This window comes from Erwinia sp. S43 (assembly GCF_016624745.1).
In the GTDB taxonomy this organism is placed as follows: Bacteria; Pseudomonadota; Gammaproteobacteria; order Enterobacterales; family Enterobacteriaceae; genus Erwinia; species Erwinia coffeiphila.
The window spans coordinates 1-115,343 of record NZ_JACVTX010000013.1 but is presented as its reverse complement, the minus strand read 5'-3'; the positions used below and the strand labels follow the sequence as shown (position 1 = coordinate 115,343).

The window sequence follows — 115,343 nt, the reverse complement described above, 5'->3', positions numbered from 1 at the left end:
AGTTCTTTTCTTATGATGTTGAACGTGCAACGCAACTGATGCTTACGGTGCATTACCAGGGGAAGGCGATCTGTGGCGTATTTACCGCCGAAGTTGCAGAAACCAAAGTGGCACACGTGAACAAGTATGCCAGGGAAAACGAGCATCCGTTGCTATGTACGCTGGAAAAAGCCTGAATAAGGCGATCTATTGGGGGAGGTGCCTATGCTCAATCAAGAACTGGAACTCAGTTTAAATATGGCTTTCGCCAGAGCGCGCGAGCACCGACATGAGTTTATGACCGTCGAGCATTTGTTACTGGCGTTGCTCAGTAACCCGTCGGCCAGAGAGGCACTGGAAGCCTGCAGTGTCGATATCGTGGCGCTCCGTCAGGAGCTTGAAGCGTTTATCGAACAAACCACCCCGGTTCTGCCGGTCAGCGAAGAAGAGCGTGATACACAACCTACGCTCAGCTTCCAGCGCGTACTGCAGCGTGCAGTATTCCATGTCCAGTCATCAGGCCGTAGTGAAGTGGCTGGCGCAAACGTACTGGTCGCTATTTTTAGCGAGCAGGAGTCGCAGGCAGCTTATCTGCTGCGCAAACATGAAGTCAGCCGCCTTGATGTGGTGAACTTTATTTCTCACGGCACGCGTAAAGATGAGCCAGGCCCGTCATCCAGCGCAGAAAATCCGGTTAACGAAGAGCAAGCAGGCGGGGAGGAACGTATGGAAAACTTCACCACCAACCTTAACCAGCTTGCCCGTGTCGGGGGCATCGATCCCCTGATCGGCCGCGATAAAGAGCTGGAGCGCGCCATCCAGGTACTGTGCCGTCGCCGGAAAAATAACCCGCTGCTGGTGGGTGAGTCCGGTGTAGGTAAAACCGCGATTGCCGAAGGTCTGGCATGGCGTATCGTGCAGGGTGATGTGCCGGAAGTCATGAAAGAGTGCACCATCTATTCGCTGGATATCGGTTCACTGCTGGCGGGTACTAAATACCGTGGCGATTTCGAGAAGCGTTTTAAAGCGTTGCTGAAGCAGCTTGAGCAGGACACCAGCAGTATTCTGTTTATCGATGAGATCCACACCATCATTGGTGCAGGTGCGGCTTCCGGTGGCCAGGCTGATGCGGCTAATCTGATCAAACCGCTGCTTTCAAGCGGCAAGATTCGGGTGATGGGCTCAACCACCTATCAGGAATTCAGCAATATCTTTGAGAAGGATCGTGCGCTGGCGCGTCGCTTCCAGAAAATTGATATCACTGAGCCTACGGTTGAAGAAACGGTGCAGATCCTTAACGGGCTGAAGCCGAAGTATGAAGCGCACCACGATGTTCGCTATACGGCGAAAGCCGTGCGTGCAGCCGTGGAGCTGGCGGTGAAGTACATCAACGATCGTCATCTGCCTGATAAGGCGATTGACGTGATTGATGAAGCCGGTGCGCGTGCACGTCTGATGCCAGCCAGCAAACGCAAGAAAACCGTTAACGTGGCGGATATCGAAAGTGTTGTGGCACGCATTGCACGCATTCCGGAAAAAAGCGTTTCTGCCAGCGATCGCGATACGCTGAAAACGCTCGGCGACCGCCTGAAAATGCTGGTGTTCGGTCAGGATAACGCTATCGAAGCGTTGACCGAGGCGATCAAGATGAGCCGCGCGGGTCTGGGTCAGGATCGCAAGCCGGTAGGTTCATTCCTGTTTGCCGGGCCAACCGGTGTCGGTAAAACCGAAGTTACGGTTCAGCTGGCCCGTGCGCTGGGCATTGAACTGTTGCGCTTTGATATGTCCGAGTATATGGAACGCCACACCGTCAGCCGTCTGATCGGTGCGCCTCCGGGCTACGTTGGCTTCGATCAGGGTGGCCTGCTGACCGATGCGGTGATTAAGCATCCGCACGCTGTGGTGCTGCTGGATGAAATCGAGAAGGCCCACCCGGATGTCTTTAACCTGCTGTTGCAGGTGATGGACAACGGCATGCTGACCGATAACAACGGCCGTAAGGCGGACTTCCGTAACGTCGTGCTGGTGATGACCACCAACGCCGGGGTGCGGGAAACCGAACGTAAATCGATCGGCCTGATCCAGCAGGATAACAGCACTGATGCGATGGAAGAGATCAAAAAGATCTTTACGCCGGAGTTCCGTAACCGTCTCGATAACATTATCTGGTTCAAACACCTGGATCGCGTGGTGATCCATCAGGTTGTCGATAAGTTTATCGTTGAGCTGCAGGCACAGCTGGACCCGAAAGGCGTATCGCTGGAAGTCAGCGATGATGCAAGGGAATGGCTGGCGGATAAAGGCTATGACAAAGCGATGGGTGCCCGTCCGATGGCCCGTGCCGTTCAGGAGAACCTGAAAAAACCGCTGGCGAACGAGTTGCTGTTCGGCTCGCTGGTTGACGGCGGTTCGGTATCCGTTGGACTGGACAAAGAGAAGAATCAGCTGACCTATCACTTCCTCAGCGCTGAGAAGCGTAAAGCGGAAGGGACCGTACACTAACGGTTCAGTTCAGTAGATAAAATAAAGGCCGGATAATTATCCGGCCTTTTTAATGGTTGCTGCCAGGCAGAATTCTGCGGGCAGCAACGGAATGGGGCTAATCAGCGACTACGGAAGACAATGCGGCCTTTGCTCAGGTCGTACGGGGTCAGCTCTACAGTGACTTTGTCACCCGTCAGGATGCGGATATAGTTTTTGCGCATTTTACCGGAGATATGAGCGGTAACCACGTGACCGTTTTCCAATTCAACGCGGAACATGGTGTTAGGTAACGTATCAAGTACGGTACCCTGCATTTCAATATTGTCTTCTTTGGCCATCGAATCCTCTAGGTGGACTACCTTAGTTTTGAACCGGCAAGATAATGCCGAATTTCACGTATTAAGTAAAGAATTGCAGATGATTTCATCACCCACATCAACTCCTCTCATGCCATTTAAGCACAGAAAAGTTACGAATAAGTCGTATTGAATAGCGTCTGCGTGGGGGAACAGCGGGCTAAGAATCTGTTTAAATCAGCTTTGTCGCACGATGAAAAACAGTTCTGACAGGTGCGTTGAGATTCCCAGCCTGGGATTCCGCATCACCATCTTGTACCGGTGAAAAGCGGACGACATACCAAACGCCGGGGATTATATCACTTTTATTCGCCGGGTGCTGGAAAACATCAGCGTCAGGGTCTAAAAAAGCCGCTTTGGCCGCCAGCAGTCGGGTAAAAGTGCCTGCCTGGCGTAATTTTCTACGTATTGCAAATAGCTGGCGCGGGATATTTCCCTGGCACCCAGCGAAGCGGTATGAGGATTAAGTATCTGGCAGTCAATTAATTGCCCACCCTGCTGCTGAAACCAGCGGCTGAATATCAGCAGAGCCGTTTTAGACGCATTCTCGCTGCGGCTGAACATCGATTCACCGCAAAAAATCTGCCCCAGCGCCAGGCCGTACATACCGCCGACCAGCTCGTCCCCGAACCAGACTTCAACCGAGTGTGCATAGCCCTGAGAATGTAATAATTGCCAGGCCTGCCTGACCTCCGGGGTAATCCAGGTGCCTTCATCACGTTCGGCTGCACAGCCTGCTACAACGTCGGAAAATCGCTGATTAAGCGTAACGGTGTAGGGGGATTTATGATGAAAACGCTTCATACTGCGGCTGAGGTGAAATTCCCCCGGGAGCAGTACAGCACGCGGGTCAGGTGACCACCAAAGAATCGGATCGCCCGGGGAAAACCAGGGGAAAATACCGTGATGGTAGGCATTAAGCAGGCGGGCGGAGCTGAGATCGCCCCCCATTGCCAACAGTCCGTTAGGTTCCCGCAGCGCCATTTCTGGCGGCGGGAAGTTTAACGAATCGCGTGATAGCTGGATCAAACGCATCGTGATATCCGCAGGTTTTCTGAGCTAAAGACTATAGCGCAAAGCGTTGTAAAAATGTCCAGTAGCGGCCACGATCCGCCACTAATTTCTGATGATCGCCCTGTTCGATGATCCTGCCGCTATCCATCACGCAGATCCGATCAAAGTTTGCCAGGCCACGCAGGCGATGCGTTACCATGATCAGGGTTTTACCCTTCGACACTTTACGTAGCAGTGACAGTATTTGCTGCTCGGTCTCGGCATCCAGCCCCTCGGTCGGTTCATCCAGGAGCAGAAGGTCACCGTTGTGCAGCAGCGCCCGGGCAAGACCAAGACGCCGCAGCTCACCGCCTGACAGCTGGCGACCGCCTTCACCCAGCCATGCATTTAGCCCCTGTTCATTATCCAGGAGCTTATCCAGCCCGACCTGATGCAGAGCGGTGCTGAGTTCTTCATCGCTGGCATTCGGTGCAGCAAGCAGCAGGTTGTCGCGCAGCGTACTGGTAAACAGATGAACGCGCTGAGTCACCACGCTGGTGCGGCTCCGCAAGTCGGCCTCACTCCAGTTAGTGAGTGGGATACCATTCAGCACGATCTCACCCTGTTGCGGGTCCCATGCGCGGGTTAACAGCTGCAGCAGCGTGGATTTTCCGCAGCCGGTTCGGCCCAGCAGTGCGATGTGCTCACCGGATGCAATATCCAGAGAAACGCTGTCCAGCGCCAGCGGATCGCTACTGGCATAGCGGAAACTGACGTCACGCAGCGTTACCGCTGCGCCGCCTGCGTTCTGCGGTGACGTTGCCGTAAAGGTTACCGCCGGTTCTTGCTCGATGATTTGCGTTACCCGCTGTGCTGAGGCAATAACATGCCCCAGATGCTGGAAAGCGGTGCCCACCGGCCCCAGTGCTTCAAAAGCGGCCAGCGCACAGAATACAAACAGTGCAATATACGCGCCGGGATGAGGATCGCCGCCGATGCCTGCGGCACTCAGCCACAGCATCAGGGTGACGGCAATGCCTCCCATCAGCATCACCAGCGCCTGCGACAGCCCGGTCAGACTGGCCTGGCGAAGCTGCACATTCAGCCACTGTTGTTCCGTACCGTCCAGCGCGTTGCGGAACTGAGCGGCGGCACCATACAGTCTCAGCTCGGCCTGCCCATGTAACCAGCGTGTGAGGCCGCTGCGATACTGCCCGCGTAAACGGGTGAGGTCTTGCCCAACGGGCAATCCGGCACGATAAAATACCGGGGGAAGCAGCAGCAGGGTTAACAGCATCAGTGCGGCGAGTGTCAGCGCCAGGCCGACGTCGAGCCAGCTCAGACCAACTGTTACCACGGCAACCACCACCAGCGCGCCGACCAGCGGCGAAATGACCCGCAGGTAAAGGTGGTCCAGAGTATCCACATCGGCGACCAGACGGTTAAGCAACTCACCCTGACGGAAGCGGGCAATACCGGCAGGGGAGAGCGGTAGCAGTTTGCTGAAGGTAAACACCCGAAGATGTTGCAGTACGCGGAAGGTGCCGTCGTGGCTAACCAGGCGCTCGACGTAACGTGCAACGGTACGGCTAATGGCGGCACCCCGCACGCCCGCCGCCGGTAACATGTAGTTAAAGCTGTAGATACCCGCTACGCCCGCCAGCGAGGTTGCCGCAAGGAACCAGCCTGACAACGTCAGTAAGCCGATGCTGGCTAACAGCGTGACTGCGGCCAGCAGCATGCCAAACAACAGCCGCCAGATGTGGCGACGATAAAGCTTCAGAAAGGGCAGCAGAGTTTTCATTCCAACGATCCTCCTCGCTGTGCCAGTAGTTCAGCAAACGGTCCCGGGGTATCAGCCAGCATTGCCCAGTCTCCCTGTTGCACAAGAGTACCGTTGCGCATCAGCCAGATTTCGTCCCACTGCGCCAGGCGGTCCAACTGGTGGGTGATCAGCAGGGTGCTCTGGTCATGAGAAGCCTGCAACAGTGCATGATTCACATGCTGCTCGCTTTGCGCATCCAGACTGGCATCGGGTTCATCCAGCAGCATCAGACGGCAGGGTTTCATCAGCGCACGCGCAACGGCAACGCGCTGCGCCTGCCCTACAGACAGGCGCGCGGCTTGATCGCCCGTCTCACTGTCCAGACCCGCAGGAAGCCGGGGGAGAAATTCATTAACACCGGCCAGCTCCAGAACCTGCTGTAAGCGCGTTTCGTCGTGGTTGCCGCTCAGCTGAATATTTTCACGCAGCGTGTTCGCCGGGAGATGAGGGTTTTGCCCGACCCAGGCCAGCTGCGCCTGCCAGTGGCCCTGATCGATATCGCGTAGCTCCGTATCGTTCACCAACAGCGAACCCGTATAGGGCAGATAACCGAGAAGGGCATTCATCAGCGAGGTTTTACCCGCTCCGCTTTGCCCCACGACCGCGATCCGCTGTCCCGGTTGCAATTCGAAGTTCAGCGGGCCGGCCAGCACCGTGCCATCGGTGGTGGTCACGGTCATATCGCGCGCAATCAGGCTAAATCCGGCGCTGAGGTCTGGTTTCAGTTCCCCGCGCTTAATGGCAGCATCTTCACTCTCTTCCAGGAAGGTTTGTAGTGCATCGGCACCGCCGACAGCCTGGGCTTTGGCGTGATAGAAAGCGCCCAGATCGCGCAGCGGCTGGTAAAATTCCGGAGCCAGAATCAGCACCAGGAAGCCTGCAAACAGCGTGACCGGGCCGCTGTAGTGGCCGAAGTCGAACACGCCGAGGTAGGAGAAGCCGAAATAGACGGCGATCAGCGCGATAGAAATAGAAGCAAAGAATTCCAGCACTGCCGAGGAAAGAAAGGCCATGCGCAATACTTCCATCGTGCGCTGGCGGAACTGCTCGGAGGCATCTCGAATTGTTTCGGTTTCAGCTTTGGCGCGATTAAACAAACGCAGCGTTTCCAGCCCGCGCAGGCGATCGAGAAACTGACCGCTCAGGCGGCCCAGCGCGAGGAAATTACGGCGGTTTGCATCTGCCGCGCCCATCCCGACCATCGCCATAAACAACGGAATGAGAGGAGCCGTCGCCAGCAGGATAAGCGATGCTGCCCAGTTAACCGGGAACAGCAGGATGAGCACCATGCAGGGGATCACACCGGCCAGCATCATCTGTGGCAGATAGCGTGCGTAGTAATCCTGCATCTCTTCAATCTGTTCCAGCAGCAGGGTGGCCCAGCTTCCGGCTGGTTTGCCCTGAATCCACGCCGGACCCAGTTCGGTCAGTCGATCCAGTACGCGCTTGCGCAGTGCCAGACGGATCCCCTGTCCGGCTTTAAAACCCGCCTTTTCCCGCAGCCATGCCAGCAGTGCGCGTGCAGCGAAACAGGCCAGTAACAGGATAAAATCAACCCGCTGCGTTTCGCGAGGGAGGTGATCGATGATCAGCGCCTGCAGCAGCGAGGCCAGGAACCATGCCTGAGCCAGTATAAGCAGCGCGCTCAGCGTACCGAGCAGGGATGAGAGCCGCAGCCAGCGATGGCCGTGAACGCTCTGACTTTTCAGCCAGCGGGTGAGTTGTTGTTGTCGAGTTTTATTCATGTTTTGCCGAGTTGCCCTGACGTAAACAGTAGTGAGGCGGAAGCCCCCAGGAAGATCGGTGTCAAGCGCGGCAATGTTACAATGCGGAGGGTAAAAAGGCGACAATTGCTCGTCGCCTTAAGCAAGATAAGCTCAGAGTTTTAACAACTTACTGATTATTTTTAACCAAACCGTCCAGATAACGCTCTGCATCAAGCGCAGCCATACAGCCGGTGCCCGCAGAAGTAATCGCCTGACGATAAATATGGTCCATCACGTCACCGGCAGCGAATACGCCGGGAATGCTGGTTTGCGTGGCGTTACCGTGGATACCGGACTGTACTTTGATATAGCCGTTTTCCAGCTCAAGCTGACCGTTGAAAATGCCGGTGTTCGGGCTGTGGCCGATAGCAACAAACAGGCCCGCCACTTCCAGAGTTTCGGTTTGCGTTTCATCATGAGTTGAACGCAGGCGCAGGGAGCTGACGCCCATCTGATCGCCGAGCACTTCATCCAGCGTGCGGTCGGTGTGCAGCACAATGTTGCCGTTCTTCACTTTTTCCATCAGCCGGTCAATCAGGATCTTTTCCGCGCGGAAGCTGTCACGACGGTGGATCAGATGTACCTCAGCGGCGATGTTTGCCAGGTAAAGCGCTTCTTCAACGGCGGTATTACCGCCGCCGATAACGGCGACTTTCTGATTGCGATAGAAAAAGCCGTCGCAGGTTGCGCAGGCAGAAACGCCACGGCCCTTAAACTCATCTTCAGAAGGCAGGCCCAGATAACGCGCGGAGGCACCGGTAGCGATAATCAATGCGTCAGCGGTGTATTCGCCTTCATCACCGGTAAGACGGAACGGACGATTCTGCAGATCAACGCTGTGGATATGGTCGAAAATGATCTCGGTGTTAAATTTCACCGCATGTTCGTGCATGCGTTCCATCAGCAGCGGGCCGGTCAGCTCGTTAGCGTCTCCCGGCCAGTTTTCAACGTCGGTCGTAGTAGTGAGCTGACCGCCTTTTTCCAGACCGGTAATCAGCACCGGATTCAGGTTGGCCCTGGCCGCATAAACGGCGGCAGTGTAACCAGCCGGACCCGAACCAAGAATCAGTAACTTACTGTGTTTAGCCGTACCCATGAGATCCTCATTAATTAACTGACGAGCATGATTGCGGATTGTAGGGAATTTAGCGGGGCAAAAAAAGCATTCTGCGATTTTGTTAACGATTAATGAAAAAGGCTAAACCAATCATCCTTATCTGAAGAGGGAAATCTGGGTGAAAATTCAGCGGTTGTTATCTTGTCATGGCACAAAGGGAGAAAAATTGTCATTGAAAAACAGAGAGCCAGCCTCTTATCTGGAATGTTGTACTGGTTTTGATTGTTTTACTTTGACAATCGGCTGCTGTTTTGCGAAAACATTATTGGAAGCGGAGAATATTTAAGAGAGCGCAGCGGCGTTTTTGCCTGTTTTGTGTTCATCGTCAAATAAACTCAGTCTGTCATTTGGAATGACGCATGGTGTGGACAGACAACATGCGTCATGCAGATGAGGCGTGCAATATCGCAGCAGGCTCTATGTCTTCACTTAGAACGACTCTGTAAACGACTCAGCGTGCAGGGTAGGCAGGTAAAGGGAAGGATTTAAGAGAGACAATAATAATGGTAGACAATAAAAAACGACCGGGTAAAGACCTTGACAGAATCGACCGCAACATCCTGAATGAATTACAGAAGGATGGGCGTATTTCTAACGTTGAACTATCCAAACGCGTGGGACTATCCCCAACGCCGTGTCTGGAGCGTGTGCGTCGCCTGGAACGCCAGGGCTTCATTCTTGGCTATACCGCGCAGCTGAATCCACACTATCTTGACGCTTCTCTGCTGGTTTTCGTTGAGATTACTCTGAATCGTGGCGCGCCAGACGTGTTTGAACAATTTAACGCCGCCGTGCAAAAACTTGAGGAAACTCAAGAGTGTCACCTCGTTTCCGGTGATTTCGACTATCTGTTGAAAACGCGCGTACCTGACATGTCCGCCTATCGCAAATTACTCGGCGAAACGCTGCTGCGCCTGCCGGGAGTGAACGATACGCGTACCTATGTAGTCATGGAAGAAGTGAAACAAAGTAACCGTTTAGTGATTAAGACCCGGTAACACAGGACAGGTGCAAAACCTGGTAGGTTTCGATACACTCCTGTGAATTCATACAGGTTCAGCGTCGGGTTAACCCCGACGCTGTTGCCTTCATAGTTTACAGGCACCTGGAGAGTACTCTTGAGCCAGGAATATACAGAAGATAAAGAAGTTTCGTTACAACCGCTAAGCAGTGGACGCCGTCTGCTGGAAGCGTTACTGATTATTGTTGCTCTTTTCGCCATCTATCTCATGGTTGCGCTGTTGAGCTTCAATGCATCCGATCCAAGCTGGTCGCAAACTGCCTGGCACGAGCCTATCCATAACCTCGGTGGTGGAGTGGGTGCGTGGCTTGCCGATACGCTGTTTTTCATCTTTGGCGTGATGGCATATGCAATTCCTCCCGTTATTTTAGGCCTGTGTTGGATCACCTTCCGTCAGCGTAGCTCCCAGGAATACATCGACTATTTTGCCGTTGCTTTACGGCTTATCGGCGTACTTGCGCTGGTGGTGACCTCCTGTGGCCTGGCTGCGCTAAATGCTGATGATATGGGGTACTTCGCTTCCGGTGGCGTGATTGGCAGTCTGTTAAGCAATGCCATGGCTCCGTGGGTGAACGGCCCGGCCGGAACTTTAATCCTGCTTTGCGTCTGGGCGGCAGGCCTTACGCTGTATACCGGCTGGTCCTGGTTGACCATCGCTGAGAAAATTGGCGCGGTGGTGATGGGCGTGTTGACGTTTGCCAGTAATCGCTCCCGTGCGGATGAAAAGTGGCAGGAAGACGATGATTACGAGGAAGAGGATGCACCGGTCATCTCTCCACGGGCAACGCGTAAAGACGAGGGTGACGACGTTCTGTTGGCAAAACACGCTTTGCCGGATGCTGAGGACGACGAACACGATCCGCTGTTGGCTAAACCGCTGAAGGCAGCATCAGACGAATCCGCAGCACCTGCGGTTTCGGTGGCGGAAGTGGTTTCCGCAGGTCAGGCTGCGGCAGTCAGCGCTGTTGCATCGACGAACGCCTATGCTGCAGAAGCGACGAATACCGATGCTTTGCAGCATACCCCTTCGGCGCACCATGAACCTGTTGTCGCGCAGCCGCAGGCATCTGCTCTGTCGCAGCCGACTTCGCCTCCAGCACAGTCCGCTACACAACAGACTGCTCAACCGCCGGTCTATCGCTTCGAAGTTCCGCAGGAAGTGCAGACCCCGCCGCCGGTTGCACCGTCTTATCAGGATGAGGATGACGGCCCACAAATGGGGAACTGGCGTGAAGCTTCTTCCTCACCGTTTGAATTCTCACCGCAGTCGACCTCACATGCTGCTGCGACGATAGCGACAGCGGCAGGTGCCGGCGCTGCCGTTGTGCAGGCCTCAGATAACGCGATGCCGTTTATGCCTGGCTTCAGTGCGACCAGCGATGATGACGATAATCCGCAGGTGAAGCAGGGGATTGGCCCTGAACTGCCACGACCGAAACCGGTTAAACTCCCGACGCGGCGTGAACTGGCTTCCTATGGCATTAAGCTGCCTTCGCAGCGGATGGCCGAAGAAAAAGCCAGAGAAGAAGAACTGCGTCAGCAGCAGGAACAGCAGCAGGCCGCAGCCCGTTATGCTGTGCCACAACTGAGTGATGAACAGGATAACGAAGCCGAAGAGGCAAGCCTGCGCGCAGCATTCCTTGCTCAGCAGCAACAGCGCTATGGTGAAGCTCTTTCTCCTGAGGAAGAGGATCTGGTGCAGCAGGCCGCGCTGGCCAGCCAGTTTGCTGCACAGCAGCAACAGCGTTACGCGGCTGAAAGCGCACCGACGGCGCCGGCTGCGTCGTCCGCACCGTCTGCATCAGAACCAGCAGCTCCAACGTTTACTCTGGATACCTCTTCTGCATTCGATTTCTCACCAATGGACGATCTGGTGGATGACGGTCCTGCCGAGCCTCTGTTTATGCCATCGGCAGTCACAGAACCAGAGCACGTTGCGCCTCAGTGGCAACAACCGCCGGTAAGTACATATCAACAACCGCAGTCTTCAGTCAGCGCTCAGCAGCCTCAGGCTTTGGTTACTGCGCCACAGCAACAGTGGCGTGAAGAACCTGCTTCCCAGTGGCAGAAAGCGGAGCCAGAATCGCAGCGGCAGCCGGAGCCAGATAGCTGGCAGCCAGCACGGGAGCAAGCGGCCGATCCGGCACCCGCTTCAGCCTGGCGACCTGTGCCAGCCGCGCAGGCCGTTCAGCCACCGGCAACCGTTGAGCCTGTCGCAGCCGAACCGGATATGGACAGCCTGATCCATCCGTTCCTGGTTCGTCACGAGCAGCCGACATATAAGCCGACGACACCACTGCCTAGCCTCGATCTGTTAACCTCTCCGCCAACGGAAACCGAGCCGGTCGATCACTTTGCGCTTGAGCAGACCTCGCGTTTGATCGAAGCACGACTGGCCGATTATCGCGTTAAAGCGGAAGTCGTGGGTAACTCGCCAGGACCGGTAATCACGCGCTTTGAGCTGGATCTGGCACCTGGCGTGAAAGCGGCGCGAATTTCTAACCTTTCCCGCGATCTGGCCCGTTCCCTTTCTGCAGTCGCCGTGCGCGTGGTGGAAGTGATCCCGGGGCGGCCTTACGTTGGCCTGGAGTTGCCTAACCAGAAACGCCAGACGGTTTATCTGCGAGAAGTGCTGAACTGCCCGGCATTCCTGGACAACCCGTCGCCGCTGTCTATCGTTCTCGGTAAGGATATTTCCGGCGAGCCGGTGGTGGCCGATCTGGGTAAAATGCCTCACCTGCTGGTTGCCGGTACAACCGGTTCCGGTAAGTCTGTGGGCGTTAACGCGATGATCCTCAGCATCCTGTATAAAGCCACGCCGAAAGAAGTGCGCTTTATCATGATCGACCCGAAAATGCTTGAACTGTCGGTCTACGAAGGTATCCCGCATCTGCTAACCGATGTGGTTACGGATATGAAAGATGCGGCAAATGCCCTGCGCTGGTGTGTGGTTGAGATGGAACGTCGTTACAAGCTGATGTCGGCGCTGGGCGTGCGTAACATTGCTGGCTACAACGAAAAAGTCGATTTGGCAGAAGAGATGGGGCGCCCGATTCCCGATCCGTTCTGGAAGCCAACCGACAGTATGGACATGACGCCACCGGTGCTGGAGAAAGAGCCTTACATCGTGGTGATGGTCGATGAATTTGCCGACCTGATTATGACCGTAGGTAAAAAGGTGGAGGAGTTGATCGCTCGCCTGGCGCAGAAAGCCCGTGCCGCCGGTATTCACCTGGTACTGGCGACTCAGCGTCCCTCGGTGGATGTGATCACCGGTCTGATCAAGGCGAATATTCCAACCCGTATCGCCTTTACCGTATCGAGTAAAATTGACTCGCGCACGATCCTCGATCAGGGCGGCGCGGAGTCGTTGCTGGGTATGGGCGATATGCTTTATCTGGCCCCGAACTCATCAATCCCTGTCCGTGTGCACGGTGCTTTTGTTCGCGATCAGGAAGTTCACGCGGTGGTGAAAGACTGGAAAGCGCGCGAGCGGCCAAAATATAAAGAAGGTATTCTCAGCGGCGGCGATGATGGTGAATCCGCAGGCGGCGGCATGGAAGGGGATGAAGAACTCGACCAGCTGTTTGACCAGGCCGTTGCCTTCGTGGTGGATAAGCGCCGCGCCTCAATTTCCGGGGTGCAGCGTCAGTTCCGTATCGGCTATAACCGCGCCGCGCGCATCATCGAACAGATGGAAGCGCAGGGCATTGTGTCATCGCCAGGTCACAACGGGAACCGTGAAGTACTGGCACCGCCACCGCATGAAATGTGATGGTTGTTTAGTTAATCAATGCTTTATTTTGAGCGTGATATCAAAGCGTTATTAAGGATGCCGTAATGAAAAAATTTGTAATCTCATGCTGTCTGCTGGCGGCCTTTACCTCGGCCAGCGTGCTGGCAGATGCCTCCAGCGAGCTGAAGCAGCGCCTGGATAAGGTAAAAAGCTTCCACGCCACGTTCAGTCAGAAAGTGACTGACGGCAGCGGCGCATCCGTTCAGGACGGCGAGGGGGAAATGTGGGTGCAACGGCCAAATCTGTTTAACTGGCATATGACGGCCCCCGATGAGAGCACGCTGATTTCCGATGGTAAAACGCTGTGGTTCTACAATCCTTTTGTTGAACAGGTTAGCGCCAGCTGGCTGAAAGACGCCACCGGCAACACGCCGTTTATGCTGATCGCCCGCAATCAGGCCAGCGACTGGAAGCAGTATAATATCGCGCAGAAAGGAGACAACTTCTCACTGACGCCGAAATCTATCGACGGCAATCTGAAGCAGTTTGATATCAACGTATCAACCAACGGTACGATCAACCAGTTCAGCGCAGTAGAACAGGACGGCCAGCGCAGTAGCTATGCGCTGAAAAGTCAGCAGAACGGGGCTATCTCCGCTGATAAGTTCACCTTCACGCCACCAAAAGGCGTAACCCTGGACGATCAGCGTCAGTGAGGTTCGCGTGAGTAACCTGTCTCTCGATTTTTCCCGTAACGAATTTCAGCCTCTGGCCGCGCGCATGCGGCCACGCAATCTGAATGAATATATTGGTCAACAGCATTTGCTGGCGGTGGGTAAACCACTGCCGCGTGCCATTGAGGCCGGTCATCTTCATTCGATGATTTTATGGGGACCGCCGGGGACAGGAAAAACTACGCTGGCTGAGATTATCGGTCACTACGGCCAGGCGGATGTTGAACGTATTTCCGCCGTGACATCCGGCGTGAAAGAGATACGCGAAGCTATCGAACGCGCCAGACAGAGTCGTAATGCGGGCCGCCGTACCATCCTGTTTGTCGATGAGGTGCATCGCTTCAATAAAAGCCAGCAGGATGCCTTCCTGCCGCATATTGAGGACGGCACCATTACTTTTATCGGTGCGACAACTGAGAACCCCTCGTTTGAACTCAATTCGGCACTGCTTTCGCGTGCCCGCGTCTATCTGCTTAAATCGTTAACCAGCGATGATATCGCCGCTGTGCTCGATCAGGCGATGCATGATGCTGAACGTGGCTTCGGCAAAGACAACGTCATTTTGCCGGATAATACCCGCAGTATGATTGCCGAACTGGTTAATGGCGACGCCCGCCGGGCGCTTAATACCTTGGAAATGATGGCGGATATGGCCGAGGTTAACGCAGAGGGCAAGCGTGAACTGACGCCGCAGTTGCTTAACGAAGTTTCAGGGGAACGCAGCGCCCGCTTCGATAACAAGGGCGACCGTTTTTACGATCTGATCTCTGCACTGCATAAGTCCGTGCGCGGTTCCGCACCAGATGCGGCGCTGTACTGGTATGCAAGAATTATTACCGCGGGTGGCGATCCGCTGTATGTTGCTCGCCGGCTGCTGGCAATTGCTTCTGAGGACGTCGGCAATGCTGACCCGCGCGGAATGCAGGTGGCTATTGCCGCCTGGGACTGCTTTACCCGGGTTGGCCCGGCTGAGGGTGAACGTGCGATTGCCCAGGCGATTGTCTATCTGGCCTGTGCACCGAAAAGCAATGCCGTTTACACTGCGTTCAAAGCGGCCATGCGCGATGCACGTGAAAATCCGGATTACGACGTGCCTGAACATTTGCGCAATGCACCAACGAAGCTGATGAAGGAAATGGGGCTGGGAGCAGAGTATCGCTACGCCCATGATGAACCGAACGCCTACGCGGCCGGTGAGGACTATTTCCCCCCGCAGATGGCGCAGACGCGCTACTATCAGCCAACATCTCGCGGGCTGGAGGGCAAAATCGGTGAAAAGCTCACCTGGCTTGCCGCTCAGGATCAAAATAGCCCGACAAAACGCTACCGCTGACCGGGGCGTTGCGGTAAGGTTACCTGCGAATTCAACGCATTCACTATGGTGAATGCGCCTTTTCTTTAATTCCATCACAACAAGCACAGGACAAGCATGCTCGATCCCAATCTGCTGCGTAATGAGCCAGACGCAGTCGCTGAAAAACTGGCACGCCGGGGTTATAAACTGGACGTTGACACGCTGCGCGCTCACGAAGAGCGTCGTAAAGTGTTGCAGGTAGAAACTGAAAATCTGCAGGCAGAGCGTAACTCGCGATCCAAATCCATCGGGCAGGCCAAAGCACGTGGGGAAGACATCGAACCGTTGCGTCAGGAAGTGAATGACCTGGGCGAACGCCTGGATGCAGCTAAAGCAGAGCTGGACGCACTGCAAAACGATATTCGTGACTTCTCACTGGCTATTCCTAATCTGCCTGATGATGTGGTTCCGCTGGGTAAAGACGACACTGAAAACCTGGAAATCAGCCGCTGGGGTGAACCGCGTAAGTTTGATTTTGCGGTGCGCGACCACGTAGAGCTGGGTGAAATGGCCGTAGGCCTGGATTTTGCCGCGGCGGTTAAGCTGACCGGTTCACGTTTTATCGTGATGAAAGGGCAAATTGCGCTGATGCATCGTGCGCTGAGCCAGTTTATGCTCGATCTGCACACAGAACAGCACGGCTATCAGGAAACCTACGTTCCTTATCTGGTGAACAACGCCAGCCTGTATGGTACGGGCCAGCTGCCTAAGTTTGGTGAAGATCTGTTCCATACCCGTCCGCTGGAAGAAGAAGCGTCCAGCAGCAATTATGCGCTGATCCCAACTTCAGAAGTCCCGCTGACCAACCTGGTTCGCGATGAGATTCTGGAAGAAGAGTCGCTGCCGCTGAAAATGACCGCGCATACGCCATGCTTCCGCTCCGAAGCCGGAGCCTATGGGCGCGATACCCGTGGCCTGATTCGTATGCACCAGTTCGATAAAGTCGAAATGGTACATATTACTCGTCCTGAAGATTCCATGGATGCGCTGGAAGAACTGGTCGGCCACGCGGAGAAAGTGCTGCAGTTGCTTAATCTGCCGTACCGTAAGGTGCTGCTGTGTACCGGTGATATGGGCTTTGGTTCAACCAAGACTTACGATCTGGAAGTCTGGCTGCCGGCGCAGGATACCTACCGTGAAATCTCTTCCTGTTCTAACATGGGTGATTTCCAGGCGCGTCGTATGCAGGCACGCTGCCGTACCAAGACTGAGAAAAAACCACGTCTGGTCCATACTCTGAACGGTTCCGGTCTGGCAGTGGGGCGTACTCTGGTTGCGGTGCTGGAAAACTACCAGCAGGCCGATGGTCGTATTGAAGTGCCGGAAGTGCTGCGTCCATATATGAAAGGCCTTGAATACATCGGCTAATAGCGATCGATATTCATGCTGAAAAGGCCGCCTGTGACATTACGTCTCAGGCGGTTTTTTTTCATTGTTATCAAGCAAAATTTGTTATGGATATTTTCGTTCTCTGCTGCCTAATTTGATGCAAATTCAATGAGATATTTTTTGCTGCTGTGCCGGTTTTAATTCTGCTAACTCCTTGTAGATAAAAAAATTAAATCATTTAGCAGCAAATCGTGCTGCGACTATTTTTTGGTGCTTTTACAAACCTTCCCGCAGTGGCATGATGCGCACAAAATCCTTCCTTATTCTGGTTTCTCACTACTATGTCCATCTGGTCGCGTCCTGTAATAGTGCTGCTTTGCGGTCTGCTGTTGCTGACGATTTCTATTGCTGCGCTGAATACTCTGGTTCCGCTGTGGCTGACACACGACGCGTTACCGACCTGGCAGATTGGTGTTGTCAGTTCCTCCTACTATTGCGGTAACCTGTTGGGTACGCTGATTGCCGGCTGGCTGATTAAGCGCCTGGGCTTTAACCGCAGCTATTATCTGGCTTCGCTGGTCTTTGCCCTTGCTACAGTTGCGCTGGGTCTGCAAAGCGGTTTCTGGATGTGGACCTTCTGGCGGTTTGTGGCTGGCGTTGGCTGTGCGCTGATTTGGGTGATTGTGGAGAGTGCGCTGCTGTGTAACGGCACTTTACGCAATCGTGGCCGACTGCTGGCGGCCTACATGATCGTTTATTATGTTGCAACCGTTGCCGGACAGCTGATGGTCAGCCGCGTATCCACCGAGCTGATGCAGGTACTGCCATGGGTAAGCGGTCTGATTCTGGCGGCCATTATGCCGCTGGTATTTACCCGAATTACGGCTTCTGCCTCAGAAGAGAGTGAGGAAGGTGCTTCTGGCCGTCTGTGGCCGATGCTGCGCCGTCGCAATGCTCGCTTAGGTATCAACGGCTGTATTATTTCCGGTATTGTGCTGGGCTCATTGTATGGCCTGATGCCGCTGTATCTGTCGCATCAGGGAATGACCGATTCCAGCGTGGGCTACTGGATGGCACTGCTGGTCAGCGCCGGTATTATCGGGCAGTGGCCAATCGGTCGCCTGGCGGATCGCTATGGGCGTCTGCTGGTGCTGAGAGTGCAGGTATTTGGCGTGATCCTCGGTGCGTTGGCCATGTTGGGTAATGCGGCGATGGGCCCGGCGCTATTTGTTCTTGGCTGTGCGGGTTTTACCCTGTATCCGGTCGCGATGTCCTGGGCCTGCGAAAAGGTCGCTCATCATGAACTGGTCGCGATGAACCAGGCGCTACTGCTCAGCTATACCGTTGGCAGCCTTGCCGGTCCGTCCATGACTTCAATGCTGATGCAGAATTATTCAGACCGTCTGCTGTTTGTGATGATTGCCGTGGTTGCGTTGATTTATCTTGCTATGCTGCTGCGCAAGGCAGACCACCATATCAATCCGGTGGCTCACGCCTGAGAAGAACGGGTGTAGTGAGCTGAGTCTTTAGCGACCGTTTTCATCGTTGAATGTGCTCAGGCGTTATTGAAGATGTGTGTAGTGTTGAATGGTTTACGGTAAAAGGGCGATCCTGCGGATCGCCCTTTTATTTTGGCTCAGTACATCACGTAGTGACCGTAGCTTTCCAGGATATGTTTAATCCGCTCCATGGTTTCCGCTTTCGGCGGGTGAACACCGTCCAGCTTGTATTCCTCACCCATCGCAACCCATTTGTGCTTGCCTAATTCGTGATAGGGCAGCATTTCAATTTTCTCTACGTTGCCCATATCGCGGGTAAACTCACCGAGGCGGTGGGCGGAATCATCATCATCCGTATAGCCGGGCACCACCACATAACGTATCCAGGTGCGAATTTTCCGCTTAGCCAGATAGCGGGCAAAATCCAGCGTGCGGTGATTTGAAACGCCAACCAGCACCTGATGGATATCATCATTAATCTGCTTCAAATCGAGCATCACCAGGTCTGTAACGTCCAGAAGTTCATCAATGACCGGGTCGTAGCGCCGCACGAAACCATTGGTGTCGAGGCAGGTATTAATCCCTTCTTCCTTACAGGCGCGGAACCAGTCACGAACGAATTCAGCCTGCAGGATAGCCTCGCCACCGGAAGCGGTAACGCCGCCGCCGGATGCATTCATAAAGTGACGATAGGACACTACGTCCTTCATCAGTTCCTCGACCGTAATTTCTTTACCGCCGTGAGTATCCCAGGTATCCCGGTTATGGCAGTAGAGGCAGCGCATCAGGCAGCCCTGGAAGAAGGTGATAAAACGAATGCCGGGACCATCAACGGTTCCGCAAGATTCAAATGAGTGAATACGTCCGATTACTGACATTGCGATGAATTCTCCACGTTGACGCAGTCTTAAGCTGCGTTAAGTCTGTTTTGACAGTGCCCTGCAAGATGAATAACAGGCCACTGGCGAAACCGACTTCTCACGGCGGCCCCCCGAAGAGGGCCGCAGGGTATTACATGGTCTGCGTGAAGGTACGGGTAATCACGTCCTGCTGCTGTTCTTTGGTCAGCGAGTTAAAGCGAACGGCATAACCAGAAACACGGATGGTCAACTGCGGATATTTTTCCGGATCTTCCATCGCTTCCAGCAGCATCTCACGGTTCATCACGTTGACGTTAAGGTGCTGACCACCTTCGATGCTGGCTTCGTGGTGGAAGTATCCATCCATCAGGCCTGCAAGGTTGGTTTTACGCACGTCATCGTTTTTACCCAGCGCGTTTGGCACGATAGAGAAGGTATAGGAAATACCATCCTTAGCGTAGGCAAACGGCAGTTTGGCAACGGAGGTCAGAGAAGCAACGGCACCTTTCTGGTCGCGACCGTGCATTGGGTTAGCACCTGGTCCGAATGGTGCACCGGCGCGGCGTCCGTCCGGGGTATTACCTGTTTTCTTACCATATACCACGTTTGAGGTAATGGTCAGTACGGACTGAGTCGGTACGGCGTTACGGTAGGTGTGCAGTTTCTGAATTTTCTTCATGAAACGCTCAACCAGGTCGCAGGCAATATCATCAACGCGGGAGTCATTGTTACCGAACTGTGGATATTCACCTTCAATTTTAAAGTCAACCGCCAGGCCATCTTCATCACGAATGGTGGACACTTTGGCGTACTTAATTGCTGAAAGTGAGTCCGCGGCAACCGACAGACCTGCGATACCGCATGCCATGGTGCGATAAACGTCACGATCGTGCAGCGCCATCAGTGAGGCTTCATAGCTGTATTTGTCATGCATATAGTGGATGACATTCAGCGCGGTGACATACTGTTTTGCCAGCCAGTCCATAAAGTGATCCATACGCGCCATCACTTTTTCGTAATCCAGCACCTCATCCATCATTGGTGCTTCTTTCGGACCTACCTGCATTTTCAGTTTTTCATCCACGCCGCCGTTAATTGCGTACAGCATGGTTTTCGCCAGGTTGGCACGGGCGCCGAAGAACTGCATCTGTTTGCCAACGATCATTGGGCTAACGCAGCAGGCGATAGCGTAGTCATCGTTGTTAAAATCAGGGCGCATCAGATCGTCATTCTCATACTGTAGAGAAGAGGTGTCGATAGAGACTTTCGCCGCGAATTTTTTAAAGTTCAGAGGCAGTTTTTCAGACCACAGAATGGTCATGTTAGGCTCAGGTGACGGGCCCATGGTGTAGAGCGTATTCAGGAAGCGGAAGGTGTTTTTGGTCACCAGGGTACGGCCATCAACACCCATACCGGCCAGTGATTCCGTTGCCCAGATTGGGTCACCGGAGAACAGCTCATCGTATTCCGGGGTACGCAGGAAGCGTACCATACGCAGTTTCATCACCAGATGGTCAATCAGCTCCTGCGCTTCTTCTTCGGTAATTTTGCCGGCTTTCAGATCGCGGCTGATGTAGATGTCGAGGAAGGTCGACACGCGACCGAAGGACATCGCTGCGCCGTTCTGCGATTTCACCGCAGCAAGGTAACCAAAGTAGGTCCACTGTACGGCTTCCTGAGCGGTCGTTGCCGGGCCGGAGATATCAAAGCCGTGTTTCGCCGCCATCTCTTTAATCTGCTGCAGCGCGCGGTGCTGGTCAGCAATCTCTTCGCGCAGGCGGATAGTGGCTTCCAGGTTGACGCCATTTTCCATATCGCTCTGCAAAGAAGCGAACTGGGCAAACTTGTCTTTCATCAGGAAATCGATGCCGTACAGCGCAACGCGACGGTAGTCACCGATGATACGGCCACGACCATAGGCATCCGGCAGGCCGGTCAGCACGCCTGACTTACGGCAGCGCAGAATATCCGGGGTGTAAACATCAAACACGCCCTGGTTGTGGGTTTTACGATACTCGGTAAAGATTTTTTTCAGTGATGGATCGAGTTCACGGCCATATACCTTACATGAACCCTCCACCATTTTGATGCCGCCGAACGGGATCAGCGCACGTTTTAATGGGGCTTCGGTTTGCAGGCCAACAATCTTTTCAAGGTCTTTTTCGATGTAGCCTGCATCATGGGAGGTAATGGTTGACGCAAGGTCGGTATCAAAATCAACCGGCGCATGGGTTTTGTTTTCCAGCTTGATGCCTTCCATGACCTTATCCCACAGGGTGGTGGTCGCCTGGGTGGCACCGGCCAGGAATGACTCATCGCCTTCATACGGAGTGTAGTTTTTCTGGATGAAGTCGCGAACGTTAACGCTGTTCTGCCATTCACCTTCCGCAAAACTGTCCCAGGCTTTTGCCATGTCTTTATTTAGCTCGGTCATGTGATACCTACCTTTTATAACGTGAAGTTCGTTGTACGTTACCGTCAGACGGTGTTCGGTCTGCGGCTGTATAAGATTCTGTTACAGAGACTCAGTGGTGATCGCCGTCACGCAGATAGATCACCCAGTACGTTAACCCTACCAGCAGGCCGCCACCAATAATGTTGCCGAGGGTAACGGGGATCAGGTTGTCAGTAACAAAGTTGCTGACGGTAAGGTGTGAAAACTGTTGGGCTGTTGCCCCGGTTGCCTGCCAGAACTCCGGCGAAGCGAAATCTTTGATGACAATGGCCATGGGAATAAGAAACATATTGGCGATGCTGTGCTCGAAGCCGCTGGCCACAAACATGGCAACCGGCAGAACCATGGCAAACATCTTATCCATCAGGCTGCGGCCGGAATAACTCATCCATACCGCCATACACACCATCAGGTTTGCCAAAATACCCAGACATACTGCTTCTATAAAGGTGTGGTGCATCTTATGGTCAGCGGTCTGAAGGACGTTTAACCCCCATGCGCCGTCAGCGGTCATATACTGTCCCGCGAACCAGATCAGGGCGACAAAGAAAACGGCACCGATAAAATTACCTACGTAAACGTTAATCCAGTTGCGTGCCAGTTGGCCCCAGGTGATCCTGCCGCTGGCTTTGGCCACTACGATGAGAACGGTAGAGGTGAAAAGGTCGGCACCGCAAACAACAACTAACATCAAGCCCAGTGAAAAGCAGATACCTCCAACCAGTTTTGCCAGCCCCCAGGGAATGGTGCCGGTACCGGTAGTTGCCGTGATGTAAAAAGCGAAGGCGATAGAGATAAATACGCCCGCGTTAATTGCCAGAAAGAAGGTGGTGAACGGTTTTTTTGTCGCTTTGTAGACGCCAGCGTCTTCAGCAACTTTGGCCATTTCAGCAGGTAATAATAGATCAAAGAGGTTGCCAGCTTTCACACTAACGTTCTCCAAAAATTAGTCAGCAAGGAAAGTCTAACAAACGAGTATAGAAGGGAAATTGACATGGATCATAGTGGCCTGGCAATTCAGCCATTCCGATCGTAATCAGAGGGTTGGTTTCGTTGTATGTTGATGATAAATATCAAATAAAACTTTTTTAATATTTAAAAAAATAATTTAATTATTATTTTCAGACGCCATGGAAAGGTAAAAAAATGGCGGTGATTAATTCTAATTTGTGAAAAATAAAAAGGTAACAGCTATTAACTGTTACCTTTTTTTAACTTATCGCCTGCGCTACATTTTCAGAAAGAAATTACCCGCATCTGACGTTATTAGGTAAGGTTGCTGAGTTATTTCCAGTAACGGCGTTTTGCCGCCTGTAATTTCTCATAAGCTGCCAGCAGCGACTGGTGTGCAGGGAATGCCAGCAGATCGCTATCTACATTTTGCAAACCGTAGAATGGCGCTTCACCGCTAATCGCTGCAGAAGCGTTATCGACGGCTTCCTGGCCGTACATGCGCACGAATGCTGTATGGTACTGCAGCGGATCGCGTTCATCTTCCTGGCTCAACAGCAGCAGGGTCTGCAGGCAACGGTAGTAGTTTGCACGCGCCGGGCTGAATACAGACTGGTTGAATTCCATCGTCCACTCGGTCCAGATCAGCGCCTGATCGAGGTCGCCACCAGCCATGGCCAGCATGGCCTTCAGTTCACCGATACGCAGGGTGTACCAGCCGTTATCTTTACCAGTTGCCAGACCCAGCAGCTCACGTACGCGGGTAAAGTCGTCGTGTCCGTCTTCATCCAGCTGTTCCAGCAGCGCCAGGTAGTCTTCTTTTTCCCAGCTGCTGTCAGGCAGATTGAGCAGGGTATCGCGCAGGTAGGCACCCATGCTGTTATTGGCCAGCAGCAGGTCTTCTGCCGGATAAATGTCTGACATGCCCGGAACGATGATTCGGCAGGCATAAACATCCAGATGCTGATAATCGGCAATATAAACTTCCTGGCCTTCCGCATCGAAGATTGCCATCAGAGTGGCGAACTCTTCTTCCGTTGTCCCCTTGAAGCTCCAGTCAGCGAACGGATAGTCGGCATCGTCTTTAAACAGGTCCCAGGAGATCAGGCCGCTGGAATCGATAAAGTGGGTTTCAAGGTTAGCGTGTTCCGCAACTTCTTCATCATCAAAGGTCGGTGGCGTAAAGACATCAAGGTCCTTCAGGCCGCGGCCCTGCAGCAGTTCGGTAACGGTACGTTCCAACGCTACGCCAAAATCAGGATGCGCGCCGAATGAGGCGAAGCAGGTGCCATTTTCCGGGTTAAACAGCACCACGCAGATCACCGGGTATTTTCCACCCAGAGAAGCGTCGTAAGAGAAGATAGGGAAACCTTCGGCTTCAAGACGATCGATGGCTTCAACCACGCCAGGATAGCGGTTCAGCACATCCTGTGGAATCGCTGGCAGGCTGATGGACTCAGCAATAATACGATTCTTAATATAGCGCTCAAAGACTTCAGACAGACCCTGTACGCGGGCTTCGTTAGCGGTGTTGCCCGCTGACATACCGTTGGATACATACAGGTTGCCGATGATATTCATCGGAATATAGACCGTCTGCTGGTCTGACTGGCGCGTAAACGGCAGACCAACAATACCGCGATCGGCATTACCGGACTGAAGGTCGATAAGATCGCTGGCGCTCAGCTCATTTTCCGGATCGTAAAACTTACGCAGGCGCGCGTCGAGAATACCTTCCGGCAGCTGGTCATCTTCTGGCAGCGGGAACCACTTTTCATTGGGATAATGAACGAAATCGCCGTTGGCAATCTGCTTACCCAGCCAGAAATCGGCAAAGAAATAGTTGGTAGAAAGGCGTTCAAAGTATTCACCCAGTGCGGAAGCCAGCGCAGCCTTCTTGCTGGCGCCTTTACCGTTGGTGAAGCACAGTGGGCAGTCGCGATCGCGAATATGCACTGACCAGACATTGGGAACCGGATTCAGCCAGGACGCTTCTTCAATATTGAAGCCCAGATCCTGTAGTTTTTGCTGAAAGCGCGCGATGGAATCTTCCAACGCGGCATCTTTGCCTGGAATATAAGTTTGAGTCATTTTGCCCACTCGTTAATGATTGTGCGGAAAGCGCGCAATGATACGGGTTTTCCGCTGGAATCGCCATCCGGCAACCTAAAATTCATCTGCTGAAGAATGCCATATTCCGCCGAAACAGTAACAGAGGCGTTTACAACGGTGGAAAACGCCTCACAAAATATCGTTTGCTGTTTCATTTCCCCTACAAGCTGTTGCGGCTGTGGCCTGAAAACTGGTCGGTTGACCGGATAAATCATTGCAGCATTGGGGTGGCAATGATAAAACCGATAAAGGAATCAAAACCGATTGATCTGAAAGTGGTGAGGGGAAATGAGTCAGGTTTTCAATTTTAGCTCTGGCCCGGCAATGCTGCCGGTAGAAGTGCTCCGTCGTGCTGAGCAGGAACTCTGCAACTGGCAGGGGTTAGGCACCTCCGTAATGGAGATCAGCCACCGCAGTAAGGAATTTATTCAGGTGGCGGAAGAGGCAGAAAAAGATTTTCGCGATCTGCTGAAAATCCCCTCCAACTACAAAGTTTTATTCTGCCATGGTGGCGCGCGTGCGCAGTTTGCCGCGGTTCCGATGAACCTGCTGGGTAGCCATACGACTGCAGACTATGTTGACGGTGGTTACTGGGCGGCTAGCGCTGTAAAAGAAGCGCAGAAGTACTGCACGCCGAATGTGATCGACGCGAAAACTACGGTTGATGGCCTGCGTGGCATCACCCCGATGAGCAGTTGGGCACTGTCCGATGACGCCGCCTATGTTCACTACTGCCCGAATGAAACTATTGATGGTATTGCCATCAGTGAAACGCCTGATTTTGGCGACAAGCTGGTTGTAGCCGATCTCTCTTCAACCATTTTGTCCTCACCGATTGATGTTAGCCGCTACGGCGTACTGTATGCCGGTGCTCAGAAAAACATCGGCCCGGCAGGGTTGACGCTGGTTGTTGTGCGTGAAGACCTGCTAGGCAAGGCCCGCAAAGAACTGCCTTCTATTCTTGACTATAAGGTGCTGGCTGATAACGACTCGATGTTCAACACGCCACCGACCTTTGCCTGGTATCTTTCTGGCCTGGTATTCAAGTGGCTGAAAGAGCAGGGCGGCGTGGCTGAGATGGATAAGCGCAACCAGCTCAAAGCCGATCTGCTGTACGGCACTATCGATAAAAGTGACTTTTATCGCAACGATGTCGCCGTAGCAAACCGCTCGCGTATGAACGTGCCTTTCCAGCTGGCCGATGCGTCATTGGATAAGCTGTTCCTGGAAGAGTCTTTCGCACATGGCCTGCATGCGTTGAAAGGCCACCGCGTAGTCGGTGGCATGCGTGCTTCAATTTATAACGCGATGCCATTGGAAGGCATCAAGACGCTGACTGATTTCATGATCGACTTCGAGCGTCGTCACGGTTAAGGATTTAGCCGAAACTGCAGTACGTTTTTAATCTGAAACCCCGCCTTGCTGCGGGGTTTCATTGTAATTTTTTTGGAGAGTACGTTTCACATGCAGGATTCCCTGACGTTACAACCTATCGCCCTGGTCAACGGTACCGTTAACCTTCCTGGTTCCAAGAGCGTATCGAACCGCGCGCTTCTGCTGGCTGCGCTGGCTAATGGCACCACCCGTTTGACTAACCTGCTGGACAGCGATGACGTTCGCCACATGCTCAACGCTTTGCAGCTGCTTGGCGTTCACTACACGCTGTCTGCTGACCGCACGGTGTGTGAAGTGGTGGGTCAGGGGGGAGCGCTAAAGGCTGATGGTGCGCTGGAGCTGTTCCTCGGTAATGCTGGTACGGCGATGCGTCCGCTGGCAGCAGCCCTGTGCCTCGGCAGCAATGATATTGTGCTGACCGGTGAGCCGCGCATGAAAGAGCGTCCGATTGGCCATCTGGTTGATGCACTGCGGCAGGGTGGTGCGGCCATTGAATACCTTGAACAGGAAGACTATCCGCCGCTTCGTCTTAAGGGCGGTTTTAGCGGCGGTGATGTATCCGTTGATGGCAGCGTATCCAGCCAGTTCCTGACGGCACTGCTGATGACGGCTCCACTGGCGGCAAACGATACGCATATCGTCATCAAAGGCGAACTGGTATCGAAACCGTACATTGATATCACGCTCAATCTGATGGCAACCTTTGGCATTGAGGTCGAGAACGACAGCTATCGCGCGTTCCACATCCGTGGGCAGCAGCAGTATCAGGCTCCGGGTGATTATCTGGTTGAGGGCGATGCTTCCTCGGCTTCTTATTTCCTCGCGGCGGCGGCCATCAAGGGCGGCACCGTTAAAGTCACCGGCATCGGTCGTAAGAGCATGCAGGGCGATATTCGTTTCGCCGACGTGCTGGAAAAAATGGGTGCAAGTATTGAGTGGGGCGATGACTTTATTGCCTGTACGCGTGGCGAACTGAATGCTATCGATCTGGATATGAACCACATTCCCGATGCGGCAATGACCATCGCGACGGCCGCGCTGTTCGCCAAAGGCACCACGGTAATGCGCAACATTTACAACTGGCGTGTTAAAGAAACCGATCGGCTGGCGGCAATGGCCACTGAACTGCGTAAAGTTGGCGCTGAAGTTGAAGAGGGGCACGATTACATCCGCATCACGCCACCTGCAGCGATCCAGTATGCCGAGATTGGCACTTATAACGATCACCGTATGGCGATGTGTTTCTCGCTGGTCGCACTGTCGAGCACCCCGGTCACCATTCTCGACCCAAAATGTACTGCGAAAACGTTCCCTGACTACTTTGAACAGCTTGCCCGTATCAGCCAACTGGCATAACAAACTCTTCCGCCGCACCTCCGTGCGGCGGAAACTGCGTTTATCTCATTCTATTCTGCTGCATTACCCGCCTGTTGTTTGAACCCGCCTAAAATTTTGTAGCTGACTATGTTTAAGGGGTAACTATCCCGGTTTTTGCAGCGTATAATGCGCGACGATATTTGTCCGGGCACTGATAGCCGCAGACATTCCACCGACAGGAGAACGACATGACGGCAATAGCCCCAGTGATCACCATTGATGGCCCAAGTGGTGCGGGTAAAGGCACATTATGTAAAGCGATGGCCGAAGCATTGCAGTGGCACCTGTTGGATTCTGGCGCAATTTATCGCGTGCTGGCGCTGGCAGCACTGCATCATCAGGTTGATATTACTTCTGAAGAAGCGCTGGTACCGCTGGCTGCTCATCTTGACGTGCGTTTTGTGTCCAGTGAAGGCGAGATGGAAGTCATCCTTGAAGGTGAGGATGTTTCCGCAGAGATCCGTACTCAGGATGTCAGCAACACCGCGTCAAAAGTTGCCGCATTTCCACGCGTGCGTGAAGCCCTGCTGCGCCGTCAGCGCGGTTTTCGAGAACTTCCGGGCCTGATCGCCGATGGGCGCGATATGGGTACCGTTGTATTCCCGGATGCGCCAGTTAAAATTTTCCTTGATGCCAGTTCGGAAGAACGCGCGCATCGCCGTATGCTACAGTTGCAGGAAAAAGGCTTTAGTGTTAACTTTGACCGCCTTTTATCCGAGATAAAAGAACGCGATGAGCGCGATCGTAACCGGTCGATTGCACCTTTGGTGCCTGCGGATGATGCCTTAGTGCTTGATTCGACAACAATGTCTATTGAGCAGGTCATTGAAGTTGCGCTAAAATATGCGCGCGAAAAGCTTGCCATTGCGTAATAGGTAATTCCGACGACAGTGCACTATACTGTGCACCTGTTCGCAAAATTTAATTAACCCTGTGATATGGATGTTATGGGGCATGTGAAACAACCCCACCCGTCAGGATGTCAGGTGGACGTTAAATTGAAGAATCCTGAAGATTATCAATATGACTGAATCTTTTGCTCAACTATTTGAAGAATCCCTGAAAGAAATCGAAACCCGCCCGGGTTCCATCGTTCGTGGCGTCGTTGTTGCTATCGACAAAGACGTTGTTCTGGTTGATGCGGGCCTGAAATCTGAATCTGCAATTCCTGCAGAGCAGTTCAAAAACGCAGCCGGCGAACTGGAAATCCAGGTTGGCGACGAAGTTGACGTTGCTCTGGATGCAGTGGAAGACGGCTTCGGTGAAACCCTGCTGTCCCGTGAGAAAGCTAAACGTCACGAAGCTTGGATCACGTTGGAAAAAGCTTACGAAGATGCTGAAACTGTTACCGGTATTATCAACGGCAAAGTTAAAGGTGGCTTCACAGTTGAGCTGAACGGTATTCGTGCGTTCCTGCCAGGTTCACTGGTAGACGTGCGTCCAGTGCGTGATACTCTGCACCTGGAAGGCAAAGAGCTTGAGTTCAAAGTAATCAAGCTGGATCAGAAGCGCAACAACGTGGTTGTTTCACGTCGTGCGGTTATCGAATCCGAGAACAGCGCAGAGCGCGATCAACTGCTGGAAAACCTGCAGGAAGGCATGGAAGTTAAAGGTATCGTTAAGAACCTCACTGACTACGGTGCATTCGTTGATCTGGGCGGCGTTGACGGCCTTCTGCACATCACTGACATGGCCTGGAAACGCGTTAAGCATCCAAGCGAAATCGTCAATGTTGGCGATGAAATCAACGTGAAAGTGCTGAAATTCGACCGCGAGCGTACCCGTGTTTCTCTGGGTCTGAAGCAGCTGGGCGAAGATCCATGGGTTGCTATCGCTAAACGTTACCCAGAAGGCACCAAGCTGACTGGTCGTGTAACCAACCTGACCGACTACGGCTGCTTCGTTGAAATCGAAGAAGGCGTTGAAGGCCTGGTACACGTTTCTGAAATGGACTGGACCAACAAAAACATTCACCCATCTAAAGTTGTTAACGTGGGCGACGTTGTTGAAGTTATGGTTCTGGACATCGACGAAGAACGTCGTCGTATCTCCCTGGGTCTGAAGCAGTGCAAATCTAACCCATGGCAGCAGTTCGCAGAAACCCACAACAAGGGCGACCGTGTTGAAGGTAAAATCAAGTCAATCACTGACTTCGGTATCTTCATCGGCCTGGACGGCGGCATCGACGGCCTGGTTCACCTGTCTGACATCTCCTGGAACGCTACCGGAGAAGAAGCAGTTCGTGAATATAAGAAAGGCGACGAAATCGCAGCTGTGGTTCTGCAGGTTGACGCAGAGCGCGAGCGTATCTCCCTGGGCGTTAAGCAGCTGGCAGAAGATCCGTTCAACAACTACATCTCTCTGAACAAGAAAGGTGCAATTGTTAACGGTAAAGTGACTGCAGTTGACGCTAAAGGTGCTACAGTTGAATTAGCTGACGGCGTTGAAGGTTACCTGCGTGCTTCTGAAGCCTCGCTGGACCGCGTTGAAGACGCAACTCTGGTTCTGAATGTTGGCGACGATGTTGAAGCCAAATTCACCGGTGTTGACCGTAAAAACCGCGTTGTTAGCCTGTCTGTACGTGCGAAAGACCAGGCAGACGAGAAAGAAGCCATCAATACTGTTAACACCAAACAGGAAGAAGGCAACTTCTCTAACGCTATGGCTGAAGCTTTCAAAGCAGCTAAAGGCGAGTAATCTTCGCTTTAAGGGCAGCGTAAGCTGCCCTGTATCGTCGATAACTGCCAGAGCTATTCCTACAAGGGATTAACCGGAGGTTTTATGACCAAGTCAGAACTTATTGAAAGACTTGCTGGCCAGCACTCTCATATACCGGCGAAAGTCGTTGAGGATGCGGTAAAAGAGATGCTTGAGCATATGGCGACGACCCTGTCGCAGGGCGAACGCATTGAAATCCGGGGATTTGGCAGCTTCTCTTTGCATTATCGCGCACCTCGTACTGGCCGTAACCCGAAAACGGGCGACAAAGTGGAGTTGGAAGGTAAATACGTTCCACACTTCAAGCCAGGTAAAGAACTGCGCGATCGCGCCAATATCTACGGCAGCTGATAGCGACGAAACGATAAAAACGACACTCAGGTGTCGTTTTTTTTTGCTTATATACGGTGATTCGGCTGCGATACGATAACAGGCCGCATTGTAGAATCTGAACCCGGCACACAATAATCCCTTCCTGTTGCTGTAAAACAGAAAGAGTTTTCGGCACGTCTCTTAGCTCTGAACCGACGCTAATGCCTGTCTCTCACCTGCATGTCACACTTTGACCTGCTATCAGGGAGGAAACATGCGCATAACGGCAACACAGCTTGCAGGCAGTCTTATTCTCGGCACTTTGCCACTCACGGTCATACCGAGGTTGCCCGGATATGGATACGACATCGCTGCGATCGTACTTTCATTTTTACTTATGCGCTGTTCACAACGTGTTGCTATTTTCACTGCAATGGTTCTGCTGTTTTCTCTCTGGCCGTTGAATACCGCCCGATCTCTTCAGGAGCAGATTGACCGGCTGACGCAGGGGATTGTGCGGGCAGAGGTGCAAATTGACACTGTCCTGCCCGGTGCTGAACGCGCCAGAGTGCGTCTGTTTCGTCAGGATGGTCGGCTACTATTTCCTCCGATTTATGCTTCCATACGATTACCAGGCGGCGAAGAGACTTTTTGCCAGGGGCAGCGATGGGATATGACCCTGGCGCTTCGTCCTCTTCATGCCCAGCTAAATGAGGGAGGGTTCGATCGGCAGCGATTTACTCTGGCCAACAGTATGCCGCTTACAGGGCGAGTAATTAGTGCGGAAGTTCGGCAGCCCCGGTGTAGCTGGCGTGGCGCTATCATGAATTCTACCCGGCAAAACTATGGTCATTTACCCTGGCAGGCACTGATTTCCGCGCTGGCATTTGGCGACCGTTCAGAGGTTAAGCGTGAAATTACCCAGCTGCTAAGAGAAACGGGTACGGCACATCTGATGGCAATCGCCGGGATGCAGATTGGACTGGCTGCAGGATTTGGCTGGCTGGTTGCCAGACTCATTCAGTTCTTTTTCCCTGCATGGATGATTAACTATCGCTTTCCTTTGTACTGCAGTTTGCTGGTGGCACTGATCTACTGCTGGCTCTCCGGCAGCAATCCACCAGCGATGCGCGCGATGCTGGCATTACTGATGTGGAGCTTGCTAAGGCTGAAGGGGATTAACTGTAGCAGCTGGCAGGTATGGCTGTTTTGTATTGCACTTATCCTGTTTCTGGAACCGCTCAGCATTTTGTCAGACAGCTTGTGGATGTCGGCGCTGGCCGTTGCGGGGCTGCTGATATGGTATCAAGGCTTCGGACTTCCCATCCGTTTCCGCAGGAGGAAGCGTTGGCTGCCACTCCGACTGCTGCATTTGCAATTGGGCATGCTGCTGCTGTTAATGCCGCTACAGGTATTTATTTTCCATGGTTTTAGCCTGAGTGCGCTAGTGGCTAATCTGTGGGCCGTGCCGTTGATATCTCTGGTTACCGTACCGCTGATACTGACATCGCTGTTGGTTAACTTCCTGCCGTTGATCGGCCCTTTTATATGGTGGCTGGCCGATCGCTCACTGGCACTGGTTTTTTTCCCGTTGCAGCAGTTACCGAACGGCTGGTTTCCTCTGGAAAGCACATTCGCCGCCGGTTCGCTGGCGTGTTGGCTTCTGCTGCTCGCGTTTCGCTTTGGCTGGTGGCGTAGCTCTCCATTCACTCTGGTGGCGTGCACGTTGCTGCTGCTGAGCTGGCGTAATTTTAGCGCTAAACCCGAGTGGCGGGTGGATATGCTGGACGTTGGTCACGGGTTAGCCGTGGTGATTTCACAACATGGCAAGGCAGTTTTATATGATACCGGCAATCGCTGGCCGGGAGGGGATGTCGCCCACAGTCAGATCATTCCCTGGCTGGAATGGCAGGGGTTAACGCTGACCGACGTGGTTATCAGCCACGCGCATCTTGACCACATTGGCGGATTGCCGAGCATACAGTCTGCATATCCCGATGCCCGGGTGCGAAGCGCTTTAAAGCGCCCGGGTCATTTACCCTGTCATCGCGATGCAGGCTGGCGCTGGCAGGGGTTGACGTTTCAGGCGCTGTGGCCGCCAGAAAATATGCCCGGTGAAGGCAATAATCAGTCCTGCGTGGTGATGGTTAGCGACGGGCGATGGCGCGTGCTGCTGACCGGGGATATTGAGCGCGAGGCAGAGCTGCAGCTCGTTGCCGAACAGCGCGCCGTGCTGAGTGCCGATCTGTTGCAGGTTCCGCATCACGGCAGCCGTACCTCATCAACCCCGCCGCTGCTGCGTGCGGTAGCGCCGAAGGCCGCCATTGCCTCTGCTGCACGTTACAGCGCCTGGCGGTTACCCGCATCGAAAATAATTATGCGCTATGATGAAAATCGCATCATCTGGCGCGACACCGCACTTTCCGGGCAGATTAGCGCGCGCTTTTTCGTTGATAACTGGCATCTTTTGGGGTTAAGAGAACAAATAATGAACCGTTGGTATCATCAGTGGTTTGGCGTACCCAGGGAATCCAGGTAGAATGAGCGGCTATTTCAACTAAAGCTGGTTAAATAATGCATCTGGATAAAGATCTCTCAACCTGGCAGACATTTCGTCGTCTCTGGCCAATGATTGTGCCTTACAAGGCGGGATTGATTGTGGCCGCTATCGCGCTGATCCTTAACGCGGCGGGCGATACGCTTATGCTGTCACTGCTGAAGCCTTTACTCGATGATGGTTTTGGCAAGGCGGATAGTTCTGTTCTGATATGGATGCCGCTGGCCGTTATCGGTCTGATGCTGATTCGCGGTATTACCAGCTATGCCTCCAGCTACTGTATATCCTGGGTGTCCGGTAATGTGGTCATGGGCATGCGCCGCAGGCTGTTCAGCCATATGATGGGAATGCCGGTCTCGTTTTTCGATCAGCAGTCGACCGGAACGCTGCTTTCGCGCATTACCTATGATTCCGAGCAGGTCGCGTCGTCTTCCTCCAGCGCGCTGGTGACGGTTGTGCGTGAAGGGGCCTCAATTATCGGCCTGTTTATCATGATGTTCTACTACAGCTGGCAGCTGTCGTTGATCCTGATTGTTCTGGCACCGATTGTATCCTTTGCTATTCGCAGCGTGTCAAAACGCTTCCGTAATATCAGCAAGAACATGCAGAACACCATGGGGCAGGTGACCACCAGCGCCGAGCAGATGCTGAAAGGGCACAAAGAAGTCCTGATTTTTGGCGGACAGCAGATCGAAAGCGAGCGTTTCGACCGCGTCAGCAACCGTATGCGCCAGCAGGGAATGAAGCTGGTTTCAGCCTCATCCATCTCTGACCCCATTATTCAGCTGATTGCTTCGCTGGCGCTGGCATTTGTACTGTATGCGGCAAGCTTCCCAAGCGTGATGGAAACGCTGACCGCCGGTACGATTACCGTTGTGTTCTCATCGATGATTGCGCTGATGCGTCCGTTGAAATCACTGACCAACGTTAACGCCCAGTTCCAGCGCGGTATGGCGGCCTGCCAGACGCTGTTCTCGATTCTGGACAGCGAGCAGGAAAATGATAAAGGTACCCGTACCGTCGATCGCGTGAAGGGGGATATCGAGTTCCGTAACGTGACCTTCGCTTATCCAGGCCGTGAAATCCCTGCGCTGAAGAATATTAATCTCAATATTCCTGCGGGAAAAACGGTTGCACTGGTCGGACGTTCAGGCTCAGGCAAGTCCACTATCGCCAGCCTGCTGACGCGCTTCTACGATATTCAGCAGGGTGAAATTCTGATGGATGGCCACGAGTTGCGCGAATATACCCTGTCGTCGCTGCGTAATCAGGTGGCGCTGGTTTCTCAGAATGTGCACCTGTTTAACGACACTATCGCCAACAATATCGCCTATGCGCGCAGCGAGCAGTACAGCCGTGAAGATATTGAGAAGGCGGCGATCATGGCCCATGCGATGGACTTTATCGGCAAAATGGAACATGGGCTTGACACGGTCATTGGTGAAAACGGAGTGCTGCTTTCCGGCGGCCAGCGTCAGCGTATCGCCATTGCGCGTGCACTGCTGCGCGACTGTCCGGTACTGATTCTGGATGAGGCTACATCGGCGCTGGATACGGAATCCGAGCGCGCGATTCAGTCTGCGCTGGATGAACTGCAGAAAAACCGCACTTCGCTGGTCATTGCTCACCGTCTGTCGACTATCGAAAAAGCCGATGAAATTGTGGTGGTGGAAGACGGGCAGATTGTTGAGCGCGGCAGCCATGAAACGCTGCTGGCTGAACGTGGTGCGTATGCCCAGCTACATAAGATGCAGTTTGGTCAATGATTGAGCGCATCTGGAGCGGCCGCTCTGCGCTGTATGTGCTGCTGTTACCGCTAAGCCTGCTCTACGGACTCATCAGCAATTTGTTGCGGTTGAGCTACGTTTGGGGCTGGCGCAAAGCGTGGCGTGCTCCGATTCCGGTGGTGGTGGTGGGTAATCTCACCGCCGGTGGCAATGGTAAAACGCCGGTGGTTGTCTGGCTGGTGCAGGCCTTGCAGCGGCAGGGTTTGCGGGTTGGCGTGGTCTCACGTGGCTATGGCGGCAAGGCTGCGCGTTATCCACTGGTGCTCGACGCGAAAACCGGTACGACTGAAGCGGGTGATGAACCGGTGCTGATTTATCAGCGAACCGGTGCTGCCGTGGCGGTATCACCCAGCCGCCGGGAAGCCGTTGAGGCTCTGCTTGCAGCCGGCCCGATAGACATTATCGTTACCGATGACGGATTGCAGCATTACGCGCTGGCACGTGATATTGAAATTGTGGTTGTGGATGGCGAACGGCGTTTTGGCAACGGCTGGTGGTTACCGGCGGGGCCGATGCGCGAGCGTGCCGGTCGCTTGAAAAACGTGTCTGCGGTGATCAATAACGGCGGCGTGCCGCAACCGGGTGAACTGGCGATGCAGCTGGTGCCCGGTAAGGCGATTAACCTGTCCTCGGGCGCTGAACGTGATGCGGTAACGCTGAATAACGTTATTGCGATGGCGGGTATCGGTCATCCACCGCGATTCTTCAATACGCTACATAATCTGGGTATCTCTCCGGTAAAAGAGGTCGCTTTTGCCGATCATCAGAATTATAGCGCCGAGGAGCTTGGCGCTTTAGTTGAATCCGGGCAAACGCTGCTGATGACCGAGAAGGATGCGGTGAAAGCCCGGGTATTTGCCTGTCCAGACTGGTGGTATTTACCGGTGGACGCCGTTGTGCAAGATGCCGATGCGCTACTGGCTCGTATTCTGGCGCTGAGCAGCGGCTAACGGTCGATCTCTGTTCTGCCGGTCAGCGCTTAACTAACCTGTTCGTTGACGGAGCGCGCCATGATCTCCTCAGATCTTTCTTTGAACCATGCCCGCCAGCTCCAGTTGGAGGCACAGGGATTATTACGGCCACTACGTCGGAAAGCTCTTTTCGACGATCTGCTTGCCAGCATCCGGCAAATGTCTTTACTGCAAATCGATACCATTCACGTGGTGGCTCGTAGCCCCTATCTGGTGTTGTTCAGCCGCCTTGGTGACTATCCTCCTGAGTGGCTGGAGCAGGCGCTGGCTCAGAAACAGCTGTTTGAATACTGGGCACATGAAGCCTGTTTTATTCCTATTGAGGATTATCCTCTGCTGCGCCACCGCATGTTGAACCCAGCGGCGCTCGGTTGGAAATACAATCAGGCCTGGATGGATCAGCATCATCAGGAGATAACCGGGCTGCTCGAACATATCCGCGAACGGGGACCGGTCCGATCCGCTGACTTCGATGCTCCGCCGGGTCAGAAACCGGGCTGGTGGTCGTGGAAACCGCACAAACGCCATCTGGAGAATCTGTTCAGCGCCGGGGAATTAATGGTGACAGAACGGCGAAACTTCCAGCGGGTGTACGATCTGCGCCAGAAAATAATGCCGCAGTGGGATGACCGGCTGCACGCGCTGAGCGAAGAAGATGCGGTGCAGCAGATGCTGGAACGCAGTGCGGCCAGTCTCGGTATTTTCCATCCGTCGTGGCTGGCCGATTACTATCGACTGAAGCGTGCGCCGGTAGCATCGTATCTGGCACAGCGGCTCGAACAGGGACTGGTTCGCGCGGTGCGGGTGGAAAAACTCGGTGAGCTGTACGTTCACCATACTCGCTATTCGCAGCTGGAGAACCCGCGGGCAGCAACGCACACTGCAATACTCTCTCCGTTTGATCCTCTGGTCTGGCATCGTAAGCGAGCTTCGGAACTGTTCGATTTCGATTATCGCCTTGAATGCTACACCCCCGAAGCCAAACGCCAGTACGGCTATTTTGTGCTGCCGATTTTGCACCGTGGTGCCTTAAAGGGACGGCTGGATGCCCGTATGCTGCGCAAAGAGCGCGTTTTGCAGGTCCGGGAACTGTGGCTGGAACCCGGTACGCGAATCAGTCAGCAGTTGCTGGATGATTTATCACGTGCGTTGACCAACTTTGCCCGCTGGCAGGGCGCGGAATATGTCAGGCTGGAGGCGTTGCCACCGGAGTTAGCGCACCGCTTGCCCACCGTCTGGTCCACCGGGCCGGATAGCGATTAATCCCGAAGTAAGCAACAGCACCGGCGGCAGCTATGGTATTCTTTACCTACTGTAATTCCGGGTCCATTACGGAGGAACCATGGATCATCGTTTACTCGAAATCGTCGCTTGCCCTGTTTGCCACGGCAAGCTGTACTTCAATAAAGACCAGCAGGAGCTGATTTGTAAGCCTGACGGTCTGGCCTATCCGGTTCGTGACGGCATTCCTGTTTTGCTGGAAGTGGAAGCCCGCTCGCTGACGCTGGAAGAGACTCATCCATGAGTTTTATCGCCATTATTCCTGCCCGTTTCGCTTCCACTCGTCTGCCGGGTAAGCCGCTGGTCGATATCCACGGCAAGCCGATGGTTGTCCACGTCATGGAGCGCGCGCTTGAGTCCGGTGCCGAACGGGTTATTGTGGCGACCGATAACGCGGATGTAGCACGAGCGGTTGAGGCTGCTGGTGGGGAAGTCTGCATGACACGCCCCGATCACCAGTCCGGTACTGAGCGTCTGGCGGAAGTGATCGAGAAGTATAACTTCCCGGACGATGCGGTAATCGTCAACGTGCAGGGTGATGAGCCGATGATCCCGCCGGTGATTATTCGCCAGGTTGCGGACAATCTGGCTCAAAGCACGGCAGGCATGGCTACGCTGGCCGTCCCGATTACCTCTGCTGAAGAGGCGTTTAACCCGAACGCGGTAAAAGTGGTGCGCGATGCCAACGGTTACGCGCTCTATTTCTCGCGTGCCACCATTCCGTGGGATCGCGAGCGGTTCAGCGCTTCACGTGATGAGATTGGCGATACCTTCCTGCGCCATATCGGTATCTACGGTTATCGTGCAGGTTTTATCCGCCGCTATGTCAGCTGGGAAGCCAGTCCGCTGGAGCAGATCGAGCTGCTGGAGCAGCTGCGCGTGCTGTGGTACGGCGAGAAAATCCACGTTGATGTTGCAAAAGCGATTCCCAGCGTAGGTGTTGACACGCCAGAGGATTTACTTCGCGTCCGCGAAGCGATGCAGTAATGTCTGCGGGGCCGGTTATCTGGCCCCCTTATTCTTCGCTGAAATTGATCCCGCACGGGGTAAATTCCCCGCCTCAGCGCCATCATAGATACCCGCATTGTCTACAGGGTATGACCCTCTGACCTGACAGGAGGAGAGATGGAACAACTTCGCAATGAGCTGGCACTGGTACTGGGTGAAACGGTCAGCCGCGTTGAATGTATTAAACGCCAGCCGGATGCCAGCCTCTACACGCTTTATGACGATAACGGCTATTCGCTGCCGATGGTCGCCAAGTATTTTCGCATTAAGGGCATCGCGGCACAGGAGGCGCACAAGCTGTCACTGCTGGCGCGTGAAGGTCAGGTACGCGTTCCGGCAATCTATGGCCTGGTGATCAGCCAGCAGACGCCGCTGCATGAGGTTTTGCTGATTGAGCGGATGGGTGGTGTATCGGTTGAGGCACCCTCCCGTACCTATACTCGCTGGCAGCAGCTACAGCAGCAAATCGTTGAAGGGCTGCTCAGCTGGCATAAAACCGATAGCCGCGGGCTGGTGGGCACGGTGGACAGCACCCAGAGAAACACGTGGCCAGCCTGGTATAAGCAGCGGGTGGAAGTGATATGGGCGACGCTTAGCTATCTGAAACCGCCGCAGCTGACGCAGGAGGATCGGCAAATTCTGTACCGCAGCCGCGAGCACCTTGCCGCTCTGTTTCACGGTTTTGACGATCCCTGCGTACTGGTCCACGGTAATCTGGCGCTCAGCAGTATCCTGAAAGATGCCCGGGGAGACCAGCTACTGGCGCTTGTCAGCCCGGGTAACGTGCTGTGGGCCCCGCGTGAGTTCGATCTTCACCCCCTGTGCGGTAGTACAACGGGTGAAGAACTACTGGCCTGCTACCTGCAACGGGCACCGGTAGCTGAAGAGTTTGTTGCACGTCGCTGGCTGTATATCCTCTGGGAAGAGATGCAGCGGCTGATTTTTAACGCTCAGTTTGACCGCCAGCGCTTTGATATTGCAGCGACATCACTCCTTCCCTGGCTGCGTTGACGCGGCTTCTTCAGGCTTTATTGCCTGCCAGAGACGCCCGATCCACTCATATGCTGCGCGTTCGCTGTGCCCCAGCCATAAAGCTGACGGGGTATATTTATCCCAGTAGCTGATAGGAGAGTCGATAGCCATCTGGTTGGCCGGTGCGGGCCATGGCTGTAACCCCTGACGCTGGAAGAAAACCATCGCCCGGGGCAGATGGCTGGCTGAAGTCACCAGTGCGAAAGACTTTTTGCCAACAATTTTTGCCACTTCCTGTGCTTCTTCCTCGGTATCACGGGGTTTATCGAGGGTGATGATCGCTTCCGCAGGCACACCCAGCGACTGTGCCACACGTGAACCAACCTCAGCCGTGCTTAGCGGATTGGTCCTGGCCGCCGCGCCGGTGAAGATCATCTTTGATCCCGGATTGGCCTGCCAGATGCGGATGCCTTCCGTCAGGCGCGGCAGACTGTTATTAATCATGTTGGAGCTGGGGGCCCACTCCGGGTTCCAGGTATAGCCGCCACCGAGGACGACAACATAATCCACCGGGTGCTGATTTTTCCAGGTGGGCCAGCGGTTTTCCAGCGGCCTCAGCAGGCTGTCGGCCACCGGTTGCAGACCCAGCAGCAGCAGCAGCAGCCATGCAGCGGAGATAAGCGTTTTGCCACTTTTCTGCCAGCGACTGAACCAGAGCAGCAAAATCCCCACAGCCATGAGTATCAACAGCACTGGCAAAGGAAGCAGCAGCCCGCCGATGACTTTTTTTAAGGTAAAAAGCATGAAAACAGGTTCCTTTTGTCCGAAAAAACATCACCCGGAAGCCGCGTGATGACTGAAAGGTTTATTATCTGCCAGTGTATGCGAAAATGAGCGTCTGAATCACCCCTGAAAGCCGGAGCCGTCAGCATGCAGGATCGCAACTTCGATGATATCGCAGAAAAATTCTCCAAAAATATTTACGGTACGACTAAAGGCCGTATTCGCCAGGCCATTCTCTGGCAGGAGCTTGATGCGCTGCTGACAACGTTACCCGCTGCTCCACTGTCCGTTTTGGACGCGGGTGGCGGAGAAGGGCAAACGGGCTGCGGAATTGCCGCGCGGGGGCATAACGTTGTTTTATGCGATCTTTCAGCGGAAATGCTCAGCCGTGCACGTCGCCTCGCCGAAGAAAAAGGTGTGAGCGACAACATGCAATTTAAACAAATCAGCGCTCAGCAGGCAGGCCAATATTTGGATAAGCCGGTTGATCTGGTATTGTTTCACGCTGTACTCGAATGGGTGGCAGAACCGCAGCAGGCGCTGCGCGCGCTTTATGATGTACTCAAACCGGGTGGCGTATTGTCGCTAATGTTCTATAACATCAATGGTCTTACTATGCAGACCATGGTGCTGGGGAACTTTGGCTATTTACAAGCGGGATTAGGGAAGCGCAAACGTAAGACGCTGTCCCCCGACTACCCGCGCGATCCGCAGCAGGTTTATGGCTGGTTGCAGGAGTGCGGTTTCACAATTGAAAACAAAACCGGCATTCGGGTATTCCACGACTATCTGCGTGACAAGAATAAGCAGAGTGAACGATTTGATGAGGTTCTGGCGCTGGAGAAGCAGTACTGCCACCAGGAGCCATTTTTAAGTTTAGGGCGTTACATCCACGTCACAGCGCGGAAACCCATTCAAAAGGACGAGTTATGAGTGAATTTTCCCAGACTGTACCTGAACTGGTGGCCTGGGCGCGAAAAAATGATTTTTCCGTCTCTTTGCCAACCGAACGTCTGGCATTTTTGCTGGCCGTTGCGGCTTTAAACGGCGAGCGCATGGATGGCGAAATGAGCGAAGGCGAATTGATAGATGCTTTTCGCCACGTCAGCGACGGATTTGAGCAGACCAGTGAAACCGTTCTGGTGCGTGCTAACAATGCCATTAATGACATGGTTCGTCAGCGCCTTCTCAACCGCTTTACCAGCGAATTTTCTGAAGGGAATGCTATTTATCGCCTGACTCCGTTGGCGATTGGCATCACCGATTACTATATCCGTCAGCGTGAATTCTCAACGCTGCGGCTGTCTATGCAGCTCTCTATTGTAGCGGGTGAATTAAAGCAGGCTGCCGATGCCGCCGAGGAAGACGGCGATGAGTATCACTGGCACCGCAATGTTTTCGCCCCGTTAAAGTATTCGGTCGCTGAAATATTCGACAGTATCGATATTACTCAGCGCATTATGGATGAGCAGCAGCAGGCGGTAAAAGACGATATCTCTCAACTGCTGAATAAAGACTGGCGCGCGGCGATTTCCAGCTGTGAGCTTCTGCTGAATGAAACGTCCGGTACGCTGCGCGAGCTGCAGGATACGCTGGAAGCGGCGGGGGATAAGCTGCAGGCAAATCTGTTGCGGATTCAGGACTCAATTATGAATAGTCCGGACCTCGGCTTTATTGACAAGCTGGTCTTCGATCTGCAAAACAAACTCGACCGCATTATCAGCTGGGGCCAGCAGGCTATCGACCTGTGGATTGGCTACGATCGCCACGTGCATAAATTTATTCGTACCGCGATCGATATGGATAAAAATCGCGTCTTTGCACAGCGGCTTCGCGTCTCGGTGCAGAACTATTTCGATATGCCGTGGGCACTCACCTACGCCAATGCCGATCGCCTGTACGACATGCGCGATGAAGAACTGACGCTGCGTAATGAAGAGGTGACCGGTGAATTGCCGTCCGAACTGGAATACGAAGAGTTTAATGAAATTCGCGAGCAGCTTGCCGCAATGATTGAAGAGGCGCTGGCAATTTATAAAGCGCAGAAGCGGCCGCTGGATTTGGGCGCGGTGATGCGTGATTACCTGGCACAGTATCCGCGAGTGCGTCATTTTGACGTCGCGCGTATTGTTGTCGACCAGGCCGTGCGCTTAGGCGTGGCCGAAGCAGATTTCTCCGGTCTGTCCGCTGAGTGGCAGGCCATTAATGATTACGGAGCCAAGGTGCAGGCACATGTCATCGACAAATATTGAACAAGTGATGCCGGTTAAACTGGCGCAGGCACTGGCTAACCCGATTTTTCCAGCGCTGGACAGTCAGCTTCGCGCAGGCCGTCATATTGGTATTGAAGAGTTAGATAATCACGCTTTCCTGATGGATTATCAGGAGTTTCTGGAAGAGTTTTACTCGCGCTATAACGTTGAACTGATCCGCGCACCGGAAGGTTTTTTCTACCTTCGTCCGCGCTCCACAACGCTGATCCCGCGCTCGGTCCTGTCCGAGCTGGACATGATGGTCGGAAAAATTCTCTGCTACCTCTATCTCAGCCCGGAACGCCTGGCGAATGAAGGGATCTTTAGCCAGCAGGAACTGCACGATGAGCTGATGTCGTTAGCGGATGAAGGCAAGCTGCTGAAGCTGGTGAACCAGCGCTCAACGGGCTCTGACCTTGACCGGCAGAAGCTGCAGGAAAAAATGCGTGCGTCACTGAACCGCCTGCGCCGTCTGGGCATGGTCTGGTTTATGGGCAATGACAGCAGCAAGTTCCGCATTACCGAGTCGGTATTTCGCTTCGGTGCCGATGTGCGCAGCGGCGATGACGCCCGCGATGCGCAGCTGCGGATGATCCGCGACGGTGAGGCGATGCAGCTGGATGGCGGACTGGCGCTGAACGATGAGAATGATGACGGTGAAGCAGACCACAGCGCGCAGGAAAGCGGAGAGGAAGAATAAATGATTGAACGTGGCAAATTTCGCTCACTGACGCTGATTAACTGGAACGGTTTTTTTGCGCGTACCTTTGACCTTGATGAACTGGTCACCACGCTTTCCGGCGGTAACGGTGCCGGTAAATCGACCACCATGGCGGCCTTCGTTACCGCGCTGATCCCCGATTTGACGCTGCTGCATTTCCGTAACACCACGGAAGCCGGTGCAACGTCGGGCTCCCGCGACAAGGGGCTGCACGGCAAACTGCGCCCGGGCGTGTGTTACGCCGCGCTGGACGTGGTGAACTCCCGCCATCAGCGAGTGATCGTCGGGGTGCGCTTGCAGCAGGTGGCGGGGCGCGATCGTAAGGTGGATATCAAACCGTTCAGCATTCATGGCCTGCCAACGGCAATCAATCCGACGGAAATCCTGACCGAAACGGTCAATGCCCGCCAGGCACGCGTGCTGCCGCTCAGCGAACTGAAAGACAAGTTCGAAGCGATGGAAAGCGTACAGTTTAAACAGTACAACTCCATCACCGATTATCACTCGGTGATGTTTGACCTGGGCATTGTTGCTCGCCGCCTGCGCTCTGCCGCTGACCGCAGCAAATACTATCGCCTGATTGAAGCTTCGCTGTACGGCGGTATCTCCAGTGCGATCACCCGCTCGCTGCGCGATTACCTGCTGCCGGAAAACAGCGGCGTGCGTAAGGCATTCCAGGACATGGAAGCCGCGCTGCGTGAAAACCGCATGACGCTGGAAGCGATCCGCGTGACCCAGTCCGATCGCGATCTCTTTAAGCATCTGATTTCTGAAGCAACCAGCTACGTTGCCGCAGATTATATGCGGCACGCCAACGAGCGGCGTATTCATCTTGATGGTGCTATTCAGCTGCGCAGCGAGCTGTTTACCAGTCGTAAACAGCTGGTCGCCGAGCAGTTCCGCCACGTTGAAATGGCGCGTGAACTGGCCGAACAAAACGGCGCTGAGAGCGATCTCGAAACCGACTATCAGGGCGCCAGCGATCACCTCAATCTGGTGCAGACCGCGCTGCGCCAGCAGGAAAAAATCGACCGCTATGATGCAGACCTCGAAGAGCTGACCTTCCGCCTGGAAGAGCAGAACGAAGTGGTGGCGGAAGCGCGGGAAGTTCAGGAAGAAAACGAAGCGCGCAGCGAAGCGGCCGAGCTGGAAGTGGACGAGCTGAAAAGTCAGCTTGCCGACTATCAGCAGGCGCTGGACGTACAGCAGACCCGCGCTATTCAGTATCAGCAGGCGCTTCAGGCGCTGCAGCGTGCAAAAGAGATTTGTCAGTTGGGCGATCTCAGCGTGGAAAACGCTGAAGAGTGGCAGGAAACCTTCCAGGCTAAAGAGCAGGAAGCGACCGAAAAACTGCTGCAGCTGGAACAAAAAATGAGCGTGGCGCAGGCTGCACATAGCCAGTTTGAGCAGGCTTTTGAGCTGGTTACGCGTATTGCCGGTCCGGTTAGTCGTGCCGATGCATGGCAGACCGGGCGCGATATGCTGCGCGATGCCGCCAACCAGCGCTATCACGCCGAGCAGCTTCAGCCGCTGCGATCCCGCCTTTCCGAGCTGGAGCAGCGCCTGCGCGAACAGCAGGATGCCGAACGCCTGCTGAATGAGTTCTGTAAACGCCACGGCAACCGTGTTGAAGCTGATGAACTTGAGGCGCTTCACGGCGAACTGGAAGCGCAGATCGAACTGCTGAACGACAGCGTCGCCGATGCCGGTGAGCGCCGCATGGCACTGCGCCAGGAGCTGGATCAGCTGCGAGAACGCATTACGCGCCTGACCCGCCAGGCTCCACAGTGGCTGGCTGCGCAGGAGATCCTGACCCAGCTCAGTGAACAAACCGGGCAGCCGCTGGAAAGCAGCCAGCAGGTAACCGAGTTCATGCAGCAGCTGCTGGAGAGCGAGCGAGAAACCACGGTTGAGCGTGACGAAGTTGCTGCCCGCAAACGCGAACTTGAACAGCAGATTGAACGGCTGAGCCAGCCGGGTGGGGCGGAGGATAACCGTCTTAATGCCCTGGCCGAGCGCTTTGGCGGTGTCCTGCTGTCAGAAATTTATGATGATGTGACCATCGACGATGCGCCTTACTTCTCGGCGCTTTACGGTCCGTCTCGTCATGCGATTGTGGTGCCCGATCTTTCTCTGGTCCGCGATCTGCTGGACGGGCTTGAAGATTGCCCGGAAGACCTCTATCTGATCGAGGGCGATCCACAGTCGTTCGATGACAGCGTATTTAACGTTGAGGAACTGGAAAAAGCGGTGGTGGTGAAAGCAGGCGATCGCCAGTGGCGTTATTCCCGCTTCCCGAAAGTACCGCTGTTTGGCCGCGCTGCGCGTGAAAATCAGCTTGAGCTGCTGCATGCCGAGCGTGAAACCCTTGCCGAGCGGTTCGCCACGCTTTCCTTTGAGGTACAAAAAGCACAGCGCCTGCACCAGTCCTTCAGCCGCTTTGTCGGTAGCCACCTTGGCGTGGCGTTTGAATCCGATCCGGAAGCGGAAATGCGCCAGCTTAACGCCCGCCGCAGTGAAGTTGAACGGGCGCTGAGCAATCACGAAAGTGAAAATCAGCAGCAGCGCCAGCAGTTCGACCAGGCCAAAGAGGGCGTCGCGCAGCTGAACCGCCTGCTGCCGCGCGTCAGCCTGCTGCTGGATGACACGCTACAGGACCGTTACGACGAAGTGCTTGAGCGTCTGGACGAGGCGCAGGAAGCTGCGCGGTTCATTCAGCAGCATGCTGCACATCTCGCGAAGCTGGAGCCGATCCTTTCAGTATTGCAAAGCGATCCCGAACAGCACGAACAGCTGAAGCTGGACTATCAGCAGGCACAGCAGCAGCAGCGTGATGCGCGCCAGCAGGCTTTTGCGCTGACTGAAGTCGTTCAGCGCCGCACCCACTTCAGCTATACCGACTCTGCCGGGATGCTCAACGGCACCAGCGATCTGAATGAAAAACTGCGCCAGCGTCTGGAGCAGGCGGAAAGTGAACGTGCCCGCGCCCGCGAGCAGCTCCGTCAGCATCAGGCGCAACTGACCCAGTATTCTCAGGTGCTGGCGTCGTTGAAAAGTTCGTATGACGCCAAACGCGACATGCTGAAAGAGCTACAGCAGGAGATGCAGGATATCGGCGTGCAGGCCGATGCCAGCGCTGAAGAACGCGCGCGTCTGCGCCGGGATGAACTCTACAGCGCACTGAGTAATAACCGTGCGCGCCGTAACCAGCTGGAAAAACAGATCACCTTCTGTGAAGCCGAGATGGATGCGCTGCAGAAAAAACTGCGCCGCGTTGAGCGTGAGTACCATCAGAGTCGTGAGCAGGTGGTCAATGCCAAGGCAGGCTGGGTAGCGGTACTAAGACTGGTGAAAGATAACGGCGTTGAACGCCGCCTGCACCGTCGTGAGCTGGCTTATCTGGGGGGCGATGAACTGCGCTCCATGTCGGATAAGGCGCTGGGTGCGCTGCGTCTGGCCGTGGCGGATAATGAGCATCTGCGCGATGTGCTGCGCCTGTCGGAAGATCCGAAACGCCCGGAGCGTAAGATCCAGTTCTTTATCGCCGTCTATCAGCATCTGCGTGAGCGTATTCGCCAGGATATTATTCGCACCGACGATCCGGTTGAAGCGATCGAACAGATGGAGATTGAACTGAACCGTCTGACCGAAGAGCTGACCGCCCGCGAGCAGATGCTGGCGATCAGTTCACGCAGCGTGTCGAACATTATTCGCAAAACGATCCTGCGCGAACAGAACCGCATTCGTCAGCTGAACCAGGGACTTCAGGCAGTCAGCTTTGGCCAGGTTAACAGCGTGCGGCTGAACGTCAACGTCCGTGAAGCGCACTCAACGCTGCTGGATGTGCTTTCCGAAGAGCATGAACAGCATCAGGATCTGTTTAACAGCAATCGCCTTACCTTCTCAGAGGCACTGGCGAAGCTGTACCAGCGCCTGAATCCGCAGATTGATATGGGGCAGCGTACGCCGCAGACCATCGGTGAAGAGCTACTGGACTACCGTAACTATCTTGAGATGGAAGTGGAAGTTAACCGTGGTTCCGACGGCTGGCTGCGTGCAGAAAGTGGTGCGCTCTCTACCGGTGAAGCAATCGGTACGGGGATGTCGATTCTGGTGATGGTGGTACAGAGCTGGGAAGAAGAGTCACGCCGACTTCGCGGTAAGGATATTTCGCCGTGCCGGCTGCTGTTCCTGGATGAAGCAGCGCGTCTGGATGCGAAATCGATCGCCACGCTGTTTGAGCTGTGTGACCGTCTGGAGATGCAGCTGATCATTGCGGCACCGGAAAATATCAGCCCGGAAAAAGGCACAACTTATAAGCTGGTGCGTAAGGTATTTAATAATACCGAGCACGTGCACGTCGTCGGGCTGCGCGGATTCTCCGCTGATATTCCGGCGAATTCAGGTGTTACGGAGAGCAGCACCGGGGCTGGCTGACGCAGAATTATTACCGGACGGAAGTGGTAAAATCCCTGTTAGCGGATTACTCTCAATAACGGCATTTGCAACGTAAGAGGCAAATGCCGTTTTCTGTTTATATACTTAAAATAGATGTTCACTATCGCTCAGCATTAGTTGCTGACTTATACAGGGAGCAAGGATGTTGCTGCAGAAATCTTCTATCGCTAAGGCCATTGTTATCGGCTGTAGCCTGATGTTTGGGCTGGCATACGTGTCTCCCTCTTTGGCAGGAATCCCGCCTGTTTCTGCTCCGGCTAATCATCGTGTTACCGTGGCGCAGAGTCAGGCTGACATTACCGCAGCGATGTCGCGCTTCGGTTCCCCGTTTTATCTAAAAACGTTGGCTCCGCTCTATGCTAATCGCGGTATGCAGCCGATGTGGCAGGATCGTCAGGCAATCCAGCAGTTCCAACAGCAGCTTGCCGAAGTGGCCATTTCTGGCGTTCAGCCGCAGTTTACCCAGTGGGTTAAGATGCTGACCGATAAAAATATCAGCGGGCTGGCGCGTGACGTGGTGCTTTCTGATGCGCTGCTGGGCTATTTGCAATTCACCTCAAGTGTTCCGAGCAAGGGAGAAGTCTGGCTGTACAGCAATGTGCCGTATAAAATGGAAACCCCTCCGCTGTCGGTGATCAATCAGTGGCAGAAATCGGTGACGCATGGCAGCCTGAACGGTTTTATTCTCTCGCTGGTTCCTCAGCATCCGCAGTATTCGCGCATGCACAATGCCCTGAAAACGCTGTTAACGGATAGCCGCCCCTGGCCGCAGTTGACCGACAGACAAACCCTTCGCCCGGGGCAAATCAGCAACGATGTGCCCGCGCTGCGAGATATTCTGCAGCGTACAGGGATGATGTCTCCAGAAAATGAGCCGCCGAAGCCTGCCGATGAGGTAGTCGGTGCCGTTGATGCACCAATGGTTCATGACGATGATAATGCACAGCCGGATGTCACAGCAGGGCAGAACCAGGCCGCCAACAGCGCTGTTGTTAGTCCGTCCGCCACGACTACCACCGATGTACAGCCAGAAACACCGAATAACATCGGTAACGTGCAGGGCACGGTGGTGCCGGTAAACAGTGATAATGTTTACACGCCCGATCTGGTGGATGGTCTGAAGCGCTTTCAGCGTTGGCAGGGACTGGAGGCGGATGGTTTAATCGGCCTGCGTACCCGCGAATGGCTGAATGTTTCGCCTCAGCTGCGCGCTTCGCTGCTGGCGTTAAATATCCAGCGACTGCGACTGCTGCCCGATGACATGCACAACGGCATCATGGTCAACATCCCTAACTATTCACTGGCCTATTATGTTAACGGTAATGAAATTCTGTCCTCGCGGGTTATCGTTGGGCGGCCGGATCGTAAAACGCCGTTGATGCGCAGCGCATTGAACAATGTGGTACTTAATCCACCGTGGAATGTGCCGACTACGCTGGTACGCAAGGATATTGTGCCAAAGGTGAAGCAGGACCCCAGCTATCTTTACAAGCACAATTATACGTTGCTGTCGGGGTGGAGCGGTGAGTCGGAAGTCATCGATCCTTCAATGATCAACTGGAGCATGGTGTCCGCTGATTCATTCCCATACCGTATCCGTCAGGCACCGGGACCGACCAACTCGCTCGGACGTTATAAATTCAATATGCCAAGTTCAGATGCGATCTATTTACACGATACGCCGAACCACGGTCTCTTCCAGCGGGATATCCGCGCGCTAAGTTCTGGTTGTGTACGTGTAAATCGCGCTTCCGATTTGGCGAATTTGTTATTGCAGGATGTCGGCTGGAACGATACGCGTATTTCCGGTGCGCTGAAGGAAGGTAATACCCGATTTGTTTCTATCCGCCAGCGCGTTCCCGTGAACCTTTACTATCTTACCGCGTGGGTTGCTGATGACGGACAACCACAGTTTCGTACAGATATTTACAATTATGACAGTACCGCTCGTTCAGGGGCTCAGATCCTGAAGCGCGCTGGTCAGTTATTGCTCTAGCGGTTGATTATTCAGCAGTTCTGTGGCGGACAGCAAAACCGTCGCCGACCGGCGCAGCGGGAGTGTATAGCTTCTCTGCGCCGGTTTACATTTTGTCGGGTTGACGGGGGTTTGTTACATCGGTAAGGTTTTGGGCAGTGTTGTAAAAGCACGTTTCCAACTACTTTTCCAGGTAATACTGATTAATGGACAAATTCGACTCTAACCGCCGTAAATTGTTGGCGTTAGGGGGGGCTGCGCTTGGCGTTGCTCTCCTTCCGACACAGGCATTTGCTTCGCTTTCCACCTCCCGTCCTCGGGTATTGACGCTAAGCAATCTGAATACCGGTGAAAGCCTGAAAACGGAATTTTTTAATGGTAAAAAATATGACAAGGACGAATTAGCGCGTCTGAATCATTTTTTCCGCGATTACCGGGCGAACAAAATAAAGACTATCGATCCACATCTCTTCGATCAGCTCTTCCGTTTACAGACCATGCTGGATACTCGTAAACCTGTACAGTTGATTTCAGGCTATCGTTCACTGGCGACAAATAACTCCCTGCGATCCCATAGCCGTGGCGTGGCTAAACACAGCTACCATACCCTCGGCCAGGCGATGGATTTCCATATTGACGGCATTGCTCTCAGCAATGTGCGCAAAGCTGCTCTCGCTCTGCGAGCGGGTGGTGTAGGATACTATCCGAGTAGTAACTTTGTGCATATTGATACCGGTCCTGTAAGGCACTGGTAAAATGGAACGCCGGCCTTTTGTTGTTGCCGGCAGTGGAGCGTTATGAACTATCATATTATTCCCGTTACGGCTTTCTCGCAGAACTGTTCGGTGATTTGGTGCCCGGAAACCCGGGAAGCCGCTCTGGTCGATCCGGGTGGTGATGCGGACAAGATCAAACAAGAAATTGCCGCTCTGAATGTGGAACTGAAGCAGATTCTGTTGACCCACGGGCATCTCGATCACGTCGGGGCCGCCGCCGAGCTAGCGGAACACTACGGTGTTAAGATTGTCGGACCTCACAAAGCTGACCTGTTCTGGCTGGAAGGATTACCGACTCAGAGTCAGATGTTTGGCTTTGGTTACTGTGCACCCCTTACACCAGATCGCTGGCTGGAAGAGGGCGAAACGGTGGCTGTAGGTAACGTTACGCTGGAAGTCCTGCTTTGCCCGGGGCATACCCCAGGCCACATCGTGTTTTTTGACCGGGTTGGTCGGCTGCTGGTTTCTGGCGACGTCATTTTCAACGGTGGCGTAGGGCGGTCTGATTTCCCACAGGGCAACCACAGCGATTTGATCGCTTCTATCCATACGAAACTGTTACCACTGGGAGATGACGTGACGTTCATTCCCGGTCACGGCCCAATCTCAACGCTTGGGCGGGAAAGAATCAGCAATCCTTTCCTGCAATAAATAAAAAAGCCTGCAAACGCAGGCTTTATTATTTCGTCCGTAGCGAATTACAGTACGGCGACGATTGCTTCACACAGCGCTGACATATTATCAGGTGTCATACCCGCCACGTTAACGCGGCCGGAATTAACCGCATAGACACCAAACTCATCACGCAGGCGTACGACCTGGTCTTTTGTCAGGCCGCTGAATGAGAACATACCGTTCTGGCTGATGATAAAGCTGAAATCACCCTTCGCGCCTTTTTCCTGCAGCGTATTAACAAATAGCTGACGCATACGCTGGATGCGCTGGCGCATATCGGCCAGTTCCTGCTCCCATAGCGCGCGAAGAGCCGTGTTGCTGAGGATAGTCGCGACGACAGCTGCACCGTGAGACGGTGGGTTAGAGTAGTTAGCACGAATTGTCGCTTTAACCTGGCTAAATGCGGTATCTGCAACGGCTGCTTCAGCGGCCACCAGCGTAAATGCGCCTACGCGCTCGTTATACAGGCCAAAGTTCTTCGAATAGGAACTGCAAACAATCAGCTCCTGGTGGCTGGCGGCAAAGATGCGCAGGCCTTCTGCGTCTTCTTCAAGGCCACGTGCGAAGCCCTGATAGGCGAAGTCGAACAGCGGTAGCCATCCTTTAGCCAGCGATAGTTTTGCCAGTGCTTGCCACTGTTCTGCCGTTGGGTCGATGCCGGTCGGGTTATGGCAGCAGCCGTGGAACAGAACCACGTCTCCGGCCTGCGCGGCGTCCAGGCTGCTGACCAGTGCATCAAAATCGAGAGCATGATTAGCGGCATCGTAATACGCGTATTCACAGACTTCCAGCCCGGCAGCGGCAAACACGTTCTTATGGTTCGGCCAGCTAGGATTGCTCACCCAGACGCGTTTAGCGCTGGTCTGGTTAGCAATAAAGTCCGCAGCAATACGCAGCGCACCGGTACCACCTGGCGTTTGTGCCGTGCGCGCACGTTTAGCGCTGATGATGGCGCTGTCGGCTGAAAACAGAAGTTCCTGCGTGCAGCGAGCAAAGTCAGCAATACCGTCAATGCTAAGGTAATTTTTGGTTGTTTCGTTTTCCAGCAGATACTGCTCAGCTTTTTTTACGCTGGCCAGCACCGGCGTTTTGCCGGTTTCATCTTTATACACCCCGATACCGAGGTTGATCTTATTTGGGCGATCGTCAGCACGAAACAGGTCGGCTAAACCAAGAATGGGATCGGCGGGTGCAGCTGCAATACGTTCAAACATAATTGAAGTCCGTTAGCTTAATCTAAAGCGAAGTGAGCAATCAGGTTACCGTCAGAAAGCTGAAATTGCCAACCGTTTGCGCTAAAAAAGCCGGGTAAAGATCAAGCTTCATTAAAAGAAAACTTTGACGATGGTCATGCAGGTAGCGGCAATGGCGACGGCGGTAGCAATTATCCAGCGAGTCTGGTTAGTTATCTCTCGGTGCATACTGCCAATCTCTTTGTGCATGCCGCCCATTTCTTTATGGATGCCCACCAGGCTCTGATGCATTTCCGTTCTCAGCTCCGCCAAATCAGTTTTGGTGGCAAATGTTTCTGAGCGCGCCATCAGGCAGGCGAGGTCGATTTTAATTTGGCCGGTGTCTTTTTCAAGCTGTTCAATACGATTGATCATGATGTCCATACTCTCTTCCTTATGCAGGTCCTTGCCTGAGAATGAGTGTACGGCAGCTGTTGGAAATATCACCCTTTATATCTAGACGAGCGTGGATTTATCACCGGGCTGGGAAGGGGATCGCAGAGTCTGTGTAATGGGCTGTAAATTGGCAGAACGGGGATAATGGAAAAACAAAAACGGGGCCGAAGCCCCGTTTGTTGCAAATTGCGCGGTGGGATATCCCACCGGCAAAAGGCAATTAGAACTGGTACTGCAGGCCAACACCAACAACGTCGTCGGTAGAGCGACCGGCTGCACGGGTGTAATCAGTGTCATCCAGCAGGTTGATTTTGTAGTCAACGTAGGTAGACATGTTTTTGTTGAAGTAGTAGTAGGTACCCACTTCGATGTATTTAACCAGGTCAGCATCGCCGCCGCCGAAGGTAGAACCGTTACCGCTGAAGCCGTCCAGTTCCTTACCTTTAGACTGCAGGTAAGCGATGGATGGGCGCAGACCGAAGTCGAACTGGTACTGTGCAACCACTTCGAAGTTGGTTGTTTTGTTAGCAGCTACGCCGGTGTTGCCGTAGTTGGTGGTGTTACGGGATTCACCGTAGAACGCCGCCAGGTATACGTTGTTCGCGTCATATTTCAGACCCAGACCGTATGCATCCGCTTTGTCGCCGGTGCCGTCTGCTTTCTGATCAACGGTACGGTTAGCAGAGAAGTAAGAACCTACTGCGCTGATGCCCATGCCGGTGTCATAGGCTACAGAAGTACCCCAGCCGTCGCCGTTCTGAAGTTGAACTTCACGGCCTTCGTTTTTGCCCTGGTACTGTACAGCGAAGCTCAGGCCGTCAACCAGACCGAAGAAGTTGCTGTTACGGTAAGTAGCAACACCTGAAGAACGACCGATCAGGAAGTTGTCGTTGTCCTGGTACAGGGTGTCATCGCCGAACACTGGCAGCTGGTCAGTGTAAGACATTGCGTCGTAGATCACGCCGTAGTTACGACCGTAGTCGAATGAACCCGCGTCGCCGAATTTCAGACCAGCAAAGCCCAGACGGGTTTTGTTACCGTCTTGAACGTCAGCGCCGCCTTCAGTGTGGTTAGCCTGAACGTTGTATTCCCACTGGCCGTAACCGGTCAGCTGGTCATTGATCTGAGTTTCGCCTTTAAAACCGAAACGCACATAAGTTGCATCGCCGTCGTCGCCAGCGTTGTCAGAGAAAGTGTGACGCGCATCAACTTTACCGTACAGATCCAGTTTGTTGCCGTCTTTGTTGTAGATTTCTGCTGCGTTGGCTGCACCAGCTGCTAACAGAGCTGGGATTACCACTGCAAGAATGTTGCGCTTCATCATTTTTATTACCCTCATTGGAGTTATTTGGACACCTGCCACTGCCGTCAATAATTCGTTACAGAACTATGATGAGAGTTTGGTGTCTTCCTGTGTCTGCACGCATCTTTCCATTCGTAGCGCGGTTAATCTAGTTGGAAAATGCTACTAATATCCTATTCTGGTTACAATAAGAAAATGTGTGTAACAAGATGTAAAAAACAGGGAACTTTGTGAGTCAACTCAAAATTTACAAAAATAAAAAAAGGCCAGCGAGGCTGGCCTTTGTATATATATGAATTTCTTATATTTAATTCTGAAATCAGAAAGAAGCGTTCCGCGGCGTACGTGGGAATGCGATAACATCCCTTACATTTTGTACCCCGGTGACATAGGCGATTAATCGTTCGAAACCTAAACCGAACCCTGAGTGAGGAACGGTACCGTAACGACGAAGATCGCGATACCACCAGTAATCTTCTTTATTCAGTCCCATTTCTGCCAGACGTGCATCAAGAACGTCTAAACGTTCTTCACGCTGGGAACCTCCGATGATTTCACCAATTCCCGGAGCCAGAACGTCCATCGCCGCAACGGTTTTGCCGTCATCGTTCAGGCGCATATAAAACGCTTTGATGTCTTTCGGATAGTTTTTCACTACGACCGGGGCTTTGAAATGCTTCTCGGCCAGGTAACGTTCGTGCTCAGAGGAGAGATCGATACCCCATGAAACCGGGTTCTCAAAGGTCTGGCCGGATGCCAGCAGGATCTCTACCGCTTCGGTGTAATCGACCTGGGCAAAGTCGGTGGTAACAAACCGCTCCAGGCGAGAGATGGCATCTTTATCTACGCGCTCGGCGAAGAAGGCCATATCATCGGCACGTTCTTCCAATACGGCTTTAAAGACGTATTTCAGCATCGCTTCGGCCAGCGCGGCGTTATCTTCCAGATCGGCAAAGGCGATTTCCGGCTCCAGCATCCAAAACTCAGCCAGGTGACGGCTGGTGTTGGAGTTCTCGGCGCGGAAGGTCGGACCGAAGGTGTAAATTTTAGAGATTGCGCTGGCGTAGGTTTCACCGTTCAGCTGGCCGGATACGGTCAGGAACGACTCTCTGCCGAAGAAATCTTCTTCGTAGTTGACTTTGCCTTCCGGCGTGCGCGGCAGGTTTTCCAGATCCAGCGTGGATACGCGGAACATCTCACCGGCACCTTCGGTATCGGAAGCGGTGATCAGTGGAGTAGATACCCAGAAGAACCCCTGCTCGTCAAAGAAGCGATGCAGCGCCTGGGCCAGCGTATGGCGCACGCGGGCAACCGCGCCAATCAGGTTGGTACGCGGGCGCAGGTGAGCCACTTCTCGCAGATATTCAATGCTGTGGCGCTTAGCCGCCATCGGATAAGTATCCGGATCGTCAACCCAGCCAACCACTTCTACGTGGGTCGCCTGAATCTCAAAGCTCTGTCCTTCGCCCGGAGATTCCACCACTTTGCCGGTAACAATCACTGAACAGCCGGTGGTCAGACGCAGTACTTCATCCTGATAATTATTCAGAGAATTATTGACCACAGCCTGAACGGGATTAAAGCAGGAGCCGTCATAAACGGCGATAAAGGAAATACCGGCTTTTGAATCTCTTCGGGTACGCACCCAGCCACGTACGGTGACTTCGCTGTCAACCGCAACCCGGCCGTGCAGTACATCCGCTACAGGCACAACGCTCATATAAGTCTCTCACTATTGATCTGAATAGGAATGGTTACCCCAAATTTTGGGTCTTGCTATGTTACTTGCCGGGCGAGGAGAAACAAGAGGAATTCAATGAATGTGGGGAGATTTATTCAGTATTGGCGGAGTTGCGGGCCAGAAAGCATCTGGCCCTGATAGAAGTCCTAACTGGCTTTCTTCACCAGCGGCAGATCGAAAGCTTTACGCAGTGCGCGAACGAAGGCCTGATCCTGGCAAATCGTTTTGCCGGGGCTGTCGGAAAGCTTGGCTACCGGTTTGCCGTTACACTCGACCAGTTTAATGACGATGTTTAGCGGTTTAACCTGAGGAATATCGCAGGTCAGGCGTGTGCCAATACCGAACGCCACGTTAATACGCTGGCCGAAATGGCGGTAAAGCGCCACGGCGCTGTCGAGATCCAGATTATCGGAGAACACCAGTGTTTTGCTGAGCGGGTCGATTCCCAACTGCTGATAATGGGCAATCGCTTTTTCTCCCCACTCCTGCGGCTCACCGGAATCATGGCGCAATCCCTGATAGGCGCTGGCAAAGTTGCGGCCAAAATCGCGCAGGAAGGCATCCATCGTAATGCAGTCGGTGAGGGCGATACCCAACTGATCGGGGTACTCTTCCAGCCAGGCCTGCAGTGCTGCGCGCTGACTGTTCGCCAGTACCGGGCTGATTTGCTGATGTGCCTGGAACCATTCATGGGCCTGCGTGCCCATTGGCGCGATATCCAGCCGGCGGGCAATCTCATAATTGCTCGAACCTACCAGCCAGGGGAAATCCTGCTTCAGCGTGCTGACAATCGCCAGATGCACATCCCACGAGAAGCGGCGACGTGTGCCAAAGTCCATCAAACGGAAGCGCGACATATCCAGATCGGCGGTCAAATCTGCGAACTGGTCGAGTTTGCTTTTGAGTTTATCGACGGCCATTTCCGCCGTCACCAGCGGAGAGCGGTGGCGATGCACGACTTCACTGATCAGCGCAAGCAGTGGGACTTCCCACATAATTACTTCACGCCACGGGCCGCTGATACGGATATCCAGCTTGCCCAGATTATTGCGTACCTGAACCTGTTGCGGATCGTATCGGAATTCCCTTAGCCAGGCGAGATAGTCAGCGGTAAAGAAAGGCAGGCCGGAGAGATAGGTGAACTCTTGATCGTTCAACGCCAGCGTAGCCATCATCTTTATCTGCTGCACGATTTCATCGGCATACAGGCCCAGCATATCGTCACCACGGCAGCGAAATTCAGCTGCAACCGTAACGTCATGATACCGGTGAAAAACCGCCTGCTGCATATGAAGTTTGTAGGCGTCGGTGTCCAGAAGCGTAGTCAAAATCGGGGAAGCGTGTCGTGTCATGGTGCGTTTCAGCATCCTCTGGCGAAGAGCGTTATCCCTGGTTCAAATGGAAAAAAGTCGCAGGAGTATAACCCGAATACTCATTTATTGAACCCGATCACAGCACAATTCAGACGGGCTGGTCGAGGACATTATGTGCTCATGTTAACAGTATGTATCATTTTCCATCAATCCCGCGTTTCGTGTGGAATCAACGTGGCAACCGTGCGATAACAGGAATAAACTTGAAATGTTAAATTAATTATCGACGTGAGAAGGACTTATGACGCAACTGCCGCAAGCTAAGAACCGCCATGATTATCGTGCACCCGACTACACGATTACCGATATCGATCTGACGTTCGATCTTAATGCCAGTACTACCAGGGTGACCGCCGTTAGTCAGATTAAGCGATTGGCGCACTCTGACGCCGAGCTGCGTCTGGACGGCGAAGATCTGTCGCTGGTGTCGATTGCCGTCGATGAACAGCCCTGGGAGCATTATCGGCTGGAAGAGGGGGCGTTAATTATCAGCCACCTGCCTGACGCGTTTACGCTAAAGATTGTCAATGAGATCCACCCGGATAAAAACACCGCACTTGAGGGATTGTACAAGTCCGGCGAGGCCCTGTGTACCCAGTGTGAAGCGGAAGGTTTCCGCCATATAACCTGGTATCTTGACCGCCCGGACGTACTGGCCCGCTTCACGACAACCATTATTGCCGAGCAGGCGTTGTATCCTTATTTACTGTCGAACGGTAATCGCATTGATGGCGGCGAACTTGAAGGTGGTCGTCACTGGACCAAATGGCAGGACCCGTTCCCGAAACCCTGCTACCTGTTTGCGCTGGTTGCCGGTGATTTTGACGTGCTGCGTGACAGTTTCCACACCCGCTCCGGCCGTGATGTGGCGCTGGAGATCTTTGTCGATCGCGGCAACCTTGACCGCGCCGACTGGGCGATGACCTCGCTGAAAAACAGCATGAAGTGGGATGAAGAGCGCTTCGGTCTGGAATATGACCTGGATATCTTTATGATCGTGGCCGTTGATTTCTTCAACATGGGCGCCATGGAAAATAAAGGCCTGAACGTCTTTAACTCTAAATACGTACTGGCGAAGGCGGAAACCGCAACCGATAAAGATTATCTCGGTATTGAGGCGGTGATTGGCCACGAATATTTCCATAACTGGACGGGCAACCGCGTGACCTGCCGCGACTGGTTCCAGCTCAGCCTGAAAGAGGGGCTGACCGTGTTCCGCGATCAGGAGTTCAGTTCGGATCTGGGCTCCCGCCCGGTTAACCGTATTGATAATGTGCGCGTAATGCGCGGCGCGCAGTTTGCGGAAGATGCCAGCCCGATGGCGCATCCGATTCGCCCGGAGCAGGTGATCGAGATGAACAACTTCTACACGCTGACGGTGTATGAAAAAGGTTCGGAAGTGATCCGCATGATGCACACGCTGCTGGGTGAAGCGGGCTTCCAGAAAGGCATGCAGCTCTATTTCGAACGTCATGACGGCAGTGCGGCAACCTGTGATGACTTTGTGCAGGCGATGGAAGACGCATCGAATGTCGATCTGTCGCAGTTCCGCCGCTGGTACAGCCAGTCGGGTACACCGGTACTGAGCGTGCGCGATGACTATAACCCTGAGCTTGAGCAATATACGCTGCACGTCACCCAGATGACGCCGCCGACCGCCGATCGTCAGGAGAAACTGCCGCTGCATATTCCGCTGGATATTGAGCTGTACGACAGCAAAGGTCAGGCAATCCCGCTGCAGCACAACGGCCACCCTGTACATAACGTGCTGAACGTTACCGAAAGCTTCCAGACGTTTGTTTTTGATGGCGTTCCAGTCCAGCCCGTACCTTCGCTGCTGCGTGAGTTCTCCGCACCGGTCAAACTGGATTACAACTGGAGCGATGCGCAGCTCACCTTCCTGATGCGCCACGCGCGTAACGATTTTTCGCGCTGGGATGCCGCGCAGAGTCTGATGGTGAATCATATCCGGCTGAACGTTGCCCGCTATCAGCAAGGGCAGCCGCTCTCTCTGCCGCTGCACGTGGCGGATGCCTTCCGCGCAGTGCTGTTAGAAGAGAACAGCGATCCGGCGCTGATGGCGTTAATCCTGACGCTGCCGAGTGAAAATGAAATTGCCGAGCTGTTCGATACCATCGATCCACAGGCAATCGCGGCGGTACGCGAAGCGCTGGTACGCACGCTGGCTGAGGAACTGACGGATGAGCTGCTGGCTGTATACCGGGCGAATCAAACCGCTGAATATCGTATTGAACATGCGGATATCGGCCTGCGTGCGCTGAAAAATGTCTGCCTGAGTTATCTGGCGTTCGGTGATGCGGCGGCGGCGGATAAACTGGTCAGCAATCAGTATCACCATGCTAACAATATGACCGACAGTATCGCCGCGCTGGCCGCGTCTGTCGCAGCACAGCTGCCGTGCCGTACTGAGCTGCTGGCGGCGTTTGATGAGCGCTGGCATCATGACGGACTGGTGATGGACAAATGGTTTGCCCTGCAGGCAACCAGCCCGGCTGAGGATGTGCTGACCCAGGTCAGAGCATTGCTGAATCACCGTTCGTTCACTCTCGGTAACCCGAACCGCGTTCGCTCGCTGGTCGGGGCGTTTGCCGCAGCCAATCCGTCGGCGTTCCACGCGCAGGACGGCAGCGGCTATCAGTTCCTGGTTGAAATGCTGACCGATCTGAATACCCGCAATCCGCAGATTGCGGCACGGCTGATCGAACCGCTGATTCGTCTGAAGCGTTACGATGCCTCCCGCCAGGCGTTGATGCGTAAAGCGCTGGAGCAGTTGAAGGGGCTGGATAAGCTTTCTGGCGATCTGTTCGAGAAAATCGAGAAAGCGCTGAACGCCTGAATTTGGTGCCAGCGTTAAGCAAAGGGGGCGATTACATCGCCCCTTTATTTTTAGCGCTGTGCGTAGCGCGGTTCAGCGGGAGCTGCCGGGCGCTTCAGCACGCGATCGAGGACTTCGGCTTCCAGCTCGGCCAGCCGTACGGAGCCTTTCCGTCGCGGGCGCGGCAGGTCAATGCTCAGATCGAGGCCAATATTTCCCTCCTCTATTAACAGCACGCGGTCTGCCATCGCCACCGCTTCGCTGACGTCGTGCGTGACCAGTAGTACGGTGAAGTGATGCTGCTGCCACAGCGACTCAATCAGGTCCTGCATTTCAATCCGCGTTAAGGCATCCAGCGCACCGAGTGGCTCATCCAGCAGCAGCAGTCCTGGACGATGAATCAGCGCTCTGGCCAGTGCCACACGCTGTTTCTGACCACCCGAGAGGGCCGCGGGCCATTCTCCGGCGCGATCGGCCAGCCCGACGGCGGCAAGTGCCTCCAGCGCATTTTGCTTCCAGTCACGCCCTTTTAGTCCCAGGCCGACGTTATCAATGACGCTTTTCCACGGCAGTAATCGGGCATCCTGAAACATTAGCCGGATATCTTCGCGCGCCTCGTTGAGCGGTGCGCTGCCGGCCAGAAGTTCGCCGCTGCTGGCTTTCTCCAACCCGGCCAGCAGCCGTAACAGGGTACTTTTACCGCAGCCGCTGCGACCGACCACTGCCACAAATTGTCCTGAGGGAATATGCAGATCGATGCTGTTCAGTACGGTGCGGCCATTGTACTGTTTGCTGACACCGTTAATGTTTAACGGTGTCCCTGCGTTCAAACGCGCCGGAGCAGAACTTAGCTCGCTCATGCATTCTCCTCTTTTAGTTGATATGCCGGATGCCAGCGCAGCCAGATGCGTTCCAGTAGCTGGGCGCTGACATCAGCCAGTTTCCCCAGCAGGGCGTAAAGAACGATCGCCACCACGACCACATCGGTTTGTAAAAATTCGCGGGCGTTCATCGCCAGATAGCCGATACCTGAATTGGCGGAAATTGTTTCAGCGACAATCAGCGTCAGCCACATCAGACCAAGAGCGAAGCGTACGCCAACCATAATTGAGGGCAGCGCACCCGGCAGCACAACCTGAATAAACAGGCTCCAGCCAGAGAGTCCATAGCTGCGCGCCATTTCCACCAGGCCGCGATCGACATTGCGAATACCGTGATAGGTATTCAGATAGATGGGGAACAGGGTGCCGAGGGCGACCAGAAAGATCTTGGCGGATTCATCAATGCCAAACCACAGTATTACCAGCGGGATTAGCGCCAGGTGAGGTACATTGCGCAGCATCTGTACGGAAGTGTCCAGCAGGCGCTCGCCCAGGCGTGACATGCCGGTTATCAGGCCCAGCAGCAGACCAATTGAACCACCTATGCTAAAGCCCAGCAGGGCGCGCCAGCCGCTGATAGCCAGATGCTGCCACAGTTCCCCGCTGGCGGAAAGCCGCCAGAAAGTGACAAGCACCGACTCGGGGGACGGCAGAATACGTGTGGAAAGCCAGCCGGTTTGAGAAGCCAGCTGCCAGACCACGACCAGCAGTACCGGTAGCGCCCACGGCAGCAGGGCATTGGTGATATGTTTAGTTGCTTTACTCATGCCTACCTCTGAACCCTCTCGGCGGGTATTGCTGTAAAACCAAAACGCCCGCACATCAGCACGGCGGGGCGTTGTTAGCTTTGAGAAACTTTCTGCGGCGCGAAATCATGCGCAACGTGCTCACCGTGGGCATTGATTTTCGCAGGCTGCGGCACCTCCGGGATCGCCAGATCGAGATGCGGGAACAGCAGTTCACCCACACGATAGGCCTCTTCCAGATGCGGATAACCGGAAAGAATAAAGGTTTCAATGCCGAGGTCAGCGTACTCCTGCATTCTTGCGGCTATCGTCGGGCCATCACCGACCAGGGCCGTACCGGCACCGCCGCGCACCAGACCGACTCCAGCCCACAGATTCGGCGCGATCTCCAGTTTGTCCCGCTTGCCGCCGTGCAGAGCGGCCATCCGCTGCTGGCCGACGGAGTCGGTACGCGCCAGTGCGGCCTGGGCTTTGGCAATGGTGGCATCATCAAGATGGGAGATCAGTCGGTCGGCGGCCTGCCAGGCTTCCTCATTGGTTTCGCGGACGATCACGTGGAGGCGGATACCAAAGCGTACTTTACGACCCAGTGCGGCGGCTTTTGCCTGTACCTGAGCAATTTTTTCTTTTACCTGTGCAGGAGGTTCGCCCCATGTCAGATAGACATCGACCTGTTCCGCCGCCAGATCCTGAGCGACCTCGGATGAGCCGCCGAACCACAGCGGTGGCCTTGGCTGCTGTACCGGTTTAAACATCAGCCGTGCGCCGCGCACATTGACATGCTTGCCTTCATAATCAACGGTTTCGCCTTCCAGCACCCGGCGCCAGACGCGGGTAAATTCTGCTGACTCAGCATAGCGCTCACGGTGGTCGAGGAACACGCCGTCACCCGCCAGTTCTTCTGCATCCCCACCAGTCACCAGGTTAAACAGGGCGCGGCCGTTGGAAAGACGATCGAGCGTCGCGGCCTGGCGAGCCGCATGGGTCGGTGATGTGACGCCCGGACGAAGAGCAACCAAAAAGCGCAGACGCTGTGTCACCGGAATGAGCGAAGCAGCAACCAGCCAGGCGTCCTCACACGATCGCCCTGTCGGGATTAGCACACCGCCAAATCCCAGGCGGTCTGTTGCCTGGGCAATTTGTTGCAGATAGGTGTAATCCACCGGGCGGGCACCCTGGTTGGTACCCAGATAATGACCATCACCGTGAGTGGGAAGGAACCAGAAGACGGACAGGCTCATCGTTTTACTCCTTAATTCAGGGGCGTGGCTGCGCCAGCAGAAAACAGAAACGGGTTAAACGGCTGCGGCCAGCGGTTGATGGCGGCGGGCCAGCGCATGCCAGAAGGTATCTACCGATTCCTCAAGGCGTGCAGCCAGTCCAGCGGATAATTCAGGCTGACGGTCGTAGTGGGCGATCTGGCTGTCGTCGGCAAATACGCCGTGGAGTACCTCCTGCGCTTTCAGGGCGTTAAGCACCGGCTTCAGCGCATAATCGACCGCCAGCAGGTGGGCAACGGTGCCGCCGGTGGCCAGCGGCAGAACCACCTTATGTTCCAGTGCGCGTTCCGGCAGTAAATCGAGCAGGGTTTTCAGCGCACCGGCAAAAGACGCTTTATAGACCGGCGTTGAAACGATCAGTCCGTCGGCTTTTTCCAGATCTTCCTTAAAGGCTAGCAGGGCGGGGGAGTCAAAGCGCGCGTAAAGCAGATCTTCAGGATGGAAGTTATGCAGATTCCACGGAGTCACCTCAACGCCGCGCTGTTCAAGGGCATGCTGGCACACCGTCAACAGTGCGGTGGAGCGAGAGGGAAAGCGGGGGCTTCCCGCCAGAGTAATAACGCGCATAACCACTCCTTATAGCTAAAAGTTATTAATTAAACACATTCAAGAACTGATTGGCTTATCCTGACAGAGCAGGAAGAGGGGCTTAAATGATTTATCCGGCATTTTTTTGCCATTTTTTTCATATAGCGGCTGGCGGTGTTGACGGTGTCGCTAACAGGACGCACTTTTTTTTAGCTTTTACGCCACGACGTTTCCATTTAGTGGCTGAATACCGGATAATACGACCCCGATTTTCTATCGGGACCTCAGGAGTGACCATGTATTATCCCCTCGTTCGTAAGGCGCTGTTCCAGCTCGATCCTGAGCGCGCGCATGAACTGACTTTGCAGCAGCTGACGCGCCTTTCCGGCACCCCCTTCACCGCCCTGATCCGCCAGTCATTGCCGTTTAAACCGGTTAATTGCATGGGGCTGACGTTTAAAAATCCGCTGGGGCTGGCTGCCGGGCTGGATAAAAACGGTGAATGCATTGATGCCTTTGGCGCAATGGGGTTTGGTTTTATTGAAATTGGTACGGTCACCCCGCGTCCGCAGCCGGGTAATGATAAGCCTCGCATGTTCCGCGTTGTAGAAGCGCAGGGCATCATTAATCGCATGGGATTTAATAATCTGGGCGTTGACCATCTGGTAGAGAACGTTAAGAAAGCCCACTATGACGGCATTCTCGGCATTAATATCGGTAAGAATAAAGACACGCCGGTTGAGCAGGGAAAAGAAGATTATTTAACCTGTATGGATAAAATTTATCCGTACGCGGGCTATATCGCCATCAACATTTCCTCGCCGAACACACCGGGCCTTCGCAGTCTGCAATATGGTGAAGCGCTGGATGATTTGCTGCAGGCGATTAAAACCCGGCAGGGTGAACTTCAACAGCTTCATCATAAATATGTTCCTGTCGCGGTGAAGATCGCGCCCGATCTTTCTGAAGAGGAATTGATCCAGGTTGCCGATAGTTTGCAGCGACACAATATTGATGGCGTTATTGCCACCAATACGACCCTCGATCGTTCTTTGATTAAAGGGTTAAAACATTGTGATGAAGCCGGTGGGCTGAGTGGCCGTCCCGTACAGTTGCGCAGTACGGAAATTATTCGGCGACTCTCTGCTGAGCTGAAGGGCAGCATGCCAATTATTGGCGTGGGCGGTATTGATTCCCTGGTTTCAGCGCGTGAAAAAATGGAAGCGGGAGCTTCACTGGTACAAATATATTCCGGCTTTATTTACAAAGGTCCGCCACTAATAAAAGAAATTGTGACCCATATTTGAGTAAAAAATGCCAGGGGCTTTATTTTCGCCTCTGGCTCGTTTATATTTTGTTCTGTTAGATCGCTATTAAGTCAATTTGGCGTGTTGCTGTAAGTTAAAAAACAGCCGTTTTTTTCCCGGACCATGAATATTTTTCCGGACATCTGTAACCCATTATTACTACAGGACTCATCATGAGGATAAAACCGGACGATAACTGGCGTTGGTTTTTCGACGCAGAACAAGACCGTATGATGCTGGACCTGGCTCGTGAACAGCCATTTCGCTCACGTTTTCCCCGCAAGATGCTCACGCCGGATGCCTTTGATGTTTCAGGCTTTTGTGTCGATGACGCTGCACTATTTTTCACCTTTGCTGAGCGATGCCGCCAGGCAGAGCTGGATTCTGAACAGCACGCTGAATTGGTGCTGAACGTGCTGGTGGCGACCCGTTTCCTCAAGCCGCTGATGCCGAAGAGCTGGCATTTTGTGACTCAGACGCACGGTGGCTTCCGTCCTGAGGAAGGCGATCTGGTTTGCGTTACCGTTAGCGATAGCGGTGAGCAGGCGACAATGATCGTCGTTGAATCGGGTGAGAACGCGGCGCTTTGCCTGCTGGCTCAGCCGGAGCTCATTCTGGCCGGCCGCAGTATGATGCTGGGTGATGCGATAAAAATTATGCACGATCGTCTTACGCCTCAGGTTAAACCTGATGCGCTGCGGTTTGCTCGCGCGGTGTAACTCACCGCGCAAGATCCTTAGCGTAGAATCAGATCCCCTGACGGGATACAGCTGCAGCTGAGTATAGTTCCATCCTTCCGTATTGCTCCTTTTTTCAATGCGCTGACCTCACCACTGACCAGAGTGACTTTGCAACTGCCGCAGATCCCTGCCCGGCAGGAGTAGGGAATACGAATCCCCTGCATTTCCAATTGCTCCAGCAGCACCTGCTGATTGTTGCCGCTGAACGCCTGACCGTTCCAATTCAGGGTCACCTCACCGGGCGGTTGTGTATCGACGGTCAGCGTTTCGGTAACTTCACCGCTGCCGTAGGCGCGGGCAGGCTGGCGTTTAATCACCTCAAGCCTGTCGCCACTCCGGATGACGCCGCTGCTGCGGGCGACCAGATTCATTCCGAAGTCGATATCTCCGCTGCCGTCCTGCGCGCTGCGAAAACGCTGGAGCGTGGACAGCGGTTCACCGCTGGGATGTTTGCGGCCACGCTGTGGGCTGATGGTGGTGAACACGCAGCGGCTGCAGGGTTTGGGCAGATCGAAAAGCACATCGCCGATCTTCACCGTTGACCAGCCGTCTTCGGCCCAGGCGTCCGCACCGGTAATCACCAGGTTTGAGCGGAACTGTTCCATCCTCACGCCTGCCGGGCAGCGCTGTTGTAAATCAAACAGTGAGGCTTCATTAACCAACAGATAGGGGAAACCATCGGCGAATCCGAGAGGAACCTGATCAAAATGTTTTACCCGGCGGGTCATGCGGGGCCCAACCCAACGTAGCTGAAGTGGTCGGGGGAAAAAGCCGCTCAGCCACTGGTTGATACTGTCTGGGGCAATCAGGGCGCTGAAGTGGCTTCCCCAGACTTCAGTGGGCTCACTGTCGGGGAGAAAATCCTCAAACAGCACCGTTGCGCTACTGCCATCGGGTGCGCTGAGCTGTAAACCACCCATAATTAAAGCCGGAGTGAATAACACCATTTCGGGATACTGGCGTGCGGTAATAAAGGTGCCATCAGGTTCGGTAAGCATAAAGATGCGATCGAAGGCAAGGCCGCTCTCTAAAGCCTGAGCATGCGAAACCTGCATGCCGCGCATGGATTTTACCGGGTGAATAAATAACCGTGACAGTGTGATCATGGTGCTGACTCCTTGTGCAGCCGGTATATGCCCCCTGTTAAGCCAGGGTTTCTGCAGCAAAAGAAGCTAACTTTATGACATGACGCCATGATTAGCTATAATGCGCAGCAATTTTCTGATGACGATAAGTGACACTATGAATTCTCTGTTTGCCAGTACGGCGCGTGGGCTCGAAGAGCTGTTAAAAAGTGAACTGGAAGTCCTTGGCGCGCAAAGCTGCCAGGTCGTCCAGGGCGGCGTACATTATCAGGGTGACGATCGTCTGATGTACCAAAGTCTGATGTGGAGTCGTCTGGCGTCGCGTATTCTGCTGCCGCTGACAGAATGCGGTGTTTACAGCGATCTGGACCTCTACCTCGGCGTGCAGGCTATTGACTGGCCGGCAATGTTCGGCAGCGATAAAACTTTCGCCGTGCATTTTAGCGGTCTGAACGAGGTTATCCGCAACAGTCAGTATGGTGCGCTGAAGGTCAAAGACGCCATTGTTGACAGCTTTACCCGTAAAGGGCTGGCGCGTCCGGATGTCGATCGCGAACTGCCGGATATCCGCGTCAATGTCTGGTTGAATAAAGACACGGCCAGCATCGCGCTTGATCTCAGCGGCGAAGGTTTGCATATGCGCGGTTATCGCCAGCAAACCGGTCAGGCACCGCTGAAAGAGACCCTGGCTGCCGCTATTGTGCTGCGCTCCGGCTGGCAATCAGGTACGCCGCTGGTCGATCCGATGTGTGGTTCCGGTACGCTGTTGCTGGAAGCCGCGATGATCGCCTGCGATCGTGCACCGGGCCTGCACCGTAACCACTGGGGCTTTACCGGCTGGAGCAAGTTTGATGCGGCGCTCTGGAGTGAAGTGAAGCAGGAAGCGCAGGCGAGAGCAAAGAAAGGCCTGCAGGATAATACCTCGCGCTTCTTCGGCTATGACAACGATCCACGCGTGATTGAAAGTGCGCGGGCCAACGCCCGTCGTGCTGGCCTGGCTGAGCGGATTAGCTTCACCCTTCAGGATGTGCTGAAGCTGCAAAATCCGCTGCCGGAAGGTCCGGCGGGTACGGTGCTGAGCAATCCACCTTACGGTGAGCGTCTGGAAAGTGAACCTGCGTTGATCGCGCTGCACAGTCAGCTGGGCCGCCTGATGAAAGCTCAGTTTGGCGGCTGGAATCTGTCGCTGTTCAGCGCTTCACCTGAGCTGCTGAGCTGCCTGCAGCTGCGTGCAGATCGTCAGTTCAAAGCAAAAAATGGTCCGCTGGACTGCGTGCAGAAAAACTATCAGCTGGCCGCGAACCCGTCTGGCGGTGCCGTAGCACAGCTGGCGGATGATTATGCCAACCGCCTGCGTAAGAATCTGAAGAAGCTGGATAAGTGGGCGCGCCAGGAAGGGATTGAGTGCTATCGCGTCTATGATGCCGACTTACCGGATTATAACGTCGCCGTTGACCGCTACGCTGACTGGGTGGTGGTGCAGGAATATGCGCCGCCGAAAACCGTTGAGCCAGCTAAAGCGCGCCAGCGTCTGTTTGATGTCATTGCCGCAACGCTTAATGTCATGGAGTTACCGACCAACCGGCTGGTGCTGAAAACCCGTGAAAGGCAGAAAGGGAAAAATCAGTATCAGAAACTGGGCGAGAAGGGGGATTTTTTCCAGGTCAGCGAGTTTAACGCCAAACTGTGGGTCAATCTGACGGATTATCTCGATACCGGTTTGTTCCTCGATCATCGCATCGCCCGCAAAATGCTGGGCCAGATGAGTAAAGGCAAAGACTTCCTTAATCTGTTTGCCTACACCGGTAGTGCCAGCGTTCACGCCGGCCTTGGCGGTGCGCGCACCACCACCACGGTCGATATGTCGCGGACCTATCTGGAGTGGGCAGAACGTAACCTGCGGCTTAACGGTTTAACCGGTCGCCAGCATCGACTGATGCAGGCAGACTGCCTGAACTGGATGCGCGAAGCCGATGAACAGTTCGATCTGATCTTTATCGATCCGCCAACGTTCTCTAACTCCAAGCGAATGGAGGAGAGTTTTGATGTGCAGCGCGATCATCTGGATCTGATGAAGGATCTTAAACGTCTGCTGAGAGTGGGCGGCACCATTATGTTCTCTAACAATAAACGCGGCTTTAAGATGGACTTTGCCGGGCTGGAAGCGTTGGGTCTTGAGGCTCGCGACATTACCGCCAAAACACAGTCACAGGATTTTGCCCGTAACCGTCAAATTCACAACTGCTGGCTGCTGACGCACGCCGGTAAGGAATAAGTATTTATGTCACTAATCAGTATTCATGGCGCTTATCTTTCATTCAGCGATGCGCCGCTGTTGGATAACACTGAACTCCATATCGAAGAGAATGAGCGCGTTTGTCTGGTCGGGCGTAACGGTGCCGGTAAATCCACGTTGATGAAGATTATCAACCGTGAACAGCCTCTGGACGATGGTCGTATCATTTATGAACAGGATCTGATCGTCGCTCGTCTGCAACAGGACCCACCGCGCAACGTGGCAGGCTCGGTGTATGACTTTGTTGCCGAAGGGGTGGAAGAGCAGGCGGAGCACCTGAAAGCCTATCACGCTATTTCTCATCTGGTGATGGAAGATCCGAGCGATAAAAATCTCAATGAGATGGCGCGTCTGCAGTCGATCCTCGACCATCAAAATCTGTGGCAGCTGGAAAGCCGTATTCATGACGTGCTGGAGAAGATTGGTCTGGATGGTGACGCTGAACTTTCTTCCCTGTCCGGTGGCTGGCTGCGTAAAGCGGCGCTGGGGCGCGCGCTGGTCAGCAACCCAAAGGTGCTGATGCTTGATGAGCCAACCAACCACCTGGATATTGAAACCATCGACTGGCTGGAAACGTTCCTGAAAACGTTCCAGGGCAGCATCATCTTTATCTCTCACGACCGTTCATTTATCCGCAATATGGCAACGCGTATTGTCGATCTTGACCGCGGCAAGCTGGTGTCCTGGCCGGGAGATTACGATCAGTATCTGCTGGGCAAAGAGGAAGCGCTGCGCGTTGAAGAGATGCAGAACGCTGAATTTGACCGCAAGCTGGCGCAGGAAGAAGTGTGGATACGCCAGGGCATCAAAGCCCGTCGTACTCGTAATGAAGGACGCGTACGCGCACTGAAGGCCTTGCGCCGCGAACGTTCCGAACGTCGTGAAGTGATGGGCAAAGCCAACATGCAGGTGGAAGAAGCATCACGCTCCGGCAAAATTGTCTTCGAACTGGAAAACGTCAAATACGGTATTGCGGGCAAGCAGCTGGTTAACGATTTCTCTCGTCAGGTTCAGCGCGGCGATAAAATTGCTCTCATCGGCCCGAACGGCTGTGGCAAAACGACATTGCTGAAGCTGATGCTGGATCAGCTAAAGCCGGACAGTGGCCGAGTGCATATTGGTACTAAACTGGAAGTGGCCTACTTCGATCAGCACCGTGCCGAGCTGAACCCGGACCGCACGGTTATGGACAACCTGGCCGAAGGTAAGCAGGAAGTGATGGTAAACGGTAAACCGCGTCATGTACTCGGTTACTTACAGGACTTCCTGTTCCATCCAAAACGTGCGATGACGCCGGTGCGAGCCTTGTCCGGTGGAGAGCGTAACCGACTGCTGCTGGCTCGTCTGTTCCTGAAGCCGAGTAACCTGCTGATTCTCGATGAACCGACCAACGACCTGGATGTAGAAACGCTTGAGCTATTGGAAGAACTCATTGATGGTTACCAGGGAACGGTACTGCTGGTTAGCCACGATCGTCAGTTCGTGGATAACACCGTCACCGAATGCTGGATCTTCGATGGCACTGGTGAAATTGGTGCATTCGTTGGTGGCTACCATGATGCCCAGCTTCAGCGTTCTGCCTGGAAACAAAACCGTGCTGCCGCTAAAAGTGCGCCTTCTCAACCTCGTCAGGAAAGCGTAAAAAGCGAAGCAGTGAAAAAACCGGCTGCTAAGCTGAGCTACAATTTACAGCGTGAACTGGAACAGCTGCCTCAGAAAATGGAAGAGCTGGAAGCACAGCTTGCTGCATATCAGGCGCAGGTTGCTGATGTAAACTTCTTTAACCAGCCGCACGAGGCGACTCAGTCGGTTCTGGATGCGCTGGCAAAAGCCGAACAGGAACTGGAAACGGCGTTTGAACGTTGGGAATACCTTGAGTCGTTAAGTAACGGCGCGTAATTTTATTGAGGGAAAGGTATGTGTTCGTCGCACCACGCACATCAATGGATTCTATGTCCGCAGTGTGACCTCATGACACAGTTGCCCGTGCTTCTGCCGGGCAGCAAAGCAAGCTGCCCGCGCTGTCATACCACACTTCACTCCAGCTGGGTTGAGCCGCTCAGGCGGCCGGCTGGCTATGCGCTGGCGGCGCTGTTTATGCTGCTGCTGGCTAACCTCTTTCCCTTCGTTAATATGCGGGTTGCGGGTTTAAGCAGCGAAATTTCCATGATGCAGATCCCTCAGGTAATGGTTTCTGAGGACTACAGCAGTCTGGCTACGCTGTTTATGCTCTTCGTTCAGGGCGTGCCCGCGTTCTGCATGATAGCGATCCTGCTGCTGGTCAGCCCGTTAAAACTGCCGCTGCCGTTGAAACGGGGTATGACCCGCATCCTGATGCAGCTGCGGAGCTGGGGCATGGCGGAAATTTTCCTCGCCGGAGTTCTGGTCAGTTTCGTTAAGTTGATGGCCTATGGCGACATCGGCATTGGTAGCAGCTTTATCCCCTGGTGCCTGTTTTGCGTACTGCAACTGCGGGCATTTCAGTGCATAGAACGTCGGGTGCTTTGGCAGCGAGTTGCGCCATTACCCGCTCTGCCTGCGCGTCCGGTGGCGGGCATTAGCGGCCTGCGGCAGGGTATGCGCTCATGCTCATGCTGTACCGCAGTGCTGGCCAGCGATCGGTTAGTCTGTCCGCGCTGTGGGAGTCATGGCCATGCACGGCGTAAGCACAGTCTGCAGTGGACGCTGGCGCTGCTGTTGACCTCCATACTGCTTTATATTCCCGCTAACCTGATGCCAATCATGATCACCGAAGCGCTGGGTAACAAGATGGGTTCAACCATCATGGCCGGGGTTATCCTGCTGTGGAGCGATGGTTCCTATCCGGTAGCACTAGTGATATTCATTGCCAGTATCATGGTACCTTCATTGAAAATGCTGGCTATCGGCTGGTTGTGCTGGGATGTCAAGGGAGACAGTCGGCATCACCATGACAGTGAACGGATGCATAAAATTTATGAAATGGTCGAGTTTGTCGGACGCTGGTCAATGATTGACGTTTTTGTTATTGCCGTACTGTCGGCACTGGTGCGTATGGGGCGGTTGATGAGCATCTATCCCGCAACGGGCGCGCTGTTATTCGCGATGGTGGTGATCCTGACAATGTTTGCTGCTATTACGTTTGATCCCCGACTAACCTGGGATCGGGTGAAAGATAAGAGTACTGAGGAGTCGTTTAGTGACGGACAATAATCACAGCACCGCCAGGGTAGAACATATTAAACGCTGGTCCCCGGTTTGGATCGTGCCGATTGTGACCGTGCTGATCGGCGCATGGATACTGTTTTATCATTTCAGTCATCAGGGGCCGGAAGTGACCCTGATTACTACCAATGCAGAAGGCATTGAAGGTGGAAAAACCACCATTAAAAGCCGCAGTGTGGATGTCGGCATCGTAGAGAGCGCGGTGCTGACCGACGATCTGCACCACGTTGAAATTAAAGCGCGTCTTAACTCTGGTATGGAGAAACTCCTGCGCGAAGACAGTGCTTTTTGGGTCGTCAAACCCACTATTGGCCGCGGTGGCGTTAGCGGTCTGGGAACGCTGTTGTCCGGAGCCTATATTGAGCTTCAGCCCGGTGCAAAAGGCGAAAAAGCAAAACAGTATGAACTACTGGATGCACCGCCGTTGGCTCCACCGGATGCAAAAGGGATCCGCATCACTCTGGACAGCCGCAAAGCCGGCCAGCTAAACCCGGGCGATCCGGTCCTGTTCCGTGGTTATCGCGTTGGTTCAGTAGAAACCAGTTCATTCGATACCGATAAACGTATGATCGGCTATCAGTTGTTTATTGCCGCGCCTTACGATCGGCTGATTACCACCAATGTTCGCTTCTGGAAAGACAGCGGCATTGCGGTTGATATGTCCGCATCGGGGATGCGGGTCGAAATGGGATCGCTGGCAACGCTGCTAAGCGGTGGGGTGAGTTTTGACGTACCGGAAGGCTGGGAGCTGGGTAAGCCCGCTGAAAATAAAGCGGAGTATCGGTTATTTGACGATCAGCGTAGCATTCAGGATTCTCTCTACAGCGAGCACAAAGATTTCCTGATGTTCTTTAACGAATCGGTTCGCGGCCTGAATGCGGGTGCGCCGGTTGAATTCAGGGGTATTCGCCTTGGTACCGTGGCTGAAGTACCGTTCACCGCGCCGGGTATCGCTCAGCGCCTGAATAACGATTACCGCATTCCGGTGCTGATCCGTATAGAACCAGAGCGTTTCCGTAAGCAGCTGGGAGAAGGTTTCAACTTCGAGCAGCATCTGAAAAGTGGTATCAGTGAGGGGTTACGCGCCTCCCTTAAATCTGCCAACTTGCTGACCGGTTCGCTATACGTGGATCTGGATTTCTATAAAAATGCCAAAGCGGTAACTGGTTCGTCTAAATTTGGAGATTACGAGCTGATTCCGACGGTCAGCGGTGGACTTGCGCAGCTTCAGGAAAAGCTGGTGGAGTCGCTGGATAAGATCAATAACCTGCCGCTGAATCCGATGCTGAACGAGGCAACCGGTACGCTGAAAGAGAGCCAGCGCACGCTGCGCGAGCTGCAAAAAACGCTGGATAACCTCAATCAAATCACTTCCAGTCAGGCGATGCAGGAGCTGCCGGCAGATATGCAGAATACGCTACGTGAACTGAATCGCAGCATGAAGGGCTTCCAGCCAGGATCGCCGGCTTACAACAAAATGGTGGCGGATTTGCAGAGTCTGGATCAGGTGATGCGTGAGCTACAGCCGGTGCTAAAAACGCTGAACAATAAAAGTAATGCGTTGGTGTTTGAAGCGAAACCCGGTCAGGACCCACAGCCGAAGAGGGCGAAATGATGATGAAATGGATACCCTTAGCGCTGATACTTGCGGTGACTGCCTGCAGCAGCACGCCAGAAACACGCTATTATCAGTTGCCTGTTGCAGGCAGTAATACGGTGGTGAGCAGTCAGACTTTTTCCCGGCCAATCTGGGTAGAGGCGGTATCGATCCCGGATTATCTGGCAGGTAACGGCGTGGTCTATCAGAGCAATGACGTTCAGTACGTTATCGCCGCTAACAATCGCTGGGCCAGTCCGCTCGACCAGCAGCTACAGCAAACGCTGGTCAGTAATCTGAGCCGTGAATTGCCCGGCGCGGTGATTTCTTCTTCGCCCCTTGGTCAGCAGCACGATACACTCAACGTGACGGTCACCGGCTTTCATGGGCGCTACGATGGCCGTGCAGTGATCAGTGGTGTGTGGATGCTGCAGCGTGAAGGCCGCTTAGAGAAGCGTGCGTTTATGCTGGACCTGCCGCAAAGCGAGGACGGTTATGATTCGCTAGTCAGAACGCTCTCTCAGGGATGGCAACAGATCTCGACCCAGATCGCAAATGCGATAAATCAGCAACGTTAGTTATTATTTTTACAAATGGCCTAAGCCTTTGATTATCGCAAAATGAGACTTTTGCATAATCGAAGGCTTTTTTATTGCTAATCATCCACCTGTAACCTTTCAGTACCAATAAACAATGCAAAATTATGAAAATGCCAGGTCATAAATATGACATTGGCGTGAAATTTGCGCATTGATCTTTTATTACCGCAGAGGTAGAACTTAATTGTGGCTGCGCACTCAGTAGCCACTGTTTTCTTTCCACCAGATTCCACCAGACAAAATGAGGGAAACGCGGCATGAAGAGACAGAAACGAGATCGCCTGGATCGGGCACATTCACGGGGTTATCAGGCGGGCATTACCGGACGCTCAAAAGAGATGTGTCCTTACCAAATGCTAGATGCTCGATCTCACTGGTTGGGAGGTTGGCGACAGGCCATGGAGGACAGGACGGTTACCGCGTAACGCCTGTTCAACGTAAAGGAATAAACCTCCGCTGCTGCGGAGGTTTTCGGTTCTGCAGGTCATTGTTTTGCAACAATGACCAGAACGATTAGAAAGCAGTTGTATCTTTGAACAGACCTACTTTCAGGTCGGTAGCGGTGTAAATCACCTGGCCATCGACCAGCACTTCTCCATCAGCAACGCCCATCACCAGTTTACGGTTAATAACGCGTTTAAAATGAATACGGTACGAAACCTTTTTCGCCGTTGGCAGGACCTGGCCGGTGAATTTCACCTCGCCAACGCCCAGCGCACGGCCTTTACCTTCAGCGCCTAACCAGCCGAGGTAAAAACCGACCAGCTGCCACATTGCATCCAGACCCAGGCAGCCAGGCATAACCGGATCGCCAATAAAGTGGCAGCCGAAGAACCACAGGTCCGGATTTATATCCAGCTCGGCCTCAACAAAGCCTTTACCGTAGTTGCCGCCATCTTCTGTCATTTTGATTACGCGGTCCATCATCAACATATTGCCGGCTGGCAATGGCGGGCCTTCTGCACCAAAAAGTTCACCGCGACCAGAAGCAATCAGGTCTTCTTTTGTATAGGATTCGCGTTTATCTACCATATTCTCAATAAGCCTTATTTTAGTGAATCACGAATTTTAGCTAACACGTGTACGCTGAACAAGTCCGATCAGCGCTGGTTGAACCAGTTTAACCAACGCAGTGCCCACGGAAGCTGTCGTGCATCCTGTTGGTTAATCTGAGCAATGCGATCCTGAATAGAACGCAGCAGGCAAGGATCGTTCTCCTTGTCCCATTCAACACCCGTTAACAACGGCAGGGCTTCATCCACGCTGGATACGGCCCACAAATGGAATTTACCTTCCCGCACAGCATCTACAACTTCTTGTTGTAACGAGAGGTGACGTACGTTGGCCGCAGGAATAATAACGCCCTGATTGCCATTTAGCGTACGTTGATTACAGATATTGAAGAAGCCTTCAATTTTTTCATTTAATCCGCCCACGGGCTGAACGCGACCAAACTGATCGACGGAACCGGTAACGGCAATTTGCTGATTGATTGGCTGTAAAGCGAGTGCGCTGATTAATACGCAAAGCTCTGCCAGCGAGGCGCTGTCGCCATCAACTTCTGAGTATGACTGCTCAAATACCAGAGAAGCGGAGAAGGGCAGCTGTTGGTCCAGCTCCAGCTCGGCGATCAGCCAAGCCTGCATAATCATCATGCCTTTAGCATGGATATTTCCACCGAGTTCTGCTTTACGCTCTACATCGGTAAACTCGCCGTCACCTACATGCACCACGCAGCTGATACGCGAAGGCTCACCAAACGGACGTGGGTGCCCCGGGAAATCGATCACCGAAAGTGCGTTGATTTGGCCAATCATTTCACCTTCGGTTTCGATCAGAATTTGATCAAGCAGAATGTCGTCACGGACGCGCTCGGAAAGGAAACCTTCGCGCCATTCGCGGGTAGTGAGAGCGTCGCGTAAATTTTCACCGTTTACGCTCTCATCTTCACTGTAAAGTGAAGCATCCTGCAGCTGGCGTGCCAGCCAGGTTGGATCTAGCGGAAGTGTCTCCTGATCGCCGGTATAGCGGGCTGCTTCGCGGATGAGTACTGGCCAGAAATCAGCGGCCGGGGCCGGATAACCGAGGCTTTGTGCAACGTTGAGCACCCACTGCATCCAGTTAGTGAATTCTTCCTCATCAACCAGCTGGATGTTCTCTTCAAACTCGCTGTAAAGCGACAGCGAAGCCAGCTCGGGTTCCATATCCTGGAAATCAGCCAGTGCATCACGATCGCCGGTTAGAACCAGACGAAGCTGCATAGGCATTGACGGGACGTCAAGCGGCAGCGGGCGTGTTTCATCCTGCGAATACCAGTCAAAGCGCTGGTTGACCATAATTTGTTTCAGGCGTAGCCAGAGTAATGGCTGTGCCAGTAGTGTGCGCAGGGAGAGGATCAGCACACCGCCGTTGGCGCGGTGAACAAGCCCTGGAGACAGCGTGAGTATTGAGTTATAAACACGAACGCAGCCAAAAAGCTGCTCGGCTTCGATCCAGTCAGCCTGATGAACGCCGCCGGTGCTGGCAAAATTATCATCTGAACTTTCCGCAGGGCGCCAGATGACCTTCTGCGGTTCAACCAGGTAGTGCCCACCGTATAACAGGTTTGCATCATCCTCTTCATCTGATTCGACGAGGGAAGAGAGGACATCCTGTAGCAAAGCCAGATATTCGGCGCTTTCGGCGCTTTTGACCAGCATAAGCGGTACTTTAGCCGGGGTTTGCAGAAGCAGGCTGAGGCCGTTGAACAGGCGAGACTGCACGTTAGCAAAACACTCTGTCTCAGTGGTGGCAGCCTGTGAGATGAGATGCTGGAAGCGTTCTGTATCGGGCTGTAGGGCGCGCCACTCTAATCGGTTGTTGGTCAAAGTTATCGTATTTTTCTGAAATGAATAAAAGCGGCATTATACAATAATTCAGCCTGTTAAGCACAGCAGACATGCGGTTCTGTATTAACTGAATTGAGATTCACGGCCTGGTTCCGGTTTTCTTTGCAGCCAGATTAAAAAAAGCTGTTATTCTTAACTTGTTATAGGATCAGCATGAGATTCCGATGAAATATCAACAACTGGAAAATCTTGAAAGCGGATGGAAATGGAAATACCTCGTCAAAAAACACCGCGAAGGTGAAGCGATCACGCGCTATGTCGAGTTAAGCGCAGCGCAGGCGGTCGTGGATGAGTTGTTGGCGATGGAGAATACTCCCAATCTGGTTTTGACCTGGATTAACCAGCATATTAATCCGGCTCTTGAAAACCGTATGAAGCAGACGATTCGCGCGCGTCGTAAACGCCATTTTAATGCTGAACATCAGCATACGCGGAAGAAGTCTATCGATCTGGAATATCTGGTGTGGCAGCGTCTTGCTGGACTGGCGCAGCGCCGTAACAGTACGCTTTCGGAAACGGTGGTGCAGCTCATTGAGGATGCGGAACGTAAAGAGCAATATGCCAGTCAGATGTCCTCACTTAAGCAGGATCTTAAGGCTATTCTCGGAAAACCTGAATAACAGGACGGGAAGCAATTTCACTCTCAGATGCTGTAATGAAGGAAATAAAAAACCCCGCCGAAGCGGGGTTTTTTGCTCAAAGCGTCACTTAAGCCTGAGGCTGAGTTACAACGTCTTTGATGCCTTTAACTTCGATTTCTACGCGACGGTCTGGCGCCAGGCAGTCGATCAGAGCCTGACGGCCTTTCACGCTGTCACAGGTGTTGCCAGTAACTGGGTTAGATTTACCCTGGCCACGTGCAGAGATCTTGTTAGCTGGGATACCTTTAGATACCAGGTAGTCCACTACTGACTGAGCACGTTTCTCAGACAGTTTCTGGTTGTATTCTTCAGAACCGATGCGGTCTGTGAAGCCCAGTACCACAACAGAGCCATCTTTGGGGTCCAGATTGCTCAACTGGGTGTACAGCTGATCCAGAGCCTGCTGACCTTCTGGTTTCAGAGTGGCTTTGTTGAAGTTGAACAGCACGTCAGACTTCAGGGTGAAACGCTTGGTTTCAACAACTGGAGCTGGAGCTGGTGCTGGAGCTGGTGCTGGAGCAGCAGCTTCTTCCTGACCGAAACGGTAAGAAACACCTACGCTGAACATAGAGTTGTCAGGACGTGCGCCAACGGTACCTGCGTCACCAATGTTGTTAACCCACTGGTAGTCCAGACGGGTTGCCCAGTTTGGAGTCAGAGCATATTCAACACCCACTGCTGCCAGTGGAGAAACACCGGTGTCGTGATCGCTGATGCGATTGCCGCCAACTACCTGCTGAGTGGAGTCAGCACGCCATACCATACCACCCAGACGGGTGTACAGGTCCAGGTTGTCCAGAACCGGGTAGCTCAACTTAGCTGCCAGCTGAACGCCCTGCGCTTTGAATGCGCCATTGACCTGGTCGCCTTTGTTAGGCATACGGCCCAGCCAGTCATAACCCAGTTCGAAGCCCAGGTATGGATTCGCCTGATAACCAACGAATGCACCAGCACCAAGCTGGTTTTCATGAGTTGGGCCGTCGTTGTTTTGGTAACCGTTACCGTAGTAACCTTTGTCGTGGTACTGAGACCAGCCCAGTTTAGCACCGGTATACCAGGTGTCATCTTTAGGAGCGGCCTGCGCTACGGTAGCGAAGCCAGCCAGTGCCACTGCAATTGCGATAGCTGTCTTTTTCATTTTTGCGCCTCGTTATCATCCAAATAGGCAATGAGCTTAAATTAAGCTCTTTGGTTAAATCCTTTGCCGGGTTGTCATGCTCGTTTATGACTCTTCCAAAAAAAAGGAGGTTATTGAGCACCCTGGCGAGATAAAGTCTACAACGTACTAGCAAACTTACAAGTGTGATATGACGCTGGCCGGTAAAAAAATGGGGAATCTTACATATTTTTTAACATTCCGAAGGGAATTATGTGTATAAGAAATGGTCAGAGACGCAGCTAACCTATTGTACAGCCGCGTCATAACATTATCTGGGGCTTAAGGCGTGTACCACGAGAAAAAATCCTGAGAATTATCTCATTTTTACTTAATGATACAAACTTGAATGAATTTTTAACCCGCTAAGTGGTCTGCCTGACTGAGAATTTGCACGATCGGGACGCATGATTAACCCCAGAGCCTGGCCAGAATTTGCTGCTGCCAGCAGTCGTGCACGATCGCTCTCCGAAACATCCTCTTCGAACCATCCCAAAACGACGCTGTAATTACCTGTTTGCAAAGCTTTAATCATTGCTTCAACGGTAGTGATTGGCCCTGAATGTGCGGCTTGCATAACGCGATCTAAAGGAAGCCCTGAACGCTGCAACCACTCGCGGCTCAACTTTTGACGAGGAGTGAGCCACAGCTGCCAGCGAGACTGTTTGCCTAACTGCTGTAACAGAGGGAGCAGCAACAGCTGCGTCATACCTGGCTGGTTCTCGCTGTAAATTAATTCGCTAATCAGGCCAGCGGCATTAGCTGGAGCAGATGTCACGCGTGATGAAACGTGGAATGCACTATTAACTGATTGAGATTTCGGGAAATAGGTATGCATGATGTCTTCGCTCGCAATGTCACTGTATGAATATACAGTATATGTGTAATGGACAAAGATCAACCTTATTTTTTTGATTACGCCTCGCAAAATCGCAAGATAAGTTGAAACATTGTCATTTATTCATTGAACCTGTAATACGGATTGCCTATGTTTCAATATGTTGATTTTTCGGGATTTATGCGAATGTTCTTAAGCTGAGCAGGGAGTTGCTATGAGTAGTTCAAAACAGAGAATTGAGCAGACGAAACAGCGTTTGGCGGCGTTGGGGCCGGTGGAATCACGCACACAGTTTGGTGGCTATAGCCTGTCTGTGTCGAAGACCGTATTTGCAGTTGTTGCCGATGGAGAACTGTATCTGCGTGCCTGCGAACAGGCCCAGCCATATATAAGTGAAAGGAAAATGCAGCCCCTGCATTTTGTAAAGCGAGGTCTGCCGGTTGCCCTTAATTACTACCGTGTTGATGGTGTGCTGTGGTCCGATGCCGACCAGCTAGTGGCTATTTCTTCACTGTGTCTGAATGGTGCACGGCAGGAATTAAAAGACAAGCTAAGGAATCGGCGTATCAAAGATCTACCCAATATGGGGATTCGGATGGAGGCGTTGCTGCGGGAAGTCGGTATTTGTTCCATTGAAATGCTCATGGAACAGGGGGCAAAACGAAGCTGGCTTAAACTGCGGGCTATCAATAAACATCTTGGTCTTTCGGTGCTATTTGCTCTTGAGGGGGCGATAGTTGGCAGCCACTATGAGGCGCTGCCGACCGCAGTTAAAGAGGAATTGCGCGCCTGGTTTAAAAGCAATGCGCATCGAAAAGGGTGATTTTTTTCATTAAGCCTGGTTGCCGGTACGTTGAACAATCTGCTGTTTAAGCCTGGCAATTTCAGGTAACAATGCCACCAGCAGGCCCACCTGCTGTAAGACAAGCGGTTCTTTGGTGGCATTATCCGCCTCAGTTTTCTGAATCCGTTGTGCCAGGTTTGCCATCATGCGCTGCGCTTTAGCTTCATCCACCACTTCAATATGCAGGATGTCGTCAACATAGCAGACGGCATCATCCATTAGCTGAAGCAGATTGGTGTTTTCCAGTTTCTCACGGTGTGCCCCCAGCGCTGAAATGTAGCTCAGGAACGAGTGGTTCAAACACAGTAATCGGAAAGCGGCTTCACGAAGGGCGCTATCCGCTTTACTTTCAACTGATATATTCGATATCACGGCAGCGAGCTCTGCATCACCGTTGTGCGCATCCCGTCGTGCGATACGGTAATCAAGGCGATTGTCTTTTCCCTGGTGATACTGCACCAGTACTGCATCCAGGTAGCGGCAGTTAGCATTGAGCGTTCGCTCCGCCACGGCCGGAAGTCTGAGGAAACGCCAGTCCGGCCAGATAAATGCGACGGCCAGCCAGGCAATGCCGCAGCCCAGCAGCGTATCAATAATGCGTGGTAGCGCGACTTCAAACCCTTCTCCCAGCAGATTGAAGCACAGCAGCACCAACAGCGTGATAAACATGGTGGCGTGGGCGTACTGAATGTTACGGAAGAAGAAGAACATCACGCCGGTAACGACGATCAGCATCAACTGCCCCTCAATAGACGGCACCAGCCAAAGTAGAGGCAATCCGAGTGCAATCCCTGCCAGTGTACCGACGATTCGCAGCGCCAGTCGCCTGCGTGTGGCACTGTAATTGGGCTGGCAAACAAACAGGCTGGTTAGCAGTATCCAGTAGCCGTGCTGCAGGCCGGTGAATTGAATAAAAGCGTAACCGACACACAGGAGAAGCGAGAGTCGGACAGCATGGCGGAACAGCGGCGATTCCGCACTCATATGGCGGCTGAGACGCAGGCGTATATCGCTCCAGCCGGTTAGCCCCTCGCGGGAAAGCGACTGATCGTGGTAATAACCGCCTTCCGCCAGTGCCTGTTCTGATTCTATCGTCGCCAGCTGGGCATCAATCGCTTTCAGATTGTTTAGCAGGAAGTGCATCGCTTTCACTTCCCGGCTCTCCGGCTGTTGCTCAGTCAGTCTCTGGAGCGCTGCGTTAAGATTGGCAAACACGCGTTCAAAGCGCGAATCATGCTGATAGGTTTCGCGCAGCAGGATGGTACGTGAAAGCTGTCGACATGCCACGGCCTGCAGCGTTAACAGGCGCTGAAAGCGGAAAAGAATATCACTGGCACCCCATGCTTTACGCAGAGAATGGTACTGCACATGCGAGGAACTGGCGCGCTCATGGATATCCTGAGCGACAAAATAGTAATGAAGCGTCCGCCTGGTTCCGCGTTGGCCGCGATCTCCTCGTAGCCGCGACTGTATAGATGCTTTTGCCTGATTCAGCAGAGTGACCAGTTGACTGTTTGCCATAGCGACATCCACCATCGCCTGCCGGTCATCTTCTTCAAGGTCAGGATCGAACAGGCTGGCTTTGGCTTCCAGATACTGCGCCAACTGCGCATAGCAGCGTGACAGATTTTCCTGCAGCGGGCGGATAGGAAACAGCAGGTGCCCGAAAAGCGTCAGCAGGTTATACCAAATGGCGCCGGTCAGTAGCAGGATAGGCTGCAAGTACCATTGGGGAAACAGACTAATTCCCAGCATGGTGTAGATGGCAATCAGTAATGCGCCGAAGGCAATCGTTGCGTAACGCGGCCCCAACGCGCCGAGCAGAATAAAGCCCCAGCTAGAGATCGCCAACCCGATAACAAACAGCCACGGATGTGGAAAGAGCAGCTCAACAGATACGGAAGCAATACAGAAACAGATCAGCGTAATAAGCAGGTTACGCAGGCGGCCGCTGAGGCGATCGTCGAGATCGGTCAGCGCGGCGGCAACGACGCCCAGCGTTAGCGGTATTGTCCAGGTGATCTGATGCAGCCACCAGGGGACGGCCGTAGTGCCAATCAGGGCCAGCGTAATGCGAATATTGTACAGCCAGCTGCTGTTAAACGCATGCCGGCGAAGGTTATCGATCAGCGAGGTTTGCATGGTACGGCTCACGAAAAACGACGGCGCGCATTGGCTTCACGTGCAGCGCGTGCGACTTCAACGGGCACGACGCGGCGGCCCACCGGCCAGAGTGCGATAACGGCTATTTTCAGGTTAGCGAAGCCCACCGGAATACCAATGATCGTCAGACATTGGGCAATACCTGCTGTGATGTGCATCAGGCACAGCCACCAGCCGAAAAAAATCACCCACAGAATATTAAGCAGCGTACCGCCTGAGTTCATTAGTGCACTTCTTCCATCAGGGTTTATCTCATCCACATGTATCGCTTCATTACCGAAGGGCAGCAGTGAAAGTTTAGTGATTTCCCAGCATGAACGGGTCAGCGGCAGGGTAAAAATCAACACGATACTGACTAATGTGGCCAACAACCATGACAGGGTGGTCAGACAGCCGCCCAGAATGAAATTGAGGATATTAAGTATAGCGCGCATCGGTGGTGTCCCCTTAGGCGTTGAGAGAAGTCTCAGTGACAATTCATTGATTGTAACGCGTTTTAACGCTGGAGAGGTAAACTGTCGCCAGCTAAACTATGTGCAGATGAAATTAACTGCAGCAGGGTCGCAGGAATGGAACTGAAAGCAACATCGCTGGGTAAACATCTGGCACAACATCCTTACAATCGAGTGCGGCTGTTGAATGCTGGCGTTGAGGTCAGCGGTGAAAAACACGAGTATCTGATCCCCTTTAATCAGCTGTTATCCATAGCCTGCAAGCGTGGTCTGGTTTGGGGCGAGCTGGAATTTTCATTGCCTGACGATAAAGTCGTTCGTTTGCACGGTACGGAATGGAATGAAACGCAGCGTTTCTACCACTACCTCAGCCTGGCCTGGCAGCAGTGGAGCCAGGAGATGAGTGAAGTGGCGGCCGGAGTATTAAACCAGCAGGCCGAAGCCATTCGTCTTGCCGAGCAGCAGGATCGTTGGCTGAAACGCAGCGATATTAGCAGCTGGCAGCAGGCGATCCGTAAATCCTTCGACGCCGTGCCGCTTCCTGTATCCCGCCTTGACGAATTTGATAACTGCCGCGAATCCTGGCGGTATTGTCAGCAGTGGCTGAATGACAGTGACAGCCAGCGCGTGAAGCGTAACGCGCGCTGGACGGAGCGTATGCTGGAACAGCATGCCGATTACTTCGAGCAGGTGGAGAGTTCGCCGCTGAATCCCTCGCAGGCGCGAGCGGTGGTCAATGGCGAAGATTCGGTGCTGGTACTGGCCGGAGCGGGCAGCGGTAAAACCTCGGTGCTGGTTGCGCGGGCGGGGTGGCTGTTGCTGCGCAAACAGGCGACGGCGGAGCAGGTGCTGTTGCTCGCTTTTGGTCGTAAAGCGGCAGAAGAGATGAATGAGCGTCTGCGTTCACGCCTGCACAGCGAAGACTTCTCGGCACGTACCTTCCACTCTCTGGCGCTGCATATTATTCGTCAGGGCAGCAATAAATCCCCCGTGATCAGCAAACTGGAAAGCGATACAGCGGCGCGCCATGATTTGCTGATTAGCGTCTGGCGGCAGCAGTGCAGTGAGAAAAAAGCCCACGCCAACGGCTGGCGTCAGTGGCTGAGTGACGAGCTGGAATGGGAGATAGAGGAAGGAGACTTCTGGCAAAGTAACAGCCTGGCAAAGCGACTGGCGGCGCGCCTTGAACGCTGGCTGGGACTGATGCGTATGCACGGCGGTGCCCAGGCGGCAATGATCGACGGTGCGCCGGAAGAAATCCGCGAACTGTTTAGCAAAAGAGTTAAGCTGATGGCTCCGCTGCTTAAAGCCTGGAAAACTGCACTGAAGGAAGAGGGAGCCGTCGATTTTTCTGGCCTGATCCATCAGGCGGTTAATATTCTGGATAAAGGCCGCTTTATTAGTCCGTGGAAACACATTCTGGTTGATGAGTTTCAGGATATCTCGCCGCAGCGTGCAGAACTGCTGGCTGCACTGCGTCGGCAAAACCGGCAAACCGCACTGTTCGCCGTCGGCGATGACTGGCAGGCGATATATCGGTTCAGCGGTGCTGAAATGACCCTGACCACGGCGTTCCATCACTATTTTGGTGAGGGCGACCGCTGCATACTTGATACCACCTACCGCTTCAATCAACGCATTGGAGAAGTTGCCAACGCCTTTGTACAGCGTAATCCGCACCAGTTGAAGAAAACGCTGAACAGCCTGGCCAAAGGGACCAAAAAATCTATTCAGCTATTGCCGGAAGATCAGCTGGAAGCACTGCTGAATAAAATGAGTGGCTACGTTCAGCCGAACGAGCGGATTATGGTGCTGGCTCGCTATCATCACCTTCGCCCTGAGGTATTGGATAAAGCGGCAACTCGCTGGCCAAAACTCAAACTGGAGTTTATGACTATCCATGCCAGTAAAGGACAGCAGGCGGAGTACGTTATCTTATTGGGACTGTCTCAGGGGGATGAGGGTTTCCCTGCACCGGCGAGGGAATCGGTGATGGAAGCGGCGCTACTGCCGAAGGTGGAAGAGTTTCCCGATGCCGAGGAGCGTCGACTGGCGTATGTCGCCATCACCCGTGCAATCCATCAGGTCTGGCTGCTTTACGATCGCGTTGAACCTTCGGATTTTGTTGCCGAACTGGGCCGCCAGGGCGTTCCGCAGGTGCGAAAACCCTGACGGCAGAAGCGGTTACTTCAGGCGCTGCTGCAGGTAGCGCTCGTAATCCGGGATCTGGATTTCAACCTGCTGATCGAATAACGGCGAGTGGATAATGAAATCAGCGGTTGCGCGGTTGGTGGCCACCGGGATATTCCACACGGTAGCCAGACGCAGCAGGGCTTTCACATCCGGGTCGTGCGGTACGGCGTTCAGCGGGTCCCAGAAGAAAATCAACAGATCGATTTTCCCTTCCGAGATCAACGCACCCACCTGCTGATCGCCGCCCATCGGGCCACTTAGCATGGCGGTAACCGGCAGGCCGGTGGCTCGCTGTACCAGATTACCGGTTGTGCCGGTGGCATACAGCGTATGGGGCTGCAGCTTATCTCTGTGAATATTTACCCATTCCATCAGGGAGTTTTTACAGTGGTCATGAGCGACCAGCGCAATATGTTTTTGCGGCTGTATCTTACGAGTGGTCTGGTCCATTCAGATATCCTGGCTATGTAGGGTAACGGCAGAAACGTCAAATAAACAGAAAGTTGAGTGTAACGTTGCGGTTAAACGGATATCAACTGGTATGTAAGGCTTTCATCAGGGTAATAAAACGCTGGCGAGTGGCAGCATCAACCTGCTGATACCAGAGATGCAGCATCCTTTCCGCTGGCGAACGGCGATCGAGAGCCAGATCCTGCTCCTGTGCAGCGCTAAGGGCAGTATGTTTACCCGGCTGCGCAAAACGCGGAACCGAGGCGTTTTCTCCGTTCAGGTTATAGTGAATCATCGCCTGTTCAAAATCACCGCTGGTAGTGACGGTCAAAAAATCGCGCTTATTTGCGATCTCGCCGCCTTTTTCATCGACTAAAGTAAACTGCGGTTTCCTGTCGAACATTCTGGCTTCGCGTACGGAAGCTAAAGGGGGAAGCTGAATCAGCACCGAACGACTGCGGGCGGTAAACGTCACAATTTGCGGAGCTGAAACCCAGGTCACGGGAGTATGGGCTGGGATATGAAACGATTTCTCTACGCGAAAAAGCAGCTGATGTTCGCCGCGCTCCAGCTCTAATCCGTCAGCGCCTTTTAGCAGCGAACCGGAAATTTTATGCCCGTCCAGAACCAAAAGGTCGATATCGGCAGAAAGCTTTAGCGTGGTTGCCTGCACAGAAGAGGCAATCAGCATTATGACCAGCCCGATTATGACCTTAAACAGCTTCATTCTTACTCCAGACGAGCAAAAGGTGAGAAAACGTCGAATGTATCAAAGTCTTTCAGTATGGCATCATATTAACATTTAAACACACTTAATCGTGCTATTGATCGTGAATTACTGAAGTGGTGATACTGAGCCAGGCGAATCAGTCATAATGAGAAAATACAGGCCGTTAACCCGAACCGGAGAGAAAAATGGATGACAAAAAGATTATCAATGTTCTGACCAGTAGCAAAACTATCGCCCTGGTAGGGGCCACAGATAACGAGCAGCGCCCGGCCTTCCACGTTATGGAATATCTTCTTTCTCAGGGTTATGCCGTTATACCGGTCAACCCTAAACTGGCCGGTCAGAAACTGTTGGGGCAGGCGGTTTATGCCGAACTGAAAGACATTCCTCAGCCTGTCGACATGGTGGATGTTTTCCGCAATGCGGAGGCGGCGTGGGGCATTGCCCAGGAGGCGATTGCCATCGGTGCGAAAACGCTGTGGCTGCAGATTGGGGTGATCAACGAACAGGCTGCGGTGCTGGCGGCGGATGCCGGGCTAACCGTTGTAATGGATCGCTGCCCGAAAATAGAAATCCCGCGCCTTGGCCTGGCGAAAAGCGCATAAAAAACCCTGCTTTAGCAGGGTTTAAATTAATTTCTCAGGCTTGGAGACTGCAGCTGCTGGCGAATGGACAGCGCCAGCTCATCCAGCGACTGTTGATCAGGATGTTCTCCCGGCTGCTCCCAGGCAATCTGCGCTTCGGCCAGGTAGGTGTGTACCGTCTGGCCTTCTTCATCTTCCATCACCACATGATACCAGGGCGCTGCACGCATTGCTTCGCTGCCGCTGATATCTTCACTGACCGACTCTTTCAGTGAATACTGAGGATCGACATCGACTATCACGCCCAAAAAACCCAGCAGCTGATGACGAACCTGCTGACCAATACCGTATTTGCTGGCAATCATGGGTGACCTCCTGAAACGTTGCCCTTACCACACTGTATGGAGGCGAAGGCAACACTTTTCAAGTCACAGCACGCGGCAGGCGAAACCTTTCAGATAAAGTCCTTCCGGATAGCTGGAAATAACCGGATGATCGGCAGCCTGACGGAACTGCTCAATAATCTGTACGTCGCGCTTAGCATCGACGGCGGCATCTGCAATAAGCTTCTGGAACAGTTCGGTAGGCATCAGTCCGGAGCAGGAGAAGGTCATCAGCATACCGCCCGGGTTCAGCAGTTGCATCGCCAGCATATTAATGTCTTTATAGCCACGGCACGCACCCATCAGCTGATTTTTATTCTCAACAAACTTAGGTGGGTCCATCACAATCAGATCGAATTTTTCGCCTTCATCACGATAGCGGCGCAGCAGTTTGAAAACGTCATCGCGCAGGAACTGGGCCTTGCTCAGATCCAGACCGTTTAACTCAACGTTCTGCTTTGCCACATCCAGCGCCGCCTGCGAAGTATCAACGCTGATCACTTCGCGACAGTTGCCCATCAGGGCGGAAACTGCGAAACCACCGGTGTAAGAGAAGCAGTTCAGCACGCGGCGATCTTCTGCATAGCGGCGGGTTGCCAGACGGCTGTCGCGCTGATCGAGGTAATAGCCGGTTTTGTGACCGGTCTGAATGTCCACCAGCAGCTTCATTCCGTGTTCGGTAATCGGCAGCAGTTCCGGTGGCGTTTCGCCCAGAACAACACCCTGGGTCAGCTCCAGACCTTCTTTTTTACGGACGCTAACGTCAGAACGATCGTAAATTGCGCAGCCCGGATAGCAGGTTTGCAGCGCGGTGATCAGCGCGGCACGCTGGTATTCCGCTCCGGCAGACAGGAGCTGCAGCACAAGGAAGTTACCGAATCGATCGATAGTGATCCCCGGCAGCCCGTCGGATTCACCGGCAATCAGGCGGTAGCTGTCAAGATTGTCACGGTGAGCCAGCCAGTCGCGCAGCTGCTGCGCGGCCTGCAAACGGCGGACAAAAAAGTCGATATCAATCGATTCGTCCTGCTCCCAGCTCCAGACGCGTGCGCGAATTTGCGACTGTGGAGACCAGGCGGCACGCGCCAGCCATTTTCCCTGGCTATCGCAGACATCAATAGTTTCACCCGACTGGGCTTTACCTTCCATGCGGGCAATCGCCCCGGAGAACACCCATGGATGGCGACGGAGTAAGGACTTTTCACGCCCTTTGGCAAGAATCAAACGAACAGTCATAGTTAGTTATGCTTATACTCAGAGAATCAGGCGATATTGTCCGGTGCTGACTGGGAAAAAGCAATCAGTGGCGGAGATAAGGAGAGAAAATGGCGAGTGTCGGTCTGCGTGCATGGGTTTACGGCAGAGTGCAGGGCGTCGGGTTCCGCTACAGTACCCAGCGCGAAGCAAAAGCACTGGGGCTTACGGGCCATGCGATAAACCTTGATGACGGCAGCGTAGAAGTTTTGATGTGCGGTGAGCAGCAGCAGGTTGATGCGCTGCTCGGCTGGCTACAAGCAGGAGGGCCGCGAAGCGCCAGGGTTGAACGCGTACTGACGGAGCCCTGCCAGCCTGCTGCCGGGTTAAAAGGGTTTACTACCGGCTAGCGTTACAGACACTTCGCGGGCTTTGGTAAACCGGCAATTTTAGTGGCCTGTTTAGCGGGGCCTTTCGGGAACAGTCGGAAAAGATAACGGCTGTTGCCTTTCTCTTCGCCATACTTCTGTGCCATGGCTTTCACCAGCATGCGCACGGCCGGTGAGGTATTAAACTCCAGATAAAATTCGCGCACGAACCGAACGACTTCCCAGTGTGCGTCGCTCAGTTCAATGTCTTCTTCTTCCGCCAGCATCGGTGCCAGCGCTTCGCTCCAGTCTGCGGTGGATTTCAGATAGCCCTGCGCGTCGCGCTCAATCTCTCTGCCTTCAAATTGCACTCTATTACCTCTACAGCCTGATTCACTCTGCGGCGGAGTTTAACAAACTTTTACTTCAGCCAAAAATAAAGCCCCGCATAAGCGAGGCTTTGTTTGCATCAGGTCAGAATTAGTTGCTGCGGGACATGCCCAGCAGGCTCAACAGACTAACGAAGATGTTGTAGATCGAAACGTACAGGCTGACGGTGGCGCGAATATAGTTGGTCTCGCCGCCGTTAATGATGTTGCTGGTTTCCCACAGGATGGCACCGGTAGAGAACAACACAAACAGCACGCTGATCGCCATATGCAGCGCCGGGATGTTCAGGAAGATGTTAGCCACAACCGCAATCAGCAGCACGACAAAACCTGCCATTAGCATGCCGGACAGGAAAGACATATCCTTACGGGTGGTCAACACGTAGGCTGAACAGCAGAAGAACACCAGCGCAGTACCGCCCAACGCCAGTCCAATCACATCCCCCATACCAGCGGAAAGGAACGAGTTAAGGATGGGGCCCAGGCAGTAACCAAGGAAGCCGGTAAAGGCAAACGTGGACAAAATACCCGCCGGGCTGTTAGCCAGACGATAGGTCAGGAACATCAGGCCATAGAAACCCACCAGCATCAGGATCAGGCCCGGTGAAGGCAGAGCAAACACGGTGCTCAGCGTGGCGGTGACGGCGGAAAACGCCAGCGTCAGGCCCAGCAGGAAATAGGTATTACGTAAAACTTTGTGCGTGCTCAACAGCGAGCTTTCGCGTGAGGAATAAACTATGCGATCCATAAAGCACCTCTCAGGGTCACTAAAATACCAGAGAGAATAAAGAGGGAAGGGCGAAGGGGAAAGATGTTTTACCCTTCTTTACTCGCTAAAGCGCTGATAACTTAAGCAGATTGGCGAATATCACAGCGAGCGCGTCGTTTTCGCTGATTTTTCAGGCAAACGAAACAAAACCTGCTTTACAAGCCCGGCCGGGATGTTTATAGTGCGCCCCATTGTGGAAGCGTGGCCGAGTGGCTGAAGGCACCGGTCTTGAAAACCGGCGACGGGAAACCGTTCTAGAGTTCGAATCTCTACGCTTCCACCACCTAATTCTACGGGTCAGCGAAAGCTGGCCCGTTTTGCTATGCGAAAAATAAATTTGCAGGCAAAACGAATCCGCTAAGCTTGTCTCTGTCTCTGTCTCTGTCTCTGTCTCTGTCTCTGTCTCTGTCTCTGTCATTTTTGTACTGCAACATCATCGGTTTGAGATGAAAAACCGTCTGTTTTATAATCACTTGCCGCAATGTTTGCCTGTAAAACAGCCAAAAGAATTCAAATGTTCACAAAATCAACAAAATAGCGAAAAATAATCTTGGCAAACGAAAAAACTCCCCCTATACTGCGCTCCATCAGTTACCGGCACCTTAGCCGAAGCTGATACCGTGTGGAAGCGTGGCCGAGTGGCTGAAGGCACCGGTCTTGAAAACCGGCGACGGGAAACCGTTCTAGAGTTCGAATCTCTACGCTTCCACCATCCATTCTGACCCCGAGCTTGAAGAAGCTCGGGGTTTTTGCTTTTTACAGCTATCACCTCAAACGTCTTCTGTTTTCCCTCACATCCTGCTATTTTCTTGCTGTAATGAGCGATTGAGCATTACCGAAAACATCTTGTTTCTTTTCAATCTTCTAATGCCACTAAACCGCCGGGGGCAGAGTCTGCTATATTCTCAATATCGATGATGATTGTGAGTTTCTGGACTTTCTCTGGAGAGCGGTGGTGGTGACCCAGCGTTGTGCGCTGTTTTCTTCTGTGCTGCACGTTTATCTGCCAGTTATTCACCCTGATGAATCAATGGAATACACCTATGATTAAAAAGTTAAGTCTCTGTGCACTCGCTGTATGCTCTGCACTTTCCGGCGTGTCTGCATGGGCTGCCGATAGCGATTACCAGTTGGAACAGGTGCTGATGATGAGCCGCCACAACCTGCGTGCGCCGCTGGCGGACAATGGTAGCGTGCTGGCACAGGCGACGAAAAAAGCCTGGCCGAAGTGGGATGTACCGGGTGGTCAACTGACCACCAAGGGCGGCGTGCTGGAAGTTTATATGGGGCGCTATACCCGCGAATGGCTGGCGCAGCAGGGGCTGATTAAAGATGGCGAATGCCCGTCTCCTGACGCGATCTATGCGTATGCCAACAGCTTGCAGCGTACCGTCGCCACTGCGCAGTTCTTTATTACCGGTGCGTTCCCGGGATGTGATGTAGCGGTTTCTCATCAGGATGAAATGGGATCGATGGACCCGATCTTTAATCCGGTTATCACCAGCAACAGTGAAGATTTCAACAAGCAGGCGCTCTCAGCGATGAATGCCGAAGGCGAAAAGCTGGCGCTTAAGCCTGCATTCCAGCGCCTGGAAAAAATTATCGATTATAAAAACTCTGCGGCCTGCAACGGCAAAAAACAGTGCGATCTTTCCAGCACCAATCAGAACACCTTCAGCGCCGACAGCGGCAAAGAGCCCGGCGTTTCTGGTCCGCTGAAAGTGGGTAACTCACTGGTTGATGCGTTTACCCTGCAATATTACGAAGGCATGCCGCTCGACCAGGTGGCCTGGGGACAGATCAAAACTCCGGAGCAGTGGAAAGAACTGTCCGCCATTAAAAATGGTTATCAGGACACACTGTTCACCTCCCCTCTGGTCGCGCGAGAAGTGGCAGCCCCGCTGGTGGACTATATTCGCAGCATGCTGATCGACCAGGATAAAGACAGCGCACCGAAAGTCACGCTGATGGTCGGCCATGATTCTAATATCGCCTCATTACTGACCGCACTGGACTTTAAACCTTATGATCTAGCGGATCAGAACGAGCGCACGCCGATTGGCGGAATGATTCAGTTCCAGCGCTGGCTGGATAAGAAAAACAACCGTGAGCTGGTGAAGGTTGAATACGTTTATCAGAGTACCGAGCAACTACGCGATGCAGAACCTCTGTCGCTGGATAACCCGCCGAAACGCGTGACCCTGCAAATGGCCGGCTGCCAGACTGATGCTAACGGTTTCTGCCCGTGGGATCAGTTCACTGCGGTGTTGAATACTGCGCTGCAGGGTACGTCAATGCAGGTTGCTGAACCTGTTGCCGCCTCAGCCGATGCGGCTGACGTAACGAAAGAGGCATCGGACAAAGCTGCTGCCGATCAGGCTGCTGCTAAAGCAACACAGGATAAAGCCGCGACGGAGGCCAAAGATAAAGCGACGGCTGAACAGCAGGCAAAAGACAAGGCAGCTCAGGAAAAAGCGGCGAAGGAAAAGGCCGCCGCGGAGAAAGCGGCAGCTGACAAAGCTGCTGCTGAGAAAGCCGCAGCCGAAAAAGCTGCCGCAGAACAGGCAGCAAAAGATAAGGCGGCCGCCGATAAGGCCGCTGCTGACAAAGCGGCAGCGGATAAAGCCGCAGCAGAGAAAGATAAGGCCAGCGAACCTAAGACCGCTCAGCCTGATTCTGCCAGCAGTGCTGATAAAACACAGGCGCAGCCGTCAGCGAGCTGATTGCGTTTTTCCAGACCCGCCAACGTTAAAAGGCCGACACCCGGGTGTCGGCCTTTTTTTCACTATTTTCAAGGTGGGCTTATTTGCTGATCACCACCAGCTTTTGATTCACAAACTCTTTAATACCAAGATCGGAAAGCTCACGGCCAAAACCAGAACGTTTGATGCCGCCAAACGGTAACTCCGGTGCGGTATTACTGGCCGAGTTGATATACACCATGCCGGTTTCAATACGCGATGCCAGCGCTTTGCCGCGAGCGATATCTCCGGTAAACACGGCACCACCCAGACCATAGTGGGAGTCGTTAGCCAGTTCGACGATCTCATCGTCATTACGCACGATGTAGATCTGCGCTACCGGGCCGAAGAACTCTTCAAACCAGGCGGGATTATCGCGGGTTATTCCGGAAAGAATGGTTGGCTGATAGAAACAGCCTGCACCGTCCACCGGCTTGCCGCCCAGTACCAGTTTTGCGCCTTTTTCAACGGCCTGTTTCACCTGTTTCTCAAGGCGATCGCGCGCTTCAGCAGAAGAGAGTGGGCCAAGCGTCGTGTTGGGATCTAACGGATCGCCAATTTTCACCGCCTCAAAAGCAGCAACGAGTTTTGCCATAAACGTCTCGGCGATCTTCTCGTGTACCAGGAAACGTTTCGCGGCGGTACATACCTGACCACAGTTACTGAGGCGCGCACCCGCACCCGCCTTCACGGCTTTGTCCAGATCGCAGTCATCGAGCACCACGAAAACGTCGTTACCACCGAGTTCAAGGGTCGTTTTCTTCAGATATTTACCCGCCTGCTGCGCTACCGCGCTGCCCGCACGTTCTGAACCGGTGAGGGCTGCGCCCTGTACGCGGTCATCGGCAATTAACTCTGCGATTTGCTCATTACTGGCGAACAGATTGGTCCAGGCGCCCTCTGGCGCACCTGCCTGGCTGACCAGATCAGCAAACAGCGTTGCGCAATGCGGAACGTTTTGCGCATGTTTTGCCAGCACCGGATTACCGGCGGCGAGGTTAGGAGCCAGCACCCGCATCAACTGATAGAAAGGAAAATTCCACGGCTCAACGGCGACCAGCACGCCGATCGGATGATGTTCCACCCAGGCCTCACCCAGCTCGCTGGGATAACGTACCGGAGAGAGGAAACGCTCGGCGTTTTCGGCATAGTAGCGAGCGATCTGTGCACAAAGCTCAACTTCTCCCCGGCTTTGGCCAATCAGCTTGCCCATTTCTTCACTGGCGGCGGTGGCCAGTTCCTCTACGCGTTCCTCGATCAGCGTTGCCAGCTTCTGTAGTACCTGCAGGCGTGGTTGAATACTCCCTTTCGACCAGTCGGAGTGATACAACGCATCGGCGGTTGCCAGCGCCTGTTCTACCTGTTCGTCAGTGTGCGCGGGCCAGGACTTTATCAGCTTATTGCTCGCGGGATTGATGGTCTGATAGGACATTCTACGCTCCTTGGTCGTTAGTCAGCCCTGGCGGGCTGAAATGTGTCACGTGGAATTAAGCGTAGTAGAAACCTTGAAGGGCATGCCAGGTTATCGGAAGACTCCCAGTGGGCTACAAACAAAAAGGGCGGGAAAATCCCGCCCCTGTCTTCAGACGTTTTTGCGTTCGACGACTTTGTTATCCCAGGTCAGCACATCGTCTTCGGTTTTGTTGAATGCGCGGATAAGAACGTCGTCGCTTCCCTGCTGCGCCCAGATTTGTTCGGCAAGGCGTTCATCATAGTTAGCCACCTCAAAGATGGCTTCGGCGATTTCCAGCGAGGTACAGCGCAGGGCGGCCCATTCTCCTACATGATGAGCCTTAGATTGTTGTGTTGCCATAATTGCCTCCTGTCAGATTATCCGTTGAGTTTCACCGCCAGCCCGGCAACATATTCACCCTGATAGCGGGCAATATTGAGTTCTTCCTCACTGGGCTGACGGGAACCATCGCCGCCGGCAATTGTGGTTGCGCCATACGGCGTCCCGCCGCGCACTTTGGAGATATCGAACAGTTCCTGGCTCCCGTATCCGATGGGAACGATCACCATGCCGTGATGGGCGAGGGTGGTCCAGGTTGAGGTGATAGTTTGTTCCTGGCCTCCCCCGGTACCGGTAGAGGCGAAGACGCTGGCGAGTTTGCCGTAAAGGGCGCCGGAGGCCCAGAGCCCACCGGTACGATCGAGAAAGTTACGCATCTGCCCGGCCATATTACCGAAGCGGGTCGGTGTGCCAACCAGGATGGCATCATAGTCTGCCAGTTCTTTCGGGTCAGCCTCCGCTGCGGTCTGGCCGGTTTTACCGCCAACCTCGGCAAAACGGGCGGCATCCATCGTTTCCGGCACGCGTTTAATGGTGACTTCTGCACCAGGGACTTTACGGGCACCTTCCGCAACGGCCTGCGCCATTGTTTCAATATGTCCGTACATGGAGTAATAGAGCACTAGAATTTTAGCCATACGCTACTTACCTCCTCAAACGCCAGGTTAATTTTTTAACTGATTTTTCAGTATAGAAGAAGCCTCTGCGGCTGCCTGGCGGCAGATCAATTTTGTATTAAAAATCATTGCAGGATGGTCCAGGGTCTGACTATGCAGGCGACGGGCAGGGCCAGCAAACCCGGCAGAGGGGGATGAACGCAGCCCACACCGTGCGGTGCTTGACCGGCCGTCGTTATCCCCGCAAACTGACGCCAAAATTACAGCAGAGTGCGTTATGTCTGGTTTACTTTCCCGTTATAAATTCTCCATTAATACCAGCGAGCTGGTGCTTATTCTGATCACCATGGTCTGGGGTGGGACGTTTCTTGCCGTGCATCATGCGATGACCGTCAGCGGCCCGTTCTTTTTTATTGGCGTGCGGTTTGCCGTTGCGGCGCTGTTACTTGGGCTGGTTTCATGGCGCGTTATGCGCAACGTTACCTGGCCTGAGATCAAAGCCGGTGTGCTGATTGGCATTGCGATCGGGTTGGGATATGGCCTGCAGACTTACGGTATGCAAACCATCTCCAGCAGTAAGTCGGCCTTTATTACTGCAATGTACGTACCGCTCGTTCCGCTAATGCAGTGGGTGTTTTTGCGTAAAATGCCGGGGCTGATGTCGTGGATTGGCATTGCGCTGGCGTTCAGCGGACTGTTGTTGCTGGCCGGGCCTGATGGCGGAGAGGTGGCATTTAACGTCGGTGAAATTGCCACGCTGCTCAGCACGCTGGCGATTGCCGCAGAGATCCTGTTGATTGGAGCCAGTGCGGGGAAAGTGGACGTGCGGCGTGTGACCGTCATTCAGCTGGCCGCCGCCTCGATTTTTGGTTTTCTGATGATGGCCCCGAACGGCGAGTCTGTTCCGGCGTGGAGCCCGTATCTGCTGTACAGCGCGGTGGGCCTGGGTATCGCCAGCGCCATCATTCAGGTGACGATGAACTGGGCACAGCGCAGCGTTTCTCCGACCCGCGCCACCGTGATTTATGCCGGTGAACCGGTATGGGCAGGCGTTGTAGGGCGCATTGCCGGAGAACGCCTGCCGGCTATCGCTCTGCTGGGCGGCGCATTGATTGTGATGGGGGTGCTGGTTAGCGAGCTGAAACTGAAGCGCAAAAAAAAGGCGAAGGGATCGCCTTCGCCCGTAGAGTGTAAAAACGGCTAACTGTCCTGGCGTACTACGCTGCCGTCGCTTAAGGCAGCGGCACGCTTATGGCTCAGAATCGCATTGAGCAGAATCGCACCAAACGTCGCCGTGCCGATGCCGCCAAGTGTGAAGCTGCCGATTTTCAGTGCGAAATCACCCGCACCCAGTACCAGTGTCACCGCCACCATAATCAGGTTACCGTTCTGGCTAAGATCAACATTGTTCTGTACCCAGATCCGCGCGCCGGCCACGGCGATCAGGCCGAAGACCACGATCGAGGCACCGCCGATGACCGGGCCCGGAATCGTGTGGATCAGCGCACCAAACTTAGGTGAAAAGCCCAGCACCATGGCAATCAGCGCTGCTGCAACGAACACCAGTGTCGAATAGACTTTAGTGACGGCCATCACCCCGATATTTTCCGCATAGGTGGTCACGCCCGTTCCGCCTGCGCTACCGGAAATCATCGTAGCCAGACCATCACCGACGAACGCTCGCCCCATCCACGGATCGAGATTGCGCCCGGTCATTCCGGCTACGGCTTTGATATGGCCCAGATTTTCCGCCACCAGAATCACCGCCACCGGCGCGATCATCACGATGGCCTGAGTGCTAAACGTGGGTGACGTAGTCTGCGGCATACCGAACCAGGCCGCAGCGGCCAGCGGGCTGAAGTCCACCGGCGTGCCAAAACCCAGCACGTTGGTCATCAGTGCATAAATCGCCCATGCGACAATCAGCCCGACCAGGATTAGCAATCGCTGCACCATGCCGCGGGTAAAAACCGCCACCACGCCGATACACATCACCGTCATCACGGCCATCCAACTGTCGAACATCGAAGCGGATACGCCGCGAACCGCAATCGGCGCCAGGTTCAGGCCGATGGCCATGACCACCGCCCCGGTGACCACAGGCGGCATCATCTTTTCGATCCAGCGGGTTCCCGCCTTCATCACCACAAAGCCGATCAGCGTGTACAGCGCGCCGCAGGCAATGATCCCACCCAGCGCAACGCTGATATTGGGGTTGATGCCCTGGCCGTTAAACCCGGTGGCGGCGATCACCACGCCGACGAACGCCGCACTCGAACCGAGGTAGCTGGGAATACGCCCGCCGGTCACCAGAAAGAACAGCAGGGTGCCAATACCCGACATCAGGATCGACAGGTTAGGATCAAAACCCATCAGCAGCGGCATCAACACGGTGGCACCGAACATCGCCACCGCGTGTTGCAGGCCCATAATCAGGGTTTGCCCGACGGGCAACGCTTCATCGGGCGCGACAATATCCTGCGCTGACGCCGTTTTTTTCGACCATTGAGGAAACCAGGAACTCGCCATCGTCTTCTCCAGAGTGTCATAACCACATTGACCGGCCGCGTTGCCGCTGAATGAGCCAGTAGGTATGCGGGCCGTGTAGCCCGCGAAGAAAAATCAGAAACTGTGCTCTCCCACCGGGTGATAGCGGCGATCGAAATAGATCAGGCCGCTTCGGCTATCGCCAAACACCAGCGCGCGGGTTTCGCAGACCAGGATGTCATGTGTACCGACGCTCACAATCTGGCTGACGGTGCAATCAAATGAGGCCAGCGCGCCGCTGAGGATCGGTGACCCGGTTACCTGGGTCGTCCAGTCGGCGGCAATAAAGCGCTCGGCCATCGGCGTTTTACCACCGAACAGACCGGACAGCGACTCATGACCTGCGGCCAGCGTATTGACGCACAGCTGCATGTTCTCTCTGAATACCTCGTATACCGAGGCAGAACGATTCAGGCATACCAGCAGCGTCGGAGGTGAATCCGTGACGCTGCACACCGCCGAGGCGGTAAAGCCAGCGCGCCCCGCGGGGCCGTCGGTGGTGATAATATTGACGGCGGCGCCAAGGCGAGACATGGCATCACGAAACTGCTGTTTTTCTACCGTCGGGTCATTCAGGGTTTCAGCCATATCAGCTCCATATCAACGGTTTCGGGGCTGCGTTCGGTATGCTGCAGCCAGGTCAGTAAATGGTGATTAAAGGTGGCACTGTCGGTAACGCTCATGGCATGGCCCCCCCAGTTCATTTGTTGTAGCGTGGCATTGGGCAGGGCAGCATGCAGGCGTTCGGAACAGGTCCAGGGAACCAGCAGATCGTCGCGGGAGCAGAGCAGAAGTACCGGCTGGGTGATACGCGCCGCCTGCGTGCTGTAATCACAGCTCATCAGGGCGTGCAGTCGTTTAAGCAGATTCTCCATCCCCTGAAAATGCGCGGTATGCAGGGCATCTTCGGCTTCAATACGTTCCTGATGCTCCGACAGCCAGTCTGCGGGATAGAGAAACAGCGGCTGCGCGCGGACATAAGCCTCGACACCCGTATTGAGTAACAGATCCTGACGCACGCGAAAGCAGCGACGGGTATGGGCATCCAGCTGAAGCCAGCCGTTGACCAGTACGAGTCTTTCCACCCTTTGCGGATGGTCGAGCGCCAGCTGCATGGCGATCATCCCGCCCAGCGCGTGGCCGATAACATCGAAGCGTTCAATCCCATGCCGGTCTAGTAGCGCGATCAGCTCGTCGGCCATATCCTGCATGCTGTAACCGTCAGGCAGGCTGTCCGCGCTGCGACCGGTGCCGCGCTGGTCATATACCACCACGCGATAGGCGGCGCGAAGGGCGTTCATTTGCGGTAGCCAAAAGCTCCCCAGTCCGCCCAGTCCGGCGGACAGTACAAGGGTTCGTGCCTCGGGATCGCTACGGCCTGACAGTTCGATATGCATCAGATATCCCCTTATTTACCGATATGCGCCACGCTGGCGATTTCAACCAGTGCATCCGGTTTCACCAGCCCGCACTGAATGCAGAAACGGGCGGGCTTCTCGCCGGGGAAGTAGTCGGCATACACCGCGTTCACCGCCGCGTAGTTGCTCCAGTCGGTAATAAAGATGGAGTTAAAGGTAACGTCATCCATCGTGCCGCCAGCCGTTTCGATAACGCTCTTAATCGTTTCCAGCACATGGCGGGTCTGTGCCGCCGCGTCGCCAACGTGGACAACGTTATTGTCCTTATCAAAAGGCAACGTTCCGGAAACATACACGATACCGTCGGCCAGCGTTCCGGGGACGAAAGGTGCAATCGGGACGCTTGTCCCGGGGGGCGTAATAATGGTTTTAGGCATAATGGTTCTTCCTCAGTCAAGTGATGGTTATGCCGTTTGCGGCAGCGCGTTTTGCCCGGCCTTCAGCGTGGCGCAGAAACTGTCAACGTTGGACACCCAGCCGAAAAAGGTCTCGATATTGAAAATCGCCGCCTGCTGGGCAAACAGCGGTCCGGCCTGATAGGTCGCGTCTTCCAGTACGATGCCGAAATATTCGAGAAAGAAGCCATCACGCAGCGTTGACTCAACGCAGACGTTGGTCGCGATTCCGGTGAATACCAGATGGCGGATGCCGCGGCTGCGCAGCATGCTGTCGAGTGCGGTATTAAAGAAGCCGCTGTAGCGGGGCTTGGGTAAAACGATATCGCCGGGCTGCGGGGTAAGCTGATCGACCAGCTGATAGTCCCAGGTTCCTTTGGCCAGCAGTGTACCTTCCAGTTCAGGGCGCTGGCGCATGGTTTTCAGGGCGTTGGATTTATGCCAGTTTGGCGATCCGGGGCCGCCTGCTTCAACGTAGTTATCGTCCCAGCCGTTCTGGAACCAGATAATCTGTATCCCGGCTTCGCGCGCGGCGTTAACCGCAATGTTAATCCGATCGATAACCGGTCGTGTTGCCGAAACATCAAATCCTGCCAGGTCCAGATAGCCACCGGGCGTGGCGTAGGCATTCTGCATGTCCACCACGATCAGCGCGGTCTGCTCGGGCGGGAAGACGATATCCTCCGGACGGGCAGGGAGGGTAACGGCATGTGTTGTTGATGCGGTGGTACAGACTACGGCGCGTTTAGCGTTCATTATGCTACCTCTTTCGCGATATCAATCAGGCCAGCGCGGCTCTGCATCAGTGGCTGAATACGCTCACCGAAATCTTCAATTCCCTGCAGGAAATCATCAAACGTCAGCAGGATGCCCTGGGTACCGGCCACGGTGGCGGCTTCATCCAGCATGCGGGCCACGTTGGACCATGAACCCACCAGCGTCCCCATATTGATGTTGACCGCCGAAGTCGGGTCGGCCATCTGACGGACGTTGGTATCGCTCCCGGAGCGTTTATCCTGCTGGCTCTGGGTGGTCAGCCAGGCGAGTGCTTCCTCATCGGCACCGTCTTTGTAGTGCTCCCATTTGGCGCGGGCCGCCTCGTCGGTTTCCGCGGCAATAATCATAAACAGTACGTAAGAGCCCACGTCGCGGCCTGCGGCATCGGCAGCAGCCTTCATGCGAGCGGCGGTAGGTGCAAAAGCGGTTGGCGTGTTGACGCCTTTACCAAAGCAGAAGTTGTAGTCCGCATGCTGCGCCGAAAACGCCATTCCGGCATCGCTCTGCGCGGCGCAAATCACTTTCATCGGGCGCTGCGGCTGCGGGCTGAGGCGGCAGTCGTTCATGGTGAAGAATTCACCTTTCAGGTCGGATTTACCGGTGCCCCACAGATCGCGCAGCACGTTGACATATTCCGTCAGGTAGTCGTAGCGGCGGGAGAAATATTCATCGCCCGGCCACAGTCCCATCTGGTCGTATTCGGGTTTTTGCCAGCCGGTGACCAGATTCACACCGAAGCGGCCGCCGGAAATGGAATCAATCGTTGAGGCCATCCGCGCCACAATGGCCGGAGGCAGAGTCAGGGTGGCGGCGGTGGCATAAATCTCGATGCGGGAAGTCACTGCGGCCAGGCCGGCCATCAGCGTGAAGGATTCCAGATTGTGGTCCCAGAACTCCGTTTCACCGCCAAAGCCACGCAGCTTAATCATCGACAGGGCAAAATCGAAGTTGTAGGCCTCCGCTTTCTGCACAATGGCTTTATTCAGCTCGAAAGTTGGCATGTACTGCGGCGCGTTGCGGGAGATCAGCCAGCCGTTGTTACCGATAGGAATAAAAACACCGATTTTCATATGGAACCCTCTGATTAATTGAAAGATTTAATCCCGGCGCTGCGTTGCATCCTGCGGTTTCCATTAAAGCGGCGCGTTGCAGGAAATATTGCAAAGGTTATGCCAGAATTAAAAATGTTAATTAAAGCAATGGGTTGTTTTCGCTCTGTGAATTTAAAGGTAGAGCAGTCGGTCAAAACGGACCATTTGATAAAAAATAACTGCACAAATAACTGGCAGCGGTGCGCAATAAAAGTGCAGCGTCGCGATTAGGTGTGATTCGGGTGATTTGGTATTATCCCCGCAACCCATATGGATCACGGAGTCACGGTGAATTCGACAGATAAACAACCGGTCAAAGCCCCAACGCGGCGCTCCCGCGCGGTCGCGGCGAAGCGTTCCGCTATTCTGGCGGCGGCGCTGGAGTATTTTTCACAGTTTGGCATCCACGGCACCAGCCTGGATAAAGTGGCCGAACGCGCCGATGTATCCAAAACCAATCTGCTGTATTACTTCCCTTCTAAGGAAGAGCTGTACATTGCGGTGTTAAAAGATCTGCTGGATATCTGGCTGGCACCGCTGCGAGCGCTGTGCGCCGATCAGCATCCGCTGGAGGCTATTCGCCAATACATACGTCTTAAACTGGAGGTATCGCGTGATTATCCTCAGGCCTCCAGGCTGTTCTGTATGGAGATGCTACAGGGGGCACCGCTGCTGAAGGCTGAGCTGGCGGGGGATTTGCGTCATCTGGTTGAAGATAAGGCGACAATCATTGAACAGTGGGTTCGCGAGGGAAAACTGGCGGAAGTTCAGCCACACCATTTGATTTTTATGCTGTGGGCAACCACGCAGCACTATGCTGATTTTGCGACTCAGGTTGAAGCCGTGACCGGTCAGACGCTGAGCGATGAAGCCTTTTTCAATCAGACGGTGGAAAACGTGCAGAAAATGGTGATTGAGGGAATTCGCGTACGCCAGGTATAGCGGAGTGGTAAAACAGGGCGGTCCAGTCAAGGACTGCCCTGTAGCTAAGGCTTATGCCTGTTTACGGCTGCGCAGGAACCAGCCCACGGCCAGAATCAGGAACCACAGCGGCGTCACCATCAGCGCCTGGCGGGTATCTTCTTCCAGCGTTAACAGCACCAGTACGAAGGCGAAGAAGGCCATGCACACCCAGCACATAAACTTGCCCAGCGGCATTTTATAGCTCGACTCCGCATGGCGCTGCGGATGCTTTTTGCGGTATGCGAGGTAGGAGCACAGAATAATCGTCCAGACGAACATAAACAGGATGGCGGAGACCGTGGTGACCAGGGTAAACACCGTCATGACGTTCGGGATCAGATAAATCAGCGCCACGCCGCCCAGCAGGCAGAAGCAGGAGAAGAACAGACCGGTCGTCGGCACTGCACGGCTTGAAAGCACACCAAAACGACGATGCGCCACGCCCTGCTGTGACAGGCCGTACAGCATACGGCTGGTGGAGAAGATACCGCTGTTGGCGGAGGATGCCGCCGAGGTCAGCACTACGAAGTTAACGATGCTTGCCGCAGCCGGCAGACCAATCAGCACAAACATTTCAACAAACGGGCTACGGTCGGCGACGACCTGATTCCACGGCGTAACGGCCATAATCACCATCAGTGCCAGTACGTAGAACATGATGATACGCAGGGGAATGGCGTTAATCGCACGCGGCAACACTTTTTTAGGATCGTGCGTTTCGGCTGCTGCGGTGCCCACCAGTTCGATCCCAACGAAGGCGAATACGGCAATCTGGAAGCCGGCAAAGAATCCGCTCAGCCCTTTCGGGAACATACCGCCGTGATCCCAGATGTTGCTTAAGGATGCAGTACCGCCGCCCGGCGAAGGATAGTGCATGGCAACCAGTACAATACCGGTGGCAATCAGCGCTACGATGGCGACGATTTTAATAATGGCGAACCAGAACTCCATCTCACCAAACAGCTTAACGGTGGCGACATTGAGCGATAAGAACACCACGATACACAGCAGGGCGCTCATCCAGATAGAGAAGTCAGGGAACCACAGCTGGAAGTACGAACTGATGGCCACCACGTCGGCAATGCCGGTGACAACCCAGCAGAACCAGTAGGTCCAGCCGGTAAAATAGCCGGCCCACGGGCCAAGCAGGTCCGCCGCAAAATCGCTGAAGGATTTGTACTCAAGATTGGAGAGCAGCAGCTCACCCATAGCGCGCATGACGAAAAACAGCATAAAGCCGATGATCATATAAACGAAGATGATCGATGGCCCGGCCAGGCTGATTGTTTTGCCCGAACCCATGAACAGCCCGGTGCCTATTGCCCCGCCGATAGCGATGAGCTGGATATGACGATTATGCAGGTTACGCCTGAGCGTTTCCGGGCCTTCCTCTGAAAGCGTTGCCTCTTTTGATTGATCAACCATTAAGGTTCTCCTGTCGTGTTCTGTCCTGTGTAAATGAGTTAAAGCTCTGATGGCTTTTATTTCATTCGGTCCTGCCATGATTAGCTGGCATAAGATAGTGTAATAACGCGTTAAACGGGTAATTCTTTTCGGTAATAGTGATGGCGATCGAAGCGAATGATTCCGGTTGACACCACAGGAAGAGGAGCTTAACGCAAAATCAGAATGATAAAGCAGAAAAAACAACGACATTGCGTTAAAGCGGTATTGTCTGCTCAAAAAAACGCCATGCTAAAGGGGGCAGGGTTGGATTCCGGATTAGGAACGTCAAAGAGGAATTGTGTAAACAGATAATGGCTTGCGCCTATTTTGAACATTTATGGCGATTTCAGTTCATCGGCGAGGTTGGTTAATTCTATAAAAATCAATCAATTAGTTATCACCAGGTATTCTGGTTTGGCTGCAGTCACTGTCAGGGTAAGACAACATGCAGATCAGGGGGAAAAAAGCGCAAAGTTGATGTATGCTGATAAGATAAATCCTATGATACAAGTGTTATCTGAGGCTTAATGATTGTTGCAAAGTGGGAAGTCAGGACACTCAGGTGATAATAACATACGGTATTGTGATGGATTGGATAAAAGTTGGGCTTGTTTCGGTGAAAAAATAGCTACACTTAATAAAAATTAGTAAACGGTCCTGTAATTTACTCACGAAAACATTATTACAATAATCATTTATCTGGTCACATTTAATGTCTAATTACACAGCAATATTTACAATGAAAACCAGAATCAACGCGAGTGGGTTCCCTTACGTTCCGTTGGGGAATTGATGACTGCTGACACTTATTTCAATTGGCGAGACGAAGTTCAATTAGCATTCAGTAAAAAGACTGAAATTGAACAGGTGACTTTGTTAATTGAGCAACAGGCAAAACGCCTTGGGTTCGATTTTTATGTGCTTTTCATCAAGCACCCTGTGCCATTTACGCGGCCCAAAACCTTCTATTACTGTAATTTGCCTGAGAAATGGATAAATTTTTATTTTCAGGAAAACTATTCCCCTGTAGACCCGATACTGCAGAATTGTCAGCTCCCGGGAAGTCTGTGGGTGTGGGACGATGAGAGCGCAGGCGAAGGGGCCGTCATGATGCGTGCGGCAAGGCGGCATGGGATTTATCACGGCATCTCAATCTCAGCCATCGCACAAAACAGAGCAACGGGGATATTATCATTCGCCTCATCAGATCCGTTAAATAATGTAAAGTTAACTACCGAGTTACAACTTAAACTCCAGTATATGGTGGAACTGTCGCTGGCTACGCTCAGCCGGCTTGAAGATATTTCCATGGTCTCTGTGAAACTGGAATTAAGCGATCGCGAGCGCGAAATCCTTAAATGGACGGCGGAAGGGAAAACGTCAGCTGAAATATCGCTGATACTTTCTATTTCTCAACATACGGTTAATTTTCATCAGAAAAACATGCAAAAACGATTAAATGCGCCAAACAAGACGCAAATTGCCTCTTACGCAGCTGCAATCGGTTTGATCTGAAAGACAACGCAACTACTAATTTTGGTAGTTTCGTATTACTAACTGGTTGTCTACCCTTCGCAAGGGTAACAACCCTGCGCGTCCCGCCCGGGGCGGTTTTCGTGCGGGAGTGCGACGGGGATTTATAAATGAAAATTATCCAGACCAAACTGAAGGATATGCCTTCCTCGTTGCTGGCCGAATTGGGGAGCTACCGTTACAGCGTTTTTGCCAGAGAAGAAGGCTGGTCAATTCCTTCACGGCTCAGCACCCCTGGCCAGGAGTACGATCGCTTTGATCGTTCCGATGTCTGCTGGCTGATCGCCTGGCATGCACAGCACGGCATTTGCGGCTGTGCACGGCTGATGAAATGGCAGTGCCCGGAAAATAGCGAACTTTCTGACGCCGATCGGGAAAGCCTTGACGGTGGACAAATTTGGGAGATGTCCCGTTTTTCAGCGCGCCTGGAGATAGACAGTGAGCTGCCATTAAATATCTTATGGCACGCGCTTCAGCTCGCTGAACAGTCCGGAATCAGCAATTTATTCAGCGCCGCGACACCGATGCTGGAAAACATGTTCGGTCAGTATCAGGTTAACTATCTGCAACTGCCGCCGGGCGTCATTCAGTCGGAAGATAATCTCTTTGCTGTAAGAATACCGATTTCCCAGCCTCATCTGGCCAGCCGTTTTCATGGCTCAAGACGTTTTAAGCCCGAAGAGGTCCTGCCGTCTCTGGGCGTTTCAATCAGCTGGGGTATGCGCGGGCGCTAGGCCTGCCATTTCGACCACAGCGTTATCAACAGCCATGCCGCCGCGGACCAGCAGGCTACCGCGGCCATCAGTGCAGGCACCAGCCGCATCATATTGATGAAATACCACAGCGATAACAGATAAACGAAGTAGGGAATGATCGCCCACATGCCAAACAGGATGGTTGCGCGCAGCGCCTCAACTCCACGCTCGCTTCCGACGATATAGTGTGCAATTAGCGCAAAAGTGGGAAACAGGGGGATCAATCCGGCAAGATAGTAATTACGTGTTTTTGCAAGAATGCCGATGAGTAACACAACGACAGCACCAAGTATCGCTTTAATCAGTAAGGCCATTATTTCATCAACTGGTTATTGTTTATTTTTCTGAAGGCCTGACGCTTATCCGATGATGCAGAAGAGCGGTATCGTCAGGGAAAATTAGGTACGCCCGATGCCGACAGCGGGAACGATGTCACTGCTGCCGGCCCTGTCTGGTTACTGGCGGAAAGCGTGTTTGATTTGTTTTACGGTGTTGCTGAACACTTCAGCCTGCTGTTCATCTTCCAGGCCCGCAATGTAGCGCTCCATATTGATGATCACTTTGCCTGCGTCGGCCTGACCAATCGATTTCAACATCAGCGTAACCAACGCCTTCATGCAGGTGACTTCGTTAGCTAAAGCTTTAACGTCTTCACTGGTTGAAAAGTCAATCTGACTCATGATCTCTCCTGATAAATGATAAAAAACATGCTCCTGAGCCACAGGGCAGGGCGCGAAAAATTGTTAAAAGTATATCATACATAGCATAAAAAAAATCAGACGGGCACGCTTCGTTTTCGCTCTCGCTTACGAAGTAAAGCGTGGTGCAGTAACGGTAACGTCATCCTGCTTACTTATCGCTTTAGACTAGACTTAATTTAAGTTCGCAGAGATATCCGGATGTCTGTAGAATTTACTTAACGAAGAGCTGTCGCGATTGGTTTTATCTAACGCCATGTAATTATTGGCTATTGTGTATTTTATATTTATTTTGGTAAGTATTTATTGCAATTTTATCGACGATTATCAATGTCTTTGCCTTAGAGATTTTCTTGAGCGTTATTTTTTATTTTGCATTATGATTTAAGAAACGAAATTGTTAGTCGCTGTGTTAAATATGTTCTACCAGTGAAAAAAAAGTAGTAGAATAATGACCCTGCGTTATTGCACATCATCACCTGCCTCAGCCATTTAGGGAGTTCCGTTTGATAAGCGTTTTTCTCGTCGATGACCACGAACTGGTGCGTACAGGGATCCGTCGCATACTGGAAGATATCAAAGGTATCCAGGTTGTAGGTGAAGCCAACTGTGGTGAGGATGCAGTGAAATGGTGCCGCGGCAACAATGTTGACGTGGTACTCATGGATATGAACATGCCAGGCATTGGCGGCCTTGAAGCTACGCGTAAAATTGTGCGTTACTCGCCGGATGCTAAAGTGATTATGCTGACCATTCATACCGAAAGCCCGCTTCCGGCGAAGGTAATGCAGGCGGGTGCATCAGGTTACCTGAGTAAGGGTGCGGCTCCGCAGGAAGTGGTCAACGCGATCCGTTCAGTCAATGCCGGGCAGCGCTACATCGCCTCTGATATCGCGCAACAGATGGCGTTAAGCCAGATAGAACCGCAGTCAGAATCACCTTTGAGCTGTTTGTCAGAACGCGAACTGCAGATTATGCTAATGATCACCAAAGGACAGAAAGTGACTGAGATTTCCGAGCAGTTGAATCTCAGCCCTAAGACGGTGAATAGCTATCGCTATCGTATGTTCAGCAAGCTGAATATCAGCGGTGATGTTGAGTTAACGCATCTGGCTATTCGCTATGGTCTGTTCAATTCGGAACCGTTAATCAGCAGTGAGTAGTATGGTATTTGATGCCCGTTCCTTTCTGAAAACCGTTACCAGCCAGCCTGGTGTCTATCGTATGTACGACGCCAGTGAAACGGTCATTTATGTTGGTAAAGCAAAGGATCTGAAGAAGCGCCTTTCCAGCTATTTTCGCGGTAATCTTGCCAGCCGAAAAACGGAAGCGCTGGTGGCATTGATCCAGCAGATAGATGTGACCGTGACCCACACGGAAACAGAAGCCCTGCTGCTGGAACACAACTATATAAAGCTCTACCAGCCGCGCTATAACGTTCTGCTGCGTGACGATAAATCCTATCCTTATATCTTCCTCAGCGCTGATGCCCATCCGCGCCTTGCCAGCCATCGCGGTGCCAAACACGCGAAAGGGGAGTACTTTGGTCCTTTCCCTAATGGCTACGCGGTGCGGGAAACGCTGTCGCTGTTGCAAAAGGTGTTTCCCGTTCGCCAGTGTGAAAACAGCGTATACCGCAACCGCACGCGGCCCTGTTTGCAGTATCAGATTGGCCGCTGTTTAGGTCCCTGTGTAAGCGGGTTGGTGAGCGAGGAAGAATACGCCCAGCAGATTAACTACGTGCGGCTGTTTCTGTCCGGCAAGGACGATCAGGTTCTCAACCAGCTGGTCAGTCGGATGGAGGCTGCCGCCATGGATCTGCGTTTTGAAGAGGCTGCACGCCTGCGCGATCAAATCCAGGCTGTGCGCCGCGTAACGGAAAAACAGTTCGTTTCCAATCAGGGCGATGATATGGACGTCATCGGCGTTGCTTTCGATGGCGGCCTGGCCTGCCTGCACGTGCTGTTTATCCGGCAGGGCAAGGTGCTGGGCAGCCGCAGCTATTATCCGAAGGTCCCGGCAGGAACGGATCAGGCCGAGGTGGTGCAAACCTTCGTCGGGCAGTTCTACTTACAGGGCAGCCAGGCCCGAACGCTGCCGTCAGATATCCTGCTCGATTTCACTCTACCGGAAAAAGACCTGCTGGCTGAGTCCCTGACCGAGCTTGCCGGGCGGCGGGTCAGCATACAAAGCAAGCCGCGTGGCGATCGCGCGCGGTATCTGAAGCTGGCCCGGACCAATGCCGCCACGGCGCTGGCGACGCGGCTGGCACAGCATTCCACCGTTCATCAGCGTCTGTCAGAGCTGGCTCAGGTGCTGGAACTGCCTGAAATCAATCGAATGGAGTGTTTCGACATCAGCCATACGATGGGGGAGCAAACTGTGGCTTCCTGTGTGGTATTTGATGCTAATGGTCCGGTGCGCAGTGAATACCGGCGTTATAATATCAGCGGAATCACGCCAGGGGATGACTACGCGGCGATGAATCAGGTACTGCGCCGCCGTTATGGCAAAGAGCTGGAAGAGAGTAAAATCCCCGATGTGATTCTTATTGACGGCGGTAAAGGTCAGCTGGCGCAGGCGAAAAGCGTTTTTGCGGAACTGGACGTCAGTTGGGATAAACAGCATCCTTTGCTGCTCGGTATTGCGAAAGGCACCGATCGCAAAGCGGGACTGGAAACACTGTTCTTCGAACCGGAGGGGGAGGGCTTTTCTCTGCCGCCGGATTCCGCTGCGCTACATGTATTGCAGCATATTCGTGATGACTCTCACAATCATGCAATTACGGGTCATCGCAACAAACGGGCGAAAGTGAAAAATACCAGCGCACTGGAAACGATAGAAGGCATAGGCCCGAAACGTCGCCAGATGCTGCTGAAGTATATGGGGGGCCTGCAACCGCTGATAAATGCTTCGGTGGAAGAGATTGCCAAAGTACCGGGAATATCGCATGCGCTGGCCGAAAAAATCTTCTATGCGCTGAAACACTAAGCATTGCAACACCCGTAGCAATGTAGGAACATAGAGACAAATTCTACTCTGTCCAAACAGTTAGCATAATTATGCCATTTAATATCCCGACCTTACTGACCCTGTTTCGCGTAGTTTTAATTCCATTTTTCGTGCTGGCGTTCTACCTGCCGTTTGAATGGGCTCCACTACTTTGTGCATTGATCTTTGTCGTTGCTGCGGTAACGGACTGGTTCGATGGATTTCTTGCCCGTCGCTGGAAGCAAACCACCCGTTTTGGTGCGTTCCTCGATCCGGTGGCCGATAAGGTGATGGTTGCCATGGCGCTGGTGCTGGTGGCGGAATACTTCCACGCATGGTGGATCACCTTGCCTGCTGCAACCATGATTGCCCGTGAAATTATCATTTCTGCGCTGCGCGAGTGGATGGCGGAAATCGGTAAACGCAGCAGTGTTGCCGTATCCTGGATTGGTAAAGTGAAAACCACGGCGCAGATGTTGGCACTTTTTGCTCTGTTATGGCGTCCGAACTCGATCGTTGAGGGCATTGGGGTGGCCGCACTGTACATCGCCGCCGTGCTGACTTTCTGGTCAATGTTCCAATATTTGAGCGCTGCACGCGGTGATTTGCTCGAACGTTGATCGAAGCGACTTAAAAAGCAGCAAACGGACGCATTGTACGGATAATTTGATTGACTCAGTGCGCCATCTCAGTAGAATGCAACGCATCGAAAGGCAGCACGGTCTGCCAGAAGATAAAGCAAATCAGCAGCTTCTGAGTTTCACTCAAACAAAGTAGCAAAGTTGATGGCCAAGCGGGAATAGCTCAGTTGGTAGAGCACGACCTTGCCAAGGTCGGGGTCGCGAGTTCGAGTCTCGTTTCCCGCTCCAATTTAGGTTCTGTAGAGTTCCACTGAATTCTGCAAGCCATTGAAAACAGGGCCGAAAGGCCCTTTTTTCATTCCAGTGACGTCCACTGGAAACCGCCAACATCCGGGACTTTTAAGTCCATTTTTAAGTCCATGAATACGGGTAAGGCGCTTTCCGGATTGTTGCTGGAGGAGCGCGGTCAACGAGACAAGCATCTAGTCCTGACTCAAAGTTCAGGAGCTGGAGCATGGCACTCTCAGATATGGCCGCCCGGAACGCCAAGGCGACCGGCAAGGCTTACACCGTCAGCGATATCGACGGACTCTCCCTCGCGGTCTCTCCGACCGGAGGCAAGACCTGGCACTACCGTTACTACTGGGCTGGCAAGCAGAAGCGCATGTCGCTGGGCACCTACCCGGAGGTTGGCCTTCGGGAAGCGCGCACCCTTCGCGATGCGGCCCGTGCATTGCTGGCCAAGGGCATCAATCCCCGAGCGGACCGCAAGCAGAAGCGACAGGCTGTTCGGCTGGCCGATGAGCACACCTTCCAGGCGGTGTTCGATAAGTGGGTCGAGCATCGCAGGCTTGTCCTCAAGGAGGGGCGGCAAAGCACGCTGACGCAGATCCTTCGCATCTTCAAGAAAGACATTCTTCCGACGCTCGGAAAGCGCCCTATCTATGAAATTCAGCGGCCCGACCTTCTGGAGGTCGTTGCCAAGATCGAACGGCGGAAGGCGCTCAGCGTGGCAGAGAAGGTGCGCACCTGGTTCAGGCAGATGTTCCGCTATGCGCTGATCATCGTGCCCGGCTTGCCGCAGAACCCGGCGTTTGATCTGGATGTCGTCGCTCTGCCGATGCCTCCTGTTCGTCACAACCCGTTCCTGCGAATGGATGAGTTGCCGGCGATGCTGTCACGGCTGCGCAAGTACCACGGCCGTCTTCAGACCCAGCTCGGGCTGCGGCTGTTGTTCCTGACCGGGGTGCGTACCGGGGAGTTGCGCCTGGCGACACCGGATCAATTCCATCTTGACCAAGGCTTGTGGATCATCCCCCCGGAGGTCGTGAAGCAGTTGCAGCTTGAGATGCGGAAAGAGGGCAAGCGACCTGGTGATATCCCTCCGTACATCGTGCCTCTCTCGGCACAGGCCATGGAGATCGTCCAACACATGCTGGAGGAGTTCAAGCCGGCACAGCGCTACCTGTTTTCCCATGGCTGGGACCTGAAGAAGCGCATCAGCGAGAACACCCTGAACCAGGCGCTCAAGCGTATGGGCTATACCGATCAATTGACGGGCCACGGTATCCGGGCGACGATTTCGACCGCACTGAATGAAATCGGGTATCCGAAAGTCTGGATCGATGCGCAGCTTTCGCATTCTGATCCCGACAAGGTGAGCGCCGCCTACAACCACGCCGAATACGTGGAGCAACGCCGCCGCATGATGCAGGATTGGGCTGATCGGCTTGATCTGTTCGAGCAGCATCAGGTCGAGGCCGCGAGCATGCACCTGACCGTCCATCTGGAAGGTGTTCCGGAAGTGCCTGATGAAGTGCCAGAGGGCGCTGAAGCAGCAATGCCGCCTGCCCCCATCGTGTTGGTCTCGAAGCCTGGAGCGGGCATGCCGACGCTGCCGGACTCCGTGCATCGACTGTCCGCTATCACGGGACCGCGTACACCGCCGGTCTTGTCGGAAAGCCAGCGAGAGCAACTGGCGCGGTTGGACATCTTCAATTCGCCACACCTTCTTTCCGCAGCGGATTTTGCGAAGATGGCTGGGAAGTCGCGGCGGTGGATCAGCTACGAGATCAGCGGACGCAAGGTGCTGGCACTGAGCCTCGGCAACCTGGGGCAGCGCGTTCCGGACTGGCATTTCACGCCGCTGAAGCACAGGCTGATCCAGGCGGTGCTTAAATTCGCACGCGAGGCGGACTCATGGGAAATCTACCGGGCGCTTTCCCATCCGCACGATGACTTCAAGGGGCTTGCGCCGGTCGAAGCGGTGACCGCGGACAACCTGCATGAAGTCGTTATGGCGGTGTGCTTCTCATTGAAGGATAGTTCAGCGATGCTTCGGCTGGCGTGAGGTTGACTCTGGGGCATCTAGCAAAAACGAAGCATAGCCACAGGTAGTCTTACATGGACGATCCAATCATGTATTGATCTGTATCAATTCGTGATTGGATCGGGTAAAAAGGAGTCTCACATCGGCATGAAGATGCCATTTCTGGCCTGCGCTGCAGCTATCTGCGGACAGCGGCGTTCGAGGTCGAAAACTTTCAAAATGCTAGGCAACAGTCGGTGTTGGACCGATGAAAAACCAACCTGCCCGCGTGATAGCCGAGGTTGGTTCAACACAAGGGGGAGCGAATATGCAACGGATCGCCTCAAGTATCGGGGAAGCACTGTTCCCTGCGTTGGAGCAAGCGTTTTTTGCATGCATCCTGATTGACGACAACGACCACGTCCGCTTCTTCAATCAAGCCGCTGAGCAACTATGGGCGTGCCGGCGGGAAGAAGTTTTGGGCCAATCGGTGTTGACAACACAGTTGGTTCCGCCTCAATTGCGTGCACACTACGATGGTTTCATTCGTGAAAATGGCACAGACAACGCCTGGATTGCAGCTGGTCAGGCTCGCCAGTTACAGCTCTATCGCAAGGACGGCAACGCACTGTGGGCCTGCGTCACCCTACTGAGGCTGGATTTTGGTCAGCGTCCCCACTACCTGATCCTCGTAACCGATGAAACCGAAGAGGTCGAGCAGTCTCAGCGGTTGATGCTACAGATTAAGGCCTTCAATTGCACCCGTCAGCCCATGGCGCTGCTGGATGCAAAACGAAGAATGATACAGGTTAATCCCGCTTATACCAGCTTGTTCGGCTACGACGCTCAGGACATGCTAGGGCACAATCCAGTTTCCCTGCTCACTGGCGTCGAAGATACTCCGGAGGAAGTGGCTCGGCAAATGGCGCTTCCATGGGGACGCGAGCCCATCCTGCACGATAACACGGCGTCTTCAAAAACCGGAGACAATCTCTGGGTTCGGGTCATGAGCACGCCGATCGACGATGCCGGTGGCCCATTCAAGGGCTATTCCCTGGACGTCGTGCATGACATTACGGAGGAGCGACGTCTACGCGATCTGGAACGCGATTTTCTACAGGCACTCACCAGTAACTTGTCCTTCATTGAACAAGGGAATTTTCTATGCCAGCGACTGCATGAGATTGCACCCGACATTCTCCTGTCGATCATGTGTATCGATGAGCAATCCCGACTGCGACTGTGGGCTGCAAATGGGTTGTCCGAGGTCTATCTCCAGGCCATCGAGGGATTGGTGATAGGTGCCGATGTGGGAAGCTGCGGTTCGGCGGCGACGAGTGGTGAGCCGTCGATCTGCGTTGATATCGAACACTCCCCCCTCTGGAAGGACTATGTCGATCTGGCATTGCAGCATGGCCTGAGAGCTTGCTGGTCTTTCCCGATTAAGCTACGCAACGGCGAAGTGGCCGGGACATTTGCTTTCTATTCCACACAGCCCCGCGTGCCCAGTCCCTATCACCAGCGGATCGTCGAATCGTGCTCGCACCTGGCCATGCTGGCAATCGAGCAGGAAAAAAACCGAGGGCTCCTGGAAAAGCTCACCTATTTCGACCCGTTGACCGGGCTGCCGAACCAAGAACGTCTGAGGCGATACATCGACGATCTGCTGGTGCAGGACACGACGACGAATATTGCGATTCTGTCGCTGGGATTGGATCGCTTTCGCGATATCAACGAAGGGCTTGGGCACTCTATCGGCGACCAGGTACTGCTAGAGATAGCCAAAAGATTGCAATGGCGTCTGAAATCTCTGGGTTTGATAAGCAGGACTGAGGCCGATATTTTCGTCATCGTGGTACCAGGCCAGGATTTGAATTCCGTATTGCGGTTGGTGGAGCGGTTACAGGCAAGGCTTAGCAGGCCAATCCAGGCGGATGGTCATTCGCTGCAGTTATCGAGCAGTGTCGGGATCTCGCTGCATCCCGATCAGCCGGGCCTCGATCGGGAAACCTTACTGGGGGAAGCAAAAAAAGCGATGTACGAGGCCAAGTCTACCAACCGCGGTAGCTATCGCTTCTTCAGTCCCGAAATGAACGTGCGCGCCCGCGACAGGCTAATGCTGGGAACTGCTTTACGGCGGGCGCTGGCAGAAGGCGGATTACGCCTGGCTTATCAACCACAAATTCGTCTGAGCGATGGCCAACTCCATGGCGTTGAGGCGTTGGCGCGCTGGACAGACCCAGAACTGGGGCCGATCCCACCGGATATCTTCATACAACTGGCCGAAGAAACGGGGCAAATAGAAACGCTGGGGCGTTGGGCGCTACGCGAAGCCTGCCGGCAGATGGCTGCATGGCGTGAGCAGCGTGTAGTCGTTCCTGCGGTCTCCGTGAATCTGGCATCACCCAGTTTTCACGATCCCGCGTTGACGGAGTATGTCGCATCGCTTTTACGCGAGTATGACCTCGCCGGTGAGAACTTGACCATCGAGATCACCGAGAGCATATCCATCATGATGACCGACGATGCGCATCAGGTTATTGATGGTCTGCGTGCGTTGGGTGTTGGTTTATCTGTGGATGATTTTGGAACGGGGCACTCAAGCCTGTTTAATCTTTCACTTCTTCCCGTCACCGAGGTGAAGATTGATCGTGGATTTATCAGTAAATGCCTCACGGACACTGGTCTCAAGGCAATGGTAGTTGCAGTGATTGAATTAGGTAAAAGCCTGGGCATCAATGTTGTCGCCGAAGGGGTGGAATCACAAGAGCAACAGGATTTGCTCAAACAACACGACTGCCCGGTGGTTCAGGGGTATGCATATTCCCGCCCTCAGGAGGCCCTAGAACTGCCTGTATGGCTCGAACGCAGCTTTCCGGGGGGGGGGGGGGGTGGGCGTAAAAAACCCCCCCCTG

The 115,343-nt window shown here is 53.7% G+C and carries 96 protein-coding genes and 3 tRNA genes (1 of these 99 running past the window's edge); 54 read left to right on the top strand and 45 right to left on the bottom strand.

The features are described 5' to 3' along the window. Together clpS and clpA are read left to right on the top strand one after the other, a co-directional pair. Positions 1–176, top strand: the 3' portion of a protein-coding gene (gene clpS / locus IBT47_RS16305) for an ATP-dependent Clp protease adapter ClpS (RefSeq protein ID WP_105593463.1). Its footprint begins 145 nt before the window's first position; only the last 176 of its 321 coding nucleotides appear in the window; its start codon lies off the left edge, out of view; its stop codon occupies positions 174–176. A 28-nt stretch (positions 177–204) separates the two neighbouring features. Next, positions 205–2,481, top strand: coding sequence for an ATP-dependent Clp protease ATP-binding subunit ClpA (clpA, locus tag IBT47_RS16300; protein ID WP_200561465.1), 2,277 nt, complete (start codon positions 205–207; stop codon positions 2,479–2,481). 101 nt (positions 2,482–2,582) lie between these two features. Here the strand turns inward: clpA and infA are convergent, their stop codons facing one another. The 5 genes from infA to trxB form a co-directional block, all read right to left on the bottom strand. Then, on the bottom strand, positions 2,583–2,801 hold the full coding sequence (infA, locus tag IBT47_RS16295; RefSeq protein WP_002211347.1) for a translation initiation factor IF-1: 219 nt from the start codon (positions 2,799–2,801) through the stop codon (positions 2,583–2,585). Between the two features lie 360 nt (positions 2,802–3,161). After that, a complete protein-coding gene (gene aat / locus IBT47_RS16290; protein ID WP_200561463.1) occupies positions 3,162–3,854 on the bottom strand; it encodes a leucyl/phenylalanyl-tRNA--protein transferase in 693 nt (230 codons plus the stop codon). A gap of 31 nt (positions 3,855–3,885) precedes the next feature. Then, positions 3,886–5,616 carry a cysteine/glutathione ABC transporter ATP-binding protein/permease CydC gene (cydC, locus tag IBT47_RS16285; protein WP_200561462.1) on the bottom strand — a complete coding sequence of 577 codons (1,731 nt, stop codon included), beginning with the start codon at positions 5,614–5,616 and terminating at the stop codon, positions 3,886–3,888. Beyond that, positions 5,613–7,382, bottom strand: a complete 1,770-nt coding sequence (gene cydD / locus IBT47_RS16280; protein WP_200561460.1) for a cysteine/glutathione ABC transporter permease/ATP-binding protein CydD — start codon at positions 7,380–7,382, stop codon at positions 5,613–5,615. Before cydD ends, cydC begins: the two co-directional genes overlap by 4 nt. A 148-nt stretch (positions 7,383–7,530) precedes the next feature. After that, a complete protein-coding gene (gene trxB, locus IBT47_RS16275; RefSeq protein ID WP_200561458.1) occupies positions 7,531–8,499 on the bottom strand; it encodes a thioredoxin-disulfide reductase in 969 nt (322 codons plus the stop codon). Between the two features lie 524 nt (positions 8,500–9,023). Here trxB and lrp point away from each other — a divergent pair. The 6 genes from lrp (at position 9,024) to IBT47_RS16245 (ending at position 18,193) form a co-directional block, all read left to right on the top strand. After that, positions 9,024–9,518 carry a leucine-responsive transcriptional regulator Lrp gene (lrp, locus tag IBT47_RS16270; protein WP_006118610.1) on the top strand — a complete coding sequence of 165 codons (495 nt, stop codon included), beginning with the start codon at positions 9,024–9,026 and terminating at the stop codon, positions 9,516–9,518. A gap of 120 nt (positions 9,519–9,638) precedes the next feature. Then, complete coding sequence (locus IBT47_RS16265; protein ID WP_200561456.1) at positions 9,639–13,316, top strand: DNA translocase FtsK 4TM domain-containing protein; 3,678 nt, start codon at positions 9,639–9,641, stop codon at positions 13,314–13,316. A gap of 65 nt (positions 13,317–13,381) precedes the next feature. Continuing rightward, positions 13,382–13,993 carry an outer membrane lipoprotein chaperone LolA gene (gene lolA, locus IBT47_RS16260; protein WP_105593456.1) on the top strand — a complete coding sequence of 204 codons (612 nt, stop codon included), beginning with the start codon at positions 13,382–13,384 and terminating at the stop codon, positions 13,991–13,993. A 7-nt stretch (positions 13,994–14,000) separates the two neighbouring features. Then, positions 14,001–15,344, top strand: coding sequence for a replication-associated recombination protein A (locus IBT47_RS16255; RefSeq protein ID WP_105593455.1), 1,344 nt, complete (start codon positions 14,001–14,003; stop codon positions 15,342–15,344). 96 nt (positions 15,345–15,440) lie between these two features. Next, on the top strand, positions 15,441–16,733 hold the full coding sequence (gene serS, locus IBT47_RS16250; RefSeq protein ID WP_200561454.1) for a serine--tRNA ligase: 1,293 nt from the start codon (positions 15,441–15,443) through the stop codon (positions 16,731–16,733). A 302-nt stretch (positions 16,734–17,035) separates the two neighbouring features. Further along, the gene (locus IBT47_RS16245) at positions 17,036–18,193 is read left to right on the top strand and encodes an MFS transporter (protein WP_200561452.1); all 1,158 of its coding nucleotides are present in this window, start codon (positions 17,036–17,038) and stop codon (positions 18,191–18,193) included. A gap of 137 nt (positions 18,194–18,330) precedes the next feature. Here the strand turns inward: IBT47_RS16245 and pflA are convergent, their stop codons facing one another. The 5 genes from pflA to IBT47_RS16220 all read right to left on the bottom strand — a co-directional run bounded on the left by pflA (position 18,331) and on the right by IBT47_RS16220 (position 24,726). Next, entirely contained in the window at positions 18,331–19,071 is a 741-nt protein-coding gene (gene pflA, locus IBT47_RS16240; protein ID WP_105593452.1) for a pyruvate formate lyase 1-activating protein, read from the bottom strand. Between the two features lie 133 nt (positions 19,072–19,204). After that, positions 19,205–21,487 (bottom strand): formate C-acetyltransferase, encoded by a 2,283-nt coding sequence (gene pflB, locus IBT47_RS16235; protein ID WP_200561449.1) that lies wholly within the window; start codon positions 21,485–21,487, stop codon positions 19,205–19,207. A 91-nt stretch (positions 21,488–21,578) separates the two neighbouring features. Further along, the gene (gene focA / locus IBT47_RS16230; RefSeq protein WP_200545772.1) at positions 21,579–22,436 is read right to left on the bottom strand and encodes a formate transporter FocA; all 858 of its coding nucleotides are present in this window, start codon (positions 22,434–22,436) and stop codon (positions 21,579–21,581) included. A gap of 356 nt (positions 22,437–22,792) precedes the next feature. Beyond that, positions 22,793–24,550 (bottom strand): 30S ribosomal protein S12 methylthiotransferase accessory factor YcaO, encoded by a 1,758-nt coding sequence (gene ycaO, locus IBT47_RS16225; RefSeq protein ID WP_200545773.1) that lies wholly within the window; start codon positions 24,548–24,550, stop codon positions 22,793–22,795. Further along, complete coding sequence (locus IBT47_RS16220; RefSeq protein WP_200561447.1) at positions 24,547–24,726, bottom strand: hypothetical protein; 180 nt, start codon at positions 24,724–24,726, stop codon at positions 24,547–24,549. The genes ycaO and IBT47_RS16220 overlap by 4 nt, the downstream gene beginning before the upstream one ends. Positions 24,727–24,859: 133 nt before the next feature. Between IBT47_RS16220 and serC the strand changes: the two genes are divergently transcribed. The 12 genes from serC to IBT47_RS16160 all read left to right on the top strand — a co-directional run bounded on the left by serC (position 24,860) and on the right by IBT47_RS16160 (position 38,988). Beyond that, positions 24,860–25,945: a 3-phosphoserine/phosphohydroxythreonine transaminase gene (gene serC, locus IBT47_RS16215; RefSeq protein ID WP_105593448.1), complete on the top strand. Its 1,086-nt coding sequence runs from the start codon at positions 24,860–24,862 to the stop codon at positions 25,943–25,945. A gap of 90 nt (positions 25,946–26,035) precedes the next feature. Further along, positions 26,036–27,322 (top strand): 3-phosphoshikimate 1-carboxyvinyltransferase, encoded by a 1,287-nt coding sequence (gene aroA / locus IBT47_RS16210; protein WP_200561445.1) that lies wholly within the window; start codon positions 26,036–26,038, stop codon positions 27,320–27,322. A 209-nt stretch (positions 27,323–27,531) separates the two neighbouring features. Continuing rightward, positions 27,532–28,215, top strand: coding sequence for a (d)CMP kinase (gene cmk, locus IBT47_RS16205; RefSeq protein ID WP_105593446.1), 684 nt, complete (start codon positions 27,532–27,534; stop codon positions 28,213–28,215). A 151-nt stretch (positions 28,216–28,366) separates the two neighbouring features. After that, positions 28,367–30,040: a 30S ribosomal protein S1 gene (rpsA, locus tag IBT47_RS16200; protein ID WP_105593445.1), complete on the top strand. Its 1,674-nt coding sequence runs from the start codon at positions 28,367–28,369 to the stop codon at positions 30,038–30,040. Positions 30,041–30,124: 84 nt separating this feature from the next. Continuing rightward, positions 30,125–30,412 (top strand): integration host factor subunit beta, encoded by a 288-nt coding sequence (ihfB, locus tag IBT47_RS16195; RefSeq protein ID WP_105593444.1) that lies wholly within the window; start codon positions 30,125–30,127, stop codon positions 30,410–30,412. Positions 30,413–30,647: 235 nt separating this feature from the next. Then, a complete protein-coding gene (locus IBT47_RS16190) occupies positions 30,648–32,912 on the top strand; it encodes a ComEC family protein (RefSeq protein ID WP_200561443.1) in 2,265 nt (754 codons plus the stop codon). A 35-nt stretch (positions 32,913–32,947) separates the two neighbouring features. Further along, positions 32,948–34,696 carry a lipid A ABC transporter ATP-binding protein/permease MsbA gene (gene msbA / locus IBT47_RS16185; protein ID WP_200561441.1) on the top strand — a complete coding sequence of 583 codons (1,749 nt, stop codon included), beginning with the start codon at positions 32,948–32,950 and terminating at the stop codon, positions 34,694–34,696. Then, positions 34,693–35,667, top strand: coding sequence for a tetraacyldisaccharide 4'-kinase (gene lpxK / locus IBT47_RS16180; RefSeq protein ID WP_200561439.1), 975 nt, complete (start codon positions 34,693–34,695; stop codon positions 35,665–35,667). Before msbA ends, lpxK begins: the two co-directional genes overlap by 4 nt. A 60-nt stretch (positions 35,668–35,727) precedes the next feature. After that, positions 35,728–36,951: a winged helix-turn-helix domain-containing protein gene (locus IBT47_RS16175; protein WP_200561437.1), complete on the top strand. Its 1,224-nt coding sequence runs from the start codon at positions 35,728–35,730 to the stop codon at positions 36,949–36,951. Positions 36,952–37,030: 79 nt separating this feature from the next. Then, a complete protein-coding gene (locus tag IBT47_RS16170; protein ID WP_105593439.1) occupies positions 37,031–37,213 on the top strand; it encodes a Trm112 family protein in 183 nt (60 codons plus the stop codon). Then, on the top strand, positions 37,210–37,956 hold the full coding sequence (gene kdsB / locus IBT47_RS16165; RefSeq protein ID WP_200545782.1) for a 3-deoxy-manno-octulosonate cytidylyltransferase: 747 nt from the start codon (positions 37,210–37,212) through the stop codon (positions 37,954–37,956). The genes IBT47_RS16170 and kdsB overlap by 4 nt, the downstream gene beginning before the upstream one ends. A 138-nt stretch (positions 37,957–38,094) precedes the next feature. Beyond that, positions 38,095–38,988, top strand: coding sequence for a YcbJ family phosphotransferase (locus tag IBT47_RS16160; protein WP_200561434.1), 894 nt, complete (start codon positions 38,095–38,097; stop codon positions 38,986–38,988). On the opposite strand, the gene elyC is transcribed toward IBT47_RS16160, so the two are convergent. Continuing rightward, entirely contained in the window at positions 38,965–39,753 is a 789-nt protein-coding gene (gene elyC / locus IBT47_RS16155) for an envelope biogenesis factor ElyC (RefSeq protein ID WP_200561432.1), read from the bottom strand. The genes IBT47_RS16160 and elyC overlap by 24 nt on opposite strands. A gap of 126 nt (positions 39,754–39,879) precedes the next feature. On the opposite strand from elyC, the gene cmoM reads away from it, so the two are divergent. From cmoM to IBT47_RS16120, 7 genes are all read left to right on the top strand, one after another. Then, on the top strand, positions 39,880–40,665 hold the full coding sequence (gene cmoM / locus IBT47_RS16150) for a tRNA uridine 5-oxyacetic acid(34) methyltransferase CmoM (protein ID WP_200545785.1): 786 nt from the start codon (positions 39,880–39,882) through the stop codon (positions 40,663–40,665). Continuing rightward, the gene (mukF, locus tag IBT47_RS16145; protein ID WP_200545786.1) at positions 40,662–41,984 is read left to right on the top strand and encodes a chromosome partition protein MukF; all 1,323 of its coding nucleotides are present in this window, start codon (positions 40,662–40,664) and stop codon (positions 41,982–41,984) included. Before cmoM ends, mukF begins: the two co-directional genes overlap by 4 nt. Further along, on the top strand, positions 41,965–42,684 hold the full coding sequence (mukE, locus tag IBT47_RS16140) for a chromosome partition protein MukE (RefSeq protein WP_105593433.1): 720 nt from the start codon (positions 41,965–41,967) through the stop codon (positions 42,682–42,684). The genes mukF and mukE overlap by 20 nt, the downstream gene beginning before the upstream one ends. After that, positions 42,685–47,142 (top strand): chromosome partition protein MukB, encoded by a 4,458-nt coding sequence (gene mukB, locus IBT47_RS16135; protein WP_200561430.1) that lies wholly within the window; start codon positions 42,685–42,687, stop codon positions 47,140–47,142. Positions 47,143–47,305: 163 nt separating this feature from the next. Then, positions 47,306–49,159 (top strand): L,D-transpeptidase, encoded by a 1,854-nt coding sequence (ldtD, locus tag IBT47_RS16130; protein WP_200561428.1) that lies wholly within the window; start codon positions 47,306–47,308, stop codon positions 49,157–49,159. Positions 49,160–49,344: 185 nt separating this feature from the next. Beyond that, positions 49,345–49,893: a YcbK family protein gene (locus tag IBT47_RS16125; RefSeq protein WP_200545789.1), complete on the top strand. Its 549-nt coding sequence runs from the start codon at positions 49,345–49,347 to the stop codon at positions 49,891–49,893. 42 nt (positions 49,894–49,935) lie between these two features. Then, positions 49,936–50,565, top strand: coding sequence for an MBL fold metallo-hydrolase (locus IBT47_RS16120; protein WP_200561426.1), 630 nt, complete (start codon positions 49,936–49,938; stop codon positions 50,563–50,565). Positions 50,566–50,612: 47 nt separating this feature from the next. On the opposite strand, the gene IBT47_RS16115 is transcribed toward IBT47_RS16120, so the two are convergent. The 5 genes from IBT47_RS16115 to pncB all read right to left on the bottom strand — a co-directional run bounded on the left by IBT47_RS16115 (position 50,613) and on the right by pncB (position 56,613). After that, positions 50,613–51,803, bottom strand: coding sequence for an amino acid aminotransferase (locus IBT47_RS16115; RefSeq protein ID WP_200561424.1), 1,191 nt, complete (start codon positions 51,801–51,803; stop codon positions 50,613–50,615). A 111-nt stretch (positions 51,804–51,914) separates the two neighbouring features. Further along, a complete protein-coding gene (locus IBT47_RS16110; protein WP_200561422.1) occupies positions 51,915–52,205 on the bottom strand; it encodes a hypothetical protein in 291 nt (96 codons plus the stop codon). 232 nt (positions 52,206–52,437) lie between these two features. Next, the gene (gene ompC / locus IBT47_RS16105) at positions 52,438–53,541 is read right to left on the bottom strand and encodes a porin OmpC (RefSeq protein ID WP_279355976.1); all 1,104 of its coding nucleotides are present in this window, start codon (positions 53,539–53,541) and stop codon (positions 52,438–52,440) included. Between the two features lie 298 nt (positions 53,542–53,839). Then, on the bottom strand, positions 53,840–55,240 hold the full coding sequence (asnS, locus tag IBT47_RS16100) for an asparagine--tRNA ligase (protein WP_105593425.1): 1,401 nt from the start codon (positions 55,238–55,240) through the stop codon (positions 53,840–53,842). A gap of 167 nt (positions 55,241–55,407) precedes the next feature. Then, positions 55,408–56,613: a nicotinate phosphoribosyltransferase gene (gene pncB, locus IBT47_RS16095; protein WP_200561420.1), complete on the bottom strand. Its 1,206-nt coding sequence runs from the start codon at positions 56,611–56,613 to the stop codon at positions 55,408–55,410. Between the two features lie 262 nt (positions 56,614–56,875). Between pncB and pepN the strand changes: the two genes are divergently transcribed. Next, the gene (gene pepN / locus IBT47_RS16090; protein ID WP_200561418.1) at positions 56,876–59,491 is read left to right on the top strand and encodes an aminopeptidase N; all 2,616 of its coding nucleotides are present in this window, start codon (positions 56,876–56,878) and stop codon (positions 59,489–59,491) included. Between the two features lie 50 nt (positions 59,492–59,541). On the opposite strand, the gene ssuB is transcribed toward pepN, so the two are convergent. From ssuB to ssuE, 4 genes are all read right to left on the bottom strand, one after another. Further along, a complete protein-coding gene (ssuB, locus tag IBT47_RS16085; RefSeq protein WP_200561416.1) occupies positions 59,542–60,330 on the bottom strand; it encodes an aliphatic sulfonates ABC transporter ATP-binding protein in 789 nt (262 codons plus the stop codon). After that, on the bottom strand, positions 60,327–61,118 hold the full coding sequence (ssuC, locus tag IBT47_RS16080) for an aliphatic sulfonate ABC transporter permease SsuC (RefSeq protein WP_200561414.1): 792 nt from the start codon (positions 61,116–61,118) through the stop codon (positions 60,327–60,329). Before ssuC ends, ssuB begins: the two co-directional genes overlap by 4 nt. 74 nt (positions 61,119–61,192) lie before the next feature. Next, positions 61,193–62,338, bottom strand: a complete 1,146-nt coding sequence (gene ssuD, locus IBT47_RS16075; protein WP_200561412.1) for an FMNH2-dependent alkanesulfonate monooxygenase — start codon at positions 62,336–62,338, stop codon at positions 61,193–61,195. A gap of 54 nt (positions 62,339–62,392) precedes the next feature. Further along, positions 62,393–62,944 carry an NADPH-dependent FMN reductase gene (gene ssuE, locus IBT47_RS16070; RefSeq protein WP_105593418.1) on the bottom strand — a complete coding sequence of 184 codons (552 nt, stop codon included), beginning with the start codon at positions 62,942–62,944 and terminating at the stop codon, positions 62,393–62,395. A gap of 257 nt (positions 62,945–63,201) precedes the next feature. On the opposite strand from ssuE, the gene pyrD reads away from it, so the two are divergent. Together pyrD and IBT47_RS16060 are read left to right on the top strand one after the other, a co-directional pair. Continuing rightward, entirely contained in the window at positions 63,202–64,212 is a 1,011-nt protein-coding gene (pyrD, locus tag IBT47_RS16065; protein WP_105593417.1) for a quinone-dependent dihydroorotate dehydrogenase, read from the top strand. A 173-nt stretch (positions 64,213–64,385) separates the two neighbouring features. Then, positions 64,386–64,931 (top strand): cell division protein ZapC, encoded by a 546-nt coding sequence (locus tag IBT47_RS16060; protein WP_200561410.1) that lies wholly within the window; start codon positions 64,386–64,388, stop codon positions 64,929–64,931. A gap of 17 nt (positions 64,932–64,948) precedes the next feature. Here the strand turns inward: IBT47_RS16060 and IBT47_RS16055 are convergent, their stop codons facing one another. Further along, a complete protein-coding gene (locus IBT47_RS16055) occupies positions 64,949–66,058 on the bottom strand; it encodes a YcbX family protein (RefSeq protein ID WP_200561408.1) in 1,110 nt (369 codons plus the stop codon). 136 nt (positions 66,059–66,194) lie between these two features. On the opposite strand from IBT47_RS16055, the gene rlmKL reads away from it, so the two are divergent. The 6 genes from rlmKL to rmf all read left to right on the top strand — a co-directional run bounded on the left by rlmKL (position 66,195) and on the right by rmf (position 74,158). After that, complete coding sequence (gene rlmKL / locus IBT47_RS16050) at positions 66,195–68,312, top strand: bifunctional 23S rRNA (guanine(2069)-N(7))-methyltransferase RlmK/23S rRNA (guanine(2445)-N(2))-methyltransferase RlmL (RefSeq protein WP_200561406.1); 2,118 nt, start codon at positions 66,195–66,197, stop codon at positions 68,310–68,312. A 6-nt stretch (positions 68,313–68,318) separates the two neighbouring features. Further along, on the top strand, positions 68,319–70,232 hold the full coding sequence (locus IBT47_RS16045) for an ABC transporter ATP-binding protein (RefSeq protein WP_200561404.1): 1,914 nt from the start codon (positions 68,319–68,321) through the stop codon (positions 70,230–70,232). 18 nt (positions 70,233–70,250) lie between these two features. Next, entirely contained in the window at positions 70,251–71,525 is a 1,275-nt protein-coding gene (gene pqiA / locus IBT47_RS16040; RefSeq protein WP_105593413.1) for a membrane integrity-associated transporter subunit PqiA, read from the top strand. Continuing rightward, complete coding sequence (pqiB, locus tag IBT47_RS16035; protein ID WP_200561402.1) at positions 71,512–73,152, top strand: intermembrane transport protein PqiB; 1,641 nt, start codon at positions 71,512–71,514, stop codon at positions 73,150–73,152. Before pqiA ends, pqiB begins: the two co-directional genes overlap by 14 nt. After that, positions 73,152–73,712 carry a membrane integrity-associated transporter subunit PqiC gene (gene pqiC / locus IBT47_RS16030; protein ID WP_200561484.1) on the top strand — a complete coding sequence of 187 codons (561 nt, stop codon included), beginning with the start codon at positions 73,152–73,154 and terminating at the stop codon, positions 73,710–73,712. The genes pqiB and pqiC overlap by 1 nt, the downstream gene beginning before the upstream one ends. A 278-nt stretch (positions 73,713–73,990) precedes the next feature. Further along, a complete protein-coding gene (gene rmf, locus IBT47_RS16025) occupies positions 73,991–74,158 on the top strand; it encodes a ribosome modulation factor (RefSeq protein ID WP_105593410.1) in 168 nt (55 codons plus the stop codon). Between the two features lie 88 nt (positions 74,159–74,246). On the opposite strand, the gene fabA is transcribed toward rmf, so the two are convergent. Both fabA and IBT47_RS16015 read right to left on the bottom strand, forming a co-directional pair. Then, the gene (gene fabA / locus IBT47_RS16020; protein ID WP_105593409.1) at positions 74,247–74,765 is read right to left on the bottom strand and encodes a bifunctional 3-hydroxydecanoyl-ACP dehydratase/trans-2-decenoyl-ACP isomerase; all 519 of its coding nucleotides are present in this window, start codon (positions 74,763–74,765) and stop codon (positions 74,247–74,249) included. Positions 74,766–74,833: 68 nt separating this feature from the next. Beyond that, complete coding sequence (locus tag IBT47_RS16015) at positions 74,834–76,600, bottom strand: Lon protease family protein (protein ID WP_200561400.1); 1,767 nt, start codon at positions 76,598–76,600, stop codon at positions 74,834–74,836. A gap of 185 nt (positions 76,601–76,785) precedes the next feature. Here IBT47_RS16015 and matP point away from each other — a divergent pair, with 185 nt between their 5' ends. Next, positions 76,786–77,241 (top strand): macrodomain Ter protein MatP, encoded by a 456-nt coding sequence (gene matP, locus IBT47_RS16010; protein ID WP_105593407.1) that lies wholly within the window; start codon positions 76,786–76,788, stop codon positions 77,239–77,241. A gap of 88 nt (positions 77,242–77,329) precedes the next feature. Here matP and ompA read toward each other — a convergent pair whose 3' ends face one another. Both ompA and sulA read right to left on the bottom strand, forming a co-directional pair. Continuing rightward, positions 77,330–78,400 (bottom strand): porin OmpA, encoded by a 1,071-nt coding sequence (gene ompA, locus IBT47_RS16005; protein ID WP_200561398.1) that lies wholly within the window; start codon positions 78,398–78,400, stop codon positions 77,330–77,332. 349 nt (positions 78,401–78,749) lie between these two features. Further along, complete coding sequence (gene sulA / locus IBT47_RS16000; protein WP_200561396.1) at positions 78,750–79,256, bottom strand: SOS-induced cell division inhibitor SulA; 507 nt, start codon at positions 79,254–79,256, stop codon at positions 78,750–78,752. Between the two features lie 214 nt (positions 79,257–79,470). On the opposite strand from sulA, the gene IBT47_RS15995 reads away from it, so the two are divergent. Next, positions 79,471–80,079 carry a TfoX/Sxy family DNA transformation protein gene (locus IBT47_RS15995; protein WP_200561394.1) on the top strand — a complete coding sequence of 203 codons (609 nt, stop codon included), beginning with the start codon at positions 79,471–79,473 and terminating at the stop codon, positions 80,077–80,079. Between the two features lie 9 nt (positions 80,080–80,088). Here the strand turns inward: IBT47_RS15995 and yccS are convergent, their stop codons facing one another. After that, complete coding sequence (gene yccS / locus IBT47_RS15990) at positions 80,089–82,242, bottom strand: YccS family putative transporter (protein ID WP_200561392.1); 2,154 nt, start codon at positions 82,240–82,242, stop codon at positions 80,089–80,091. An 8-nt stretch (positions 82,243–82,250) separates the two neighbouring features. Further along, positions 82,251–82,697 carry a YccF domain-containing protein gene (locus IBT47_RS15985; RefSeq protein ID WP_200561390.1) on the bottom strand — a complete coding sequence of 149 codons (447 nt, stop codon included), beginning with the start codon at positions 82,695–82,697 and terminating at the stop codon, positions 82,251–82,253. A gap of 135 nt (positions 82,698–82,832) precedes the next feature. Here IBT47_RS15985 and helD point away from each other — a divergent pair, with 135 nt between their 5' ends. Further along, entirely contained in the window at positions 82,833–84,887 is a 2,055-nt protein-coding gene (gene helD, locus IBT47_RS15980; RefSeq protein WP_200561388.1) for a DNA helicase IV, read from the top strand. A 12-nt stretch (positions 84,888–84,899) separates the two neighbouring features. Here the strand turns inward: helD and IBT47_RS15975 are convergent, their stop codons facing one another. Together IBT47_RS15975 and IBT47_RS15970 are read right to left on the bottom strand one after the other, a co-directional pair. Next, positions 84,900–85,358 carry a methylglyoxal synthase gene (locus tag IBT47_RS15975; protein WP_200561386.1) on the bottom strand — a complete coding sequence of 153 codons (459 nt, stop codon included), beginning with the start codon at positions 85,356–85,358 and terminating at the stop codon, positions 84,900–84,902. 82 nt (positions 85,359–85,440) lie between these two features. Beyond that, a complete protein-coding gene (locus IBT47_RS15970) occupies positions 85,441–86,085 on the bottom strand; it encodes a DUF2057 family protein (protein ID WP_200561384.1) in 645 nt (214 codons plus the stop codon). A gap of 188 nt (positions 86,086–86,273) precedes the next feature. Here IBT47_RS15970 and IBT47_RS15965 point away from each other — a divergent pair, with 188 nt between their 5' ends. Further along, positions 86,274–86,693 carry a CoA-binding protein gene (locus IBT47_RS15965; protein ID WP_200561382.1) on the top strand — a complete coding sequence of 140 codons (420 nt, stop codon included), beginning with the start codon at positions 86,274–86,276 and terminating at the stop codon, positions 86,691–86,693. 26 nt (positions 86,694–86,719) lie between these two features. Here IBT47_RS15965 and hspQ read toward each other — a convergent pair whose 3' ends face one another. Further along, complete coding sequence (hspQ, locus tag IBT47_RS15960; RefSeq protein WP_105593397.1) at positions 86,720–87,037, bottom strand: heat shock protein HspQ; 318 nt, start codon at positions 87,035–87,037, stop codon at positions 86,720–86,722. Positions 87,038–87,100: 63 nt separating this feature from the next. After that, positions 87,101–88,291, bottom strand: a complete 1,191-nt coding sequence (gene rlmI, locus IBT47_RS15955) for a 23S rRNA (cytosine(1962)-C(5))-methyltransferase RlmI (protein ID WP_105593396.1) — start codon at positions 88,289–88,291, stop codon at positions 87,101–87,103. A gap of 89 nt (positions 88,292–88,380) precedes the next feature. On the opposite strand from rlmI, the gene yccX reads away from it, so the two are divergent. After that, positions 88,381–88,659 (top strand): acylphosphatase, encoded by a 279-nt coding sequence (yccX, locus tag IBT47_RS15950; RefSeq protein ID WP_105593395.1) that lies wholly within the window; start codon positions 88,381–88,383, stop codon positions 88,657–88,659. Positions 88,660–88,661: 2 nt separating this feature from the next. Here the strand turns inward: yccX and tusE are convergent, their stop codons facing one another. Beyond that, positions 88,662–88,988, bottom strand: coding sequence for a sulfurtransferase TusE (gene tusE / locus IBT47_RS15945; RefSeq protein WP_200561380.1), 327 nt, complete (start codon positions 88,986–88,988; stop codon positions 88,662–88,664). A 109-nt stretch (positions 88,989–89,097) separates the two neighbouring features. Then, positions 89,098–89,754 carry an FtsH protease modulator YccA gene (gene yccA / locus IBT47_RS15940; RefSeq protein WP_200561378.1) on the bottom strand — a complete coding sequence of 219 codons (657 nt, stop codon included), beginning with the start codon at positions 89,752–89,754 and terminating at the stop codon, positions 89,098–89,100. Positions 89,755–89,970: 216 nt separating this feature from the next. On the opposite strand from yccA, the gene IBT47_RS15935 reads away from it, so the two are divergent. From IBT47_RS15935 to agp, 3 genes are all read left to right on the top strand, one after another. Next, positions 89,971–90,058: transfer RNA gene (locus tag IBT47_RS15935), tRNA-Ser, on the top strand. 341 nt (positions 90,059–90,399) lie between these two features. Then, positions 90,400–90,487: transfer RNA gene (locus IBT47_RS15930), tRNA-Ser, on the top strand. 331 nt (positions 90,488–90,818) lie between these two features. After that, the gene (gene agp, locus IBT47_RS15925) at positions 90,819–92,498 is read left to right on the top strand and encodes a bifunctional glucose-1-phosphatase/inositol phosphatase (protein WP_200561376.1); all 1,680 of its coding nucleotides are present in this window, start codon (positions 90,819–90,821) and stop codon (positions 92,496–92,498) included. 79 nt (positions 92,499–92,577) lie between these two features. Here agp and IBT47_RS15920 read toward each other — a convergent pair whose 3' ends face one another. The 3 genes from IBT47_RS15920 to wrbA all read right to left on the bottom strand — a co-directional run bounded on the left by IBT47_RS15920 (position 92,578) and on the right by wrbA (position 94,946). After that, entirely contained in the window at positions 92,578–93,948 is a 1,371-nt protein-coding gene (locus IBT47_RS15920; RefSeq protein ID WP_200561373.1) for an NAD-dependent succinate-semialdehyde dehydrogenase, read from the bottom strand. Between the two features lie 150 nt (positions 93,949–94,098). Beyond that, a complete protein-coding gene (locus IBT47_RS15915; RefSeq protein ID WP_105593389.1) occupies positions 94,099–94,329 on the bottom strand; it encodes a YccJ family protein in 231 nt (76 codons plus the stop codon). Between the two features lie 17 nt (positions 94,330–94,346). Beyond that, positions 94,347–94,946, bottom strand: coding sequence for an NAD(P)H:quinone oxidoreductase (wrbA, locus tag IBT47_RS15910; protein WP_200561371.1), 600 nt, complete (start codon positions 94,944–94,946; stop codon positions 94,347–94,349). Positions 94,947–95,202: 256 nt separating this feature from the next. On the opposite strand from wrbA, the gene IBT47_RS15905 reads away from it, so the two are divergent. Beyond that, positions 95,203–96,129, top strand: a complete 927-nt coding sequence (locus IBT47_RS15905; RefSeq protein WP_105593555.1) for a DMT family transporter — start codon at positions 95,203–95,205, stop codon at positions 96,127–96,129. Here IBT47_RS15905 and rutG read toward each other — a convergent pair. The 6 genes from rutG to rutA all read right to left on the bottom strand — a co-directional run bounded on the left by rutG (position 96,126) and on the right by rutA (position 101,132). Next, positions 96,126–97,454, bottom strand: a complete 1,329-nt coding sequence (rutG, locus tag IBT47_RS15900) for a pyrimidine utilization transport protein G (protein ID WP_200548032.1) — start codon at positions 97,452–97,454, stop codon at positions 96,126–96,128. The two genes, IBT47_RS15905 and rutG, sit on opposite strands and share 4 nt — an antisense overlap. A 93-nt stretch (positions 97,455–97,547) precedes the next feature. Next, a complete protein-coding gene (rutF, locus tag IBT47_RS15895) occupies positions 97,548–98,060 on the bottom strand; it encodes an NADH-dependent FMN reductase RutF (protein ID WP_200561369.1) in 513 nt (170 codons plus the stop codon). Next, positions 98,045–98,869, bottom strand: coding sequence for a pyrimidine utilization protein D (rutD, locus tag IBT47_RS15890; RefSeq protein ID WP_200561367.1), 825 nt, complete (start codon positions 98,867–98,869; stop codon positions 98,045–98,047). Before rutD ends, rutF begins: the two co-directional genes overlap by 16 nt. Positions 98,870–98,880: 11 nt before the next feature. Continuing rightward, positions 98,881–99,267, bottom strand: a complete 387-nt coding sequence (rutC, locus tag IBT47_RS15885) for a pyrimidine utilization protein C (RefSeq protein WP_105593384.1) — start codon at positions 99,265–99,267, stop codon at positions 98,881–98,883. Between the two features lie 27 nt (positions 99,268–99,294). Continuing rightward, a complete protein-coding gene (gene rutB, locus IBT47_RS15880) occupies positions 99,295–100,041 on the bottom strand; it encodes a pyrimidine utilization protein B (RefSeq protein ID WP_105593383.1) in 747 nt (248 codons plus the stop codon). After that, the gene (gene rutA / locus IBT47_RS15875) at positions 100,041–101,132 is read right to left on the bottom strand and encodes a pyrimidine utilization protein A (RefSeq protein WP_105593382.1); all 1,092 of its coding nucleotides are present in this window, start codon (positions 101,130–101,132) and stop codon (positions 100,041–100,043) included. Before rutA ends, rutB begins: the two co-directional genes overlap by 1 nt. 291 nt (positions 101,133–101,423) lie before the next feature. Between rutA and rutR the strand changes: the two genes are divergently transcribed. Continuing rightward, complete coding sequence (gene rutR / locus IBT47_RS15870) at positions 101,424–102,095, top strand: HTH-type transcriptional regulator RutR (RefSeq protein ID WP_200561365.1); 672 nt, start codon at positions 101,424–101,426, stop codon at positions 102,093–102,095. A gap of 51 nt (positions 102,096–102,146) precedes the next feature. Here the strand turns inward: rutR and cycA are convergent, their stop codons facing one another. Then, entirely contained in the window at positions 102,147–103,541 is a 1,395-nt protein-coding gene (gene cycA, locus IBT47_RS15865) for a D-serine/D-alanine/glycine transporter (protein WP_105593380.1), read from the bottom strand. A gap of 813 nt (positions 103,542–104,354) precedes the next feature. Between cycA and sdiA the strand changes: the two genes are divergently transcribed. Together sdiA and IBT47_RS15855 are read left to right on the top strand one after the other, a co-directional pair. After that, a complete protein-coding gene (gene sdiA, locus IBT47_RS15860; RefSeq protein ID WP_200561363.1) occupies positions 104,355–105,077 on the top strand; it encodes a transcriptional regulator SdiA in 723 nt (240 codons plus the stop codon). Positions 105,078–105,205: 128 nt separating this feature from the next. Beyond that, positions 105,206–105,829 carry an acyl-homoserine-lactone synthase gene (locus IBT47_RS15855; RefSeq protein WP_105593378.1) on the top strand — a complete coding sequence of 208 codons (624 nt, stop codon included), beginning with the start codon at positions 105,206–105,208 and terminating at the stop codon, positions 105,827–105,829. Here the strand turns inward: IBT47_RS15855 and IBT47_RS15850 are convergent. Together IBT47_RS15850 and IBT47_RS15845 are read right to left on the bottom strand one after the other, a co-directional pair. Continuing rightward, complete coding sequence (locus tag IBT47_RS15850; protein WP_105593377.1) at positions 105,826–106,164, bottom strand: GlpM family protein; 339 nt, start codon at positions 106,162–106,164, stop codon at positions 105,826–105,828. The two genes, IBT47_RS15855 and IBT47_RS15850, sit on opposite strands and share 4 nt — an antisense overlap. A gap of 141 nt (positions 106,165–106,305) precedes the next feature. Continuing rightward, positions 106,306–106,530, bottom strand: coding sequence for a DUF2594 family protein (locus IBT47_RS15845; protein ID WP_105593376.1), 225 nt, complete (start codon positions 106,528–106,530; stop codon positions 106,306–106,308). A 524-nt stretch (positions 106,531–107,054) separates the two neighbouring features. Here IBT47_RS15845 and uvrY point away from each other — a divergent pair. The 6 genes from uvrY to dosP form a co-directional block, all read left to right on the top strand. Continuing rightward, positions 107,055–107,711 carry a UvrY/SirA/GacA family response regulator transcription factor gene (gene uvrY, locus IBT47_RS15840; RefSeq protein ID WP_105593375.1) on the top strand — a complete coding sequence of 219 codons (657 nt, stop codon included), beginning with the start codon at positions 107,055–107,057 and terminating at the stop codon, positions 107,709–107,711. 1 nt (position 107,712) lies between these two features. Continuing rightward, a complete protein-coding gene (uvrC, locus tag IBT47_RS15835) occupies positions 107,713–109,539 on the top strand; it encodes an excinuclease ABC subunit UvrC (RefSeq protein ID WP_200561361.1) in 1,827 nt (608 codons plus the stop codon). Positions 109,540–109,610: 71 nt separating this feature from the next. Beyond that, a complete protein-coding gene (gene pgsA / locus IBT47_RS15830; protein ID WP_105593373.1) occupies positions 109,611–110,159 on the top strand; it encodes a CDP-diacylglycerol--glycerol-3-phosphate 3-phosphatidyltransferase in 549 nt (182 codons plus the stop codon). A gap of 173 nt (positions 110,160–110,332) precedes the next feature. Then, positions 110,333–110,408: transfer RNA gene (locus IBT47_RS15825), tRNA-Gly, on the top strand. A 226-nt stretch (positions 110,409–110,634) separates the two neighbouring features. Next, a complete protein-coding gene (locus tag IBT47_RS15820; RefSeq protein ID WP_200561359.1) occupies positions 110,635–112,470 on the top strand; it encodes an integrase arm-type DNA-binding domain-containing protein in 1,836 nt (611 codons plus the stop codon). 226 nt (positions 112,471–112,696) lie between these two features. After that, the coding region (gene dosP / locus IBT47_RS15815; RefSeq protein WP_200561357.1) for an oxygen-sensing cyclic-di-GMP phosphodiesterase DosP at positions 112,697–115,343 on the top strand (2,647 nt) is incomplete at its 3' end.

Excerpts from the sequence above, each read along its gene's own strand:
- clpA (WP_200561465.1), top strand. The coding sequence starts at position 205 with ATGCTCAATCAAGAACTGGAACTCAGTTTAAATATGGCTTTCGCCAGA.
- infA (WP_002211347.1), bottom strand. The coding sequence starts at position 2,801 with ATGGCCAAAGAAGACAATATTGAAATGCAGGGTACCGTACTTGATACG.
- aat (WP_200561463.1), bottom strand. The coding sequence starts at position 3,854 with ATGCGTTTGATCCAGCTATCACGCGATTCGTTAAACTTCCCGCCGCCA.
- cydC (WP_200561462.1), bottom strand. The coding sequence starts at position 5,616 with ATGAAAACTCTGCTGCCCTTTCTGAAGCTTTATCGTCGCCACATCTGG.
- cydD (WP_200561460.1), bottom strand. The coding sequence starts at position 7,382 with ATGAATAAAACTCGACAACAACAACTCACCCGCTGGCTGAAAAGTCAG.
- trxB (WP_200561458.1), bottom strand. The coding sequence starts at position 8,499 with ATGGGTACGGCTAAACACAGTAAGTTACTGATTCTTGGTTCGGGTCCG.
- lrp (WP_006118610.1), top strand. The coding sequence starts at position 9,024 with ATGGTAGACAATAAAAAACGACCGGGTAAAGACCTTGACAGAATCGAC.
- lolA (WP_105593456.1), top strand. The coding sequence starts at position 13,382 with ATGAAAAAATTTGTAATCTCATGCTGTCTGCTGGCGGCCTTTACCTCG.
- serS (WP_200561454.1), top strand. The coding sequence starts at position 15,441 with ATGCTCGATCCCAATCTGCTGCGTAATGAGCCAGACGCAGTCGCTGAA.
- IBT47_RS16245 (WP_200561452.1), top strand. The coding sequence starts at position 17,036 with ATGTCCATCTGGTCGCGTCCTGTAATAGTGCTGCTTTGCGGTCTGCTG.
- pflA (WP_105593452.1), bottom strand. The coding sequence starts at position 19,071 with ATGTCAGTAATCGGACGTATTCACTCATTTGAATCTTGCGGAACCGTT.
- pflB (WP_200561449.1), bottom strand. The coding sequence starts at position 21,487 with ATGACCGAGCTAAATAAAGACATGGCAAAAGCCTGGGACAGTTTTGCG.
- ycaO (WP_200545773.1), bottom strand. The coding sequence starts at position 24,550 with ATGACTCAAACTTATATTCCAGGCAAAGATGCCGCGTTGGAAGATTCC.
- IBT47_RS16220 (WP_200561447.1), bottom strand. The coding sequence starts at position 24,726 with ATGAAACAGCAAACGATATTTTGTGAGGCGTTTTCCACCGTTGTAAAC.
- serC (WP_105593448.1), top strand. The coding sequence starts at position 24,860 with ATGAGTCAGGTTTTCAATTTTAGCTCTGGCCCGGCAATGCTGCCGGTA.
- aroA (WP_200561445.1), top strand. The coding sequence starts at position 26,036 with ATGCAGGATTCCCTGACGTTACAACCTATCGCCCTGGTCAACGGTACC.
- cmk (WP_105593446.1), top strand. The coding sequence starts at position 27,532 with ATGACGGCAATAGCCCCAGTGATCACCATTGATGGCCCAAGTGGTGCG.
- rpsA (WP_105593445.1), top strand. The coding sequence starts at position 28,367 with ATGACTGAATCTTTTGCTCAACTATTTGAAGAATCCCTGAAAGAAATC.
- ihfB (WP_105593444.1), top strand. The coding sequence starts at position 30,125 with ATGACCAAGTCAGAACTTATTGAAAGACTTGCTGGCCAGCACTCTCAT.
- IBT47_RS16190 (WP_200561443.1), top strand. The coding sequence starts at position 30,648 with ATGCGCATAACGGCAACACAGCTTGCAGGCAGTCTTATTCTCGGCACT.
- msbA (WP_200561441.1), top strand. The coding sequence starts at position 32,948 with ATGCATCTGGATAAAGATCTCTCAACCTGGCAGACATTTCGTCGTCTC.
- lpxK (WP_200561439.1), top strand. The coding sequence starts at position 34,693 with ATGATTGAGCGCATCTGGAGCGGCCGCTCTGCGCTGTATGTGCTGCTG.
- IBT47_RS16175 (WP_200561437.1), top strand. The coding sequence starts at position 35,728 with ATGATCTCCTCAGATCTTTCTTTGAACCATGCCCGCCAGCTCCAGTTG.
- IBT47_RS16170 (WP_105593439.1), top strand. The coding sequence starts at position 37,031 with ATGGATCATCGTTTACTCGAAATCGTCGCTTGCCCTGTTTGCCACGGC.
- kdsB (WP_200545782.1), top strand. The coding sequence starts at position 37,210 with ATGAGTTTTATCGCCATTATTCCTGCCCGTTTCGCTTCCACTCGTCTG.
- IBT47_RS16160 (WP_200561434.1), top strand. The coding sequence starts at position 38,095 with ATGGAACAACTTCGCAATGAGCTGGCACTGGTACTGGGTGAAACGGTC.
- elyC (WP_200561432.1), bottom strand. The coding sequence starts at position 39,753 with ATGCTTTTTACCTTAAAAAAAGTCATCGGCGGGCTGCTGCTTCCTTTG.
- cmoM (WP_200545785.1), top strand. The coding sequence starts at position 39,880 with ATGCAGGATCGCAACTTCGATGATATCGCAGAAAAATTCTCCAAAAAT.
- mukF (WP_200545786.1), top strand. The coding sequence starts at position 40,662 with ATGAGTGAATTTTCCCAGACTGTACCTGAACTGGTGGCCTGGGCGCGA.
- mukE (WP_105593433.1), top strand. The coding sequence starts at position 41,965 with ATGTCATCGACAAATATTGAACAAGTGATGCCGGTTAAACTGGCGCAG.
- mukB (WP_200561430.1), top strand. The coding sequence starts at position 42,685 with ATGATTGAACGTGGCAAATTTCGCTCACTGACGCTGATTAACTGGAAC.
- ldtD (WP_200561428.1), top strand. The coding sequence starts at position 47,306 with ATGTTGCTGCAGAAATCTTCTATCGCTAAGGCCATTGTTATCGGCTGT.
- IBT47_RS16125 (WP_200545789.1), top strand. The coding sequence starts at position 49,345 with ATGGACAAATTCGACTCTAACCGCCGTAAATTGTTGGCGTTAGGGGGG.
- IBT47_RS16120 (WP_200561426.1), top strand. The coding sequence starts at position 49,936 with ATGAACTATCATATTATTCCCGTTACGGCTTTCTCGCAGAACTGTTCG.
- IBT47_RS16115 (WP_200561424.1), bottom strand. The coding sequence starts at position 51,803 with ATGTTTGAACGTATTGCAGCTGCACCCGCCGATCCCATTCTTGGTTTA.
- IBT47_RS16110 (WP_200561422.1), bottom strand. The coding sequence starts at position 52,205 with ATGGACATCATGATCAATCGTATTGAACAGCTTGAAAAAGACACCGGC.
- ompC (WP_279355976.1), bottom strand. The coding sequence starts at position 53,541 with ATGATGAAGCGCAACATTCTTGCAGTGGTAATCCCAGCTCTGTTAGCA.
- asnS (WP_105593425.1), bottom strand. The coding sequence starts at position 55,240 with ATGAGCGTTGTGCCTGTAGCGGATGTACTGCACGGCCGGGTTGCGGTT.
- pncB (WP_200561420.1), bottom strand. The coding sequence starts at position 56,613 with ATGACACGACACGCTTCCCCGATTTTGACTACGCTTCTGGACACCGAC.
- pepN (WP_200561418.1), top strand. The coding sequence starts at position 56,876 with ATGACGCAACTGCCGCAAGCTAAGAACCGCCATGATTATCGTGCACCC.
- ssuB (WP_200561416.1), bottom strand. The coding sequence starts at position 60,330 with ATGAGCGAGCTAAGTTCTGCTCCGGCGCGTTTGAACGCAGGGACACCG.
- ssuC (WP_200561414.1), bottom strand. The coding sequence starts at position 61,118 with ATGAGTAAAGCAACTAAACATATCACCAATGCCCTGCTGCCGTGGGCG.
- ssuD (WP_200561412.1), bottom strand. The coding sequence starts at position 62,338 with ATGAGCCTGTCCGTCTTCTGGTTCCTTCCCACTCACGGTGATGGTCAT.
- ssuE (WP_105593418.1), bottom strand. The coding sequence starts at position 62,944 with ATGCGCGTTATTACTCTGGCGGGAAGCCCCCGCTTTCCCTCTCGCTCC.
- pyrD (WP_105593417.1), top strand. The coding sequence starts at position 63,202 with ATGTATTATCCCCTCGTTCGTAAGGCGCTGTTCCAGCTCGATCCTGAG.
- IBT47_RS16060 (WP_200561410.1), top strand. The coding sequence starts at position 64,386 with ATGAGGATAAAACCGGACGATAACTGGCGTTGGTTTTTCGACGCAGAA.
- IBT47_RS16055 (WP_200561408.1), bottom strand. The coding sequence starts at position 66,058 with ATGATCACACTGTCACGGTTATTTATTCACCCGGTAAAATCCATGCGC.
- rlmKL (WP_200561406.1), top strand. The coding sequence starts at position 66,195 with ATGAATTCTCTGTTTGCCAGTACGGCGCGTGGGCTCGAAGAGCTGTTA.
- IBT47_RS16045 (WP_200561404.1), top strand. The coding sequence starts at position 68,319 with ATGTCACTAATCAGTATTCATGGCGCTTATCTTTCATTCAGCGATGCG.
- pqiA (WP_105593413.1), top strand. The coding sequence starts at position 70,251 with ATGTGTTCGTCGCACCACGCACATCAATGGATTCTATGTCCGCAGTGT.
- pqiC (WP_200561484.1), top strand. The coding sequence starts at position 73,152 with ATGATGAAATGGATACCCTTAGCGCTGATACTTGCGGTGACTGCCTGC.
- rmf (WP_105593410.1), top strand. The coding sequence starts at position 73,991 with ATGAAGAGACAGAAACGAGATCGCCTGGATCGGGCACATTCACGGGGT.
- fabA (WP_105593409.1), bottom strand. The coding sequence starts at position 74,765 with ATGGTAGATAAACGCGAATCCTATACAAAAGAAGACCTGATTGCTTCT.
- matP (WP_105593407.1), top strand. The coding sequence starts at position 76,786 with ATGAAATATCAACAACTGGAAAATCTTGAAAGCGGATGGAAATGGAAA.
- ompA (WP_200561398.1), bottom strand. The coding sequence starts at position 78,400 with ATGAAAAAGACAGCTATCGCAATTGCAGTGGCACTGGCTGGCTTCGCT.
- sulA (WP_200561396.1), bottom strand. The coding sequence starts at position 79,256 with ATGCATACCTATTTCCCGAAATCTCAATCAGTTAATAGTGCATTCCAC.
- IBT47_RS15995 (WP_200561394.1), top strand. The coding sequence starts at position 79,471 with ATGAGTAGTTCAAAACAGAGAATTGAGCAGACGAAACAGCGTTTGGCG.
- yccS (WP_200561392.1), bottom strand. The coding sequence starts at position 82,242 with ATGCAAACCTCGCTGATCGATAACCTTCGCCGGCATGCGTTTAACAGC.
- IBT47_RS15985 (WP_200561390.1), bottom strand. The coding sequence starts at position 82,697 with ATGCGCGCTATACTTAATATCCTCAATTTCATTCTGGGCGGCTGTCTG.
- helD (WP_200561388.1), top strand. The coding sequence starts at position 82,833 with ATGGAACTGAAAGCAACATCGCTGGGTAAACATCTGGCACAACATCCT.
- IBT47_RS15975 (WP_200561386.1), bottom strand. The coding sequence starts at position 85,358 with ATGGACCAGACCACTCGTAAGATACAGCCGCAAAAACATATTGCGCTG.
- IBT47_RS15970 (WP_200561384.1), bottom strand. The coding sequence starts at position 86,085 with ATGAAGCTGTTTAAGGTCATAATCGGGCTGGTCATAATGCTGATTGCC.
- IBT47_RS15965 (WP_200561382.1), top strand. The coding sequence starts at position 86,274 with ATGGATGACAAAAAGATTATCAATGTTCTGACCAGTAGCAAAACTATC.
- hspQ (WP_105593397.1), bottom strand. The coding sequence starts at position 87,037 with ATGATTGCCAGCAAATACGGTATTGGTCAGCAGGTTCGTCATCAGCTG.
- rlmI (WP_105593396.1), bottom strand. The coding sequence starts at position 88,291 with ATGACTGTTCGTTTGATTCTTGCCAAAGGGCGTGAAAAGTCCTTACTC.
- yccX (WP_105593395.1), top strand. The coding sequence starts at position 88,381 with ATGGCGAGTGTCGGTCTGCGTGCATGGGTTTACGGCAGAGTGCAGGGC.
- yccA (WP_200561378.1), bottom strand. The coding sequence starts at position 89,754 with ATGGATCGCATAGTTTATTCCTCACGCGAAAGCTCGCTGTTGAGCACG.
- agp (WP_200561376.1), top strand. The coding sequence starts at position 90,819 with ATGATTAAAAAGTTAAGTCTCTGTGCACTCGCTGTATGCTCTGCACTT.
- IBT47_RS15920 (WP_200561373.1), bottom strand. The coding sequence starts at position 93,948 with ATGTCCTATCAGACCATCAATCCCGCGAGCAATAAGCTGATAAAGTCC.
- IBT47_RS15915 (WP_105593389.1), bottom strand. The coding sequence starts at position 94,329 with ATGGCAACACAACAATCTAAGGCTCATCATGTAGGAGAATGGGCCGCC.
- wrbA (WP_200561371.1), bottom strand. The coding sequence starts at position 94,946 with ATGGCTAAAATTCTAGTGCTCTATTACTCCATGTACGGACATATTGAA.
- IBT47_RS15905 (WP_105593555.1), top strand. The coding sequence starts at position 95,203 with ATGTCTGGTTTACTTTCCCGTTATAAATTCTCCATTAATACCAGCGAG.
- rutG (WP_200548032.1), bottom strand. The coding sequence starts at position 97,454 with ATGGCGAGTTCCTGGTTTCCTCAATGGTCGAAAAAAACGGCGTCAGCG.
- rutF (WP_200561369.1), bottom strand. The coding sequence starts at position 98,060 with ATGGCTGAAACCCTGAATGACCCGACGGTAGAAAAACAGCAGTTTCGT.
- rutD (WP_200561367.1), bottom strand. The coding sequence starts at position 98,869 with ATGCATATCGAACTGTCAGGCCGTAGCGATCCCGAGGCACGAACCCTT.
- rutC (WP_105593384.1), bottom strand. The coding sequence starts at position 99,267 with ATGCCTAAAACCATTATTACGCCCCCCGGGACAAGCGTCCCGATTGCA.
- rutB (WP_105593383.1), bottom strand. The coding sequence starts at position 100,041 with ATGAACGCTAAACGCGCCGTAGTCTGTACCACCGCATCAACAACACAT.
- rutA (WP_105593382.1), bottom strand. The coding sequence starts at position 101,132 with ATGAAAATCGGTGTTTTTATTCCTATCGGTAACAACGGCTGGCTGATC.
- rutR (WP_200561365.1), top strand. The coding sequence starts at position 101,424 with ATGGATCACGGAGTCACGGTGAATTCGACAGATAAACAACCGGTCAAA.
- cycA (WP_105593380.1), bottom strand. The coding sequence starts at position 103,541 with ATGGTTGATCAATCAAAAGAGGCAACGCTTTCAGAGGAAGGCCCGGAA.
- sdiA (WP_200561363.1), top strand. The coding sequence starts at position 104,355 with ATGACTGCTGACACTTATTTCAATTGGCGAGACGAAGTTCAATTAGCA.
- IBT47_RS15855 (WP_105593378.1), top strand. The coding sequence starts at position 105,206 with ATGAAAATTATCCAGACCAAACTGAAGGATATGCCTTCCTCGTTGCTG.
- IBT47_RS15850 (WP_105593377.1), bottom strand. The coding sequence starts at position 106,164 with ATGGCCTTACTGATTAAAGCGATACTTGGTGCTGTCGTTGTGTTACTC.
- IBT47_RS15845 (WP_105593376.1), bottom strand. The coding sequence starts at position 106,530 with ATGAGTCAGATTGACTTTTCAACCAGTGAAGACGTTAAAGCTTTAGCT.
- uvrC (WP_200561361.1), top strand. The coding sequence starts at position 107,713 with ATGGTATTTGATGCCCGTTCCTTTCTGAAAACCGTTACCAGCCAGCCT.
- pgsA (WP_105593373.1), top strand. The coding sequence starts at position 109,611 with ATGCCATTTAATATCCCGACCTTACTGACCCTGTTTCGCGTAGTTTTA.
- IBT47_RS15820 (WP_200561359.1), top strand. The coding sequence starts at position 110,635 with ATGGCACTCTCAGATATGGCCGCCCGGAACGCCAAGGCGACCGGCAAG.